Annotated in this window: 100 protein-coding genes, 1 tRNA gene and 1 pseudogene (2 of these 102 running past the window's edge); 48 read left to right on the top strand and 54 right to left on the bottom strand. The window is 62.5% G+C overall.

The genetic code is table 11. The annotated features are described in order from the left end of the window. Both gyrA and JG739_RS17270 read right to left on the bottom strand, forming a co-directional pair. Window positions 1–2,227, bottom strand: the 5' portion of a protein-coding gene (gyrA, locus tag JG739_RS17275; protein ID WP_202362649.1) for a DNA gyrase subunit A. The gene continues 584 nt to the left of window position 1, outside the view; the window shows 2,227 of its 2,811 coding nt (coding positions 1–2,227); it begins with the start codon at window positions 2,225–2,227; the stop codon falls past the left edge of the window. A 190-nt stretch (window positions 2,228–2,417) separates the two neighbouring features. Next, the gene (locus JG739_RS17270) at window positions 2,418–3,272 is read right to left on the bottom strand and encodes a helix-turn-helix transcriptional regulator (RefSeq protein WP_202367506.1); all 855 of its coding nucleotides are present in this window, start codon (window positions 3,270–3,272) and stop codon (window positions 2,418–2,420) included. A gap of 86 nt (window positions 3,273–3,358) precedes the next feature. On the opposite strand from JG739_RS17270, the gene JG739_RS17265 reads away from it, so the two are divergent. Next, window positions 3,359–3,895: a hypothetical protein gene (locus JG739_RS17265; RefSeq protein ID WP_202362648.1), complete on the top strand. Its 537-nt coding sequence runs from the start codon at window positions 3,359–3,361 to the stop codon at window positions 3,893–3,895. Between the two features lie 516 nt (window positions 3,896–4,411). Further along, complete coding sequence (locus JG739_RS17260) at window positions 4,412–5,041, top strand: MarC family protein (protein ID WP_202362647.1); 630 nt, start codon at window positions 4,412–4,414, stop codon at window positions 5,039–5,041. 85 nt (window positions 5,042–5,126) lie between these two features. On the opposite strand, the gene JG739_RS17255 is transcribed toward JG739_RS17260, so the two are convergent. Together JG739_RS17255 and JG739_RS17250 are read right to left on the bottom strand one after the other, a co-directional pair. Further along, complete coding sequence (locus JG739_RS17255) at window positions 5,127–5,552, bottom strand: OsmC family protein (protein WP_202362646.1); 426 nt, start codon at window positions 5,550–5,552, stop codon at window positions 5,127–5,129. Between the two features lie 135 nt (window positions 5,553–5,687). Further along, window positions 5,688–6,206, bottom strand: a complete 519-nt coding sequence (locus JG739_RS17250) for a single-stranded DNA-binding protein (RefSeq protein ID WP_202362645.1) — start codon at window positions 6,204–6,206, stop codon at window positions 5,688–5,690. A 236-nt stretch (window positions 6,207–6,442) separates the two neighbouring features. Here JG739_RS17250 and JG739_RS17245 point away from each other — a divergent pair, with 236 nt between their 5' ends. The 4 genes from JG739_RS17245 to JG739_RS17230 all read left to right on the top strand — a co-directional run bounded on the left by JG739_RS17245 (window position 6,443) and on the right by JG739_RS17230 (window position 8,245). After that, window positions 6,443–6,757: an ArsR/SmtB family transcription factor gene (locus JG739_RS17245; RefSeq protein ID WP_202362644.1), complete on the top strand. Its 315-nt coding sequence runs from the start codon at window positions 6,443–6,445 to the stop codon at window positions 6,755–6,757. Continuing rightward, a complete protein-coding gene (locus tag JG739_RS17240) occupies window positions 6,754–7,224 on the top strand; it encodes an SRPBCC family protein (protein ID WP_202362643.1) in 471 nt (156 codons plus the stop codon). Before JG739_RS17245 ends, JG739_RS17240 begins: the two co-directional genes overlap by 4 nt. A gap of 21 nt (window positions 7,225–7,245) precedes the next feature. After that, a complete protein-coding gene (locus JG739_RS17235; RefSeq protein ID WP_202362642.1) occupies window positions 7,246–7,851 on the top strand; it encodes an ATP-dependent Clp protease proteolytic subunit in 606 nt (201 codons plus the stop codon). Window positions 7,852–7,951: 100 nt separating this feature from the next. Beyond that, on the top strand, window positions 7,952–8,245 hold the full coding sequence (locus tag JG739_RS17230; RefSeq protein ID WP_370464224.1) for a hypothetical protein: 294 nt from the start codon (window positions 7,952–7,954) through the stop codon (window positions 8,243–8,245). A gap of 665 nt (window positions 8,246–8,910) precedes the next feature. Here the strand turns inward: JG739_RS17230 and JG739_RS17225 are convergent. Next, window positions 8,911–9,315 carry a hypothetical protein gene (locus JG739_RS17225; RefSeq protein WP_202362641.1) on the bottom strand — a complete coding sequence of 135 codons (405 nt, stop codon included), beginning with the start codon at window positions 9,313–9,315 and terminating at the stop codon, window positions 8,911–8,913. Between the two features lie 294 nt (window positions 9,316–9,609). On the opposite strand from JG739_RS17225, the gene uvrA reads away from it, so the two are divergent. Genes uvrA through JG739_RS17210 form a run of 3 tightly spaced genes read left to right on the top strand, consistent with a single transcriptional unit; the run spans window position 9,610 to window position 13,868 of the window. Next, entirely contained in the window at window positions 9,610–12,531 is a 2,922-nt protein-coding gene (gene uvrA / locus JG739_RS17220) for an excinuclease ABC subunit UvrA (protein WP_202362640.1), read from the top strand. A 34-nt stretch (window positions 12,532–12,565) separates the two neighbouring features. Next, on the top strand, window positions 12,566–13,036 hold the full coding sequence (locus tag JG739_RS17215; protein WP_202362639.1) for a GNAT family N-acetyltransferase: 471 nt from the start codon (window positions 12,566–12,568) through the stop codon (window positions 13,034–13,036). Window positions 13,037–13,061: 25 nt separating this feature from the next. Further along, entirely contained in the window at window positions 13,062–13,868 is an 807-nt protein-coding gene (locus JG739_RS17210) for a DUF72 domain-containing protein (RefSeq protein ID WP_202362638.1), read from the top strand. A 31-nt stretch (window positions 13,869–13,899) separates the two neighbouring features. Here the strand turns inward: JG739_RS17210 and JG739_RS17205 are convergent, their stop codons facing one another. From JG739_RS17205 to urtA, 6 genes are all read right to left on the bottom strand, one after another. Beyond that, complete coding sequence (locus JG739_RS17205) at window positions 13,900–14,076, bottom strand: hypothetical protein (protein WP_202362637.1); 177 nt, start codon at window positions 14,074–14,076, stop codon at window positions 13,900–13,902. 433 nt (window positions 14,077–14,509) lie between these two features. After that, on the bottom strand, window positions 14,510–15,205 hold the full coding sequence (urtE, locus tag JG739_RS17200) for an urea ABC transporter ATP-binding subunit UrtE (protein ID WP_202367505.1): 696 nt from the start codon (window positions 15,203–15,205) through the stop codon (window positions 14,510–14,512). Window positions 15,206–15,275: 70 nt separating this feature from the next. After that, on the bottom strand, window positions 15,276–16,022 hold the full coding sequence (gene urtD, locus JG739_RS17195) for an urea ABC transporter ATP-binding protein UrtD (protein WP_202362636.1): 747 nt from the start codon (window positions 16,020–16,022) through the stop codon (window positions 15,276–15,278). A 3-nt stretch (window positions 16,023–16,025) separates the two neighbouring features. Then, a complete protein-coding gene (gene urtC, locus JG739_RS17190; RefSeq protein ID WP_202362635.1) occupies window positions 16,026–17,258 on the bottom strand; it encodes an urea ABC transporter permease subunit UrtC in 1,233 nt (410 codons plus the stop codon). Continuing rightward, window positions 17,255–18,871, bottom strand: coding sequence for an urea ABC transporter permease subunit UrtB (gene urtB, locus JG739_RS17185; protein ID WP_202362634.1), 1,617 nt, complete (start codon window positions 18,869–18,871; stop codon window positions 17,255–17,257). The genes urtC and urtB overlap by 4 nt, the downstream gene beginning before the upstream one ends. Before the next feature lie 125 nt (window positions 18,872–18,996). After that, window positions 18,997–20,307 (bottom strand): urea ABC transporter substrate-binding protein, encoded by a 1,311-nt coding sequence (urtA, locus tag JG739_RS17180; RefSeq protein WP_202362633.1) that lies wholly within the window; start codon window positions 20,305–20,307, stop codon window positions 18,997–18,999. Window positions 20,308–20,609: 302 nt separating this feature from the next. Between urtA and JG739_RS17175 the strand changes: the two genes are divergently transcribed. After that, window positions 20,610–21,005: a hypothetical protein gene (locus JG739_RS17175; RefSeq protein WP_202362632.1), complete on the top strand. Its 396-nt coding sequence runs from the start codon at window positions 20,610–20,612 to the stop codon at window positions 21,003–21,005. Between the two features lie 66 nt (window positions 21,006–21,071). Here the strand turns inward: JG739_RS17175 and JG739_RS17170 are convergent, their stop codons facing one another. From JG739_RS17170 to JG739_RS17160, 3 genes are all read right to left on the bottom strand, one after another. Next, window positions 21,072–22,643, bottom strand: a complete 1,572-nt coding sequence (locus JG739_RS17170) for a GMC family oxidoreductase (protein ID WP_202362631.1) — start codon at window positions 22,641–22,643, stop codon at window positions 21,072–21,074. Between the two features lie 46 nt (window positions 22,644–22,689). Beyond that, the gene (locus tag JG739_RS17165) at window positions 22,690–23,238 is read right to left on the bottom strand and encodes a gluconate 2-dehydrogenase subunit 3 family protein (protein WP_202362630.1); all 549 of its coding nucleotides are present in this window, start codon (window positions 23,236–23,238) and stop codon (window positions 22,690–22,692) included. A 79-nt stretch (window positions 23,239–23,317) separates the two neighbouring features. Beyond that, on the bottom strand, window positions 23,318–23,713 hold the full coding sequence (locus JG739_RS17160; RefSeq protein WP_202362629.1) for a VOC family protein: 396 nt from the start codon (window positions 23,711–23,713) through the stop codon (window positions 23,318–23,320). Window positions 23,714–23,912: 199 nt separating this feature from the next. Between JG739_RS17160 and JG739_RS17155 the strand changes: the two genes are divergently transcribed. After that, a complete protein-coding gene (locus JG739_RS17155; RefSeq protein WP_077384009.1) occupies window positions 23,913–24,218 on the top strand; it encodes a ribbon-helix-helix domain-containing protein in 306 nt (101 codons plus the stop codon). Here the strand turns inward: JG739_RS17155 and JG739_RS17150 are convergent. Continuing rightward, a complete protein-coding gene (locus JG739_RS17150; protein ID WP_202362628.1) occupies window positions 24,215–24,925 on the bottom strand; it encodes a purine-nucleoside phosphorylase in 711 nt (236 codons plus the stop codon). The two genes, JG739_RS17155 and JG739_RS17150, sit on opposite strands and share 4 nt — an antisense overlap. A gap of 85 nt (window positions 24,926–25,010) precedes the next feature. After that, on the bottom strand, window positions 25,011–27,581 hold the full coding sequence (gene cckA, locus JG739_RS17145; RefSeq protein ID WP_202362627.1) for a cell cycle histidine kinase CckA: 2,571 nt from the start codon (window positions 27,579–27,581) through the stop codon (window positions 25,011–25,013). Between the two features lie 366 nt (window positions 27,582–27,947). On the opposite strand from cckA, the gene JG739_RS17140 reads away from it, so the two are divergent. Then, window positions 27,948–28,736, top strand: a complete 789-nt coding sequence (locus JG739_RS17140; RefSeq protein ID WP_202362626.1) for a flagellar biosynthetic protein FliO — start codon at window positions 27,948–27,950, stop codon at window positions 28,734–28,736. A 215-nt stretch (window positions 28,737–28,951) separates the two neighbouring features. Continuing rightward, window positions 28,952–30,307, top strand: coding sequence for an IS5 family transposase (locus JG739_RS17135; protein ID WP_199202942.1), 1,356 nt, complete (start codon window positions 28,952–28,954; stop codon window positions 30,305–30,307). 234 nt (window positions 30,308–30,541) lie between these two features. Here the strand turns inward: JG739_RS17135 and dksA are convergent, their stop codons facing one another. Further along, a complete protein-coding gene (gene dksA / locus JG739_RS17130) occupies window positions 30,542–30,958 on the bottom strand; it encodes an RNA polymerase-binding protein DksA (RefSeq protein ID WP_006202025.1) in 417 nt (138 codons plus the stop codon). A 51-nt stretch (window positions 30,959–31,009) separates the two neighbouring features. On the opposite strand from dksA, the gene JG739_RS17125 reads away from it, so the two are divergent. The 7 genes from JG739_RS17125 (at window position 31,010) to JG739_RS17095 (ending at window position 37,789) form a co-directional block, all read left to right on the top strand. Beyond that, entirely contained in the window at window positions 31,010–31,171 is a 162-nt protein-coding gene (locus tag JG739_RS17125; protein ID WP_202362625.1) for a hypothetical protein, read from the top strand. A 51-nt stretch (window positions 31,172–31,222) separates the two neighbouring features. After that, a complete protein-coding gene (locus tag JG739_RS17120; RefSeq protein WP_202362624.1) occupies window positions 31,223–31,726 on the top strand; it encodes a SixA phosphatase family protein in 504 nt (167 codons plus the stop codon). Between the two features lie 64 nt (window positions 31,727–31,790). Continuing rightward, window positions 31,791–33,287, top strand: coding sequence for a YcjX family protein (locus tag JG739_RS17115; protein ID WP_202362623.1), 1,497 nt, complete (start codon window positions 31,791–31,793; stop codon window positions 33,285–33,287). Then, a complete protein-coding gene (locus JG739_RS17110) occupies window positions 33,284–34,372 on the top strand; it encodes a YcjF family protein (protein WP_202362622.1) in 1,089 nt (362 codons plus the stop codon). Before JG739_RS17115 ends, JG739_RS17110 begins: the two co-directional genes overlap by 4 nt. 191 nt (window positions 34,373–34,563) lie before the next feature. Next, window positions 34,564–35,115, top strand: a complete 552-nt coding sequence (locus tag JG739_RS17105) for a hypothetical protein (RefSeq protein WP_202362621.1) — start codon at window positions 34,564–34,566, stop codon at window positions 35,113–35,115. A 269-nt stretch (window positions 35,116–35,384) separates the two neighbouring features. After that, entirely contained in the window at window positions 35,385–37,220 is a 1,836-nt protein-coding gene (locus tag JG739_RS17100) for a monovalent cation:proton antiporter-2 (CPA2) family protein (RefSeq protein ID WP_202362620.1), read from the top strand. A 20-nt stretch (window positions 37,221–37,240) separates the two neighbouring features. After that, a complete protein-coding gene (locus JG739_RS17095; RefSeq protein ID WP_202362619.1) occupies window positions 37,241–37,789 on the top strand; it encodes a DUF924 family protein in 549 nt (182 codons plus the stop codon). Between the two features lie 84 nt (window positions 37,790–37,873). Here JG739_RS17095 and folK read toward each other — a convergent pair whose 3' ends face one another. The 3 genes from folK to folP all read right to left on the bottom strand — a co-directional run bounded on the left by folK (window position 37,874) and on the right by folP (window position 39,666). Further along, entirely contained in the window at window positions 37,874–38,386 is a 513-nt protein-coding gene (folK, locus tag JG739_RS17090) for a 2-amino-4-hydroxy-6-hydroxymethyldihydropteridine diphosphokinase (RefSeq protein ID WP_202362618.1), read from the bottom strand. After that, window positions 38,370–38,729 (bottom strand): dihydroneopterin aldolase, encoded by a 360-nt coding sequence (gene folB, locus JG739_RS17085; protein WP_123145775.1) that lies wholly within the window; start codon window positions 38,727–38,729, stop codon window positions 38,370–38,372. The genes folK and folB overlap by 17 nt, the downstream gene beginning before the upstream one ends. 94 nt (window positions 38,730–38,823) lie before the next feature. Beyond that, window positions 38,824–39,666: a dihydropteroate synthase gene (folP, locus tag JG739_RS17080; protein WP_202367504.1), complete on the bottom strand. Its 843-nt coding sequence runs from the start codon at window positions 39,664–39,666 to the stop codon at window positions 38,824–38,826. A gap of 93 nt (window positions 39,667–39,759) precedes the next feature. On the opposite strand from folP, the gene JG739_RS17075 reads away from it, so the two are divergent. Then, window positions 39,760–40,377, top strand: a complete 618-nt coding sequence (locus JG739_RS17075) for a DUF922 domain-containing Zn-dependent protease (RefSeq protein ID WP_202362617.1) — start codon at window positions 39,760–39,762, stop codon at window positions 40,375–40,377. Between the two features lie 41 nt (window positions 40,378–40,418). On the opposite strand, the gene JG739_RS17070 is transcribed toward JG739_RS17075, so the two are convergent. The 4 genes from JG739_RS17070 to JG739_RS36385 form a co-directional block, all read right to left on the bottom strand. After that, window positions 40,419–41,447, bottom strand: a complete 1,029-nt coding sequence (locus JG739_RS17070; RefSeq protein ID WP_202362616.1) for an NAD(P)/FAD-dependent oxidoreductase — start codon at window positions 41,445–41,447, stop codon at window positions 40,419–40,421. Window positions 41,448–41,669: 222 nt separating this feature from the next. Next, window positions 41,670–41,990, bottom strand: coding sequence for a 2Fe-2S iron-sulfur cluster-binding protein (locus JG739_RS17065; protein ID WP_023762917.1), 321 nt, complete (start codon window positions 41,988–41,990; stop codon window positions 41,670–41,672). 100 nt (window positions 41,991–42,090) lie between these two features. Continuing rightward, a complete protein-coding gene (locus JG739_RS17060) occupies window positions 42,091–42,459 on the bottom strand; it encodes an Hpt domain-containing protein (protein WP_027151987.1) in 369 nt (122 codons plus the stop codon). 220 nt (window positions 42,460–42,679) lie between these two features. Beyond that, window positions 42,680–43,261 carry a pentapeptide repeat-containing protein gene (locus JG739_RS36385; protein ID WP_446720567.1) on the bottom strand — a complete coding sequence of 194 codons (582 nt, stop codon included), beginning with the start codon at window positions 43,259–43,261 and terminating at the stop codon, window positions 42,680–42,682. Between JG739_RS36385 and JG739_RS17055 the strand changes: the two genes are divergently transcribed. Beyond that, a complete protein-coding gene (locus JG739_RS17055) occupies window positions 43,148–49,885 on the top strand; it encodes a kinesin (protein ID WP_446720566.1) in 6,738 nt (2,245 codons plus the stop codon). The two genes, JG739_RS36385 and JG739_RS17055, sit on opposite strands and share 114 nt — an antisense overlap. Before the next feature lie 141 nt (window positions 49,886–50,026). Here JG739_RS17055 and JG739_RS17050 read toward each other — a convergent pair whose 3' ends face one another. The 4 genes from JG739_RS17050 to JG739_RS17035 all read right to left on the bottom strand — a co-directional run bounded on the left by JG739_RS17050 (window position 50,027) and on the right by JG739_RS17035 (window position 54,152). Next, a complete protein-coding gene (locus JG739_RS17050) occupies window positions 50,027–50,656 on the bottom strand; it encodes an ABC-type transport auxiliary lipoprotein family protein (RefSeq protein WP_244749466.1) in 630 nt (209 codons plus the stop codon). Between the two features lie 100 nt (window positions 50,657–50,756). Further along, window positions 50,757–52,130, bottom strand: a complete 1,374-nt coding sequence (locus JG739_RS17045; RefSeq protein WP_202362614.1) for an MlaD family protein — start codon at window positions 52,128–52,130, stop codon at window positions 50,757–50,759. A 14-nt stretch (window positions 52,131–52,144) separates the two neighbouring features. After that, the gene (locus tag JG739_RS17040; RefSeq protein ID WP_202362613.1) at window positions 52,145–52,963 is read right to left on the bottom strand and encodes an ABC transporter ATP-binding protein; all 819 of its coding nucleotides are present in this window, start codon (window positions 52,961–52,963) and stop codon (window positions 52,145–52,147) included. Between the two features lies 1 nt (window position 52,964). After that, window positions 52,965–54,152 (bottom strand): ABC transporter permease, encoded by a 1,188-nt coding sequence (locus tag JG739_RS17035; RefSeq protein WP_202362612.1) that lies wholly within the window; start codon window positions 54,150–54,152, stop codon window positions 52,965–52,967. Between the two features lie 100 nt (window positions 54,153–54,252). Here JG739_RS17035 and dgcA point away from each other — a divergent pair, with 100 nt between their 5' ends. Continuing rightward, a complete protein-coding gene (gene dgcA, locus JG739_RS17030; RefSeq protein ID WP_202362611.1) occupies window positions 54,253–55,236 on the top strand; it encodes an N-acetyl-D-Glu racemase DgcA in 984 nt (327 codons plus the stop codon). Here the strand turns inward: dgcA and JG739_RS17025 are convergent. Both JG739_RS17025 and JG739_RS17020 read right to left on the bottom strand, forming a co-directional pair. Further along, a complete protein-coding gene (locus JG739_RS17025; RefSeq protein ID WP_202362610.1) occupies window positions 55,207–56,424 on the bottom strand; it encodes an MFS transporter in 1,218 nt (405 codons plus the stop codon). The genes dgcA and JG739_RS17025 overlap by 30 nt on opposite strands. A gap of 112 nt (window positions 56,425–56,536) precedes the next feature. Next, a complete protein-coding gene (locus JG739_RS17020) occupies window positions 56,537–57,367 on the bottom strand; it encodes a UDP-2,3-diacylglucosamine diphosphatase (protein ID WP_244749465.1) in 831 nt (276 codons plus the stop codon). Window positions 57,368–57,486: 119 nt separating this feature from the next. On the opposite strand from JG739_RS17020, the gene JG739_RS17015 reads away from it, so the two are divergent. Then, window positions 57,487–58,266, top strand: a complete 780-nt coding sequence (locus tag JG739_RS17015) for an SDR family oxidoreductase (protein WP_202362609.1) — start codon at window positions 57,487–57,489, stop codon at window positions 58,264–58,266. A 118-nt stretch (window positions 58,267–58,384) separates the two neighbouring features. Here the strand turns inward: JG739_RS17015 and JG739_RS17010 are convergent, their stop codons facing one another. Then, complete coding sequence (locus JG739_RS17010; protein ID WP_202362608.1) at window positions 58,385–59,353, bottom strand: MBL fold metallo-hydrolase; 969 nt, start codon at window positions 59,351–59,353, stop codon at window positions 58,385–58,387. A 142-nt stretch (window positions 59,354–59,495) separates the two neighbouring features. Here JG739_RS17010 and JG739_RS17005 point away from each other — a divergent pair, with 142 nt between their 5' ends. Together JG739_RS17005 and JG739_RS17000 are read left to right on the top strand one after the other, a co-directional pair. After that, window positions 59,496–60,086, top strand: a complete 591-nt coding sequence (locus JG739_RS17005) for a substrate binding domain-containing protein (protein WP_244749464.1) — start codon at window positions 59,496–59,498, stop codon at window positions 60,084–60,086. Between the two features lie 180 nt (window positions 60,087–60,266). Beyond that, complete coding sequence (locus tag JG739_RS17000) at window positions 60,267–61,457, top strand: MFS transporter (RefSeq protein ID WP_202362607.1); 1,191 nt, start codon at window positions 60,267–60,269, stop codon at window positions 61,455–61,457. Window positions 61,458–61,614: 157 nt separating this feature from the next. On the opposite strand, the gene JG739_RS16995 is transcribed toward JG739_RS17000, so the two are convergent. Next, window positions 61,615–62,511, bottom strand: coding sequence for a LysR family transcriptional regulator (locus tag JG739_RS16995; protein WP_202362606.1), 897 nt, complete (start codon window positions 62,509–62,511; stop codon window positions 61,615–61,617). A 159-nt stretch (window positions 62,512–62,670) separates the two neighbouring features. On the opposite strand from JG739_RS16995, the gene JG739_RS16990 reads away from it, so the two are divergent. Together JG739_RS16990 and JG739_RS16985 are read left to right on the top strand one after the other, a co-directional pair. Beyond that, window positions 62,671–63,117, top strand: coding sequence for a (2Fe-2S)-binding protein (locus JG739_RS16990; RefSeq protein ID WP_202362605.1), 447 nt, complete (start codon window positions 62,671–62,673; stop codon window positions 63,115–63,117). 10 nt (window positions 63,118–63,127) lie between these two features. Continuing rightward, window positions 63,128–65,365, top strand: a complete 2,238-nt coding sequence (locus tag JG739_RS16985; protein WP_202362604.1) for a xanthine dehydrogenase family protein molybdopterin-binding subunit — start codon at window positions 63,128–63,130, stop codon at window positions 65,363–65,365. Between the two features lie 435 nt (window positions 65,366–65,800). Here JG739_RS16985 and JG739_RS16980 read toward each other — a convergent pair whose 3' ends face one another. Both JG739_RS16980 and JG739_RS16975 read right to left on the bottom strand, forming a co-directional pair. After that, window positions 65,801–67,648 (bottom strand): adenylate/guanylate cyclase domain-containing protein, encoded by a 1,848-nt coding sequence (locus tag JG739_RS16980; protein ID WP_202362603.1) that lies wholly within the window; start codon window positions 67,646–67,648, stop codon window positions 65,801–65,803. A 407-nt stretch (window positions 67,649–68,055) separates the two neighbouring features. Next, complete coding sequence (locus JG739_RS16975; RefSeq protein ID WP_202362602.1) at window positions 68,056–69,036, bottom strand: MBL fold metallo-hydrolase; 981 nt, start codon at window positions 69,034–69,036, stop codon at window positions 68,056–68,058. Between the two features lie 442 nt (window positions 69,037–69,478). Between JG739_RS16975 and JG739_RS16970 the strand changes: the two genes are divergently transcribed. Both JG739_RS16970 and JG739_RS16965 read left to right on the top strand, forming a co-directional pair. Next, on the top strand, window positions 69,479–71,821 hold the full coding sequence (locus tag JG739_RS16970; RefSeq protein WP_202362601.1) for an NADP-dependent malic enzyme: 2,343 nt from the start codon (window positions 69,479–69,481) through the stop codon (window positions 71,819–71,821). A gap of 65 nt (window positions 71,822–71,886) precedes the next feature. Next, complete coding sequence (locus JG739_RS16965; protein ID WP_202362600.1) at window positions 71,887–72,993, top strand: DUF2865 domain-containing protein; 1,107 nt, start codon at window positions 71,887–71,889, stop codon at window positions 72,991–72,993. Here JG739_RS16965 and gltX read toward each other — a convergent pair. The 4 genes from gltX to JG739_RS16945 all read right to left on the bottom strand — a co-directional run bounded on the left by gltX (window position 72,911) and on the right by JG739_RS16945 (window position 79,287). Next, a complete protein-coding gene (gltX, locus tag JG739_RS16960; protein ID WP_202362599.1) occupies window positions 72,911–74,284 on the bottom strand; it encodes a glutamate--tRNA ligase in 1,374 nt (457 codons plus the stop codon). The two genes, JG739_RS16965 and gltX, sit on opposite strands and share 83 nt — an antisense overlap. 135 nt (window positions 74,285–74,419) lie before the next feature. Beyond that, complete coding sequence (locus JG739_RS16955; protein WP_202362598.1) at window positions 74,420–76,225, bottom strand: ABC transporter ATP-binding protein; 1,806 nt, start codon at window positions 76,223–76,225, stop codon at window positions 74,420–74,422. A 513-nt stretch (window positions 76,226–76,738) separates the two neighbouring features. Beyond that, window positions 76,739–78,424: an NAD+ synthase gene (locus tag JG739_RS16950; protein WP_202362597.1), complete on the bottom strand. Its 1,686-nt coding sequence runs from the start codon at window positions 78,422–78,424 to the stop codon at window positions 76,739–76,741. A gap of 149 nt (window positions 78,425–78,573) precedes the next feature. Continuing rightward, window positions 78,574–79,287, bottom strand: a complete 714-nt coding sequence (locus tag JG739_RS16945; RefSeq protein ID WP_202362596.1) for a DNA-3-methyladenine glycosylase I — start codon at window positions 79,285–79,287, stop codon at window positions 78,574–78,576. A gap of 84 nt (window positions 79,288–79,371) precedes the next feature. Between JG739_RS16945 and JG739_RS16940 the strand changes: the two genes are divergently transcribed. The 4 genes from JG739_RS16940 to JG739_RS16925 all read left to right on the top strand — a co-directional run bounded on the left by JG739_RS16940 (window position 79,372) and on the right by JG739_RS16925 (window position 81,434). Beyond that, window positions 79,372–79,935 (top strand): DUF1003 domain-containing protein, encoded by a 564-nt coding sequence (locus JG739_RS16940; RefSeq protein ID WP_202362595.1) that lies wholly within the window; start codon window positions 79,372–79,374, stop codon window positions 79,933–79,935. Next, window positions 79,932–80,519: a DedA family protein gene (locus JG739_RS16935; protein WP_202362594.1), complete on the top strand. Its 588-nt coding sequence runs from the start codon at window positions 79,932–79,934 to the stop codon at window positions 80,517–80,519. The genes JG739_RS16940 and JG739_RS16935 overlap by 4 nt, the downstream gene beginning before the upstream one ends. Window positions 80,520–80,652: 133 nt before the next feature. Next, window positions 80,653–81,012 (top strand): type II toxin-antitoxin system Phd/YefM family antitoxin, encoded by a 360-nt coding sequence (locus JG739_RS16930; protein ID WP_244749463.1) that lies wholly within the window; start codon window positions 80,653–80,655, stop codon window positions 81,010–81,012. Continuing rightward, entirely contained in the window at window positions 81,009–81,434 is a 426-nt protein-coding gene (locus JG739_RS16925; protein WP_202362593.1) for a type II toxin-antitoxin system VapC family toxin, read from the top strand. Before JG739_RS16930 ends, JG739_RS16925 begins: the two co-directional genes overlap by 4 nt. A gap of 43 nt (window positions 81,435–81,477) precedes the next feature. Here JG739_RS16925 and JG739_RS16920 read toward each other — a convergent pair whose 3' ends face one another. Together JG739_RS16920 and JG739_RS16915 are read right to left on the bottom strand one after the other, a co-directional pair. Continuing rightward, window positions 81,478–81,837, bottom strand: coding sequence for a diacylglycerol kinase (locus JG739_RS16920; RefSeq protein ID WP_202362592.1), 360 nt, complete (start codon window positions 81,835–81,837; stop codon window positions 81,478–81,480). Window positions 81,838–81,931: 94 nt separating this feature from the next. Next, window positions 81,932–82,351 (bottom strand): GFA family protein, encoded by a 420-nt coding sequence (locus JG739_RS16915; RefSeq protein ID WP_202362591.1) that lies wholly within the window; start codon window positions 82,349–82,351, stop codon window positions 81,932–81,934. A gap of 235 nt (window positions 82,352–82,586) precedes the next feature. On the opposite strand from JG739_RS16915, the gene JG739_RS16910 reads away from it, so the two are divergent. The 7 genes from JG739_RS16910 (at window position 82,587) to rpiB (ending at window position 88,088) form a co-directional block, all read left to right on the top strand. Continuing rightward, entirely contained in the window at window positions 82,587–82,961 is a 375-nt protein-coding gene (locus JG739_RS16910) for an MbcA/ParS/Xre antitoxin family protein (protein ID WP_202362590.1), read from the top strand. Beyond that, entirely contained in the window at window positions 82,921–83,709 is a 789-nt protein-coding gene (locus JG739_RS16905) for an RES family NAD+ phosphorylase (RefSeq protein ID WP_202362589.1), read from the top strand. Before JG739_RS16910 ends, JG739_RS16905 begins: the two co-directional genes overlap by 41 nt. Before the next feature lie 312 nt (window positions 83,710–84,021). Further along, entirely contained in the window at window positions 84,022–84,762 is a 741-nt protein-coding gene (locus JG739_RS16900; RefSeq protein WP_202362588.1) for a FadR/GntR family transcriptional regulator, read from the top strand. A gap of 35 nt (window positions 84,763–84,797) precedes the next feature. After that, window positions 84,798–85,787, top strand: coding sequence for a TRAP transporter substrate-binding protein (locus JG739_RS16895; protein WP_202362587.1), 990 nt, complete (start codon window positions 84,798–84,800; stop codon window positions 85,785–85,787). Window positions 85,788–85,876: 89 nt separating this feature from the next. Further along, window positions 85,877–86,344 (top strand): TRAP transporter small permease, encoded by a 468-nt coding sequence (locus JG739_RS16890; protein WP_202362586.1) that lies wholly within the window; start codon window positions 85,877–85,879, stop codon window positions 86,342–86,344. A 1-nt stretch (window position 86,345) separates the two neighbouring features. Continuing rightward, the gene (locus JG739_RS16885; protein ID WP_202362585.1) at window positions 86,346–87,623 is read left to right on the top strand and encodes a TRAP transporter large permease; all 1,278 of its coding nucleotides are present in this window, start codon (window positions 86,346–86,348) and stop codon (window positions 87,621–87,623) included. Between the two features lie 18 nt (window positions 87,624–87,641). Further along, window positions 87,642–88,088 carry a ribose 5-phosphate isomerase B gene (gene rpiB, locus JG739_RS16880; protein ID WP_202362584.1) on the top strand — a complete coding sequence of 149 codons (447 nt, stop codon included), beginning with the start codon at window positions 87,642–87,644 and terminating at the stop codon, window positions 88,086–88,088. A 244-nt stretch (window positions 88,089–88,332) separates the two neighbouring features. Here the strand turns inward: rpiB and JG739_RS16875 are convergent, their stop codons facing one another. The 4 genes and pseudogenes from JG739_RS16875 to JG739_RS16860 all read right to left on the bottom strand — a co-directional run bounded on the left by JG739_RS16875 (window position 88,333) and on the right by JG739_RS16860 (window position 91,558). Beyond that, complete coding sequence (locus tag JG739_RS16875; RefSeq protein WP_202362583.1) at window positions 88,333–88,641, bottom strand: twin-arginine translocation signal domain-containing protein; 309 nt, start codon at window positions 88,639–88,641, stop codon at window positions 88,333–88,335. A 36-nt stretch (window positions 88,642–88,677) separates the two neighbouring features. Then, window positions 88,678–89,541 (bottom strand): ferritin-like domain-containing protein, encoded by an 864-nt coding sequence (locus JG739_RS16870; protein ID WP_370463410.1) that lies wholly within the window; start codon window positions 89,539–89,541, stop codon window positions 88,678–88,680. Between the two features lie 158 nt (window positions 89,542–89,699). Next, window positions 89,700–90,406: pseudogene (locus JG739_RS16865) on the bottom strand (RNA polymerase sigma factor). A 72-nt stretch (window positions 90,407–90,478) separates the two neighbouring features. After that, the gene (locus tag JG739_RS16860) at window positions 90,479–91,558 is read right to left on the bottom strand and encodes a mechanosensitive ion channel family protein (protein ID WP_202362582.1); all 1,080 of its coding nucleotides are present in this window, start codon (window positions 91,556–91,558) and stop codon (window positions 90,479–90,481) included. A gap of 238 nt (window positions 91,559–91,796) precedes the next feature. Here JG739_RS16860 and JG739_RS16855 point away from each other — a divergent pair. The 4 genes from JG739_RS16855 to JG739_RS16840 all read left to right on the top strand — a co-directional run bounded on the left by JG739_RS16855 (window position 91,797) and on the right by JG739_RS16840 (window position 96,451). After that, window positions 91,797–91,871, top strand: a tRNA-Asn gene (locus tag JG739_RS16855). A gap of 142 nt (window positions 91,872–92,013) precedes the next feature. Then, window positions 92,014–93,102, top strand: coding sequence for a hypothetical protein (locus tag JG739_RS16850; protein WP_202362581.1), 1,089 nt, complete (start codon window positions 92,014–92,016; stop codon window positions 93,100–93,102). A gap of 80 nt (window positions 93,103–93,182) precedes the next feature. Continuing rightward, the gene (locus JG739_RS16845; RefSeq protein ID WP_244749462.1) at window positions 93,183–93,998 is read left to right on the top strand and encodes a protein-L-isoaspartate(D-aspartate) O-methyltransferase; all 816 of its coding nucleotides are present in this window, start codon (window positions 93,183–93,185) and stop codon (window positions 93,996–93,998) included. 107 nt (window positions 93,999–94,105) lie between these two features. Then, entirely contained in the window at window positions 94,106–96,451 is a 2,346-nt protein-coding gene (locus tag JG739_RS16840; RefSeq protein WP_244749461.1) for an SAM-dependent methyltransferase, read from the top strand. 262 nt (window positions 96,452–96,713) lie between these two features. Here the strand turns inward: JG739_RS16840 and JG739_RS16835 are convergent, their stop codons facing one another. Further along, complete coding sequence (locus JG739_RS16835; protein ID WP_202362579.1) at window positions 96,714–96,971, bottom strand: dihydrofolate reductase family protein; 258 nt, start codon at window positions 96,969–96,971, stop codon at window positions 96,714–96,716. Between the two features lie 212 nt (window positions 96,972–97,183). Here JG739_RS16835 and JG739_RS16830 point away from each other — a divergent pair, with 212 nt between their 5' ends. Both JG739_RS16830 and JG739_RS16825 read left to right on the top strand, forming a co-directional pair. Next, on the top strand, window positions 97,184–98,311 hold the full coding sequence (locus JG739_RS16830; protein ID WP_202367498.1) for a TRAP transporter substrate-binding protein: 1,128 nt from the start codon (window positions 97,184–97,186) through the stop codon (window positions 98,309–98,311). A gap of 173 nt (window positions 98,312–98,484) precedes the next feature. Then, window positions 98,485–101,658 (top strand): alpha/beta fold hydrolase, encoded by a 3,174-nt coding sequence (locus JG739_RS16825; RefSeq protein ID WP_202362578.1) that lies wholly within the window; start codon window positions 98,485–98,487, stop codon window positions 101,656–101,658. 503 nt (window positions 101,659–102,161) lie between these two features. Here JG739_RS16825 and JG739_RS16820 read toward each other — a convergent pair. From JG739_RS16820 to JG739_RS16800, 6 genes are all read right to left on the bottom strand, one after another. Beyond that, window positions 102,162–103,361 (bottom strand): IS256 family transposase, encoded by a 1,200-nt coding sequence (locus JG739_RS16820; RefSeq protein ID WP_202362577.1) that lies wholly within the window; start codon window positions 103,359–103,361, stop codon window positions 102,162–102,164. Between the two features lie 153 nt (window positions 103,362–103,514). Continuing rightward, window positions 103,515–103,772: a dihydrofolate reductase family protein gene (locus JG739_RS36050; protein ID WP_342216461.1), complete on the bottom strand. Its 258-nt coding sequence runs from the start codon at window positions 103,770–103,772 to the stop codon at window positions 103,515–103,517. Further along, window positions 103,769–104,068 carry a dihydrofolate reductase family protein gene (locus JG739_RS36045; RefSeq protein WP_274609385.1) on the bottom strand — a complete coding sequence of 100 codons (300 nt, stop codon included), beginning with the start codon at window positions 104,066–104,068 and terminating at the stop codon, window positions 103,769–103,771. The genes JG739_RS36050 and JG739_RS36045 overlap by 4 nt, the downstream gene beginning before the upstream one ends. A 131-nt stretch (window positions 104,069–104,199) precedes the next feature. Continuing rightward, window positions 104,200–105,573: a class II 3-deoxy-7-phosphoheptulonate synthase gene (locus tag JG739_RS16810; RefSeq protein WP_202367497.1), complete on the bottom strand. Its 1,374-nt coding sequence runs from the start codon at window positions 105,571–105,573 to the stop codon at window positions 104,200–104,202. A 340-nt stretch (window positions 105,574–105,913) separates the two neighbouring features. After that, window positions 105,914–109,411, bottom strand: a complete 3,498-nt coding sequence (gene mfd, locus JG739_RS16805; RefSeq protein ID WP_202362576.1) for a transcription-repair coupling factor — start codon at window positions 109,409–109,411, stop codon at window positions 105,914–105,916. Window positions 109,412–109,425: 14 nt separating this feature from the next. Beyond that, complete coding sequence (locus JG739_RS16800; protein WP_202362575.1) at window positions 109,426–109,713, bottom strand: FAD assembly factor SdhE; 288 nt, start codon at window positions 109,711–109,713, stop codon at window positions 109,426–109,428. 310 nt (window positions 109,714–110,023) lie between these two features. Here JG739_RS16800 and recG point away from each other — a divergent pair, with 310 nt between their 5' ends. Beyond that, a complete protein-coding gene (recG, locus tag JG739_RS16795) occupies window positions 110,024–112,132 on the top strand; it encodes an ATP-dependent DNA helicase RecG (protein ID WP_202362574.1) in 2,109 nt (702 codons plus the stop codon). Here recG and JG739_RS16790 read toward each other — a convergent pair. From JG739_RS16790 to glmU, 3 genes are all read right to left on the bottom strand, one after another. Further along, window positions 112,084–112,842 carry a DUF502 domain-containing protein gene (locus tag JG739_RS16790; RefSeq protein WP_202362573.1) on the bottom strand — a complete coding sequence of 253 codons (759 nt, stop codon included), beginning with the start codon at window positions 112,840–112,842 and terminating at the stop codon, window positions 112,084–112,086. The genes recG and JG739_RS16790 overlap by 49 nt on opposite strands. A gap of 79 nt (window positions 112,843–112,921) precedes the next feature. Continuing rightward, on the bottom strand, window positions 112,922–114,745 hold the full coding sequence (gene glmS, locus JG739_RS16785; RefSeq protein ID WP_202362572.1) for a glutamine--fructose-6-phosphate transaminase (isomerizing): 1,824 nt from the start codon (window positions 114,743–114,745) through the stop codon (window positions 112,922–112,924). Between the two features lie 158 nt (window positions 114,746–114,903). Further along, window positions 114,904–115,343: the 3' portion of a bifunctional UDP-N-acetylglucosamine diphosphorylase/glucosamine-1-phosphate N-acetyltransferase GlmU gene (gene glmU / locus JG739_RS16780; RefSeq protein WP_202362571.1), read on the bottom strand. Its footprint extends 922 nt past the window's final position; only the last 440 of its 1,362 coding nucleotides appear in the window; the start codon falls outside the window, past its right edge; it ends in the stop codon at window positions 114,904–114,906.

Here is a 115,343-nt window from a genome sequence, read left to right as displayed (position 1 = left end):
TCACCGCCATCGAGATCACCCGGTCGCTGGCGGCCATGGCGATGCCGCGCACGCCGACCGAGTTGCGGCTCTGGAAAACGCGCACGTCGCTGACCGAAAAGCGTATGCACTGGCCGGAGCTTGCGGTCAGCAGCACGTCGTCATTGTCGGTGCAGGTCTCGACGCCGAGTATCTCGTCGCCTTCCTCTTCCAGCTTCATGGCGATCTTGCCGTTGCGGTTGACCTGGATGAAGTCCGACAGCTTGTTGCGGCGCACCGTGCCGCGCGTCGTGGCGAACATCACGTCGAGCTCGCCCCAGCTGGTCTCGTCCTCGGGCAGCGGCATGATGGTGGTTATGCGTTCGCCCTGCTCCAGCGGCAGCATGTTGATCAGCGCCTTGCCGCGTGACTGCGGGTTGCCGATCGGCAGGCGCCACACCTTTTCCTTGTAGACGATGCCGCGCGAGGAGAAGAACAGCACCGGCGTGTGCGTGTTGGCGACGAACAGCCGGGTGACGAAATCCTCCTCCTTGGTCGACATGCCGGAGCGGCCTTTGCCGCCGCGGCGCTGCGCCCGGTAGAGCGACAACGGCACACGCTTGATGTAGCCGGAATGGCTAACCGTCACGACCATGTCCTCGCGCTGGATCAGGTCCTCGTCTTCCATATCCGCCCCGCCCTCGGACAGCTCAGTGCGGCGCGGCGTGCCGAACTCGTCGCGCACGGCGGCAAGCTCGTCCTTGACGATCTGCTGGATGCGCGCGCGGGACGACAAAATGTCAAGATAATCAACAATTTCCGCGCCGATCGTGTTCAACTCGTCGGCGATCTCGTCGCGGCCGAGCGCTGTCAGCCGCTGCAGGCGCAGTTCGAGGATGGCGCGGGCCTGTTCCTCGGACAGATTGTAGGTGCCGTCCTCGTTGATGCGGTGGCGCGGATCGTCGATCAGCAGGATCAGCGATTCGACGTCGCCCGAGGGCCAGCGCCGCTCCATCAACTGCTCGCGCGCCGTCTGCGGATCCGGCGCGCTGCGGATCAGCTTTATCACCTCGTCGATGTTGGCGACGGCAATAGCAAGGCCGACCAGCACATGGGCACGGTCGCGTGCCTTGCGCAGCAGGAATTTCGTGCGCCGGCTGATCACGTCCTCGCGGAAGGCGACAAACGCCTTCAGCATGTCGGTCAGCGTCAGCAATTCCGGCTTGCCGCCGTTCAGCGCCACCATATTAGCGCCGAACGACGTCTGCAGCGGCGTGAAACGATAGAGCTGGTTGAGGATGACGTCGGCGACCGCGTCGCGCTTCAATTCGATGACGACGCGGTAGCCCTGGCGGTCGCTCTCGTCGCGGATGTCGGAAATGCCCTCGATGCGCTTATCGCGCACCAGTTCGGCCATCTTCTCGATCATCGACGACTTGTTCACCTGGTAGGGAACCTCGGTGATGACGATCGATTCACGGTCGTTGCCGCGCGCCTCGACGTTGACGCGGCCGCGCATGACGATGGAACCGCGGCCGGTCGAATAGGCGCTGTAGATGCCGGAACGGCCGAGCACGATGCCGCCGGTCGGGAAATCCGGCCCTGGAATGATCTCCATCAGCGCCGGCAGATCGATCGCCGGATTGTCGATGAGGGCGATGGCGCCGTTGCAGACCTCGCCCAGATTGTGCGGCGGGATGTTGGTGGCCATGCCGACGGCGATACCGCCGGAGCCGTTGACCAACAGGTTCGGGAAGCGCGCCGGCAGCACTTTCGGTTCACTGCCCGACGCATCATAAGTGTCCTGGAAATCGACGGTGTCCTTGTCGATGTCCTCCAGCAGCTCATGCGCGACCTTGGTCAGCCGCGATTCGGTGTAACGCATTGCCGCCGGCGGATCGCCGTCGATCGAGCCGAAATTGCCCTGCCCGTCGATCAGCGGCACGCGCAGCGACCAGTCCTGCGCCATCCGCACCAAGGCGTCGTAGATCGAGGCGTCGCCATGCGGATGGTATTTACCCATCACGTCGGCGACCGGGCGGGCCGACTTCACATACTTGCGGTTCCAGTGATAGCCGCTCTCGTGGGCGGCGTAGAGGATGCGGCGATGCACCGGCTTCAGCCCGTCGCGCACGTCGGGCAGCGCACGGCTGACGATCACGCTCATGGCGTAATCGAGATAGGAGCGCTGCATCTCCTCGATGATGGATATCGGCTCGATGCCGGTGGGCCCGCCGTCGGCGCCGCGCGGTGTCTTCTGGTCGGTCAAATCAGGTCACAATCTAATCGGGAATCACTCGGTGCTTATATAGGAAGCCGGGCCGAAACTCCAATGTCCGCGGCAGTTTTCCAATGTCGGTTTTTGTGGTGATTTCAAAAGGATATCACTGATTGCGACGATATGGCCGAGGCGCTTTCATGGCCGCCGGGGCAAAGCTCATTGTCAGGCCAATTTTGCTTCACAAAGCCGGAACGGCGGACGTGGTCGGCGCTTTATCGCCTCGCTGCCGGAGCCGGTAGGCGCCAGGCGCCTCCCCCATCACACGCCGGAAACGGCGGTTGAAGGTCGACAAATCGTTGAACCCGGCCTCGAAGGCGATCGTCGAGATCGCCTCGTCCGACATGCGCAGCCGCACCGCCGCCCTGTGCAGCCGGGTTTTCAGCACGAACTGGTAGGGCGTCATGCCCGCGACATGCCGGAAGCTGCGCAGGAAATGGTAAGGACTGGTCGCCGTTTCGCTTGCAAGCTCGGCGAGCGAGACCGGCCTTTCGGCATCCTTTTCGATGCGCCGCACCGCCTCCGCAACGCGTTTCTGGTCGCGGCGGCTCGGTGACCGGGCAGCGGGGGTGATACCGGAGGCGACGGCTGCGCCGGCAAGCCGCAGTCCGAGTTCCTCGAACGCCTCGATGTCGGCCATCTCGCGCGCGGCTTCCGCCTCGGCCAGCAGCCGTGCCAGCGCCGGCAAGGGCGGCAGAAGCGGCGTCTCGAAGGCCAGCTTCTTCGCGCGCGGTGTGTCGGCGGCGATCTGTTCCATATAGGTCGGGCTGAAATGATAGGAGATGCAGCGGTCGCCGGCGCCATGCTCGTGTCCACACTCGTAGCAAGTGTGGGGATTGCCGAGCAGAATTGCGCCCGGCATCAGCATCGCCGTGCCCTGGCGTGCGCGGTAGCGGAAGGTGCCGTTGGTCACCACTGCGACGCAGAAGTTGCGATGCTCTTCCTCGAACGGGCGATCAGCGACGCCAGCAGTGCAGATCACGTCCGACACCCGCCAGCCTTTTCCGGACGCCAGTGTATGCACGCTCGTCGTCATGGCCGAAAACATAGCAATTTTTCCCAAGCGCAAGAAGCCTGGCGCGGCGTACTCATCCCATTCTCCTGACAACGTGGGCAGAAACTATGTTCAATTCATCTTCCTTTGCCGAAGCCCTGCACAGTGACGGGCCAGCCGCAGACCTTGCCGAAAAACTGAACCTTTACGGCCGCTTCGTCGGCGCCTGGACGTTCGACGCCACGCGCCATCTCGAAGACGGCCAGGTGCTGACCGGACGCGGCGAGGTGCATTTCGGCTGGGTGCTCGAGGGCCGCGCGATCCAGGACGTATGGATCTTGCCCGCGCGGAACACTGGCGCACAGAGCTCGCTCGGCAAATGGACCTTCTATGGCACGACATTGCGCGTCTATGACCCCGGCGTCGACGCCTGGCATATCTTCTGGAGCGATCCGCGCACCCAATATTACAGCCGCCAGCTCGGCCGCGCCGAGGGCGACATCATCGTCCAGCAGGGCGCCGACGGCACCGGCGCCTCGGTGCGCTGGAGTTTTTCCCGGATCACCGAAGATTCGTTCCGCTGGCTGGGCGAACGCTCGCAGGACGACGGCGCGACGTGGCGGCTCGAAGTCGAGTTCCTGGCGCGGCGCGCGGGTGGAAATTAATCCCCCACAAGGGACCCGCAGGGGGACCCTTGTGGGGGAGATGCCCGGCAGGGCAGAGGGCCTAGGGGAGTTTGGATCGCGGCTTCATTTCAGCTTGGGTTCCTCGCCCCCACGAAGTGGGGGCGAGGTGGCTCGGCGAAGCCGAGACGGAGAGGGGGACTGCGCCCTACGAAAGCCCCCTCTCCGGCCGCTTCGCGGCCACCTCTCCCCCGCCTTTGGCGGCGGCGAGGAACCCAAGCCTTGAGAGGTCGAGCGACAGCGCCCCCCTCTCCTCAACCCCGCAAGGGGGGATCGGATCTCCAACATTGAACAGGATGGCGCGGCTAGCTGAGCTGCCCAATCTCCCTCCTTGTGGGGGAGATGTCCGGCAGGACAGAGGGGGGCGCTGTCCCTCCGGCATCAAAAGGTTGAATTTCCCGGCACGCGAACCCGCTTTTCCACCACCAGTTTTCACCGCCCCTGCTTTGCTCTACCAATACTGATGTCTCGGGCACGGCCCGGCGGGGAGGGTCAGAGATGCCGAGCTTCGACAGCCTGTTCAACGCGTTCGTCACCATTCTGGTGACCATCGACCCGCCTGGCCTGGCGCCGCTCTTCCTCGCCGTGACGCGCGGCATGAACCGCGAGGAGCGCAACCAGGTTTCCGTGCGCGCCTCGATCATTGGTTTCCTGGTGATGGCGCTGTTTGCAATCGCCGGCGCGTCGATCCTGTCGGTGTTCGGCATCACGCTGCCGGCGTTCCGCGTCGCCGGCGGGTTCCTGCTGTTCTTCATCGCCTTCGAAATGGTGTTCGAGCGCCGGCAGGACCGCAAGGAGAAGATCGGCGACGTCGCCATCACCAAGGACATGATCCACAACATCGCCGCCTTTCCGCTGGCGATCCCGCTGATCGCCGGTCCGGGCGCGATTTCAGCGACCGTCCTGCTGTCCGGCTCGTTTCCAGGTCTTGGCGCGCAGGCAGCCCTTGTCGGCATCATCGCGATCTGCCTTGTCATCACTTACCTGGTGTTCGTGCTGGCCGAGCGCATCGACCGGGTCCTCGGCCAGACCGGCCGCTCGATCCTGACCCGGCTGCTCGGTGTCATCCTGGCGGCGCTCGCCGTGCAGTTCGTCGCCGACGGCGTCAAGGCGTTGATGGCAGCATGAAAATGAAAGCGGCCTCGCGCTTTATTGCCGAGGCCGTCATTCGTCGTCCAGTTCGCGCGACGAACCGCCGCCACTGGGCGCCATCCTACTTCGCCGTCGTATCAATAACCTCGAAATCATGCGTGACGGTGGCGGTCTTGGCCATCATCGCCGTGGCCGAGCAGTATTTTTCGATCGACAGGTCGATCGCCCGTTTCACCTTGTCGCGCGAAAGGGCGCGGCCCTTGACGATGAAGCGCATATGGATGCGCGTGAACACCCGCGGCTCCTTCTCCGCCCGGTCGGCGTCGAGTTCGACCACGCAGTCTTCGACCGCCTCGCGGCCCTTTTCGAGGATGTGGACGACATCATAGGCCGAGCAGCCGCCAGTGCCGAGCAGCACCAGTTCCATCGGGCTCGGTCCCGGCGTCTTGCCATCCGGTCCGAACGCGGTCCCCAGAACCACCTTGTGGCCGCTGCCGGACTCGCCGACGAAAGTGCGCTCCTCGACCCATTTGACCCGTGCTTTCATCTGATACGTCCTTTCACTGCGCACTACTCAAACGCACAACGTCCCGAAAATCCAAGACAGATTTTCGGGACGCCAATGCGTGGCCTCAAGTAGCTGGCGTTGTCAGCTCGCGCAGAGCCGTTCGCTCCTCATCAATCAGAACGGAATTTCGTCGTCGAGTTCGCGCGACGAACCGCCGCCACCCTTGTTGCCGCCACCGCCGCCGCGATCGAAACTCTCGCCCGGGCCGGACTGGCCGAAATCGGAACCGCGGCTGCTGCCGCCACCGGCATAGCTGCCGACCTGACCGCCCTCGCCCTGCCCGCGTGAGTCGAGCATCTGGAGCTCGCCGCGGAATTTCTGCAGCACGATTTCGGTCGTGTAGCGGTCATTGCCGGTCTGGTCCTGCCACTTGCGCGTCTGCAGCTGGCCCTCGACATAAACTTTTGCACCCTTCTTCAAATACTGCTCGGCGACCTTGGCGAGCTGCTCGTTAAAGATCACGACATTGTGCCACTCGGTCTTTTCCTTGCGCTCGCCGGAAGTCTTGTCGCGCCAGCTTTCCGACGTGGCGACGCGGATGTTGACGACCGGCTCACCCGAATTCAAACGGCGGATTTCCGGGTCCGCCCCGAGATTGCCCACCAGAATGACCTTGTTGACGCTACCCGCCATGATACTTCTCCGCGCTCATACGAAACAAAATTTCTGTCGCTCACCTTATAGACTGCGGACAATCACCGCCTGCCGTGGCTGGCTTTTCCCACAAGGTTTTTGTTCTCTTTTCGTTCTAGGCTCATCAATCCGTATTGTCAAGGAATGTCAGCAATCGATGGGTTCCGCCGCACCGTTCCCTATGGGCGCGAAAAGACTGCTTGCTAAATCAATAAGTGTAGACTTATGCTTCTGCGATGATCGAAGCTGAGATTTTCCGAGCGCTTGCCGACCCGACGCGCCGCGCCGTCTACGAGCGGCTCACCGCCGGCGAGATGACGGTGTCGGAACTGCGCCGCGGCATGAGCGTGTCGCAACCGGCCGTCTCGCAGCATCTCGCGGTGCTGCGCGGCGCCGGCCTGGTGGCCGAGCGGCGAGCCGGCCGCAACGCCTATTATCGCGCCGATCCGCAAGGGCTTGATCCTCTGCTCGGCTGGATCGAGCGTTACCGTGCGTTCTGGCCCGAGCGTATCGAACGGCTCAAGGCGGTTTTGAAGGATATGGACCAATGACGGCAAAACAGCATTCAGACATGACGGCTGACTCGATCGAGTTCGAGTGCGAGCTTCCAGACCCGCCGGAAAAAGTGTGGCGGGCGCTGACGGTGCCGGACCTGCTCGCGGCCTGGATGATGCCGAACGACATCAAGCCGGAGGTCGGCAGCCGCTTTGCCTTTGCCAAGGCGGATGCACCGATCGAGTGCGAAATCCTCGACGCCGAGCCCGAACGCCTGCTGCGTTATTCCTGGCGGGAGCGGCCGGCGCCTGGCAATACAGCGAATCCGCTGGACAGTTTCGTCACCTTCACGCTCGACCGCACCATTTCAGGCGGCACGCATCTGCGCATCGTCCACGACGGATTTGCGCGGGTAGCTACGCCTGCGGTTGCCGGCGCCTGTTGCCGGCTTTCGCTCAACGCACACAACCCCAAACGGACCATAGCCGCAAACACGCCTCGCCTCTCCCTGCGCGCGGCCTGAGCGGCACAACGGAGAAGAGCGATGAGCGGTTTTGCCAACCTGGTGCCGATGGTGATCGAGCAGTCGAGCCGCGGCGAACGCGCCTTCGACATTTTTTCGCGGCTGCTGCGCGAGCGCATCGTCTTCATCAATGGCCCGATCGACGACAATGTGTCGGCGCTGGTCTGCGCCCAGCTTCTGTCGCTGGAATCCGACAATCCCGACAAGGAGGTTTCCCTCTACATCAACTCGCCGGGCGGTGTGGTGACCAGCGGTTTCGCCATCTACGACACGATGCAGTACATTTCTTGCCCCGTATCCACCGTCTGCATGGGCTTTGCCGCGTCGATGGCCTCGTTCCTGCTGATGGCGGGAACGCCGGGCCGGCGCATCGCACTGCCCAACACCAGCATCCTTCTGCACCAGCCGTCAGGCGGTTTCCAGGGCCAGGCCTCCGACGTCCAGCGCCACGCCGAAGGCATCCTGAAGACAAAGCGGCGGATGACCGAGCTTTACGCGCACCACTGTGGTCGCACGTTCGAAGAGGTCGAACGCACGCTCGACCGCGATCATTTCATGACCGCCGCGGAGGCAAAGACGTGGGGGCTTGTCGACCATGTTTTTGATACGCGCAAACAGGCGGCTTGAAAGGGATGCCGAACGCCATGAGCGATAACAGCCAAGTCGTTCGGCCAGGTTGATCGCCACCGGTCTGGCTTCGGCCAGAGTGCGGCGATACAGTCCGCCGATGTCCAGGATTTCACGCATTTGCTTGAACCGGCTGATTATCGGCATCGCCGTCGCGGCGATAACCTCCGGCACGGCGTTCGCCGAAGACAATTCAACGCCGCCGCACCAGGGCACGCTGCCCGGCGTGACCAGCGACTACCGCATCGCCAAACCGGCTCCCGAGCCCGACGATGCCGCGCCCAGCGGCAACGGCCAGTTCAAGATCGGCGATACCGACGTCAGGATTTCCGGCAGCGTAAACTTCGATGTCGGCGCCGGCGCGATCGAAGCCCCCCGGCGAAAGCGGCGATAGGGCCTTTATCGCTACCACAACTCGCTTGGGCCACTGAAAACGATAGCCCCGCCGCTGCTTCCGCAAACGGTCGGGGCTTTCCTGGATCTAAAATCCAATTGCCGGGAGCGCACTGCCGGCTCTTGATCTCGGATGCTTCGCGGCGTTCAGCCGACGATCCGACTAGTAGTCTCTGATTTTGGTGGGGATCGGCAGGTCACGGTTTGTCGGGCGGCGCAAACGCCTGGCCCTGGCACTTATGCCTGCCGCGGCTCCAACGACACGTGGAGCCTCAAGGGACTGTCCGGTGGAGTCATTCCTCTGCTCTCCTCTTCTGTCCATTGCGACTGGGTCGCCGAAGCGCATATCGCAAAAGCCTGCATATCGTGCAGGCACGCCTTAGGGCGGCGAGGCCATCGAAAGATAGTCGGCTTCGGTGACGTTTGGAGTCTGACTCCCCAAGGCTGAGACGTCAACAGCTGGATAGCCGATTTACCAAAAACGTGATCGCTTGTGTGGCGAATCCGAAATTTGCATCCGTTTTGAGCAGCGCGGCGTGGCACCGCTCCCCTTCTCCCCCTGCCTGTGGGAGAAGAGGGCCCTCGCGAAGCGAGGTCGGATGAGCACCACCGTCGCAAGCGGCCCGTGCTGGCGAAGCGCCGGACCGCGTTCGTGTTCGACACGCCCTATGGCCCGAAACGCCTCTCAATTTCGTCCAGGCGATCCCTGACGTCGTTGGCGTCGCTGACATTGCGTAGACCGGCCTGCAGTGCGTTCAGGATTTCGTTCTGCTGGGCAACGATCTCAGACCTGGCGCCCTTGATCTCGACCGCGTTCTGGTCGGCGAGATGCTCGAGTTCCCCGAGTCTGCTGCCGACGGCATCGAGCCGAACGGTGATGTCGGACCGAAGACCCGAAAGCTCCGACTGCAGCTTCAAGCCCTGCCGGGTGAGCTTCACCATCTCCGTGTCTATTCTATCGAACCTGTCTGTGACCGTGGCGAGCGATGCCAACATCCGCTTCTGCGAATCGATCAGGGCTTCGAGCGTCGGCAGCAGCCGCCCTTCCGTCCCGGTTCTCTCCTCGGCCATGTCGCCTGCCTCATTCGAGTTCGTTGTCAGGCGGAATATGGCTGCAGTGGCCGCATATGACAACTCTTAAGCCTTTCGCCATGCCGACGGGCCGCCCCGCGAAGCTTGTTTGATGAACGCTTTTGTCAGGAGCTTGTTCGACCTTTGTTCTTTCCGCTTGCTCGCCCGCGCGAAAGACGGTTAAAGGCTTTGGTCGAGAGTTCTCTCGAAACGGTGGCAAAATTACCTACATAGGGGATGGTCGGGACAACCCGCCATCCCAACGAGATTTCAGATCTGAGGCGGCGACCGGCGATGGCCGACCATAAATATCTTTCGATTCGCGGGGCGCGCGAACACAATCTGAAGAATGTCGATCTCGACCTGCCGCGTGACAGCCTGATCGTCATGACCGGCCTGTCGGGGTCCGGCAAGTCGTCGCTCGCCTTCGACACCATCTACGCCGAGGGCCAGCGCCGCTACGTCGAGAGTCTGTCGGCCTATGCGCGGCAGTTCCTCGAAATGATGCAAAAACCTGACGTCGACCAGATCGACGGCTTGTCGCCGGCCATCTCCATCGAGCAGAAGACCACGTCGAAGAACCCGCGCTCGACGGTCGGCACCGTCACCGAGATCTACGACTATATGCGGCTGCTGTTCGCGCGCGTCGGCATCCCCTATTCGCCGGCCACCGGCCTGCCGATCGAGAGCCAGACGGTATCGCAGATGGTCGACCGCGTGCTGGCGGTCGAGGAAGGCACGCGTCTGTTCATCCTGGCGCCGATGGTGCGCGGCCGCAAAGGCGAATACCGCAAGGAACTGCTAGAACTGCAGAAAAAGGGTTTTCAGCGCGTCAAGGTCGACGGCGTCTTTTACGAAATCGCCGACGTGCCGGCGCTGGACAAGAAGTACAAGCATGATCTCGACGTCGTCGTCGATCGCATCGTCGTGCGCGGCGATCTGGCGACGCGGCTTGCCGATTCCATCGAGACCGCGCTGAAGCTCGCCGACGGGCTGGCGGTGGCCGAATTCGCCGATCGGCCGCTCGACGCCAGCCAGACCGGCGAGGATTCGGTCAACAAGTCGAAGAACGAGACGCATGAGCGCATCCTGTTCTCGGAAAAGTTCGCTTGCCCGGTGTCCGGCTTCACCATTCCCGAGATCGAGCCGCGGCTATTCTCGTTCAACAACCCGTTCGGCGCCTGCCCGACCTGCGACGGCCTCGGCAGCCAGCGCGCCATCGACGCCAGCCTGATCGTGCCCGACGACAATCTGTCGCTGCGCGCCGGCGCCGTCAGCCCATGGGCGAAATCGACCTCACCCTATTACGTGCAGACGCTCGAGGCGCTGGGCAAGGCTTATGGCTTCAAGCTCGGCGACAAGTTCCGCGACCTGACCGCAGAGGCAAAGCAAGCCATCCTGCACGGCACCGGCGAGCGCGAGGTCACTTTCCAGTACGATGACGGGCTGCGCTCCTACAAGACGACAAAGACCTTCGAAGGCGTCATCCCCAATCTCGAGCGGCGCTGGAAGGAAACCGAATCCGCCTGGATGCGCGAGGAGATCGAGCGCTTCATGTCGGCCACGCCTTGCCCGGCATGCCGCGGCTACCGGCTGAAGCCGGAAGCGCTGGCGGTGAAAATCGCCGGCAAGCATATCGGCGAGGTCACCGAACTGTCGATCCGCAAGGCCGACCAATGGTTCACCGAGCTGCCCGCCACACTCAGCGACAAGCAGAACGAGATCGCCGTGCGCGTGCTCAAGGAAATCCGCGAGCGGCTGCGCTTCCTCAACGATGTCGGGCTCGACTATCTGACGCTGTCACGCAATTCCGGCACGTTGTCGGGCGGCGAGAGCCAGCGCATACGGCTGGCCTCGCAGATCGGATCCGGCCTCACCGGCGTGCTCTATGTGCTGGACGAGCCGTCGATCGGCCTGCACCAGCGCGACAATGCGCGCCTGCTCGACACGCTGAAGCATCTGCGCGACATCGGCAACACGGTGATCGTCGTCGAACATGACGAGGACGCCATCCTGCATGCCGATTATGTCGTCGATATCGGCCCTGCCGCCGGCATACACGGCGGCCACATCATCGCCCAGGGAACGCCGCAGCAGATCATGGCCAGCCCCGCCTCGATCACCGGCAAATATCTGTCCGGCGAGCTCGAAGTGGCGACGCCGGCGGTGCGGCGCGAGGCCAGGAAGAACCGGCGCCTGAAGATCGTCGGCGCGCGCGGCAACAATCTCAAGAACGTCACCGCCGAAATCCCGCTCGGCACCTTCACCGCCGTCACCGGCGTCTCCGGCGGTGGCAAGTCGACCTTCCTGATCGAAACCTTGTTCAAGGCGGCTTCGCGCCGCATCATGGGTTCGCGCGAGCACCCGGCCGATCACGACCGCATCGAGGGGCTCGAATTTCTCGACAAGGTCATCGATATCGACCAGTCGCCGATCGGACGGACGCCGCGTTCCAATCCCGCCACCTATACCGGCGCCTTCACGCCGATCCGCGACTGGTTCGCCGGCCTGCCGGAGTCCAAGGCGCGCGGCTATCAGCCGGGCCGCTTCTCATTCAACGTCAAGGGCGGTCGCTGCGAGGCCTGCCAGGGCGACGGCGTCATCAAGATCGAGATGCACTTTTTGCCCGACGTCTACGTCACCTGCGACGTCTGCCATGGCAAGCGCTATAACAGAGAGACGCTCGACGTCCTGTTCAAGGGCAAGTCGATTGCCGACGTGCTCGACATGACGGTCGAGGAAGGCGTCGATTTCTTCGCCGCGGTGCCGGGCGTGCGCGACAAGCTGGAGACACTGAAACAGGTCGGCCTCGGCTACATCCATGTCGGCCAGCAGGCGACGACTTTGTCGGGCGGCGAGGCGCAGCGCATCAAGCTCGCCAAGGAGCTGTCGCGCAAGGCAACCGGCAAGACGCTCTACATCCTCGACGAGCCGACCACCGGCCTGCATTTCCACGACGTCGCCAAGCTCTTGGAAGTGCTGCACGAGCTGGTCGACCAGGGCAACACGGTGGTCGTCATCGAGCACAATCTCGAGGTGATAAAAACCGCAGACTGGGTGCTCGACCTCGGCCCCGAGGGCGGCGACGGCGGCGGCGAGTTGGTGGCGTTAGGCACGCCGGAGGATATCGTCCGCGAAAAACGCAGCTACACCGGCCAGTTCCTCAGAGAACTTTTGGAGCGGCGGCCCGGAGGCAAGCGCGAAGCGGCGGAGTGAGTGAGGGCTGGCTGGCGTTTGAAAGAAACTTCAAATGAAGATCAGAAGAGCGCTTGCTGAGGATCTCGCCACAATCGTCCGGCTGACCGAGGCCGCCTATGCGCCCTACACCGCCTTGCTTGGCGCGCCGCCGATCCCGGTCACGGAGGACTATGCGCCGCGGATCGAACGCGGTGAGGTCTGGCTGCTGGAAAGCAGCGGCGAGCCGGCCGGGCTGATTGTCCTCGAGCGGCATCCAGACCACACGATGATCTTCTCCGTCGCCATCGGCCCTGCTTTCCAGGGCAACGGTTTCGGCATCGCACTGCTCAAATGGGCGGACGAACAGACACGCCTGTGGCATCTGCCCGAGGTGCGGCTTTACACCAACGCCAGGATGGAACGAAACATCGCGCTCTACAAAGCCTATGGCTTTCACGAAACGGGTCGTCGGCCCAATCCATACCGGCCAGGATGGACCATCGTCGACATGGCAAAGACGGTTGAGACGATAGCAATCGCCTGATTTTTTACAGACCGGGAGGACGACAGTGACGCAACCTGGAAAAATCCGCGCCGGCATGGGCGGCTGGACCTTCGAGCCATGGGACACGTCTTTCTACCCGGACAAATTGTCGAAGGCGAAGCAGCTGCACTACGCAACCCGGCAGGTGCCGAGCATCGAGGTCAACGGCACCTATTATTCGAGTTTTAAGGAGCCGACCTTCGTCAAATGGGCAAACGAGGCGCCGGACGGTTTTGTCTATTCGCTGAAAGGCAACCGCTTCGTCACCAACCGCCGCGTGCTCGGTGAGGCCGGCGAGTCGATGACGCGTTTCCTGGGATCGGGCGTCGCCGCGCTCGGCGACAAGCTCGGGCCGATCCTGTGGCAGTTCGCGCCAACCAAAAAATTCGACCCGGACGATTTCGAGGCTTTCCTCAAGCTGTTGCCTGAAAAGCAGGACGGCGTTGCGCTGCGCCATGCGGTCGAGGTGCGCAACGACAGCTTCGTCGTGCCGGAATTCGCCGCCCTGGCGCGCCAATACAAGGTGGCGATCGTCTATGCCGACCACGCCAAATATCCAGCAATAGCCGACGTCACCGGCGATTTCGTCTATGTTCGGTTGCAGACCGGCAGCGATGACAATCCCGACTGCTACACGCCAAAGGCGCTGGACGAATGGGCGGCGCGGGCAAAAACCTGGGCGCAGGGCAAGGCGCCGGCCGACCTGCCGCGCGCCGAACCCTCTACCGAAGCACCGGTCAAACCGCGTGATGTCTTCGTCTACTTCATCACCGAAGGCAAGGCCCGCGCGCCGTTCGGCGCCATGGCGCTGATGAAACGCGTGTCAGGCTGAATTTGGCAGCACAGCGCATCCACCCCTTCCGTCACGCCGCCACCACGACTTCGTTGAAGGCATCGAGATCGACGAAGAATACCTTGGTGAGTTCTGCGATCAGTTCGTCGTGGTCGTATCCTTGCGATTTCAGAATATCGATGGCGGTCATGATGTCGACGCGCTCGGTAAGCCGTCGTTTCTGGTGGTCCTCGAGGTAACGTTCCATCGGCTGCCCTGGCCCAAGTGCCCCAAAATGCGTTGAACAACGATCAGATCGCCGGACGGGCTGCTTGCACGAAACGTGCCGGCTGAGCCTGCGGCTGATCTGTCGACGAGACTGATACGGAAAGCGGCCGACTCAACAAGGCCAAGTAAAGCCTAGCACGCAATCTTCAGCGCGCCAGAGGCGTTCCGCGACTTCGTCATCCTTGGGCGCAGCGACGCGAAGCGGAGCGAAGACCCAAGGATCCATGCCGTAACCTCTGGGCGTCACCACGGTACAGAATCCAGGATAGTGTACGCTGGAAAACTGCTTCTGTTCTTTGACCCGCTGCAATCCTTTGACTGACGGCACGGCATGGGCGCCGCGTCGCTTTGCTCCTTGCTTCGCCCCAGGATGACGAAGGGAGGCAGCGAGGAGAACCGTCATTCTTCCCGCGCTAAACCGTCAGAAATTTCCGCACATCCGCCCGGTCGAGATCCTCGGCCGGGCCGGTGTGGACGATCAGGCCGCGGTCCATGATGTTGACCTCGTCGGCCAGTTCCCGGCAGAAATCAAGATACTGTTCTACCAGCAGCACGGCGATGCCTGCCTGGTCGCGCAGATAGCGGATGGCGCGGCCGATATCCTTGATGATCGACGGCTGGATGCCTTCGGTCGGCTCGTCGAGCACCAGCAGTTTCGGCCGCATCACCAGTGCCCTGCCAATGGCAAGCTGCTGCTGCTGGCCGCCGGAAAGGTCGCCGCCCCGGCGCGCGAGCATCTGCTTCAGCACCGGGAACAATTCGAAGACGTGGCCAGGAATGTTGCGGTCGGCGCGCTTCAATGGCGCAAAGCCCGATTCGAGGTTTTCCCGCACGGTGAGCAGCGGGAAGATCTCCCTGCCCTGCGGCACGAATGCGATGCCCGACCGGGCGCGATCATACGCCGCGCTCCGGTCGAGCGCCTTCCCCTCGAAGGCAACGCTTCCGCTCGTCAGCCGGTGGTGGCCGACGATCGATCTCATCAAACTGGTTTTGCCGACGCCGTTGCGGCCGAGCACGCAGGTGATCCTGCCGGCGCCGGCCTTCAGCGTGACGCCACGCAGCGCCTGGGCGGCGCCATAGTGCAGCGTGGCGTTGGAGACTTCGAGCATGGTCAGCGCCTTCTCCAGCGCCTGAAGAACGAAAGATCGAAATGATGGAACGGAACGCGCCACACCATGATCATCTCCCAAGATAGACTTCGACGACACGCTCGTCGGCCGAGACGAAATCGAGCGAGCCTTCGGACAGCACCGAGCCTTCGTGCAGGCAGGTGACCTTGACGCCGAGCTCGCGCACGAAATGCATGTCATGCTCGACGACGATGACCGAGTGGTCGCGCGCAATATCCCTAAGCAGCCGCGCGGTCTCCTCAGTCTCGGCGTCGGTCATGCCGGCGACCGGTTCGTCGACCAGAAGCAGCTTCGGATCCTGCGCCAAAAGCATGCCGATCTCGAGCCATTGCTTCTGGCCGTGGCTGAGATTGGCGGCGAGTTCGTCGCGCTTGTCACCGAGCCGGATGATGCCGAGGATGTCGTCGATCTGCCGCGCCTCCGCCGCCGATCGGCGATGGAACAGTGCCGGGAAGATCGAGCGTGGGCCGTTCAGCGCCAGCATCAGGTTGTCCTCGATCGTGTGGCTTTCGAAGACCGTCGGCTTCTGGAATTTCCTGCCGATGCCCATCATGGCGATCTCGGCCTCGTCATGTTTCGTCAGGTCGACCTGCCCGTCGAAGTAAACCTCGCCCGCGTCGGGACGGGTCTTGCCGGTGACGATGTCCATCATCGTGGTCTTGCCGGCGCCGTTCGGACCGATGATCGCCCGCATCTCGCCCTTGTCGAGCACCAGCGACAGATTGTTGATGGCGCGAAAGCCATCGAAGGAAACCGAGACCCCGTCGAGATAGAGGATGGTGTTGCTCTTCGACATCGCTCACTCCGCCGGCTGCGGTTCGGGGCCGGACGCGGACCAGTCGCCAGGCGTTCTCGCAGCCGAGCGAACGATCTTCGGCGGTGGCGGGACGTCGGGATCGGTGCCGGCTTCCTCGGCGATCGAGGCTGCACGGAGCGCCCTGGCGTTGCCGCGCCAGGAATCCCACATGCCGACAATGCCCTTGGGCAGGAACAGCGTGACGGCGACGAACAGCCCGCCCAGCGCAAACAGCCAGAACGCCGGCAGCACGCCGGTGAACCAGGATTTGCCGGCATTGACCACCAGCGCGCCGATGATCGGCCCGACGATGGTGCCGCGTCCGCCGACGGCCGCCCACACCACGACCTCGATCGAATTGGACGGCTCGAACTCGCCCGGATTGATGATGCCGACCTGCGGCACGTAGAGCGCGCCGGCAATGCCGGCCATGACAGCCGACACGGTGAAGGCGAACAGTTTGACGTTTTCGGCGCGCCAACCGAGAAAGCGCGTGCGGCTCTCGGCGTCGCGCACCGCCATCAGCAGCTTGCCGTATTTGGAACCGACGATCGCCCAGGTGACGAAGACGGCGAGCGCCAGCGTGACGGCGCTGGCCGCGAACAATGCCGAGCGTGTCGCATCGGCCTGCACGTTGTAGCCGAGAATATCCTTGAAGTCGGTCAGGCCGTTGTTGCCGCCGAAACCCATGTCGTTGCGGAAAAATGCAAGCAGCAGCGCGTAGGTCATCGCCTGGGTGATGATCGACAGGTAGACGCCGGTGACGCGGCTGCGGAAGGCGAACCAGCCGAAGACGAAGGCGAGCAGGCCGGGCACCGCAAGCACCATGATCGCGGCAAACCAGAACTGGTCGAAACCGTACCAGAACCATGGCAATTCCCCATAATTCAGGAACACCATAAAGTCCGGCAGCAGCGGATTGCCGTAGACGCCGCGCGAGCCGATCTGGCGCATCAGATACATGCCCATCGCATAGCCGCCGAGAGCGAAGAAGGCGCCGTGGCCGAGCGAAAGGATGCCGCAGTAGCCCCAGACGAGATCGAGCGCCAAGGCGAGCAGCGCATAGCAGAGGTATTTGCCGGTGAGCGCGACGACATAGGACGGCACGTAGAAGGAACTCGTCGGCGGGACCGCAAGATTGAGCAGCGGCACGATGATGGCGACCGCCAGAAGGATGAAGATCGTGATGGCGATGCGGCGGTCGGCGCCGGCGGCGAAGAAGCGTCCGGTGATCATGCTTCCACCGACCTGCCCTTCAGCGCGAACAGGCCGCGCGGGCGTTTCTGGATGAACAGGATGATGAGGACCAGCACGACGATCTTGCCGAGGACCGCCCCGGCATAGGGTTCGAGGAACTTGTTGACGATGCCGAGCGAGAAGGCGCCGACCAGCGTGCCCCAGAGATTGCCGACGCCGCCGAAGACGACGACCATGAAGCTGTCGATGATGTAGCCGCGGCCAAGATTGGGCGAGACATTGTCGATCTGGCTGAGCGCGACACCGGCGATGCCGGCAATGCCAGAACCCAAGGCAAAGGTCAGCGCGTCGACCCACGGCGTCCTGATGCCCATCGAAGCGGCCATGCGGCGATTGGCGGTGACGGCGCGCATCTGCAGACCCCAGGGGGTGCGCTTCATCACATAGAGCAGCACCGCGAACACGCCGAGCGCGAATACCAGTATCCAGAGCCGGTTCCAGGTCACCGCAAGTTGGCCGATATAGAACGAACCCGACATCCACGACGGATTGCCGACCTCCTGGTTGGTCGGCCCGAAGATGGTGCGCACGGCCTGCTGCAGGATCAGCGAGACGCCCCATGTCGCCAGCAGCGTCTCCAGCGGCCGGCCGTAGAGAAAGCGGATCACGCCCCGCTCGATGACCAGGCCGACGAGCGCCGCGACCGAGAAGGCGAGCGGCAGCGCGATAACCAGCGACCAGTCGAACAGACCGGGAAAGGAGGTTCGGATCACCTCCTGCACGACAAAGGTCGTGTAGGCGCCGAGCATCACCATTTCGCCATGCGCCATGTTGATGACGCCCATGACGCCAAAGGTGATGGCGAGGCCGATCGCCGCCAGCAGCAGCACCGATCCGAGCGAAATGCCGTACCAGATGTTCTGGCCGGCATCCCACAGCGCCAGCGTCGAATTGATGTTGGCGATCGCCGCCGTCGCCGCGTCCTTGACCGCGCCTTCGGAATTGGCCTCGATGGCGGTGAGCAGGGACAGAGCATTGCGATCGCCGCGCCCGCCGATCAGCGCGATGGCCGCCAGTTTGTCGGTCTCCGGCCTGTCCGACACCAGAACCGATGCTGCGCGGGCCTGTTCGAGCAGCGCTTTGACGCTTGCCACGGTCTCGCTGGCGATTGCGGCATCAAGCGGCTCGATGTTTGTCGCGTCTGGCGTTTTGAACATGGTGTCGGCGGCGGCAACGCGCGCGGCCGGATTTTTTGCGCCAAGCGTCAGCGTGCCCAGCGCATCGCGGATGGCGCGGCGCAGCGTGTTGTTGACCTTGATCTTGGTGATCTCGCTTTTGGCCGCGTCGCCGGATTTCTCACCGCTCAGCGGATCGAGCAGCTCAACGCTGCCGCCAGCTGCCTTGCCGATGAAAACCAGCGAATCGGCCTTGCGGACGTAAAGATCGCCCTCGGCAAGCGCGCCAAGCGGACGTTCGACGGCAGTATCACCGGTGGCGGCGAGTTCGCGCACGACAGCTTCGGTGGCCGAGAAATTCGCGGCAGTGGCAAATTTGGCGATGATGGCGCGCAGATCCGCTTCGGCAGCGTTCGACGGCGACAGCATCCCTAGGAGGAGCAGCAGCGTCAGGCCGATCGCGCGGGTGAGGATCATCGATTTCTGGCGACTCTTTAAAGGTTGAAACTTCGCGTCCGGGCGGACTGGAGGAGAGACGAGCTCGCCCGGACGCGTCGCGGTCCCGGTCGTGGAGAAATCCACGACCGTCAGGCCCGGGAGGATCAGTTGGTTCCCTTGCCGCCGCACTTGCCGGTTGCGACATTGAAGTTGCCGCAGGACAGAGGCGCGCGCCAGTCGGAGATCAGGTCCTTCGAATCGGCCAGATAGTCGGACCACTCGTCGCCCATCACTAGGCCAGGCGTCTGCGAGACGGCCTCGAACTGGCCGTCGGCCTGGATTTCGCCGATCAGCACCGGCTTGGTGATGTGATGGTTCGGCATCATGGTCGAATAGCCACCGGTCAGGTTCGGCACCGAGACGCCGATCACCGCGTCGATGACCTTGTCAGGATCGGTGGTGCCGGCCTTCTCGACCGCCTTCACCCACATGTTGAAGCCGACATAATGGGCTTCCATCGGGTCGTTGGTGGTGCGCTTGTCGCTCTTGATGAACTTGTGCCAGTCGGCGATGAACTTGGCGTTCTCGGGCGTATCGACGCTCTGGAAATAGTTCCAGGCGGCGAGATGGCCGACGAGCGGCGCGGTGTCGAGACCGGCAAGCTCTTCCTCGCCGACCGAGAAGGCCATGACCGGGATGTCCTCGGCCATGATGCCCTGGTTGCCAAGCTCCTTGTAGAACGGCACGTTGGCGTCGCCATTGACCGTCGAGACGACGGCGGTCTTCTTGCCGGCGGAGCCGAACTTCTTGATCGCCGCGACCTCGGTCTGCCAATCGGAGAAGCCGAACGGCGTGTAGTTGACCATGATGTCTTCGGCAGCGACGCCCTTGGCTTTCAGATAGGCTTCGAGGATCTTGTTGGTGGTGCGCGGATAGACGTAGTCGGTGCCTTCGAGCACCCAGCGCTTCACCGAACCGCCGTCCTCGCTCATCAGATAGTCGACGGCCGGAATAGCCTGCTGGTTCGGCGCCGCACCGGTGTAGAACACGTTGCGCTCGCTCTCCTCGCCCTCATACTGGACGGGATAGAACAGGATGCTGTCGAGCTCGCTGAACACCGGCAGCACCGATTTGCGCGACACCGAGGTCCAGCAACCGAACACCGCCGCGACCTTGTCCTTGGAGATCAGCTCGCGCGCCTTTTCGGCGAACAGCGGCCAGTTCGAAGCCGGATCGACGACGACCGCTTCGAGTTTCTTGCCGAGCAGGCCGCCCTTTGCATTCTGCTCGTCGATGAGCATCAGCATGGCGTCCTTCAGCGTCGTCTCCGAAATTGCCATCGTCCCGGACAGCGAGTGGAGAATACCCACCTTGATCGTGTCGTCAGCCGCCCTGGCCGGGACGCTCATCAGCAGGCCGGCCGTGACCGCGCCTGCCGAAAACATTTTTGTTATTGTCGAGAAACTGCCCCGCATATTTCAAAACTCCCTGACTGGTTGATCGCATCGCAAACAGACCATGCAACGGCTATGCCAACCGCAGGAGCAAAATTGAGTGGGCCTGGATTTCCTAGCCCTATCAGCCGGTTAATATATTAGCCGCCAAAGATAAGCGCCGCCGCCAGTGCTCTGCTTGAGAAAAAATTCTCCGCCCTCGCCTAATTTTTGGTCACTCGCGAATTAATGCATGAATTTTGAGCAAGGCCGCTTCAAAGGCGGCGAACCGTTGCAGCGCTGCAGGAAAATGGGGCAAGATCGAACTTCAAAAGAGCGACCGCATGACCTCCAGGATTTCTCGTATTTTCAGCACCATGCTTCTGGTTGCGGCAACCGGCAGCGCCCGCGCCGACTTCACCGACGGCAAATTGCCGGACGGCACCTATCACTGCGAAGTCTATCTGCTTGGCATGTTTCTCAGCCTTGGCGACATCACCATCAAGGGCAATGTCTATAGCGGCCCGGTGAGCTTCGGAACCGCTGGGCAGGGCTACAACTATCAGATGAATGCAAATGGCGAGATCACCTGGTTGGGCCCGCTGGGCGGCTACACGACCGGCGGCAACTCGATCTCGCTTACGCAAGCCACCCTGGATGGTCAAACGAGCCCGTCCTTCGACATCATCATGAAGCAGCCTGACGGCGCCTTCACCGCCTCGACCTGCACGAAGCGTTGAACAGCCGACAAGAAGAGGCGCGAAACCTTGTGAGGTTCCGCGCCAGCAGCGGTCGGGAGGGTATGGCTAAATGCTTTTGGCCGACATTTGTCCGGCAATGTACTCGGCCTGACGGACCGCCAGCGACACGATCGTCAATGTCGGATTTTCAGCGCCGCCGGTGGTGAACTGGCTGCCATCCGACACGAACAGGTTCTTGATGTCGTGCGCCTGGCCATGCTTGTTGACGACGCCGTCGGCCGCCTTCTCGCTCATCCGGTTGGTGCCGAGATTGTGGGTCGACGGATAGGGTGGCGTCGGCAAGGTCCGCGTCGCCCCGACCGCCTCGTAGAGCGCCGAGCCCTGTTTGTAGGCGTGGTTGCGCATCGCCGTGTCGTTGGCATGGTCGTCGAAATGGACGTTCGCCACCGGCATGCCGTGCTCGTCCTTGATATCGGCATGCAGCGTGATGCGGTTTTCCTCGCGCGGCATGTCCTCGCCGACGATCCACATGCCGGCCATGTGGTCGTAGTGGTCGAGCGCCGTGGTGAAGGAACGCCCCCAGCCGCCGGGATTGAGGAAGGCGGCCATGAACGGCAGGCCGATCGACAGCGTCTCGAGTTCGTAGCCGCCGACGAAGCCGCGCGAGGGATCGTTGCGGGCCTCATCGCGGATGATACCGGCCATGGTGGTGCCGCGATACATATGCACCGGCTTGTCAAAGATGGCGTAGACCGAGCCGGTGGTGTGGCGCATGTAGTTCTTGCCGACCTGCCCCGACGAATTGGCAAGGCCGTCGGGAAACTGGCTCGATGCCGAATTGAGCAGCAGCCGTGGGCTCTCGATCGAATTTCCGGCGAGGGCGACGATGCGGGCCTTCTGTTCTCTCAGTCTGCCGCCCTTGTCGGCATAGACGACGCCGGTTACCTTGCCTGACGCATCGTGGTTGATCTTGATGGCCATGGCATTCGGCCTGACCTCGAGATGGCCGGTCGCCTCGCCCTTGGGAATTTCGCTGTAGAGCGTCGACCATTTGGCGCCCCATTTGCAACCCTGGAAGCAGAAGCCGGTCTGCTGGCAGGCGTTGCGGTCGTCGCGCGGCTCGGAATTGATTGCCATCCGGCCGGTGTGGCACTCCTTGTATCCGAGCTTGTCGGCGCCGGCCTTCATCACCTTGAAGTTGTTGTTGCCGGGAAGGCCCGGGATGTTGTTGGTGAGCGTCACGCCCAGTTTGTCTTCGGCCTTTGCGTAGTAGGGCTCCAGCTCGGCAAGCGTGATCGGCCAGTCGAGCAGGTTCGCGCCTTCCTGTTTTCCGTAGGTCGAAAGCGTTTTGAATTCGTGCTCCTGGAAGCGCAGCGAGGCGCCGGCCCAGTGCGTGGTCGAGCCGCCGACCGCCTTGACGATCCATGCCGGCAGGTTGGGGAAATCCTTCGCCACCCGCCAGTCGCCCGAGGTCGTGCGCTTGTCCGTCCAGGCGAGTTGGGCGAATGAATCCCACTCGTCATTGATGAAATCCTCGTATTCGTGACGGGCGCCCGCCTCCAGGATGACGACATCGATGCCCTTCTGCGCAAGTTCATTGCCGAGCGTGCCGCCGCCGGCGCCCGAGCCGATGATGACGACCACGCCGTCGTTCTTGAGATCAAATGGTGCTGCCAAGGTTTCCTCCCATGATGTCTGTTGTGTGCGGTTGCGACGATGGGGCTCAGAGCCACTCGATGTCGTCGAATCCGCGCGCCATGTAGCCGCCCTTGGAGTAGGATTCGCCCTCGTAGCCGAAGATCGGCCAGACCTCCTTCTGGTTGTAGAGGCCGACGACAAGCCCGCCGCGGACGGCCTGGAAGAACGGCGTGTCCTCGATCTCTTTCAGCACCGCAACGCGCTGCTCCTCCCAGCCGAGACCGGTGTAGCCGTCCTTGCCCGATTTCAGGTCGAGATCGGCGATGCCCTTTTCGATAAGGTCCTTGTGGGCAGGGTCCTTGCCGGCCTGCTCATCGTGCGCCTTGACGGCGATTGCGTAATATTTGTCAGGCACTTGATCGTGCGGGTAGATGTCACGCGCCATCTGGATCAGGGTCGCCATGGTTTCGGGCTTGAGCGCGGATGTTTCGAGACCCCAGGCATGTTCCGGGCTGATGACGGCACTGCCTGAAATCACCAGCAACGCGCCGACACCGCCGCGCTTCAGAAGCTCGCGGCGCGATAGAACTGGCTTCGTTTCATGGACCGTCTTGCTCTCATAAATTGTGACCAACTGTTCCTCCCTTGCTTGCTATCTGCACCCGAAGGTGCCCTGGCTGGCGCCGCGCTGGCCGGCGCGGCCGTAGTATCTCCTATTGGAACCGGCCCTGACGCTGCAGAACCTCGACCTTGTAGCCATCGGGATCCTCGATGAAGAAGAAGCGTGCGAGCAGTGCTCCGTCGCGGTTGAGCTCGACGATCTTCTTGGGGTTCAGGCCAAGCGCGCCGAGCCGGTCATGTTCGCTGTCCAGATCGGCGACCGAAACCGCGAGGTGGCCGTAGCCGTCGCCAAGCGCATAAGGCTCCTGGCGACCCTTGTTGACGGTGAGCTCGACCTCGAGCTCCGCCTCGGCATTGCTCAGATAAACGAGCGTAAAGGTTTCGAAATCGAGCCGTTCGGCGACGTCCAGTCCAAACGCTTTCCGGTAGAAGTCGACGGACCGGGCCTCGTCGAGAACCCGGATCATGGTGTGGATCGGCTTCGCCAAATGACACTCCGTGCGGTAGGCGCGATGTGCGCGTCGGCGTATTATGCGCGGGTTGCGGCAAACGTGGTGGCAGCCGATTACCACGCGCTAATCTAACGACGGGTGCGAAACCGCTAAGGACGAAAGTCCGATTGCTGTTTTCCGCATTCCAGCTGAAGATCTTTGGCCAGCTGAAAACCGAAGGGAACGGGAGGTAACGATGTGCAGGGTTTTTGCCGGGCAGGACCCGGAGGGCTACCGGCAGATCAACCGGTCGATCCGTATCGACGGGCATTCGACCAGCATTCAGCTCGAGGCGACGTTCTGGGCATTGCTCGACGAGATCGCCGACAGCCAGGGCCTGACGACGCCGAAATTCATCTCGAAGCTTTATGACGAGGCCATCGAGATCAATGGCCAGATTCCGAACTTCGCCTCGATGCTGCGCACGACCTGTGCTCTCTATCTGCGTGGCCATCGGCCCGGCATCGAAGAACACACGGCGCCGAAGCGGCAAGCAGCTTAAGTTTCGATCGCGACATCGAGCGCCAGCCGGGTCATATCGGTGAAGAGCGCCTGGCGTTCGGAATAATCGGTCTGCTCGCCGGTCACCACATTGTCGACGACAGTCAGGACCGACAAGGCCCTGGCGCCGAAATGCGCGGCGATGCGATAGAGCGCGCTGGTTTCCATATCGACGGCCAGCGCGCCCTGTGCCTGCGCTTCGGCAAAGCGGTCGCGCCCCTTGGGATGATAGAATATGTCGCTGCAGATGGTCAGCCCGGCCTGATGTTCGATGCCGATTTCGGCAGCCCGGGCCAGGGCTTGGGAAACCAGCTGCGGATCGGGTCCGGCATCAGCACCATAGAGCCCAAAAACCTGGCCGCTCTCGGCACTTTCACCCCGCACCTCTTCCGAGATCACCAAACTGCGCAGTTTGACCGCGGCACTCAGGGCACCACAGGTCCCGGTGCGGATCAGTGTCCTCACGCCATGGAAGTCAAGCAATTCATGCGCGTAGATCAGGAATGACGAGACGCCGATGCCGGTGGACTGGATGCTGACGGGCTCGCCGCGAAACAGGCCGGTAAAACCGAGGGCCTGCCTTCGACGGTTGACGCAGCGTGGCGCCTCGAGAAAGGTTTCCGCCATCCATTCGGCACGCTGCGGATCGCCCGGCAACAGCACTGTTGCCGCATAATCACCCTTGCCTGCCTCGTTGTGCGGCGTCACGGCATGCTCCCCCAAAACCCGCCGTCTGTTTGGCCCCATAATCATGGCAGTCTCACGCCATTTCGCAAGTGCGAATTAGTGAGCCCTAAGATTCCAGCACGTCCTTGACGATTGTGGCCAGTTGCTTGAGCGAAAACGGCTTCGGCAGGAAGCCGAAATGCGCGTCTGCCGGCAGGTTCTTGGCGAACGCGTCCTCCGCGTAGCCGGAAACAAAGACGAATTTGATGTCCGGCTGCCGCTTGCGCAATTCGCCAAGCAGCGTCGGCCCATCCATTTCCGGCATCACCACATCGGAAACGACAATGTCGACCTTGCCGCCGAGCGCCTCGAATATTTCCAGCGCCTCGACGCCCGAGGACGCTTCGTGGACGGTGTAGCCGCGCGACGTCAGCGCCCGCATGCCGCCCATGCGCACGGCATCCTCGTCCTCGACGAGCAGCACCGTGGCCGAACCCGACAGGTCCTTGGCTGCGTCGACGATCTTTACCGGTGCAGCCGGCGCCTCGCCGGGCTCGCCTGCCGTTCTCGCCTCTGCAATGTAGCGCGGCAGGAAGATGCGGAACACCGATCCTTTGCCGACCTCGGAATCGCAGAAGATGAAGCCGCCTGTCTGCTTGATGATGCCATAGACCATCGACAGGCCGAGGCCGGTGCCCTTGCCGACTTCCTTGGTGGTGAAGAAGGGTTCGAAAATCTTCTTGAGCACTTCGGGGGCGATGCCGCTGCCGGTGTCTTCGACTTCGACCACCACATAATCGGCCGGCGCAAGTTCGCGGTAGGGAAGGCTCTTGCTCTCCTCAGTGGTGACGTTGCGGGTCCGCACGGTGAGTTCGCCGCCGTTCGGCATCGCATCGCGCGCATTGACCGCCAGATTGACCACCACCTGCTCGAACTGCCCGATGTCGACCTTCACCGGCCACAGATCGCGGCCATGATCGACCTTCAGCTTGATGTCGTTGCCGACCAGACGGGCCAGCAGCATCCGCAGATCGGCAAGCACGTCGGTCAGGTTGAGCACTTCCGGCCGCAGCGTCTGCTTGCGCGAGAAGGCGAGAAGCTGCCGCACCAGCGAGGCCGCCCGGTTGGCGTTCTGCTTGATGTTCATGATGTCGGGGAAGGACGGGTCCGACGGGCGGTGGTTGGTCAACAAGAGGTCCGAGGCCATGATGATGGCGGTCAGCACATTGTTGAAGTCGTGTGCGATGCCGCCGGCAAGCTGGCCGACCGCCTGCATCTTCTGGCTTTGCGCCATCTGGCCCTCGAGCGCCTTCTGCTCGGTGGTCTCGACGGCGTAGACGATGGCCGATTCTTCGGCGCCCTCGCCGGTGCCGTCGGCAACCGCGTTGACGTAGAAGCGCATGTGCCGTTCTTCATTGCCGGGCAGCAGCGTATCTATCGGTTCGATATCGGCCTGCCGTTGTCGCGCTTTTTCGAACGCCGCGGCAAAAGCGGGACGGTCGCGCTCATGGATCACCGTGTCCAGCCGCACGCGCCGATCGACCGCGTCCCCGTCGACGACGGAGGAAAACAGCGACAGGAAAGGCGCGTTGGTGCGCAGGATGCGCCCGCGGTTGTCGACAGCCGCTATTGCCATCGGCGTCGAATTGAAGAAACGAGTGAAGCGGATCTCGGAGGCGCGCAGATCGGCGGAAGCGTCCTCGCCTTGCGTCCGGTTGAGCACGATGGTGCGCGTCGGACCGTTGGCGCCCTCGCGGCTGGCCGAAACCCGATGCATGAAACGCACGGGCAGCGCCTCGCCCTTCACTGTCGTCAAATCGAGATCGATGACCGCATTGCGGGTGGTGCCGGGATCGGCCTTGACCGAGCGGACCAGCGCCATGCCGTCGCCGGCGACGATCTCCGAAAGCGTGACGGCACCAGGCGTGAAGCTCGTCAGGTCGATGCCCAGCCACTCCGCAAGCGTGGCGTTGATGTAGGTGACGCGGCCTTCCTGGTCGGCCGAGAAGAAGCCGGCAGGCGCATGGTCGAGATGGTCGATAGCCTCCTGCAGATCAAGGAAGAACCGCTCCTGCTCGGCCCGTTCCTTCGAGACGTCGGCGAGTTGCCAGGCGAGCAAGGGCAGCCGCTGGCCGGGAACGCTGAAGGCGCGGGCTCGGACACGGTACCAGCGCGCGCCCGGCTCAGCGCCGGGTCGAATGGATTGGGCAAGCCGAAACTCACCGTCGCCGGGCTGGCCGTCGCGCAGGCCGGAGGCGAGCCGGTATATGGTCACCGAGGCCTCGGGAACATCGGACAGCAACCCTTCGACCGTCTTTAGATCCGCCGCAGAAGCCGCGCCCGTCATCTCGGCATAAGCCCGATTGGCGTAGACGACACGACCCTTGGTGTCGGTGACCAGAAGGCCTTGCGACATTGAATCGACGAAGGCTTTCGACAGCTCGTCACTCGTCGATCGCGGTGTGATCTGCACGAAGCCGATGGCGGTGGCGAACAGGAAGCCGACACCAATCATTGCCAGCACGCCAAGCATGCCAAGCAGGAATGGATCGCCGAGACGTTCGCGGAAAAGGCCGAAAACGATCGCCGCTCCTGTCAGGACAACGATGAAGACGATGAGCCGGGTGACCGCGCCCGGTCGCGTATTCTGGTCGACGATCGGTACCGGATAGAAATCGCCGCGCGCTTCCTTGGCCATGTGCCCCCTGTTCGTGAATTCCGGTACTTGCCGTGCCCGGTTGAATCACATTCTCAGGGTCCGGAAAAGGCCTTGGCGGCAACTGTCCGCTAAAAATGACACCCGTTCGGCGCCGGGTGCGGTGAATCCGAAATTCGCATCATCCTGGTCCGACGCGGAGCGAATTTCGGATTCATTCACCAGCAGCTTGCTGAAAAATCCAGAGTTGTGGATTGAAGTGGGAGCGCTCACGCCCGCAATTCGCAGAAACCTGAAATCCACCACATGGGCGCTTCAAGCTGTTCACGAAGCGCGAAACGTAACTTGCAGTCGCGTGCCGCAACAGTCTAGTGTCGCGTCTTCTCGAAAGCTGATTTGGGTGCTCCAATGCTGCAGTGGCTGGATAGCGTGGCGGGTCCTGGTTATGCCGCGGCAATCCTGTGGACCTTTGTCGCACTCGTCCTTGTGGTCATCGTTCTCCTCATCATCAAGCTGGTCCGGAATCTCACCTTTGGAACATTCGTTGCCGGCGGCAGGAACCGCAAGACGCGGCTGGCGGTGATGGACGCCACCGCTGTCGACAGTCACCGCCGATTGGTGCTGGTGCGCCGCGACGATATCGAGCATCTGCTGCTGATCGGCGGCCCGACCGACGTCGTCGTCGAACGTGACATCAGGCTGTCGGCGCTGCGCCGCCCTGCACTGACCGGAGATGGCGGCGGCCATCAGCCGGCACCGCCGCCGCGCGCGCCGCAACCGGCTCCCGCGCCAGTGCGGCAAGCACCGTCTCCGCCGCCGGCAAGCACGGGCCCGACGCCTGTCCGGCCGCATCAGCCCGCACCGGCGCCGGCGCCGAGGCCAGCAGCGCAAAGCCCCCAATCGGCGACCATCACGCCGCTGCCCGCCTACACCAATGCCGTTCGGTACGCGCCATCGCCGGCCAGACAGGATTCCCCGGCAAGACAGGATTCCCCGGCAAAGCCGAATTCTCCGGTAAAGCAGGATTCCCCGGCAAAAGAGGATTCCATTGACGATACGCTGATGAGGGAGCTCGAGGTCTCGTTTGATGACCCGCACCCCGCCAAGCCGGAGAGCAAGCCGGCAGCGAAAGCGCCATCATCTCTCGATGACGAGATGACGAAGCTTCTCGGCGAGTTGTCCAGCCAGAAAAGATAACCGGCCAACAGCTAAAGCGCGTCGTGCGACGCGCTTTAAGTTCTTGTTTGTCGTCCGTGAAAAACTCGGAATGCTTTGATTCCGTTTAACAATTTCCCCTGATTTCGGTTTTCAGATTGCCGAATTTCGTGGCTTTGGGCTGCGGTTTCCGGCAAATTGGATGCGCTTGTTCTGCGTGATTCGAGACGATGACGAAGCAGCGAGGGAAGCGAGCGATGCGACCGAAGGAACGGCGCGAGAGCGGCCAGACGGACCTGTTGCGATCCCGGCTCGACCACATTCTCAATATGGATCATGCGCTGGTGAAGCTGGCCAAGACGATCGACTGGCGTTTCCTCGAAGAACGGCTGGGCGAGGTCTATGACGACGATCCTGGCCGGCCGCCTTTGCCGACCCGGCTGATGGCGGGATTGGCCATCCTCAAGTCGATGCACAACCTGTCCGACGAAAGCCTGTGCGAACGCTGGCTGGAGAACCCCTACTACCAGCTGTTCTGCGGCGAGGAGTTCTTCCAGCACCGCTTGCCCTTCGACCGCACGTCATTGACGCGCTGGCGCCTGCGCATGGGCGAAGAACGGCTCACGGCTCTGCTCCAGGAGAGCCTTGCGGCGGCGACCAGGTTGGGGGCGGCCAAGCCGTCGGACTTCCGCGCGGTAATCGTCGACACTACCGTGCAGGAAAAGGCCATCACCTTCCCGACCGACGCCAAGCTGATGCATCGCGCCCGCGAGCGGCTGGTCAAGCTGGCCAGGAAGCATGGCATTGCCCTGCGCCAGTCCTATGCGCGGGTCGGCAAGATCGCGCTGATCAAGCATCAGCGCTATGCCCATGCCAAGCAATTCAAGCGGGCCAACCGGCAACTCAAGCGCCTGCGCACCATGCTGGGAGCGGTGATCCGCGACATCGTCCGCAAGCTCGCCATGCGGCCAGAGCTGATGCAGGTCTTTGCCCTGCCGCTGTCGCTGGCCCGGCGCGTCAGGGACCAGCGCCAGCGCGAGCGGGGCAAGAAGGTGTATTCCCTGCACGCTCCGGAGATCGAGTGCATTGGCAAGGGCAAGGCCCACAAGCCCTACGAGTTCGGCGTCAAGGTCTCCGTCGCCACCCCGCTGCAGCGCAGCCGCGGCGGCCAGTTCGTCGCCCATGTCAAGGCGCTGCCCGGCAATCCGTATGACGGCCACACGCTGGCGACCATCATCCCGGCGATCGAGGACACCATCGGCGTCAGCCTCGGCAAGATCGTCACCGATGCCGGCTACCGCGGCCACAACGCGCCGAAGGACAAGATGTTCAAGGTCCATGTCGCCGGCTACAAGCGCGGCCTCACCCAGGCCGTCAAACGGGCGCTGCGACGCCGGGCCGCCGTAGAACCCGTCATCGGCCATCTCAAGAACGACCACCGCATGGGCCGCAACTTCCTGGCCTTCTCCGAGGGCGATGCCAACAACGCTGTCCTTGCAGCCGTCGGCTATAACTTCAGCCTCCTGCTCAACTGGCTGAGGCTTTTGTGTGCCTTCTTCCTGGTACTGCTCACGTCCGCTGCAGTGCCACCAATCCGGCCGCGATCAGCCTGACGCCATATCAGCTCTGATATGGCGGGTGGGAATGCTCCCGCTTCGCCTCCGATCCCGAAATCAACCTTCTTCACAGACGACTTGTTTTATGCATGTCGTTATCGCAAAACCGCTGCGCGCCCTCGGGTCAGGCCCGAGGGCATGCTTTTTGCGCGACATGCATTAGCCAAAAATGGCCGGAGACCGGCCATGACAAATTCGCTAATGGCTGCTTTTAGACGCTTCGCGGGTGCTTCAGTCGTCGCGGTAGACCTTCTCGCGGCGTTCGTGGCGCTCCTGCGCCTCGATCGACAGGGTCGCGATCGGACGCGCATCGAGCCGCTTCAGCGCGATCGGCTCGCCGGTTTCCTCGCAATAGCCGTAGGTGCCTTCATCGATGCGCTGAAGCGCGGAATCGATCTTTGAAATGAGTTTCCGCTGGCGATCGCGGGCGCGAAGTTCGATGGCGCGGTCGGTTTCCGAAGAGGCGCGATCGGCGAGATCGGGGTGGTTGGCGTTTTCCTGCTGCAGGATTTCGAGAGTTTCGCGCGCTTCGCGCAGTATGTCGTTCTTCCAGGTGACGAGCTTCAGGCGAAAGTAGGATTTCTGCCGCTCGTTCATGAACGGCTCGTCTTCGGAGGGTACGTAATCGGCGGTAACGATGTCGTTCATTCGACTCACCCAGACAGCCCCAAATTTGGCGCCTATATATTCACGGACCGAATGCTGCACAAGCGCAATCGACAACAGATTCACGCAATTGTTAATCTCGGCCAAAATGCCATGGGCCGCATCATTCGCATGAAGGGCGCGACCGAATTCGCGTATGATTTGTTGGGTTTGAAGGCTGCCGGCCATTGTGCGCAAGGCATTTCTCATGACTAATCCCGCAGCGCCTTTTGACGAGTTTCGGTGGTTGGCACAAGCGAGGGACCGGTGAGCAAGCTTTATCTGCTGAGGCATGCGAAGGCCGGGTGGGCCCTGCCGGGGATGCGCGATTTCGATCGTCCACTCGACGCATCCGGCATCGCCGACGCCGAAACGATGGGTGCAGTCATGCGGGCCTGCAACTACATTCCGGACCTGACCCTTTGCTCGAATGCAAAGCGAGCGCGCCAAACGCTTGAAGGCCTGGCCGGTCACACCGATACGGGCCGGGTTCTGTTCCTGGAGACGCTCTACAGCGAGGATGCCGCCGGCTATCTCAACCTCATCCGCGGCAATGGCGGGCCCGGCTCGCTGCTCGTCGTCGGCCACAATCCGATGACGGAAGATCTCGCCATCGCGCTTTCGGGCGACGGCGAGGAGGCTGCCAGGGGAATGCTGAACTACGGCTTCCCGACCTCCGGCCTCGCGGTCGTCCGCTTTCCAGGCGGTCTTGCCTACGCCGCGCAAGGCACCGGCTATCTCGAAGCCTTCCTGTCGCCGGCCGATATCTGACGCCATTTCAAACGTAGGTGGCAGCGCCTATATCGGGCGTTCCGAAGCCCCGAGAGACCGCATTTTGGCATCATCGCTGACCACTTTCACCGACGAGGCGAAGATTGCCCTGGATACGCTGTCGGGGCGCGCCACCGGGCTTTTTTCGCCATCGCTGCGGCTGGGTGTTACCGGCCTCTCCCGCGCCGGCAAGACGGTGTTCATCTCAGCCTTTGTCCACAATCTGATCCATGGCGGGCGGTTGCCGCTGTTCGAGGCGCAGAAGTCGGGACGTATCGCCCGTGCCTTCCTCGAAGAGCAACCCGATGACGCCGTGCCGCGATTCCAGTACGAGGACCACATCGCGGCCCTGGTCAACGACCGCCTGTGGCCGGATTCGACACGTGCCATTTCCGAACTGAGGCTTACCATCGAATATGAATCGGCCTCCGGCTGGAGCCGCATGTTCTCGTCAGGCAGATTGTCGGTCGATATCGTCGACTATCCTGGGGAATGGCTGCTTGACCTGCCGCTGCTCGGCAAATCCTACGCCGATTTCTCACGCGAAGCCTTTGACTTGGCCGTGCTGCCGGCGCGCGCCGACCTTTCGCAGGAATGGCGCGCGCTCTCCGCCGCAACTGACGCGAATGCCGACGCCGACGAGATGACGGCGCGAAGCCTCGCCGAGAGCTTCGCCGCATATCTCAAGGCATGCAAGCTCGACGAGCGGGCACTTTCGACCCTGCCACCCGGCCGTTTCCTGATGCCCGGCGACCTTGAGGGCTCACCGGCGCTGACCTTCGCGCCGTTGCCGGGCCTGAGCGAGCGGCGGGCGCGGTCCGGGTCGCTTCAGGCGATGATGGAGCGGCGCTACGAGGCCTACAGGACGCATGTCGTAAAGCCGTTCTTCCGCGAGCACATCACGCGCCTCGACCGTCAGATCGTTGTGATAGATGCCTTGCAGGCCCTGAATGCGGGGCCCGGCGCGATGGCCGACCTCGAACGTGCGGTGACCGAAATCCTCGCCTGCTTCCGCCCCGGCCGCGGCAACTTCCTGACCGACTTCTTTTCAAGGCGCATCGACCGCATATTGGTGGCGGCGACAAAGGCGGACCATCTGCATCACGAAAGCCATGACCGGCTGCAGGCGATCGTGCGGCGGCTCGCCGACCGCGCCGTGGCGCGGGCGAATTTCACCGGCGCCGATGTCGATGTGGTCGCCCTGGCGGCGGTGCGAGCAACCCGGGAAGGCACGGTCAGCCGAGGCCGTGAAACGCTGCCGGTCATCATCGGCACACCGCTGAAAGGTGAAAAGATCAACGGCGAAACATTTGATGGTAGAACAGAAACAGCCATATTTCCCGGTGACTTACCGGAGAAAATTGATGCAGTGTTCGATGTCTCTGGACCAGACCGTCGGCAGAACCCAAGCCATCGGCAAAGTAATGATGACCCGGCGATCCGCTTCGTGCGCTTTCGCCCGCCAAAACTCGAACGCACTGCCGAAGGCGTCACGCTGTCGCTGCCGCATATCAGGCTCGACCGCGCCCTGCAGTTCCTGATCGGAGATCGTCTGGCATGACCCCGCCCCGCAAGCCGGCGGCATTTCGCATTGAGCCGGAAGCCCCGCCAAAGCAACAGGCGGCCCCGCGCCAGCCCGACGCTCCATCGGCCAGAAAGCCGCGCGCCGCGAAGGCTGATCTTGCCGTGGTCACGCCGGCGGAAATCGACGTTTTCGACGAGCCGGACATCATCGCCGCCGAACCGCCGCCGGCGACCGCGCCGCGTAAGCGCTCGATATCAGGTGGCTTGTTGTTCGGCGCATTGGGCGTTCTGGTTTCGCTGGCCCTCGGCCTTTGGACCGACCAGCTGATTCGCGATCTGTTCGCCCGTGCCGAATGGCTGGGCTGGCTGGCCGCCGGCATGGCGGTGCTCGCGTTGCTCGCGCTTCTGGTCATCCTTTTCCGCGAGTTCCTGGCGATCGCCCGCCTCGCCGAGGTCGAAAAGCTGCAGAAGCGGGCGCTCGACGCCATCGCCCGCGACGATCCGAAAGCCGCTCGCGCCGTGGTCGACGAACTGTCGGCCTTCGTCGCGGCCAAGCCCGAAACCGCGGCCGGCAGACGCACCCTGGCAGACTTGCGCGACGAGATCATCGACGGTGGCAATCTGGTGCGCCTGGCCGAGACTGAAATCCTCGGCCCCCTCGATGCGCGCGCCAAGGTGATGATCCTCGAAGCGGCAAAGCGTGTGTCGCTGGTGACGGCGGTCAGCCCTCGCGCTCTGGTCGACGTCGCCTATGTCGTGTTCGAAGCCGGCCGGCTGATTCGCCGGCTGTCGGAGCTTTATGGTGGCCGTCCGGGCACGCTGGGGTTCTTCCGCCTGGCACGCAGCGTTCTCGCCCATCTGGCGGTGACCGGCTCGATTGCCGTCGGCGACAGTTTCGTGCAGCAGATCGTCGGCCATGGCCTTGCCGCCCGGCTCTCGGCAAAACTTGGCGAAGGCGTCGTCAACGGCATGATGACGGCGCGCATCGGCATTGCTGCGATGGAGACCGCAAGGCCCCTGCCCTTCAGCGCCGCGAGGCGGCCCGGCATGGGCGATTTCCTGTCCGCGCTGACATCATTTGCAACCAAAAAACAGAAGGAAACATCCGCTTCCGACAGCTGACAACCGTCTCTCCGACGCCGCACGGCCTGGTGGGCGCAAAGGGACGCTGCAGCACTTTGATTTGCCCCTGATCCCCAGCGCAAACCGCGTCCGATTTTCAGGGCCATGCGCATGCGGTGACGAAGCATTAACCAATCTTGTTCATGGTCGGACGGGTTCCAAACCAGTCTCTTTGTTGCCGGGTGTCGTCGATGAAAAGCGTGATCTTGTCTAGCGTCCTGCCCATGGCAGTCGTGGTTTCAACAACTGCCGGCATGACCGAAAAGACCTTTGCGGCAGAACGTGACAAGAAGTTCTTTCAATCGGTGGAAGGCGAATGGGTCGGCCCGGGGGAAATTGTCGCCGGCAAATACAAGGGCACGAAATTTACCTGCAATTTCACCGGTTCGACGCCGGACGGCAAGATCGGCATGTCGCTCGACGGTGGTTGCCGGGTCGGCATGTTCACCCAGCAGATGTCGGCGACGATCCAGCACAAGGGCCGCGAGGGCTACAAGGGCAGCTTCATGGGCGGTGCCGCCGGTTCCGGTCTCGACATCATCGGCGGCAACGTGGTCAGCGCCAACAAGGTCGTCTTCACCATCAACCGTAACCAGCTGCGCGGCGTCATGCAGGCTCTTGTCCCCAACGACAATTCGATGACAGTGACGGTTGCGGTGCGCGTCGACCAGCAATTGGTGCCGGTCATCGGCATGAAGCTAAAGCGCGTCGATACGCTCGAAGTCGGCGCCATCGCGCAGTGAGTGGTGAGTGGTGAATGGTGAGTGGTGAATGGTGAATGGTGAATAGTGATATCACTTCAGACTACTACTGACTACTGACTACTGAATATTCACTAATTCACCATTCACTATTCACAAAAAAGCGACCAGCCACGACCACCGGAGCGCGGCTGCAACACTGCTGCACCAGTTTCCGGATTCGGACTGTTCGATCTCTGCCGAAGCCCCTATCTTGGCCGCTTGATGCCGCAGCACGTGCAGCGGTCCTTAGAGAGAACGGAACGGCAGGCATGGCGGCAGAAGCAGCGGGCAGCGATCTGATCCACGTCGTGGCACTGCTCGCCGCCGGTGTTGTCGCCGTGCCGATCTTCAAGCGCATCGGGCTTGGCTCCATCCTCGGCTACCTGGCGGCCGGCGTGGTCATCGGCCCGTTCGGCATCGGCATCTTTTCCGAATCGGAAGCCATTCTTCACGTCGCCGAGCTCGGCGTCGTCATGTTCCTGTTCATCATCGGGTTGGAGATGCAGCCGTCACGGCTGTGGGGCTTGCGCCGGGAGATCTTTGGCCTTGGGGCATTGCAGGTCGGCGTGTGTGCGCTGCTGCTGACCGGTGTAGGACTGGCGGGAGGTTTTCCGGTCTCGCAATCCTTCGTCGCCGGCGCCGGTTTCGTGCTGACCTCGACGGCGATCGTCATGCAGCTTCTGGAGGAACGCGGTGAGATGGCCGCGCCCAAAGGCCAGCGCATCGTTTCCATCCTGCTGCTCGAAGACCTGGCGATCGTGCCGCTGCTGGCGCTGATCGCTTTCCTGGCGCCGGGCGGCGCCGATATGAGCCTGACGCAGCGGCTGACGGAGGTGGGCATCGGTCTTGCCGCCATCGTCGGGCTGGTGCTGGCCGGGCGTTACCTGCTCAATCCGTTCTTCCGCATCCTGGCCGATGCCCGCGCCCGCGAAGTGATGACCGCCGCCGCCCTTCTCGTCGTTCTGGGATCGGCGCTTGCCATGCAGCTCAGCGGCCTGTCGATGGCGATGGGCGCTTTCCTGGCCGGCGTGCTGTTGTCGGAATCCACCTTCCGCCATCAGCTCGAGGCCGACATCGAACCATTCCGCGGTGTGCTGCTCGGGCTGTTCTTCCTCGCTGTCGGCATGTCGCTCGACCTGCACGTGGTGGCCCAGAACTGGCGGCTTGTCGCCATCTACGTCGTCGCCTACATGGTGATAAAGGCGATCGGCATCTACCTCGTCGCCCGCATCCTCAAGACCGGCCACCGGGAGGCGCTCGAGCGCGCCGTCTTCATGGCGCAAGGCGGCGAATTCGCCTTCGTTCTCTATTCCGCCGCCGCGGCGGTCGGCATCATCGACAGCCAGGCTAACGCGACGCTGACGGCGATCGTCATCATCTCCATGGTGCTGACGCCGCTGGCCATCCTGGCGTTGCGGCATCTGACGCCGCGCGACGAGCAGTCGCTCGAAGGCGTCGACATCGCCGATGGCCTGACCGGCAGCGTACTGATCATCGGCTTCGGCCGCTTCGGCCAGATCGCCAGCCAGCCGCTGCTGTTGCGCGGGATCGACGTCTCGATCATCGACAATGAGGTCGAGATGATCCAGGCGGCGGCCGATTTCGGCTTCAAGGTCTATTATGGCGACGGCACGCGGCTGGACATTCTGCGTGCCGCAGGCGCCGGCCGCGCGCGCGCCGTGTTGATCTGCGTCGACAAGCCCGATGTCGCCGTCCGCATCGCAAAGCTGATCAAGGCGGAGTTTCCCCTGCTCACCTTGCTGGCACGCGCTTTCGACCGCGGCACCGCACTGCAGTTGATTCGTGCCGACGTCGATTTCCAGATTCGCGAAACTTTCGAGTCTGCGCTTGTCTTCGGCGGCTCCACGCTGGAAGCGCTGGGCGTCGACCCGGAGGAAGTCGCCGAGGTGATCGAGGACGTCCGCCATCGCGATGCCGCCCGTTTCGAGTTGCAGCTCGCAGAAGGCGTTCGCGCCGGAGCGCGCTTCCTCAAGGGCAATATCGGCACCCCCATTCCGACGCCGCTCAGCCAGCCGCGCCGCACCGGTCAGGCGCTCAATGAAGAGACCGCCGGCGTTCTGCATAAATCCGAGCCAGCCGACTAAAACATGTGGAGACCAAACAGATGACCGTACTGGACGAGCGCGCGCTCTCCGTCACCAAATTCTGGCGTGACGCCGGGAAAGATGCATGGTTCGAGAAGAACGACGCCTTCGATACGGAGTTCCGCAGCCGGCTTCTCGACCTGCATTACGCTGCGGCGCGACGTGAATGCGACGACTGGTCGGAGCATGCCGAAGGCTCACTGGCGCTGATGATCCTGCTCGACCAATTCCCGCGAAATTGTTTTCGCGGCACCGGCCATATGTATGCCACCGACCCGCTGGCAAGGTATTTTGCCGAAAAGGCGATCGCCGCCGGCCAGGATCTGGCGCTCGACGAAGAGCTTCGCGTCTTCCTCTATTTGCCTTATGAGCATTCGGAAGATCTCGCCGACCAGCTCAAATCGGTGGACCTCACCACCGCCAAAGCCCAATCCTACCTGAAATATGCCGTCGAGCACCTGGAGATCATTCAGCGCTTCGGCCGCTTTCCACATCGAAACAGGATGCTTGGCCGCGAGACGACGCCGGAGGAACAGCTGTTCCTCGATGGCGGCGGGTTTTCCGGCTGACTTCGCGCGGGGCAATTGCCTCAGGCAATGCAACTGCCGTTGATGATTGCGGCCCGCATTTAGCCCGGATTTCTCACTAAGACGTCAAGTCAGCCACCAGTCCCGGCCAGACGGCAGTCGCTCGATGCCGGCGCTGTCGAGAGCGGCAAGCCGCTCCGCCACGCTTTTGCCGTCGACGGTCAGGTCAGGCGCGATCTCGGCCAGCGGCGCCAGAACGAAGGCGCGCTCCAGCATGCGCGGATGCGGCACCTCCAGCCCGGTTTCGTGGATGATCCGATCGCCGAACACCAGAATGTCGATGTCGATCAGCCGTGGACCCCAGCGCTCCTCGCGCACCCGCTTCAGCCTGCGCTCGACGTCGAGACAGAGATCGAGCAATGCGTGTGGTGCGAGCACGGTCGAAATTTCGGCGGCCGCATTGAGAAAATCCGGCTGGTCGAGCTTGCCCCAGGGCGGCGTGCGGTAAAGCGAGGAGACCACAACGACGCGCGTGTTCTCGTTGGCGTCCAGCAGGCGCAGCGCCGCGCCCATCGACCTTGCCGGGTCGCCGAGATTGCCGCCAAGGCTGAGATAGACCGTGTTATTCAGGCCAGACAACTGTCACCTCGACATGATCGAGCACGCCGGGCACCGGCGCGTTCGGCTTGCGCACAGTGATCTCGGCCTTTTTTATCTGGGGAAAGCGGGCCGTCAGCGCCCGGGCCACCTCCAGCGCCAGCGCTTCAATCAGAAAACGCCTCTCCCCGGTGATGATCTTTTCGATCACCCCGAAGGCAACGCCATAGTGGACGGTATCCTCGATGGAATCATCGACCAGCGCGCGGCCGGGTTCGACGGTGAGCGCAGCGTCGACATAGAAACGCTGGCCGAGCGTCTCCTCCTCATCCAGCACGCCGTGCCGGGCGAAGAAGGCGCAATTTTTCATGCGGATGACATACATCGCTCAGCGTCCTGCTCGGTTAAAGCGATGCGCGTCCGCTTGGGCGCACAGACTACGCTCTAAGGCTTTTGATCTACGCATTTCGGTTTGCGAGCTATGCGGCGGTTTCACGCGCCAGCATAGCATCCGCAACCGCCAGCGCATCCACATTGATTGCGACATCGTGGACGCGAAAAAGCTGCGCGCCCTTGAGCCTCAGTATGACGCTCGTCGCCGCTGTTCCGGCCCCCCTGGCCGAAGCGTCGCGGCCGGTGACGGCGCCGATGAAGCGCTTTCGCGATGTACCGGCCATCAGCGGAAATCCCAAAGTACCGAGCTCGGAAAACCGTGCCATCAGGTCGAGATTTTCCTCCGCGGTTTCCTTGGCGAAGCCAAAGCCCGGATCGAGCACGATCTGATCGTCGGCAACGCCGCTTCGCCGGGCGATTTCCAGCGACTTCCCGAGGAAGAAAAACTGATCTTCGATCACGTCGGGCAGTGTTTGCCTGTCACGCCCGGTGTGCATGATGACAAGCCCGGCGCCGGTCTCGGCCGCGACCCGCGCGATGCCCGGTTCGCGTTGCAGGCCCCAGACGTCGTTGAGGATATGCGCGCCGGCGGCGACGGCGAGCCGGGCGGTGTCCTCCCGATAGGTGTCGACTGAAATCAGCGCCTCGCCGAGCCCGGCGAGCGCCTCGATGACAGGCAGCACGCGGGCCTGCTCTTCCTCGAGGCCTACCGGAGATGCGCCGGGGCGTGTCGATTCCCCACCGACGTCAATGACGGAGGCCCCCTCTTCCACCATCCGGCGCGCCTGAGCGATCGCCTGTTCGGGCGCGACGAACAGCCCGCCGTCGGAAAAACTGTCCGGCGTGACATTGAGGATCCCGACGATCACCGCCTTGCCGGCAAGGTCGAAATGGCGCCCATGCGCCAGCTGCCATCGCCCTGTTGTCATTGTCGTCATTGTCGATCAACCATGTGTGATCCGCCAAAGATCAATTCCGTTGCGCCGGCAGCGGCCGTAGCGCATGGTAGGCAAAGAGGCAACATGATGAAACGATCACTGCTTTGCGCCCTGATGCTCGCTTGTTCTGCCTTGCCGGCGGGCACGGCGAGTTTGGTTAAGACATATAGCTATTTCAGCATCGGCGGCAGAACGCTCGATGATATCGGATCCCAGCTTACGAAACTTGGGCCCCAGGTGAAAAGCACCGGGATGCGGCATCCAGGCGCCACGCAGATGGCGTTCACCACCCGCGTCAGCTATGCGCAAAAATCGAACTCCTGCGCGATTGCTGACGCCGACGTCACGCTCAAGGTCAAGGTGATCCTTCCCGAGTGGCGCCGCCCGCGCAAGGCTGATGCCGGCGTAAGGCTGTTTTGGGATACATTGTCGGCCGACATCAAGCGCCATGAGGACCGCCATGTCGAGATCGCCAAGAACCATGCCAGCGAACTCGAGGCTGCGCTGAAGGCGACCCACCCGCGCAAGACTTGCCAGCAGGCCAAGGCCAAGGCAGCGGAGATCTCGGCCGCTATTCTTGCCAAGCACGACCGTGCCCAGATGCAATTCGATCGCGTCGAAACCATCAATTTCGAAAGCCGCATCCTGCGGCTGCTGCGCTATCGCATGCAGCGCATCGAGAACGGCCGGCTGCCGGGGTAGCTTCGGCCAGACGGTAAGGTCGAGTCTCGTGGAATAAGAGCTCAGCCGGCGACGCCGAGCTTCTTCTGCAGGCTGGTGGACGACGTCGTATACTGGAATACGATGCGTTCGCCGGGGCTGACGATGCGCTTGGCCGCCTGCGCCATCAGGGCGACCTCATGGAAGCCCGACAGGATCAGCTTCAGCTTGCCGGGATACCAGTTGATGTCGCCGACGGCGAAGATGCCCGGTACCGACGTCTGGAATTTCTCGGTGTCGACCGGGATCAGGTTCTCATGAAGATTGAGCCCCCACTCGGCGATTGGTCCGAGCTTCATGGTCAGGCCGAAGAACGGCAGCAACCGAGTGCACGGCACCTCGGTGTCACCGTCGGGTCCCTTGATGGTCGCCGCCGAGAGATGGCCGTCCGTGCCGGTGAGCCCGGTCACCTGCCCGACCTGGAAATCCAGTTCGTTCATCTCCTGCATGGCGTACATCTTGTTGACGCTGTCGGGCGCTGCGCGGAACTCCGGCCGCCGGTGGACCAGTGTCACGCTCTTGGCCACCGGCTGCAGGTTCAGCGTCCAGTCGAGCGCCGAGTCGCCGCCGCCGACGATGACGAGGTCGTGGCCGCGGAATTCCTCCATCCGCCGAACCGAGTAGAAGACGCTCTTGCCCTCATAAAGCTCGATGCCCGGAATTGGCGGCCGCTTCGGCTGGAAAGACCCGCCGCCGGCGGCGATAACCACAATTTTGGCTTCAAACACCTCGTTCTCGTCGGTGATGACGCGAAAGCTGCCGTCCTCGAGCTTTTCGAGGCTCGAGACCATGCGGTTGAAGGTGAAGTCGGGCTTGAACGGCGCGATCTGCTCAATCAGTCTGTCGACCAGGCCCTGGGCCGAGATCGATGGCAGGCCTGGAATGTCGTAGATCGGCTTTTCCGGATAGAGTTCGGCGCATTGCCCGCCGGGCCGATCGAGTATGTCGATCAGATGGCATTTCATGTCGAAGAGGCCGAGTTCGAACACGGCGAACAGGCCGACAGGCCCTGCCCCGACAATCAATACGTCCGTCCTGATGATATCGGTCATTGATGCGCCTTCGATGCGCATGACCCCGAAAATTGGAATCGATTCTCGTCGGGGATCACGCGCCAAATTACGGTGCTACAGCATGCTCTGCGTGTTCTGGGGACCCGCGCCGCGCTGTAGAGAACGGCGCGACACTGCATGACCATTGGCCCGCTGCCAAGCGGGGGCCGAAAGAATCGGCTATATCCAGCGCTTAAGCCTCCACGCTTCAGCCTTCACGCTTCAGCCCTGGCGGGCGGGCACGCGCACAACCAGGCCGTCGAGAGCGTCGCGCACCTTGATCTGACAGGAGAGCCGTGAGTTCGGCTGGACGTCGTAGGCGAAGTCCAGCATGTCCTCTTCCATCGCTTCCGGCTCGCCGACCTCCGCCGTCCACGCCTCATCGACATAGACATGACAGGTCGCGCAGGCGCAGGCGCCGCCGCATTCGGCCTCGATCCCCGGCACGGCGTTGCGGATCGCGTTCTCCATGACGGTCGAGCCGTTTTCGGCATCCACGTCAAATTGTGTGCCGTCATGGGCGATGAAGGTCAGCTTGGTCATTTGTCACCTGAAGGGAGTCCCAGCCGAGATAATCACTCCCGCTGACAAGTCAACTGCGGCACGAAAGCGGCGCTCTATGCCGTTTTTTTCGGAAATGGGTTTAACGGCTGATGGCGGCGACGAAATCGCGGACTTCTTCGATCAGCGAGCCAAGCCGCTTGAGGGTATTGGTATCTTCAGGTTGAAGTTCGATCGCGCCGGCGCAATCGGCAACAGCAAAGGCGCCGACGCCACGCGCCGAGCCTTTCAGCCCATGCGCCAGGAGCAGTCTTTGCTTCACATCGGCGTCGACGATCCTGTCGCGAACCGACAATGCCTGCTGCACGAATAGCGCCAGCACCTCCTGTTCGAGGCTACGGTCGCCCATCGTCTGGCGCGCCAGATGCGCCAGGTCCACGGGCCGTGACCCGGCCGTTCCCGACACATCGCCGCCGGGCATCGAGAAGGCAATGCCGTTTTCGCCACGCATGACTCTGCAACTCCGTTCTTCCAGCGGCCAAAAAACCAGGCAGCCGCCAAAAAAATAGGCCCATCCCGTGGACGACGGGTTAATGATTGGCCCGGAAAAATGTTGCGATAGCGGCGCCGGAATCACAGTTCTGTTAACCTTATATTTAAAGTTTTACGTATCGCGCCGAAAGCATGTTTTCTTTACCCCGGTGTGTCATTACGATACGAAAGGTCCATTTTCAGCCTCTTGCGTGGGACACGAAAAGCAAAACCAACAAGTCCCGCGGCAGCTTGTACAGGGTAGCGAAGGCATGGCGAAGAAAACAACGACGACAAGAACGCTCGACAACGACGTAGCCAGGGAACTCGAAAAAGCACTTGAAATCGATCTGAGCGGCGATACCGGCGGCGACCTCGACATCGCAGCGTCGATGGAGGATCTGGAAGCGCAGATATCGCAGGCCGCCGATGAGTTGGCACGCGAGGGCCGTGACCAGGATGCCGAGCCTGTCGCCAACCAGAACCAGAATGCCGCGCCTGTCGTCAACCAGAGCCAGAATGACGAGCCTGTCGCCAATCTGAGCCAGAATGACGAGCCTGTCGCCAATCTGAGCCAGAATGCCGAGCCTGCCGCCAATCAGGACCATAGAGCCCAGGACCAGAGAGAAGCGGCAACCGCCAAGCCGGCTGAACCGCGCCCTGCTGAACTGCGCCCTGTTGAAACGCGCCGTGATGAAACGCGCCCCATTGAAACGCGCCCCATTGAAACGCGCAACGGCACGCAGCCGGCCGGCTTCACGCCGGCCAACGATCCTCGTCAAAAAGATTACAAGACGCTGCTGCACACCCTCAATCGGCGTGCCTCGAACACGATCTATTGGGTCGTGGCGCTCGTTTCGCTCGCCTGGATTGCCGGCGCCGGTGCATTGGCCAATCTGCTGTTTGGCCCAGGCATTTGGCAAATCCGCACCCCCGGCCAGTTTCTCGCCCGTCCCGAACTGATTGGCCTGGCGATCGCTGCGATCCTGCCGATCCTCCTGTTCTGGGCGTTTGCAGCCATGATTCGCCGCGCCCAGGAGATGCGCATCGCCGCTCAGTCGATGACGGAAGTGGCTTTCCGCCTGACCGAGCCGGAGCAAATCGCCCAGGATCGCGTCATGATGATCGGGCAAGCCGTCCGCCGCGAGGTTGCGGCCATGGGTGAAGGCATCGAGCGCACGCTTGCACGTGCCGTCGAACTCGAAACCCTGGTCCACAGCGAGGTCAACCAGATCGAGCGCTCCTATTCGGAGAATGAATCCCGCATTCGCTCGCTTGTCGACGGGCTGGGCAGCGAGCGCGAAGCGGTGGTCAGCCACGCCGAACGCGTGCGCGCCACGATCACCGGCGCGCATGAGACGCTGAAGGACGAAATCGGGGCTGCCAGCGACGTCATTCGCGACAGCATCCTCAACGCCTCGACCAACCTGTCGATGACCATCACCAATTCCGGCGACACGCTGATCGACAGGATCAACCAAAGCTCGCTGTCGATCTTCGATTCGGTGGAAGGCCGGCTCGAATCCATCACCGACCGGCTGTCGACCTCCGGCGAAGCCTTCGCCAGCCTTCTCGACACACGCATTGCCAAGCTGACGGAGACGACCGACGGCCTCACCCGGTCGCTGACCGATCTGCTCGACGATCGGACCTCCGGCATGGTGTCGCTGCTCGGCGGCGCCGCACGCACGCTCAACTCCGAATTTGAAGCCAGCCTTGACGGCATCGAGCGGACGCTGGCCGAACGCGGCCAGGTGCTGATCAGTGAGTTCCAGACCCGCGCCGAAGCGCTGGACACCGGCACCCAAAAGCTCAACGCCGCGCTCGAGGCCCGCGCACGCCAGATCAACGAGACCCTGGTCGAGCGCGCGCGCGAAATCGCCCACACCTTCCAGGAGAGCAAGGAGACGCTTTCGGCGATGATCGATCAGGGCAAGACCCAGATCGGTGCCGACATGGCCGACATCGTTTCGTCGACCTCGTCCATGCTCGAAGCACGCGCCGGCGATTTCGCCGGCCGCATGGAAGCGGCCCGTCATGTGGTGTCGCGCGCCTTCGACGCCGACATCCAGCGGCTTGCCGATGCCCGCGTCGGCATCGAAGAGGCTGTCGAGAATCACAGCCGCAAGCTTTCCGAAAGCCGCGAACAGATGACGGCGGCCATGCAGGCCGATCTGGAGAAATTCGCCGAAAGCCGCGCCGGCATCGACGCGGCTGTCACCGACCAGGTGCAAAGGCTTGCAGAAGGCCGCAACCTGATCTCGCGCGCCCTCGAAGAGGATCTGCGCAAGGTCAACGAGTCGCGCGCCGCCATCGATGCGTCGCTCGGCAGCCATCTCGAACGGCTCGAAGAAGGCCGCAACAGGCTTTCGCAGGCCTTGAACGAAGACTCCGGAAAACTTGTACAAGCCCGCACGATCATTGACGAAATGGTTGCCGGTCATGTTGGCAAGCTCGCCGAGGGTCGCAGCATTCTTTCACGCGCTCTCGATGCCGATCTCGGCAAGCTGGCCGACAGTCGCGCCAGCATCGATGGCCTGGTTGCTGGCCAGGTCGAGAAGATCGCCGAAGGTCGCGCCCTACTCGCCAAGGCGTTGGAAACCGACATTGTCGGCATCAAGGGTCTCATGGAGACCCATTCCGCCAAACTGGCGGAGGACCGCAGCGAGCTTTCGCGCTCGCTCCAGGACGACCTTTCCGGCATCCGAGGCCTGATCGAGGACCATTCGGCCAGGCTCGCCGACGATCGCAGCCTGCTTTCGCAAACGCTCGAGGCAGACCTTGCCAAATTGGCGGAGAGCCGGTCGAGCATCGACGGGCTGGTCGCCGGTCAGGTCGAGAAGCTGGCCGAAGGCCGCAACATCCTCAAGCGCGCGCTCGAATCCGATCTCAACACGATCAAGGAGGTCATATCTGGCCAGTCCGAAAAGCTGGCGGAAGACCGTGACCAGCTCTCGAAGGTGTTGGAAACCGACCTGCAGAGCGTCAATGGCCTTATCTCCGATCACATGAACAGGCTCGCCGAGGACCGTTCAGTCCTGTCGAAGGCGCTCGAAGACGATCTCGCCAAGCTGGCCGAAAGCCGGTCGAGCATCGATGGGCTGGTTACCGGGCAAGTCGAGAAACTGGCCGAGGGTCGCGACATTCTCAAGCGCGCGCTCGAATCCGATCTCAACACGATCAAAAGCGTTATATCAGACCAGTCCGAAAAGCTTGTAGAAGACCGCTCCATCCTGTCGAAGGCGCTCGAAGACGATCTCGCCAAGCTGGCCGAAAGCCGGTCGAGCATCGACGGGCTGGTTGCCGGCCAGGTCGAGAAGCTGGCCGAGGGCCGCGACATCCTCAAGCGCGCGCTCGAATCCGATCTCAACACGATCAAAGAGGTCCTATCAGGCCAGTCGGAAAAGCTGGCGGAAGACCGTGGTCAGCTCTCGAAGGCGTTGGAGACCGACCTGCAGAGCGTCAATGGCCTTATCTCCGATCACATGAACAGGCTGGCCGAGGACCGCTCAATCCTGTCGAAGGCGCTCGAAGACGATCTCGCCAAGCTGGCCGAAAGCCGGTCGAGTATCGATGGGCTGGTTACCGGGCAGGTCGAGAAACTGGCCGAGGGTCGCGACATTCTCAAGCGCGCGCTCGAATCCGATCTTAACACGATCAAAAGCGTTATATCAGACCAGTCCGAAAAGCTTGTCGAAGACCGCTCGATCCTGTCGAAGGCGCTCGAAGACGATCTCGCCAAGCTGGTCGAAAGCCGGTCGAGCATCGACGGGCTTGTTGCCGGCCAGGTCGAGAAGCTGGCCGAGGGCCGCGACATTCTCAAGCGCGCGCTCGAATCTGATCTCAACACGATCAAGGACGTCATTTCAGGCCAGTCCGAAAAGCTGGCGGAAGACCGTGGTCAACTGTCGCAAGCGTTGGAGACCGACCTGCAGAATGTGAACGGCCTGATCTCCGATCACATGAACAGGCTCGCCGCAGACCGCTCGACCCTGTCCCAGGCGCTCGAAGACGATCTCGCCAAGCTGGCGGAAAGCCGGTCGAGCATCGACGGGCTGGTTTCCGGCCAGGTCGAGAAGCTGGCCGAAGGCCGCGACCTGCTCAGGCGCGCATTGGAAGCAGACCTCGATACTATCAAGGGTGTCGTCGCCGACCAGTCTCAGCAGCTGGCCGACAATCGCGCAGAGTTTGCGCGGGCGCTGGAGGCCGATCTCGGCAGTGTCAATGGTCTTGTAAACAGCCACGCCGAGAAGCTCATCCAGGACCGCTCGATCCTGTCCAAGGCGCTTGAAGACGATCTCGCCAAGCTGGCGGAAAGCCGGTCGAGCATCGACGGGCTGGTTGCCGGCCAGGTCGAGAAACTGGCCGAGGGCCGCGACATTCTCAGGCGCGCGCTGGAAGCAGACCTGCAGAAAATTGCGGCAAGCCGCAGCGACATAGACGACATCATCGCCGGGCACGTCGGCAAGCTGGCCGAAGGCCGCGACGCGCTGACCCGTGCGCTGGAGGACGATCTCGCCAGGCTGGCCGACACGCGCAAGGACGTCGACCGTTCCCTGTCCGGCCATATCGACCAGATCGCCGCCAGAAGCACCGACATCTCGGACGCCATTGCCGCCGACGTCGAAAAGATCGAGCAGGCGTTCAGCCGCCAGACCGGCATCATCGAGGAGCGCGCCGGGACCATGGAGCGCGCGCTGTCGACCGGCGTCGACAACGTCCGCAACGTGCTCGAAAAGAGCGCTGTCTTCGTTGCCGGAGCGCTGCGCGAAAAGGTCATGGAAGTCACCAGCGCACTGCATGAGCAGGCGGGTGCTGCTTTCAGTGACGCCGATCGCAAGATCGCCGAACGGGCGGAGCAGACCTCTGCTGCCCTGCTCGCCAGGGCGGAGGATATCGCACGCACCTTCGAGGAAGCGGATCGCCGCCTCGCCGCACGTGCCGAAAACACGTCGAGCGCGCTCGTTGCCCGGGCCGAGGATACATCGAGCGCAATCATGGCCCGCCTCGACGACACCTCGAACTCGTTGCTGGCGCGCGCCCAGGAAACGGCCGACCAGCTGGCTGCCCGTGCCAGCGAGATCGCCGGTACATTCGATGCGGCGGACCAGAAGCTGGTTGCCCGCGCGGTCGAAACGGCGCAGTCGCTGGCGGCCCGCGCCGGCGACATCCTGCGCAATTTCGAAGGCGCCGACGAACGGCTCAGCGTGCGCATCGGCGAATCGGCCGAAGCGCTCGCAGCGCGTGCATCGGACCTTGGCCGCATTTTCGATGCTGCCGACCAGCAGCTGATTTCGCGCATCGCCGAAGGTTCGGAAGCGCTGTCGGCCCGCGCGTCCGAGATCGGCCGTATCTTCGATGAGGCGGATCACCGCCTGGTGTCGCGTATCGCCGACAGCACGTCGACGATCGGAGAACATGCCGACAACATCGTCGGGGCGTTCGCCAGCACCGAGCAGCGGGTTGCCGAGCGTGCAAGGCAGACCGGGCAGGACCTGGCCGTCCACGCCCGTGAGATCGAGCAGGCGCTCGCCGGCGCCGACGAGCGCCTGGCTTCCAGCGCGGCAGCTGCGGCGGCTCGCGTCGAGGAACAGGTTGCCGGCGTCGAAAACCGTCTGGTCCACACCACCGAAACGATAGGCCAGAAGCTCAACGAGCAGGTTTCGACCGCTGAGGCGCAGCTCATTTCGCGCGCCAACTCGATCGCCGAAACCTTCACGGCCGTCGGCCAGCATATCGGCCAGAGCACCAACGACGCCGCAAAGACCATCGGCACCAACACCCGCGAGCTCAACACCATGCTTGCGGCACGTTCGGCCGAGATCTCGAAAATCCTCGACGAAACGGCTCGACCCCTGGTCGAGCGCTTCGCCCACGGCGGCTCGGAACTGCAAAAGAGCATGCAAGAGGTGACCGAACGCGCCACCGAGAAGCTGCGCAGCGAAAACGCCGCCTTGGTCGACGCGCTCGCCAGCCGCACGGCCGAAACATTGTCGGCCGTCGAAGGCGCGCGCTCGACGCTTGCCGACAGCGTCGCCGACCTCATCGGCCGCATGAGCACCTCGAGCGCAGAGCTCGGCCAGCTGATCGAACAGGCGGTGGCCAATCTCGGCCAGGTAGACGAACGCCTGACCGGCAGCACAAAAAGCTTTGCGGCGACAACGGAAAAAGCCGCGCAGACTTTCGCCAGCTCGGCGCGTCTGGTCGACTCGAACACGACACGGCTTACCGAGCTGTCGTCCTCGACCTTGCGCGAGGTCGCCTCGATCGCCACCAAGTTCGACGAGCACAGCCGACTGCTGTCGAGTGCTTCGGACCTGTTGAGCTCAGCCCAGAGCAACCTCGAACACACGCTGGAAAGGCAGTCGTCGCTGGAGGACCTCGCCGTCGGCCTGGTCAAGAAGTCGGAGGATCTCGAAAAAGTCATACGCTCGTTCGAGGATCTGGTCGGCCAGACGTTGCAGAACGCCGAAGGCAAGACGCTGGAGTCGGCGGACAAAATCCGTACCTCCATTGCCGACGTCGTCGATTCGGCAACCAAGCGTTTTGCCGAAGCGACCGAGGAGATGCGACACACCGCCAGCTCGATCAAGAGCGAGCTCGACCTTACCCGCGCCGAGCTCAAGAAGGGTGTCATCGAGATGCCGGAGGAGGCAAAGGAGTCGACCACGGCCATCCGCCGTGCGGTTTCCGAGCAGATCAACGCGCTGAAGGAACTCTCGGAAATCGTTGCGAAATCTGGCCGCAGCACCGACTCCTCCGAGCCGCGCAACCTGCGTCCGACACAGCAGACGCCTGCCCCGCGCGCCACAGAGCCGCTGCGCCGTCCTCCGGCCCCGGAACCCCTCTCCCCGCAGGCGCCGTCGGGTGACACCGCGCTGCGCGGCGACCTGGAACGCCCGGCGGAGACGGCGCCGCGCCAGCGCGACCCTAATGGCCGCACGCCGCAGGGCGGCTGGGTGCGCGATCTCCTGACCGGGGCATCGCGCGAAGACGCCGCCAAGCCCGCAGCACCTTCGGAAGCGCCACGCTCGGCTGCCCCTGCCCAGCGCTCACCACTTCATGTCGTGGAGTCGCTCAACTCGCTTTCCGTCGACATCGCCCGCGCCATCGATCACGACGCCTCGATCGAGCTGTGGAACCGCTACCGCAGCGGCGAGCGTGACGTGTTCACCCGGCGTCTCTACACGCTGAAGGGCCAGCAGACGTTCGACGAGATTCGCCGCAAATATCAGATGGAGGCAGAATTCCGCGCCGCCGTCGACCGTTACTGCGACGACTTCGAAAAGCTGCTCAAGGACGTGTCGCGCAACGACCGCGACAACATGATGGCGCAGACCTACCTGACGTCGGACACCGGCAAGGTCTATACGATGCTTGCCCACGCCAGTGGCCGCCTGCATTGATCAGGCGACAAGCGAACGGGAAAAGGCGGGAAATTCCCGCCTTTTAGGGCAATCGCTTCGGGTTTGAATTTCACACCGTTACCGGCGTTGGCGCCGCCGGGTTCGACAATTGAGTGCCGTGCCGGGCAATTCCGGCCGCGGTCAGATCACCGAATCGGTCCAGCGGACGATGTCCTTGGCGGCAACGCCGAACGCCCTGTCGAGTGCGTCGACATAGGCCTGGTTGCCGCCGCCCGAGACGGGCGCGGTCGCGTTGAAGCTCTTGGAGGCGCGCACCTCGCCATTGCGGTCGTTCAATATCCGCACGAACAGCTCGACCTCGGCATGTTGGCCGCCGTCGACACGCACTTCGAAGGAACGGACCTCGACGATCACCTGATAGTCGATCGCCAGGCCCTCGCCTGGCTTGCCGACGCCGGCGAAACTGCCCGAGCGCTGGAATGTCTCGGCCAACCGCGCCTGCACGATCAGCGGCAGCCGGTCGGCCCATTGCGCTCCCTTGAGGTACTGGATCGAGCGCACCGACGGCTTGATGACGATGTTCTGGCTGTCCAGCGCCTTGAGCGCGGAGGGCTGGGCGATGAGGATTTGTTGGCGGCCGCGGCCGCGCGCATCGAGCGACGGCGCCGACAGTTCGAATGTGTCCAGGGGCGCCGGCCCGCCGCCCGGCAAAAACGCGCAACCGGTCAGCGAAAGCGCTATCAATGCCACACCCGCTGCGAGCCCGCCCGATTTGACCCCGCCCAATTTAAGCACGCCCAATTTAAGCATGACCGACTTCACACGCGATCCCCGTTGTCCCCGAATCGAATGAGCAAATCGCATCCGCAGCGTACTTGCCTGCCGTTCTTGGGGCCGGCGAAAGCCGAAGTCAACGCCGCACCCTGCCGTCGAATTGCCGAACTTCGCCTTCACCGCCTGATAGGATTCGCTGCGGATTGCGGCTGAGATCCGTCACCGCCTCTTCGATGCGGTTGATCGAACGACGGCTGTCCTGGACCAGCGCCTCGACGTCCTGCAGGCCCTGGCCGGAGAATCGCGCCAGATTGTCGGTGATGGTGCCGAGGCGGGCGTTCAGCGTGTCGGCGACCTGCTTGAATGATTTCAGCGTATTCCTGGCATCGGCTATCATGCCGTCGGCCTGGCCTGAGCCGAGCAACGTATCGACCCTGGCGAGGATGCCGTCGACACGCACCGAAGCGTCGTTGAGGCGCTCGGCGAGTTGCTGGGCGTCCTTGATCGTCTGGTCGATATCGTCGGCCCGGTTGGCGAATTTGCCGGTCACCTTGGCGATGTCGGCGGCAGCCTCGTTGGCGTTTTCGCTGGCCTTCTGGATGTTGGCCAGCGCGGTGCGGACCTGTGCCGGGTCGATGCCGTCGAGAACGCCGTCGACCTTGGCCAGCGTGCCTTGCGTCCTTTGGGCGAAATCGTTGATCGACCCCACTGCAGTGTCGACATTCCTGACGACCCTGTCGAACTGCTTGCTGGTTTCCTTCAGGTTAGAGGTCACGGTATCGACATTGGCGACGATGCTCTTGATCTGATCCTTGTCGACGGCGTTGAGAAGCCCTTCCGCCGCCTTCAGCGTGCCGTCAAGCTTGCCCGAGACGCCCCTCAGTTCCTCCGACAGCGAACTGACGCTGGCGAGGAATTTGTCGATACCGTCGGAGTTCTTGGCCAGCGCGTCGGAGAAGGTCTGCACATTGTTGACGGTCTGCGTCAGCGGCCCGCGAACGTCCCTGGTGAAGCCTTCGAGCTGGGTAAGAACCGAATCGGCGCGGGTGAAGATGTTCTGCGCCGTCTGCAACAGGTTGGTGACCGCCGACGGGTTGGCGACGATCTCGGCGACGCGGCCCTCCGCCTCAGCCTGGTCGAGAAGATTGACCTCCTTGGGGTCGGCGCCCCTGAGTTCGATATTGGCCTGACCGGTGAGGGTAGCAAGGCCGATATCGGCCCGCGTCGATTTGGTGATCGGCGTCGTGCGGCCTATTTCGGCTTCGGCTATGGCGGCGTTCGGATTGGCGAGGTCGATATAGACGCGCCTGACATCCCCGACCCTGACGCCGTTGAACAGCACGAAACTGCCGCGCCCGAGGCCGGAAGCCGATCCCGGAATGCGCACCTTCAGCATCGCCGTCTCACCCCTGTCGCCGATCGCGGCCGTCCAATAGACGAATGCGAATGCTGCCAGGATCGCGGCTAGCGTGAAAATGCCGACAATAACGTAGTTGGCTCTGGTTTCCATTTATCCACTTATGGCTACGCGCGGGCGGCAAGATCAAGTTGCCGCGCACGTTTTCCGCGAAAATAGGATTTCACCCAGGGTTCCTCGCTCTTGAGCATGTCGTCGATCGTGCCTTCGACCAGCACTTTCTTGTTGCCGAGCACGGCCACCCGGTCACAAGCAGTGAACAGCGTGTCGAGATCGTGCGTGACCATGTACACCGTCAGATCCATCGTATCGCGCAGCTTGACGACCAGTTCGTCGAACTCAGCCGCGCTGATCGGATCGAGGCCGGATGTCGGCTCATCGAGGAACACGATGTCGGGGTCGAGCGCCAGGGCGCGCGCCAGCGCCGCACGCTTGATCATGCCGCCGGAAAGCTCGGACGGGAATTTCTGCGCCGCATCCGGCGGCAACCCGACCAGTTCGACCTTGAGCATCGCCAGCTCGTCCATCAGCTTTTTCGGCAGATCGAGATATTCGCGCATCGGCACCTGCACGTTTTCGAGTACCGTGAGCGCCGAAAACAGCGCGCCATGCTGAAACAGGACGCCAAGGCGCATGTCGATGCGAAGACGCTCCCTCTCGCTCGCCTTTTCGACATCGACGCCGAACAGCTTGATCGTTCCCGACTGCTTGTGCACCAGGCCGAGGATGGTGCGCAGGAGAACCGACTTGCCGGCACCCGAGGCGCCGACGAAGCCGAGAATTTCGCCACGCCGGATATGGAGCGACAATTTGTCGAGAATGACCTTGTCGGCGAAGGAGACGGTGATGTCGTGAGCGGAAAGCACGATCTCGTCCTCGTCGGCTTTTTGCGTAGTCGTGGTCGGCTTCGTGCCAAGCAGCGCCATGTCAGAACTCGATCGCTGCGTAAAAAATGGCGAAAAGCCCGTCGAGGATGATCACCACGAAGATCGACTTCACCACCGAAGCCGTCACGTGCTGGCCGAGCGATTCGGCGCTGCCGCCGACCTTCATGCCTTCGACGGAGGCGATCGTGCCGATGATCATGGCCATGAACGGCGCCTTGATCAGGCCGGCAAAGATGGTGCTGAGATCGATGGCAACGCGCAGCCGGTCGATGAAGGCGGCCGGTGCGATGTCGGAATAGAGCCATGCCGCCGCGATGCCGCCGCCAAGTGCGGCGAAATTGGCGATGATCGTCAGGCAAGGCAGTGCGATCACCAGCGCGACCAGCCGCGGAAACACCAGAACGCCGATCGGATTAAGCCCGATGACCTTCAACGCGTCGACCTCCTCGCGCATCTTCATCGAGCCGATTTCAGCCGTGATGGCGCTGCCCGAACGGCCGGCGATCATGATCGCCGTCATCAGCACGCCGAGCTCGCGCAGGATCAGCACGCCGACAAGGTCGACGACGAAGATATCGGCGCCGAAATAGCTGAGCTGATAAGCGCCTTGCTGGGCGACGATCGCCCCGACGATGGCCGACATCAGCACGACCACCGGGATGGCGCCGACGCCCATCCGGTCCATCTGGTTGAAGATCGCCGCCGGATTGACCGCATGGCCGCGGCCGAGCTTCATCTGCGCGCCGCGTATCGTTGCGCCCAGTATGTTCATCGCGGCCAGGAAATCGTCGCGCATCTCATAGACGCGCCGGCCAACCGCCTCGAGCCCGCGAATGATGATGTTCGGCGGCCCAACGGTGCCGGAATCAGCTTCGCGTCGAACCGCGTCACCGACGGCGCCGAGCAGGATCGAGGCAACCTCGCTTTGCCCCTGCATCGTGATTTTCACACCCTGCTTTTCGAAGGCGCTGACCAGGCGGTCGATCACCCAGGCCCCGGCGGTGTCCATCTTCTCGATATGCGAGAGGTCGAGCGCCAGCGTCTGGAAGCCGCTGCGTTGCTCGATCTTGCGCATCTCGGCATCGACGAGCGCCACGGTACGTGTCGTCCAGGTCCCGGAGAAAGCGCAGCCGAGGACGCCGCCGTCCTCGCCGACCACAACGCGCGGCTGGTGGTCGGCCTCCTTGGCGGTCGTGCCGCTTGCGTCGCGTTTGCGGATCGTCAACATGGCGTCCTGTTAAGCCTGACGGGCCGATCTGTTTAACCTGACAGAACCCACCTGTCGATTTGCCGACAAGCTTGTTGTCGCACACCCGGAGCAGAAAAATATGGCGCGTGTCATTTCGGTCGAGTCCGAGCGCTTTCCCATCGCCGGGACCTTCACCATCTCGCGCGGATCGAAAACCGAAGCCGAGGTCGTCACAGTGACGATTCGCGAGCACGGCCGGAGCGGGCGCGGCGAATGCGTCCCCTACAAACGCTATGGCGAAACCATCGAGGGTGTGCGCGATGCGATCGAGGCGATGCGGGAGCGGATTGCGGGCGGGATCAGCCGGGCCGCGCTGCTCGACGCCATGCCGGCGGGCGCGGCGCGCAACGCCGTCGACTGCGCGCTATGGGACCTCGAGGCGAAGATCACAGGCAAGCCGGTGGCTTCCAGCATCTGCACGGCACCGCCGAGGGCGCTCGAAACGGCTTACACGCTGTCGCTCGGCGAGCCCGAAGCAATGGCAGCCCAGGCCCGCGCCAATGCCCTGCGCCCGCTGCTCAAGGTCAAGATCGGCGGCGACAACGACATGGCCCGCATCCGCGCGGTCAGGGAGGCGGCACCGGCGAGCCGCATCATCCTGGACGCCAATGAGGGCTGGAGCGACGACAACATCGTTGCAAACCTGGCCTTTGCCGCCGAGCACGGCATTGCGCTGATCGAACAGCCGCTGCCGGCGGGCCGTGACGGCATCCTTCGCAACATCGCCCATCCGGTGCCGATCTGCGCCGATGAAAGCGTGCATGAGGCTAAAGACCTTGCCTCGCTGGTCGGCCTTTACGATGCGGTCAACATCAAGCTCGACAAATCGGGCGGCTTGACCGCTGCCCTCGTCCTTCGCGATCGCGCCCGCGAACTGGGTTTTGGCGTCATGGTCGGCTGCATGGTCGGCACGTCATTGGCCATGGCGCCGGCGGTGCTGTTGGCCCAGGACGGCGATTTTGTCGATCTCGACGGTCCGCTGCTGCTGGCCCGCGACCGTGCGCCTGGCCTTGCCTACCAAGGTTCGCTGGTGTCACCGCCCGATACGGCGCTGTGGGGCTGAACGCGCCGCAAGCCCGATCAGCACAAGGCCGACCAGGGCGATCGGGATCATGGCAAAAAAGCCGTCGACGCCGAAGCGGTCGTAAAGCGGGCCGCACAGGAGCGTCACCACGGCGGTGAAAAAGCCGTTGGAGAAATAGGCGATGCCTTGCGCGGCCCCGGTGCGTTCCTCCGCGACCGTCTCACCGATCATTTTCTGCAGGCCGATCAGCACCAGCGCCACCGAAACCGCGTGCAGCGTCTGGACTGCGAAAAATCCGCCTACGCCAAGGCCAAGCGGCCAGATCAAGGGAAAGGCAATCCAGCGCACGATCGCGCCTATTCCCGCCATCACCATGATGGACACGACCGAGAAGGAACCGAAAACCCGGGTAAAGATCATGAACATGGCGATCTCGGCCAGGACACCCCAACCCCAAAGCAGCCCGACCACAGAATCGCCGATGCCGATCGATTTCCAGTAGATCGAGACGAAGCCGTAGAAAAATGCGTGGCTGGCGGTGATGACGCCGACGCCGACGGAAAAATACAGGAAATAGCCGTTGAGGAGTTTTGGCGCCGATTGCTGGATGTCGGCAGCCGAAAGCGGCGAGGCACGGCGGGGACGGCCGAGCCGCGGCGCGGTCAGCGCGACGACAAGTGCGGCGCCAAACGCCACGAAGATGATCACCGGAACAGCCTGGGCGCCGGTCGCTGACAGGATGAAACCGCCGGCAAGATTTGCGCACAGATAGGAGATCGATCCCCATTTGCGCATGTTTGCATAATTCGAGCCGAAGCGACGCACCCCCGACAGCGCCAGCGAATCGGCGATCGGCGAATGCGGCGTCCATGCGACGGTGAGCGCCAGCGAAACGGCCAGCACCATGGCATAGGTCGGCGTCAGGAAATAACCGGCGGACAGCGCCAGCGATGCGGCCGTCAGCACGACATAGACATGGGCGCGATCGCTCGCCCTGTCGGCCAGTGCCGTAAGCAATGGCGTCGTCACCACGCGCAGGAACATCGGTGCCGCGAGAATGATCGCTATCTGCTCGGCGTCAAAACCGTTTGCCTGCAGCCACAGCGGAAAGTATGGCAAATGTATCCCGAGCGGCACGAAAAGCGTGAAGAAGATCAGGCCCATGCGCAGTTCGAAATGACGCGGCTTGACGAGCTGTTCGGGTGAAAGCGGCGGCAGGGAGGACATCAGCAGGCAATCCGTCGGCGCGGCATTCGACCGGCCGGCCAGCCCAACGCACGCCGATCCAATAACATGGCGAAAAAAGCGATGAAACCGCCTGGGCTAACGCATCGTCGCGTCAGGCAGCCTGGACTGCCCTGCCCTTGATGGCGACGATGTCGATCGGCACCAGCACTTCGCCGCCGACCGGAGCCTCCGGCAGGACATGCGCCCAGTGCAGGATCTCCATCTGGCCGTCGAAATGCTCGACCACTGCGGTGCAGCTCTCCACCCAGTCGCCGGTGTTGATGTACTGCACGTCCTCGTAGTTTTCGATCGCGGCATGGTGGATGTGACCGCAGATCACGCCGTCGACATGCGAACGGCGCGCTTCCTCGGTCAGCATGGTCTGAAAAGAGCCGATGAAATTCACCGCCTTCTTGACGTTGACCTTGGCCCAGGACGAAAACGACCAGTATGGCAGGCCAAGCAGTTGGCGAAGCCGCGTCACCACGCGGTTGACCAGCATCGCCGCGTCATAGGCGTAGTCGCCGAGATAGGCCAGCCAGCGCGCATTGTGGACGACGGTGTCGAACTGGTCGCCATGGATGACAAGAAAGCGTTTGCCGTCGGCGGTCTCGTGGATGACGCGGTCGGCGACGACGATGCCGCCGAAATGCACGCCCTGGAACTGGCGCGCGAACTCGTCGTGATTGCCGGCGATGTAGGTGATGCTGGCGCCCTTGCGCGCCTTGCGCAGCAATTTCTGGACGACGTCATTGTGGCTTTGCGGCCAGTGCCAGTTCCGCCTCAGCCGCCAGCCGTCGACGATGTCGCCGACGAGATAGATGATATCGGCGTCGTGATGGCGCAGAAAATCGATCAGGAACTCGGCCTTCGCCGCCTTCGATCCGAGATGGACGTCGGAGATGAACATGCTGCGGAATGTGCGGGGCTCTGCGCCAGGCATTGGATTCTCACCGTTGCTCTCGTGCAGCCTATGCCCCGATTCATGCAACAACCGTATGACGGTTGCGATTGGTCCAGCCCCAAGAGTAGGTTGCGACCCCAATCAGAGGAGAAATCGCCATGGATCTCGGTATTCGCGGAAAAAAGGCCATCGTCTGTGCTTCGAGCAAGGGCCTTGGGCGCGGTTGCGCCATAGCGCTGGCCGAAGCCGGCTGTGATCTGGTCGTCAACGGGCGCAACGCCGACCAGCTGGCCAAGACCGCCGCCGAACTGCGCGAAAGATTCGGCGTTGAGGTGACCGAGATTGTCGGCGACGTGTCGAAGCCCGAGCTACAGAAGGCGCTACTTGCCGCCTGTCCCGATCCCGATATCCTCGTCAACAACAATGGCGGACCGCCGTTTCGCGATTTCCGCGAGCTCGACCGCGAAAAGATCCTCGAAGGCGTCACCCAGAACATGGTGACCCCGGTCGAGCTGGTTCAGGCTGTGATCGACGGCATGGCCGAGCGCGGCTTTGGCCGCATCGTCAACATCACCTCGCTGTCGGTCTATGTTCCCATTCCCGGCCTCGATCTGTCGTCCGGCGCGCGCGCCGGCCTGACCTCGTTCCTTGCCGGCGTCGCGCGGACGGTGATCGACCGCAATGTGACGATCAACAACATGCTGCCGGGCAAGCTCGACACCGACCGGCTGCGCCCTCCGCACGAAGCCGGCACCCCTGAAGATCCGGCTGCCGCCGCCGCACGCAAGGCCCAGGCAGCAGCCAACGTTCCGGCCAAGCGGCTCGGCACGCCGGAGGAATTCGGCCAGATCTGCGCCTTCCTGTGCTCGGTTCACGCCGGCTACCTGACCGGGCAGAACATACCGGTCGACGGCGGCCTCTACGTCAGCGCGTTCTAGCGTCTGGCGCATGGCACCCGCTGTGAGCGACGGGAGATGATCCATCTCGGCCGTTCTTGTCAGGAAGTGACAGCTCTGAAAGCGGGGCTATGATCGCCCCTTCCCGCGCTGGCCGCCGCTACAGTGCATAGGACCATTCGTCCGGCACGAAGCGATATGCGTCGCCATCGCGCGCCACATGGCCGATGCCGGGGAACGGCAAATGCATGCCGGCGATCAGCATCCGGTCAGCGGCGACCCGGTCGAGGGTCCGCTTGCGCGTTTCGGCAGCCAGTTTGGAATCGACATCGAAGGCGATGCTCCAGTCCGGGCGCGCGAACTGGTAGGTCGCCATGTGCACGACATCACCCCAGATGAACAGCGCCTCGCCGTCCGATTCGACGATGAAGCCGGCATGGCCCGGAGTGTGGCCGGGCAGCGGCACGGTGCGGATCGAGCCGAGCGCCTCGCGCTCGCCGTCCACTTGTCGCAGGCGGTCCGCATAAGCGGCGACAGCCTTGCGTGCGCCGATGAAGAACGGCTTCGCCTCGTCCGGCGCCTGGTTCATGTTCGTGTCGTCGTGCCAGAACGCGTAGTCGGTGGCGGTGACGACGAGCTCGGCATTGGCAAACAGCGCCTGGCCGGCGGGAGTCAGCACGCCGTTGATATGGTCGGGGTGCATGTGGGTAATCAGCAATGTGTCGATCTGGTCCGGAGAGACGCCGGCCGCCTCGATAGCGGCCGGAAGTCGGCCGAGTGACGGGCCCATGCTGTCCGACGTACCGGCGTCGACGAGCACCAGACGGTCGCCCAGGTTGATGAGATAGGCATTGACCGGTGCCCGGCGCGGTCCGGGCTTCTGGAAACTGGCCTCAGCCAGCCGCTCCGCATCGGCCTCAGCGAGCCCGATGACCAACTCGGAACCAATGTCGATATAGCCGTCCAGCAGCGCCGTGACCTCGATCGAACCCACTTTGCGGCGCAGCGCGCCAAGGGTAGGAGCGTGAGCCAGCGGCGCGCGGGCCAGTGCCGGAGCGGAGGCGTCGGCTAGAAGCGCGCCGCCGGCTAGGCCGGCACTGGCGAGAAAATGACGGCGGGAAAGCGTCATGGCATCAACTCCGGTTGGGGGATCGTAGAGGCTCCGGGTCAGAGCAAGACGGATCTACTTCACAGGTTCAGCTTTTTGAACTTGCCACTATTTTATATCAGCTATTACCCTTGCTTATTAATTACAACGGAGAGTTGCTATCATGGACCGCCTTGACGTGGCGCTGACCGACAGCTTCGTCGACGTGATCGCAGAAAGGCTCGACGTCGTGATCCGCATGGGGACCATCAACGACGATCGGCTGATCGTGCGCAAGCTCGGGATGATGGAGCGACGCCTTGCGGCAACGCCGGACTATCTCGACCGGATGGGACGGCCGCGGCGGCCTGAGGATCTTGCCGAGCATGACTACCTGCTTTATGCCCATGTCACGACGCGCGATATCGTTCCGCTTACCGGCCCAGGCGGCGAAAAGGCCGAGGTGCGAATCCGGCCGACGATGTGCTCCAACAATTCGCTCCTTAACCAGCAGGCACTGCTGTCTGGCATCGGCATCGGTCTCGGGCACAAGGTGATACTCGACCCGCTCGTTGCGCAAGAGCGGCTCGAATATGTGCTGCCGGACTGGCACTACGCACCGCACCACGTGCATGCGGTGTATCCATCGAACCGCTTCATTCCGTTGAAGGTCAGGCGGTTCGTTGCCGGCTTCGCCGAGCACCTCGCCGCGATGGGTGCGTTCATCGATGACAAAAAAGCATGTACATCCAAGGAAACGGCGCCGGCCTGGTGAAGTCTGACGTTTGTACGCGCACCTTCGTCAGCAGCCCCAGAGTCGCCATTCATGAACCTGACCGATAAGTCCAAGTGGATTGATCGATCTAATGCGATCGACATTGGGGCGCTATTTTCCTGAGCGAGCGGTGAACTGGCGGCGTGAACGCGCCGCCTGCCGCTTGTCAGGACGCCCGTCATGGAAACCACCTACGACACCCGGATTTTAGATGACCGCACGGCGTGGGGCGCGGTGCTGTCGATGGCGCTGTGCGTCGCCGTGCTGATTGCGTCGGAGTTCATGCCGGTCAGCCTGCTCTCTCCGATCGCGGTGGATCTCGGCATCTCAGAGGGCCGGACTGGCCAGGCCATCTCGATCTCTGGCGCCTTTGCCGTGGTTACCAGCCTGCTGGTCGCCGACCTTACGCGCCGGATCGACCGAAAGCTTGTCGTGACCGGCTTCACGGTGCTCCTGATCGTTTCCGGTCTGGCGACGACCTTCGCGCCGAATTTCGCGTTGCTGATGGTCGGTCGTGCGCTCCTCGGTGTGGCGATCGGTGGCTTTTGGTCGATGTCGACTTCGATCGTCATGCGCCTCGTATCGGAAGACCGTGTCCCGAAGGGCCTCGCCATGCTGAATGCAGGGAACGCGATCGCGGCCACGATCGCCGCCCCGCTAGGCAGCTTTCTCGGGGCCTATGTCGGCTGGCGCGGCGCCTTCTTCCTTGTCGTCCCGCTCGGTCTTCTGGCGCTGGTCTGGCAATGGATCAGCCTGCCGCCGCTGCCGCCGCGCGGCAGAACGGTATCCGGCAATGTGCTGGCGCTGCTTGGCCGCCGCCCAGTCGCGCTCGGCATGGCTTCGATCCTGTTTCTCTTCATGGGCCAGTTCGCGCTCTTCACTTACCTTCGCCCCTTCCTCGAGAGCGTCACTGGGGTCGGCATTTCGGCGCTCTCGGCTATGCTCCTCGTCATCGGACTGGCGGGTGTCGCGGGCACCTGGTGCATCGGGCGGCTGCTGCACACGCGCCTGTTCAGCATCCTGATCGTGATCCCGCTCGTCATGTCGATCCTTGCCGTCGCGCTGATCGCCCTCGGATCAACGCCCGTCCCCGTCGCGCTGCTTCTTCTCGCCTGGGGGTTCTTCGGCACAGCCGCCCCCGTGGCATGGGGGACATGGCTGAGCCGCACGCTGCCGGATGATGCGGAGGCCGGAGGCGGTCTCCAGGTCGCGACCATCCAACTCGCCATCACCGGTGGTGCGGCGATCGGAGGAACGCTGTTCGACGCGATCGGGTGGTGGGGCGCATTCGCGTTTGGTGCGGCGCTGCTCTACGGGTCATCACTGCTTGCACTCGTCGCATGGCGCACAACCCGGAGGGCTTTGCCCTGACCATCAAGCAGGTTGCGCATGCCTGCAGCGCCATGGCCAGGCGGCGGGCCGTCAAAATGCCGCTTCGGGTCTGACTAGCGGCCGACGGGCGATAGTGAACGCGCCTGAATGACGCTTCCGCCATGTTGAGCGACCGCTGGAGGAAGCCGCAGCGCTTTCAAGCCCCGCCATAGCGCAGGGCATCGATGATAACCTTGAACGCTGGCAGGTTCTGCCGTCGGCTCGGATAATAGACGTAGTAACCCGGGAATTTCGGGCACCAGTCATCGAGCACCTGCACGAGCTTGCCGGATGCGATGTGACGCTCGACGAGGTCCTCCGGCACGAAGGCGATGCCGTACCCCTTCAAAGCCGCATCGACCATGGCGTAGGAGGCGTTGAAGGTGAGTTGCCCATCGACCCGGACGCGCAGCTCATGACCGTCCTTCTCGAACTCCCAGGCATAGAGCCCGCCGCCACGTGTCTGGCGCATGTTCATGCAGTTGTGCTGGATCAACTCCTGAGGATGCCGGGGCGTGGGATGCGCGTCGAAATAGTCGGGCGAAGCCGCAGCGACCATGCGCCAGTCCGGGCCAATACGGACGGCAATCATGTCCTTCTCGACGCTTTCACCCAATCGAACGCCGGCGTCGAAGCCATCCTCGACGATGTTGCGCAGTCCGTTGTCGATGCTGAGTTCCAGCTTGATGTCGGGATAGGTTGCGAGCGCCGGCCTGAGCTTCGGCCAGACGAGGCTGTCGAACGCGTGATCCGAAAGGGTCAGCCGGATGGTTCCGGCGGGCTTGTCGCGAAACTCCATCAGCGCGGCGATCTCCGCTTCGATTTCGGCAACACGCGGTGCAAGCGACTGCCGCAGGCGCTCGCCGGCCTCGGTCGTCGCCACGCTGCGGGTCGTGCGCGTGAGCAGCCTGATGCCCATACGCGTTTCCAACCGCTTGATCGTGTGGCTGAGGGTCGACTGCGTGACGCCGAGCTTTGCCGCGGCGCGCGTGAAGCTCTTTTCCTCGGCAACGGCGAGGAACCACAAGAGGTCGTTGAAGTCTTGCCTAGCCATGCCGTTTCCCAAACCGATCGCTGAAGATTTATGTCTCCCATCGATCAATGCAAGCGAATTAACGTCCTAGTGCTGTTGATCGGGAGCGGCTAGCCTGCAGGTCCGACAAGCCGGCAGCCAGTCGTGTTGGCTTTCCCGCGAACCAAAAAGGTGAAGGCCATGGAACTGACCATCAACGGCTCGACATTTCAGGTCGACGTCGAACCGGATACGCCGCTGCTCTGGGTGCTACGTGACACGCTGGGCATGACCGGAACGAAGTATGGCTGCGGCGTCGCCCAGTGCGGCGCATGCACGGTGCTGATCGACGGACAGGCCACGCGATCCTGCGTGACGACGGTCGACGGCGTCGTCGGAACGGCGGTCACGACGATCGAGGCGATCGAACAGGATACCGAGGGCCGGAAGGTGGTCGAGGCGTGGGTCGCCAATCAGGTGCCGCAATGCGGCTACTGCCAGTCCGGCCAGGTGATGGCTGCGACGGCGCTGCTCAAGCAGACCCCGCAGCCGACCGAGGAGGATATCGCCGGCGCAATGGTGAACCTCTGCCGCTGCGGCACCTACAACGCGATCTCGGCTGCCGTCCGGCAGGCCGCGCAGGCGTGAGGAGGAAACCATGAACGACATGACTCCTCTTCGCAACCACCGGTCCACGGGCAGCGAGGACGGTCCGCTCAACGTCTCGCGCCGCGGCTTTCTCGGTGGCGCCGCAGCGCTCGTCCTATCCGTCACGGTGCCGGTCGGACGCGCCCGGGCGCAGGCCGCCGAATCGATCACGCCCGGAAGTCGGGTCAGTGCGTTTCTGGAAATCCGCCCCGACAGCACCGTGCTGTTCCGCAGTGCCTTCATCGAAGGCGGGCAAGGCATCTTCACCGCCATGGCGCAGATCGTCGGCGAGGAACTGGACGTCGATCCCGTCAACTTTACTGTCGAGGGAGCGCCTCCCGGCCCCGATTATCTCCTGATCGGCGGCGGCCGCTTTACCGGCGGCAGCATGTCGGTGCGCACGAGCTACGAGACCATGCGCAAGCTTGGCGCCTCGGCACGCCAGATGCTGCTGCAGGCAGCGGCCGCGCGGCTCGGGCTGTCGATCTCGGAGCTGTCCACCGAACCGGGCCGCGTGATCCATGCAGCGTCCGGGCGGGCGATCCCTTACGGCGAGCTCGCCGATGCGGCCGCGGCTCTGTCGGTGCCGACAGATGTCGTACTGCGCGACCGTGCCGACTTCCGCTGGATCGGCAAGCCGGTCGCAAGGCTCGACGCGCGTGACAAGTCCACGGGACGCGCGCAGTATGCAATCGACCTCAAGGTCGACGGCATGCTTCACGCCGCCGTCCAGCACACCCCGCGCCTCGGCGGGGAGCCGGGCGTCTTGACGAACGAGGCCGAGGTTAAGGCCATGCCCGGCGTGCACTCGATTCACCGCTTGGCCGGCGCCGTGGCGGTCGTCGCTGACAGCTGGTGGCGGGCGCGCCGCGCGGTGGAAGCCCTGCAGGTGACCTGGACGGAGCCTGCGGCTGCAACGCCTCGCGTCATGCCGGCTGATTTCTCCTCCGAGACCCACAAGGCAATGTTGAAGTCGACACCCGGAGACGGCGTCGCTTTCGAGCAGGAAGGCGATGCCGCAGGCAGCCTTGCCGGCGCAGCGCGGATCGTGGAGGCGACCTATGACGCTCCCTACCTCGTGCACGGGCAGCTCGAGCCGCCCTCGGCGATCGCGCGTTGGAATGCCGACGGGACTCTCGAGCTTTGGATCCCAAACCAGGCGCCCGAGATGTTCCAGGCCGAGGCTGCAAAGGTCGCAGGCATAGAGCCGGGCAAGGTGATCATCCACTCACCTATGCTCGGCGGCTTCTTCGGGCGGCATTTCCTTTATCAGACGGCCAATCCGTTCCCGCAGGCGATCCTGCTGGCGAAGGCGGCAGGTCGTCCCGTCAAGCTGATCTGGAGCCGCGAGGAGGAATTCCTGCGCGACACGATGAGACCAATGGGGGTAGCCCGTTTCCGCGCCGGTCTCGACGGCGACGGTTTGCCGGTCGCTCTGGATGCCGTTGCGGTGGGTGAAGGTCCGACAGGACGTTGGTTCGGTCGCCAGCCGGACAAGGTGGACAGCTCCGCCGTCGAAGGCATCGCGGGTAAGGTCTATGCGATTGCGAACCGGCGCGTCGGCCAGGTTCACGTCGATGATCCGGCGATCATCGGCTTCTGGCGGTCGGTTGGTCATTCGATGAACGACTTCTTCTACGAGACGTTCTTCGATGAAATGGCCGACGCAGGTCAGCAGGACCCCTACGAACTGCGGCTGCGGCTTCTCGCGGACAGCCCGCGCCACAGCAAGCTTCTGCAGGCAGTCGCCGATCTGGCCGGGGGGTGGAAGCGCGGTCCCTTCGCGGCGGAGGACGGCAGCCGCCGCGCGCGCGGCGTCGCGATGGCCTCGCCCTTCGGCAGCGAGGTGGCGACGATCGCCGAAGTCTCGCTGCGCGACGGCGAGGTCGTCGTGCACCAGATATGGGTGGCCATCGATCCCGGAAGCATCGTCAATCCGGCCATCATCGAGGCGCAGGTGAACTCGGCAGTCGCACTTGGCCTGTCCTCGGCATTGCTGGAGGAAGTCGTCTATGTCGACGGCATGCCGCAGGCGCGCAATTTCGACGGCTATCCGATCCTGCCTCCAGACCGCATGCCGCGCGTGCATGTTCGCATCGTCGAAAGCGGTGCGCCGATGGGCGGCGTCGGCGAGCCTGGCCTGCCCGGCGTGCCGCCGGCGGTGGTCAATGCCGCCTCGGTGCTCACGGGCCAGCGTATCCGCAGCCTGCCCCTCTCGAAGCTCGACCTGAAAGGCATGGAAGGATAAGGCATCTCATACTTCCTGCCTTGACGATGATCGCAGCAGCCTGGGCAACGGGTATGTCCGTTGCCCAGGAGGCGGGCCCCGGTTCAGGAGAGCGCCTGTTCCGGCAGCGCTGCGGGCCTGCCACCAGATCGCGACCACCCGGAACGGTGCCGGACCTCACCTGCAGGGCGTGGTCGGCCGCGCCGCCACGCGGCAGTATTTTGGCAAGCCTCTGAGCCAAGCTGCGATATTCATTGGGCTCCCTCCGCAGCCATTTGGCCTCGCTTCGGTGGGGCAGGAAACATATCACAAAGGCTTCGCGATAACACGCGGGTCAGACGCAAAACAGTCGCTTTAATCCGGGACTTTGCGAAAACCAGGCCGCCGGAATCGACCCATGCAGACCTTGAGCTGTTGTGCCGCGGCACCCTACTCGGATAGCCAGTCTACCCTGAGCTACCTCTCGGGCAACCCGGCCTTGATCAAGTCACTCACCTGTCGGTCAAGAACCTCGTCGTCGACGAAAGTGATTTCCCGCCATTTCGCTGCCGACCAACTCGGGTCGAACTCGAGTGCCTTCTTTATGTTCGCTTTGGCTTCCTCCAGCATCCCCATGTTGACGAAGTTGATGGCCTTGATCACCGGAATGTGCACGACCCAGTCGTCCTGTTCCTCCATAACTGCGGCCGAATCCTGATATTTGCCGCCTGCAGTCAATGCCCAGCCCTTGAACCACAAATACAAGTAGGACAAAGCCGGATCATTCCGGATGCCGAAGTCTGACCATGATACCGCCTTTTGGGTATCTCCAGCCCCGGTGGCCACATCAGCCAAGACAGCAGCCATGTATGCATCGCCGGGCGCCATGGCGATTGCCGCTTCAGCTTGGGCCAGGGCCTTCTTGAAGTCGCGTTCGACGTGACTTGCATAGGCGAGAAGCCAATTCCCCAATTTCTTTTCCAATGGCGACAAATTCGGTTTGGACATGCCCTCCCTTGCCATCTCACCCACAAGGCGCAGGTCTTCCTCTGGATCTTTTGACCATCCATTGCTGGCACGGATGTAGTAGAGGAACCCCATCTTGAACTTCAGGAGTGAGGACTCAGGGTATTTTGAAATCGCCTCCGTCCATATTTGGTAAGCTTCCTCGACGGCCTCCGGCGTGTTTTGAAGAAGTTTGTCATGCCCTCGAAGGTAGTAATCATATTCCTCGAGACTTGCGGCGTCCTTGCCCCAAGCCTCGCGATAACTTGACCGCTTTATCTGCCCGGTCTCGCTTGCGAGGGCTCCGACAATTCTCTCCGTCACTGCATCCTGAAGTGCCATCGGGTTGCTGCCTGACTGATCAAACCGCTCTGCCCAGACGTGAGCGCCCGTCTTTGCGTTGATCAGCTGCGCCACAATCCGAACCTGGTCCGCATCCTTCCTGACGCTCCCCTCCAGGACATAGTTGACGTTGAGGTCAGTGCCGATCTGCCGGACGTCGGTGGGCTTGCCCTTGTATGTGAACGACGAGTTCCGGGCTATGACCGACAGATCGGTCGATCTTGCCAGGCCAGCGATAATGTCCTCGCTCACGCCATCGCTGAAATAGCCAAGGCTTGGGTCCCCGCTCATGTTGTCGAAAGCGAGAACGGCGATGGAGGGAGCACTGCCGGAAGCCGGAGTCCCGAGACGATCGAAATAGAGCCACGCCCCTCCGGTGGCCGCAAGCACTGCTACCGATGCCGCAACTGCCCACGGCACAAATGAACTCCGACGTCTGGAACGGGACCTGATTTTTGGAGTGCCTTGGACCTTGACACGGAAGACGGAGACGGGTTCGTCAATGTTTTTCATCCGGTGCTTGCCCAAGGGCTCGAAGCCAAAGGAAAGTTTCTTTTCGACTTCGTGAGCGACTTTGCCCGATACATAAACGCTGCCAGGCTCAGCCATATGCTCAAGGCGAGCAGCTATGTTGACGCCTTCACCGTAAAAGTCCTCGCCTTCGATGATCAGCTCGCCCAAATTGACGCCGATACGCACGTTGATGCGGTCGTCCTCCGCAACAGATGAGTTCCGTTCAGCAAGTCCGCACTGAAGAGCAACGGCGCATTCGACGGCGTCAACAACGCTCGCGAACTCGGCCAGCAGCCCATCGCCCATGAGTTTGAAAATACGGCCGTGATGACGGGCTATTTCGGGCTCGAACAGCTCCTTGCGGCCGGATCGCAGGCGTTCAAAGGTTCCCTGCTCGTCGGACTCCATCATTTTGGAGTAGCCAACGACATCGGCCGCAAGAATAGCTGCAAGCTTCCGGTCCATAATCGGACCCTCAGCACCTACTAGCCAAAATTACCACAAATCTGGAGGAGAAGCAGCGGCAATTTTCTGTGGGTTCCCAGGTTCGTCGTCACCGGCACTCGGAGAATACCGCAAGGAACGAAAAACGCTTTTGCAGCTAAAGCGTTTGCCGATGGTCCTGCAGAATCCAACGGTCGGAACGGCGGGAACGACACCGTAAGTGGGAGCTCATTTGCCCTCAGTCGAAGTCACGCCCATGACCCTAGTCGGACATTCCAGGCTCAAATTTTCTCCCGGAAAGCGGACTCTTGCGCGGAACACCGCTTTGACACCTAACGGAGATAAGCTTCCGGCTAGATGTGGTGTCGCAGAGCCACCTACCGAGACTGCCCGATTTGCCGATTACGGAAGACTGAGGCGAAGGCGCGCTACAAATCCCACATCCAATCGGCTTGGATCCAGCGGTAGGCCGTCCCTTGTCGGGCGACGTGGCCCAAGCCCGGGAAGGGGAGATGATAGCTTGCGACAAGAACCTTTTTCGAAGCGGCACTATCGAGAAACGACCGGCGAGTCTTAACGCCCTGATCGAGGTCGAGATCGAAGCCACCGCGCCAGTCAGGATGCTGAAATCCGACAGCGCGATTTCCGACCACGTCGCCGGTGCAGACGAGTTCTTCCCCTTCCGAGGCTATGTGAACGGAAACGTGGCCTGGAGTATGGCCCGGCGTGCTCATTGTCACGATACCAGGGGTGACCTCGCCGCCGGCCTTTATAGTGCGGATGCGATCATCGATTGCTTCGAAGTTGTACGTGTTGCGTCGCCAAATGAAGCTCCAGTTGGCGTCCGTTTCGAATGGATGGTTTGGCATGCGCCAGAAATTCAGTTCGTCCTCGCAAAACACGTATTCGGCGTTCACGAACGTCCGCTCTTTATCCACGGCATCGGTCACACCCCAGAGGTGGTCCGGGTGAGCATGCGTGACGACGACAATATCGACCTGCTCCGGCTTAACTCCCGCGACTGCAAGATTTGCAAGGAATTTGCCCGCCGTAGGCATCAACTTCCCGCGCGACCCTGCATCGATGAGAACGAGATGATCCCCCGTGTTGACGACAAGCACGTTGGTTTGAAGGACAACCGTCTCGGTTGAGGTGAAATCACTGCCCAACACAGTATCCCGCTCGTCCTTACTCACCTCTGGCCAAAGAACTTCGGGCGGAAAACTGATGGTGCCGTCGCTAATGACAGTGATCTCAAATGAACCAATTTTGAAGCGGTATACTCCAGGAACCTGAACGCCGCTGAGGGGTGCTTCTGCTATAGCCTCGCGTGCAGTCGGCAAAGCTAGCAACATGCCGACCGCTCCCACGGAAGAATAGGTCAGCAAATCACGTCGGGAAATGGTCATAGCATCCTCCCTTCTGCCCTGGCGGCCGCTAGACAAGCCGATCCTGCCAAATCACAACCCGAAGGGCCGCAATCGGACACTCTCGACAGCATGATAGCACAGCTGCCCGGTTGGCCTCTCGAAATCCCGTCGGGCTTTCGGCACGGCTTTGCCACCTTATGGACCTTCCGTGCCGGTGGTTCTATGTCGGCATCGGGTCGACTCCAGCCGCATCGCAAATGTCGGCTTCGGAGAATCATCATGAGTGTCAAGAAATGGCGCCGGCGGCGTGGCTCGCCGCAGCACCCCGCCTGTCGTCCCAACATTCAATGGCAGACCGCACTAGGCAGCGCTGCGCTCCAAAGCCATAAGGGTCGCGCTTGCGACATATCACCTCTCGAAAAGCCTCGGCTGCATGCTAAGAGACTCAAAACAGCAACGGACTGAACTGAGGAGCGGCCGCATGCAAGGCGAAAACAAGAAAGCAGCCCGGTCGGACCTCGACGAAGCCGCCCTCTATTTCCATAAGCACCCACGCCCTGGAAAGCTTGAAATCCAGGCGACAAAGCCGCTCGGCAACCAGCGCGATCTGGCGCTTGCCTATTCGCCGGGCGTCGCGGCGCCTTGTCTCGAAATCCGCGACAATCCGGCGGCCGCCGCCGACTACACGGCACGCGCCAATCTGGTTGGCGTCGTCTCCAATGGTACGGCGGTGCTCGGCCTCGGCAATATCGGCCCGCTGGCTTCGAAGCCGGTGATGGAAGGCAAGGCGGTGCTGTTCAAGAAATTCGCCGGCATCGACGTCTTCGACATCGAGATCGACGCGCCTGACATCGAGCGTATGGTCGAGACGATCTCGGCGCTGGAGCCGACTTTCGGCGGCATCAACCTCGAGGACATCAAGGCGCCCGAATGTTTTGAGGTCGAGGAACGGCTGAAGGCGCGCATGGCCATACCGGTCTTCCACGACGACCAGCACGGCACTGCGATCATCGTCGCCGCCGCGGTGCTCAACGGGCTGGAATTTGCCGGCAAGACGATCTCCGACATAAAAATCGTCACCTCCGGCGCCGGGGCAGCCGCCCTCGCCTGCCTCAACTTGCTGGTTTTGCTCGGCGCACGCATTGAAAACATTTGGGTCACCGACCGTTTCGGCGTCGCCTACAAGGGCCGCGTCGACGAGATGGACCGCTGGAAGGACCCTTATGTGAAGGACACCGAGGCGCGCACGCTGGCCGATGTGCTGCCGGGCGCCGACGTGTTCCTGGGGCTTTCGGCCGCCGGCGTGCTGAAACCGGAATTGCTCCAGCTCATGGCGCCGAAACCGCTGATCCTGGCCTTGGCCAACCCCAATCCCGAGATCATGCCGGAAGCGGCACGGGCGGCGCGACCCGACGCGATGATCTGCACCGGCCGTTCCGATTTCCCCAATCAGGTCAACAACGTACTTTGTTTTCCTTACATTTTCCGTGGCGCGCTGGACTGCGGCGCCAGCGCCATCAACGAAGAGATGAAAATGGCTGCGGTGCGGGCGATCGCCGCCCTTGCCCGCGAAGAGCCGTCAGATGTCGCCGCCCGCGCCTATTCCGGCGAAACGCCGATCTTCGGGCCTGATTTCCTGATCCCCTCGCCCTTCGATCCCAGGCTGATCCTGCGCATCGCGCCGGCGGTGGCCAAGGCCGCCTGCGACACCGGCGTCGCGACACGGCCGATCACCGACTTTGCCGCTTATATCGATACGCTCAACCGCTTCGTCTTCCGCTCCGGCCTGGTCATGAAGCCGGTGTTCACGATGGCCAAGACGTCGAGCGCCAAGCGCGTCATCTATGCCGACGGCGAGGACGAGCGCGTGCTGCGCGCCGCCCAGGTGGTGCTGGAAGAAGGCATCGCCGAGCCGATCCTGATCGGCCGCCCGCATGTCATCGAAGTCAGGCTGAGACGCTACGGACTGCGCATCAAGCCGGGTGTCGATTTCGGCCTGATCAATCCCGAGGACGATCCGCGTTATCGGCACTATGTCGACCTTTTGATCGAACATGCCGGCCGGCGTGGCGTGACGACGGAAGCCGCCCGCACCATGGTGCGCACCGACAACACGGTGATCGCCGCACTTGCCCTCAAGCGTGGCGACGCCGACGCCATGGTCTGCGGCCTGGAAGGACGTTTCGAGCGGCATTTGCGCAATGTCACCCTGATCATCGGCCCGCGCCCCGGCATCAAGGATAACGACCTGTCGACGCTTTCCATGCTGATCTCGCAGCGCGGCATCATTTTCCTGACCGACACCCATGTCACCGTCGATCCGACCGCCGAGGAGATCGCCGAGATGACGGTGCTGGCGGCCGAGGAAATCCAGCGCTTCGGCATCGAGCCCAAGGCCGCCCTGCTGTCGCATTCGGATTTCGGCTCGCGCGATTCGCCAAGCGCGCTCAAGATGCGCCAGGCAGCGGCGATCCTGGCGCGCATCGCGCCGGACCTGCAATGCGACGGCGAGATGCATGCCGACTCGGCTCTGTCGGAGCCGCTGCGCCAGCGGGTCTATCCGCATTCGCGGTTGAAGGGCGAAGCCAATCTGCTGGTCTTCCCCAATCTCGATTCGGCGAACATCACGCTCACCGCGCTGCGCGCGATGATGGACGCGCTGCATGTCGGCCCGATCCTGCTCGGCACCGACAGGCCGGCGCATATCTTGACGCCGTCGGTGACATCGCGCGGCGTCGTCAACATGACGGCGCTCGCCGTGGTCGAAGCGGCCCATAAGGCGCAGGCGGTCGTAAGTTTGGGCGAAACCGGCCTTTCGCGGTAAGCTCAATGAACAGTTAACCGCAGACGCGGTACCTTTCGCAACGGACGAGGCAATCGGAGTTCCGGATGGGCCGACGGTGGAAGCTGACGCGTGCCGCATCGCTGCTCGGTGCCCTGGCGCTGTCAGGCTTTGCCGCCACCGAACTGCAGGCCGCCTCCGGTGTTTGCCGGCAGCTGGAAGCCGATCTCGCGGCCGCTTCGCGCGGTGGCGGCAGCAAGCCGGCCCTGCTCAGCAAATATGATGATGCAATCGTGCGGCAGCGCCAGCAGATTTCAAAGGCGGTCAGCCAATCCAGCCGCGCCGGCTGCGGCTTTTCGCTGTCGCGCCGCAACGCCAACGCATGCGCCACACTCGACGCCACCATCGATCGCATGGCAGCCAATCTCGACGGCTTGCAAGCCAAGCGCGCTGAACTCGCCGGCGGCGGCTCGGGCCGCGATCGCGCACGTATATTGGATTCGCTCGACGCCAATGGCTGCCGCGATGATGCGGCGCCGCCAAAGCCGGTACCGGGCCGCGACGCCAGCCGTGGAACCGGAAACTTGCTCGACCAGCTTTTGGGCAGCGACGCAATTGAACCCGGCGCGCGCGACCGGCCTGAAGCGCCCGACCAAGCTGTAGGCCCGCGCGACATCCGCACCATGCTCGCCGACGACATGGGCCAGCCGCTCGGCGAATTCCGCACCATGTGCGTGCGCGCCTGCGACGGCTATTTCTTCCCGATGTCGAACGCCGCCTCGCTGGGCGATTTCGAGCGCGACCAGAAGAACTGCGATTCGAGTTGCCCCGGCACCGAGATGCAGGTGTTTTATACGCGCGGCTTTGGCGACGACTCGGGCGGCATGACGTCTTCGGTCACCGGCAGGCCCTACAGCGAACTGCCGACCGCCTATCTCTACAAGCAGCCCGCGCGCCCGCCGGCCTGCGGCTGCAACGCTGCACAGAATTTCGAGATCATTGCCGGCAACCCGCCAGGCCCGGAACCCCCCGCCGACCCCGAGAGTTTGGCCAATGTCGAAGGCGAAGCCATCGAGCGCCTCGCCGTAAAACCCTCGCCGACGACCTTGCCGCCGCCGGAACAGCGCAAGGTCAGGGTCGTCGGGCCAGCGTTCCTTCCCGACCCAGCAGCGGCAACAGATCTGCAAGCTCCGGCCCCGAGGGCTGGCCGGTAAGCGCCAGCCTGAGCGGAGTGAACAGCGCCTTGCCCTTGCGGCCGGTCGCTTCCCTGATCCTGCCGGTCCACTCCTTCCAGACCGACCCGTTCCAGGGGTCTTCCGGCAAAAGGTCGAACGCCTGGCGAAGGTACTCGCGGTCGGCGTCGGAAAAGTCCGGCTGCTCCTGCGGGCCGTCGCGAAGCGTGCGCCACCAGATTGCTGCATCGGCCAGCCTGTCGAGATTGCCGCGCACCGCCAGCCAGAAGGGCTCAGCCTGTTCGCCGGAAATGCCGAGCACGATCAGCCGGTCGCGCGCCTCGGAAAACGGCATATGGTGCAGCAGCGCGCGGTTGAGCACGAAGAGCTCGTCCGGATCGAATTTGGCGGCGGATTTCGATGTCGCCGCCGGATCGAAGCGCTCGGCAAGCTCAGCCATCGTCTGCACGGCAACGACGTTTTCCGAGGTGCCGACGAGCACCGCCAGCGAGGCGACGGCCATCGGCTCGATGCCGGTCTCGCGCAGGCTTTCGATGGACAGCGCACCGCTCCGCTTCGACAGGCCCTCGCCCGATGCGGTGGTCAACAGATTGTGGTGGCCGAACACCGGTGGCTCGGCACCCAGCGCCTGGAACAAGGCTAACTGGACGCCGGTATTGGTGACGTGGTCGTCGCCGCGGATGACATGGCTGACGCCCATATCGATGTCGTCGACCACCGAAGGCAGAGTATAGAGGTAGGTGCCGTCCTCGCGCATGAGAACCGGGTCGGAAAGCGAGGCAAGGTCGACGGTTTCCTCGCCGCGCACCAGATCGTCCCAGTGGATTTCGGTGCGCTCCGGCTGCAACGGGTCGCTGGTGAAATTGGGCAGGAGAAAGCGCCAGTGCGGCCGGCGGCCATCGGCCTGGTATTCGGCGATCTGCTCAGCCGTCAGCGTCAGTGCCTCGCGGCCGTAGACCGGCGGCAGGCCGCGGGTGCGGCGCACCTTGCGCCTGAGATCGAGCTCTTCCGGTGTTTCGTAGCAGGCATAGAGAAGGCGCGCCGCCTTCAATTTCTCCACCGCCGCATCGTAGATCTCGAAGCGCCGCGACTGGTATTCCGTGGCGTCGGGAAAAATGCCCAGCCAATGCAGGTCATAGAGGATGGCGTCGGAGAATTCCTGCGTCGAGCGGGCAACGTCGGTGTCGTCGAAGCGCTGGATGAAGCGGCCCTTGTTGTTCATGGCGAATAGCCAGTTGAACAGCGCAGTGCGGGCATTGCCGATATGAATGCGGCCGGTGGGTGATGGGGCGAAACGGACGGTTACTGTCATGAACGGGGCGTACCGGATGGTTTTGCTGTTGACAAGACGCCCCCGCGCTCGGCCGCAGACATAGGACATGACGAAGGCGATGAAAAGGCGGCAGCGCCGCGCGGCGCTCTGACAGACGCGCGCGGCGCTAAGTCGTCAGATCGCCAACCCCTTGGTCAATTCGAGCGCCTGGCGCTCGAACAGCCGGCGGTAGATGCCGCCTTGCAGCCGGATCAGTTGATCGTGCGAGCCCTCCTCGACGATGCGGCCGCGATCGAACACCAGAAGCCTGTCCAGCGCCCGCACCGTCGAAAGCCGGTGCGCGATGACCAGCGTCGTGCGGCCGACCATCAACCGTTCCATCGCCTGCTGGATCAGCACCTCCGATTCTGAATCGAGGCTGGAAGTCGCTTCGTCCAGAATGAGGATCCGCGCATCGGCGAGGAAAGCCCGCGCGATCGCCACCCGCTGGCGCTCGCCGCCCGATAGTTTCACGCCGCGCTCGCCGACCAGCGTGCCATAGCCTTTCGGCAGGTCGACGATGAAATCGTGCGCGCTTGCCAGCCGTGCGGCGTGCTCGATCTCGGCCTGCGTGGCGCTCGGCCGGGCATAGGCGATGTTTTCGGCCAGCGACCGGTGGAACAGGATCGGCTCCTGCTGGACGATGGCGATCTGCCCGCGCAGCGATGCCTGCGCCACCACGGAGATATCCTGGCCGTCGATCAGGATGGTCCCCGCGTTCACGTCGTAAAGCCGCTGGATCAGCTTGACGAAGGTCGTCTTGCCCGAACCTGAATGGCCGACCAGCCCGACGCGCTCGCCCGGCGCGATGTCCACCGAAAAGTCGCGATACAGCGGCAGTCGGTGGCTGCCGTAATGGAAGGTGACGTTGTCGAAGCTGATGCGGCCATCGGTGATGCGGATCGGTTTGGCGCCGGGCACATCCTCGATGCCGAGCGGCTCGGACTGGAAGTCGACCAGTTCCTCCATGTCGTTGATCGAGCGCTGCAGATTGCGGATGTGCGTGCCGATATCGCGCAGATAGCCTTGCAGCACGAAGAACGAGGTCAGCACGAAGGTGACATCGCCGGCGCTCGCCCGCCCCCACGACCACAAAAGCAGGGAGAATCCGATCACCGCTGTTCGCAGAAGCAGCAGCATCGAGCCTTGCGTGGTGCCGTTGATGGTGCCGCGCACCCAGGTGCGGCGCGTGCGGGCGCGCCATCTGGCGACGACTTTGGCGAGGCGCGTTTCCTCGCGTTCCTCGGCGCCAAAACCCTTGACCACGGCGTTGCAGCTCACCGCATCGGCCAGCGAGCCGCCCAGGCGCGTGTCCCATGCATTGGCAAGCCTTGCCGCGGGCGCGACATAGCCAAGCGACAGCAGCGCCGTCACCGCGATGAACAGCACCGAGCCTGCGGCGACGACAGCACCCATCAGCGGCCAGAACCAGCCGAGCAGCAGCGTCGAGCCGACGAGCATGACCACCGACGGCAGCAGTGCGATCAGGATCGTGTCGTTGAGCAGGTCGAGCGCCCACATGCCACGGGTTATCTTGCGCACGGTCGATCCGGCGAAGCTGTTGGCGTGCCAGTCGGTGGAGAAGCGCTGGACGCGGTGGAAGGCGTCGGCGGCGATATCCGCCATCATCTTCAGGGTCAGTTCGACGATGGCCATGAAGGCGAGGTTGCGCAGCACGACGCCAGTGAGCGCCAGCGCCACCAGCATCGAAAAGGCCGCCATCGCCGCATTCCAGGCGACGTCGTCGGCCGCAGCACTGCTGGCGACGGCGTCGACCAGCCGTCCGGAATAGAGCGGCGTCAGCACGTCGGCCAAGGTCGACAGCAGGAACGTGCCCATGATGAGCGAAAGCCGCCACGGCTGGCGCCGCCAATGGCTGAGCGTGAAGCCAAGGACGCTGCGAAAGGCGCCGGCGCGCAAATCGATCTGAAAACGAGCCATGATGTCATTCGGGCGCAAGAGAGCCCGGTCCCGGTAAGGTCGAAAATTGAAAACCCGCGAGGGGCGCGTTGGCGCCCAGGAATGCGGAGGTTTGGCAAATTGGCGGCTCGCCCGAATATGGGCGGCGACCGGCATCGACGAACGCCTGTTGTCAGATGGGCTTGGCCATGAAGGTGAGAACCTTCCGGCGCGCCGTCTGCGACCTAGGCTTCGCGGCCTCGCATAACGATGTCAAATCCTGGCATTCGGTCCTCCCGAAAAGGGGAATCGCGGAGACAGCCTTTATAGAGACGCCTCGACGCCGCGCCAAGCCAGAGAGCGGCCAAAAGCCCATCTGGTCCAACCAGTGAGGCAACTTTGCCACAACGGAGGGTTGTGCGCCACAGTCGGTGAAGCTGCCAATCTCCCCCCAAGTGGGGGAGATGCCCGGCAGGGCAGAGGGGGGCGCGGTCCCGCCGATGTGTCAAAAGGCTCCGCACCGCCACGCCGCTCAAAAGGAACGGCATGCACAGCCTAGCCGCCGTCCCTGAACCGGTTGGTGATGGGATAACGGCGGTCGCGGCCGAAATTCTTTTTGGTGATCTTGACGCCCGGCGCTGCCTGCCGGCGCTTGTATTCGGCGATGTAGAGCAGGTGCTCGATGCGCGTCACCGTTGCCCGGTCGTGGCCGCGGGCAACAATCTCGTCGACACCCATCTCGTTCTCGACCAGACACTCCAATATGTCGTCCAGCACCGGATAGGGCGGCAGCGAATCCTGATCCGTCTGGTTCTCGCGCAGTTCCGCCGACGGCGCCTTGTCGATGATGTTGTTCGGGATCACCTCGCCGGAAGGGCCCAGCGCACCCGGCGGCACATGCGTATTGCGCCAGCGCGCCAGCGCATAGACCTGCATCTTGTAGAGGTCTTTTATCGGGTTGAAGCCGCCATTCATGTCGCCGTAGAGCGTGGCGTAGCCGACCGACATCTCGCTCTTGTTGCCGGTGGTCACCACCATCGAGCCGAACTTGTTGGAGATCGCCATCAAAATGGTGCCGCGCGCGCGGCTCTGCAGGTTCTCCTCGGTGATGCCTTGCTTGGTGCCCTCGAAAAGCTGCGTCAGCGTATGCAGGAATCCCTCGACCGGCTCAAAGATCGGCACGATGTCGTAACGGCAGCCGAGCGCGCGGGCGCAATCCTCGGCGTCTTTGAGCGAATCCTTCGAGGTGTAGCGGTAGGGCATCATCACGGCGCGCAGTCGCTCCTCGCCGAGCGCATCGACGGCAAGTGCTGCGCAGATCGCCGAATCGATGCCGCCGGAAAGACCGAGCACAACGTTCCTGAAGCCGTTCTTGTTGACGTAGTCGCGCAGGCCCAGCATGCAGGCGCGGTAGTCGGCCTCCTCCTTTTCCGGGATCTTCGACATCGGCCCTTCCGAGCAGACCCAGCCCTCGGCGCGGTTGCGCTTCCAGGTGGTGACGTTGACCGTTTCCTCGAACTGGCTCATCTGGAAGGCCAGCGTCTTGTCGGAACCTATGGCAAACGACGCGCCGTCGAAGATCAGCTCGTCCTGACCGCCAAGCTGGTTGGCATAGATGATCGGCAGTCCGCATTCGATGACCTGGCGAATGACAATTTGGTGGCGAACATCGACCTTGCCGCGATAATAGGGCGAGCCGTTCGGCACCAGCAGGATTTCCGCGCCGCTTTCGGCCAGCGTCTCGCAGACGCCGACATCGCCCCAGATGTCTTCGCAGATCGGAATTCCCAGGCGCACGCCGCGAAAATTGACCGGCCCCTGGATTTCAGGGCCGGCCTGGAAGACGCGCTTCTCGTCGAATTCGCCGTAGTTCGGCAGATCGAGCTTGTAGCGCTCGGCAAGGATCTTGCCGCCATCGGCAAAGATGATCGAATTGTGCGTGCCGCTCTTGCGCTTCAGCGGCGTGCCGATGACGACGCCGGGCCCGCCATCGGCAGTGTCGCCAGCGAAATCCTGCGCCGCCCGCTCGCAGGCGTTCAGGAACGCCGGCTTCAGCACCAGGTCTTCGGGCGGATAACCGGCGAGGAAAAGCTCGGTGAACAGCACGAGGTCGGCGCCCTGTCGGGCGGCATCCGCCCTCGCCTCGCGCGCCTTGGCGAGATTGCCGGCGACATCGCCGACCGTTGGATTGAGCTGGGCGACGGCGATGCGCAATATGTCGGAAGTGGTGTTGTCGGTCATGCCTGCTGACTTAGCGCGACAGAATTGGGCGGGCAATGGCGTTTGCTTGGACCACCCCGGACCGAATGACCTATGTCATTCGTGTCCCGGACCGAATGACACTGTCATTCGTGTCCGGACCGATCGGACCGCCGGATACCGATCGCGTCCTATTCGCCCATATATTCGCGCAGAGCCTGCGGCGAGTGGTTCTCGCCGATCGACATCGCCAGGATGCGCGAAATATGCCGGCGCGGCAGCCCGGTCTGCGCCGCCCAGGCATTGATCTGGTTCTGGATCTTGTCGAGATCCCGCTTCGATGTCGGGTGTTCGGCGATGTCGAGGCCGGCGTCGCGCAGCGCGGCCGCCATGTCGCCTGAGATGATGAAGGCGTCCCACTCCAGCCACCTCAGAAAATACTGGCCGGTATTGCCGCCGAGCCGGCTGCCATGCTTGCCGAGATAGGCCATCAGTCCAACCTGGTCGTCTTCTGGCCAGTCCGCGAGGAACCTGCCAAAGCCGCCATGCTCCTTCGACACCCGCTCGACGAAGGCCGCGTTTTCGCGAACCGACTTGATCTTCTGCGGATTGCGCACGATGCGCTCGTCGGCTGTCAGTTCGTGCCAGAAATCGTCGGGCTGGAACAGCAGCCGCTTCGGCTCGAAGCCAAGGAACGCTTGTTCGAAACCCGGCCATTTCTGCTCGATGACCCGCCAGACGAAGCCGGCGGCGAAAACACGCTCGGCCATCGTCGACAGGATGCGGTCGTCCCTAATGTCAGCCACCGCGGCATTGTCGGGCATCGGCCCCAGCAGCGACGCCAGCACCGCTTCCCCGCCCTTGCGTTTGGCCGCGCGGGCGCGGATTTTCTGAAAATCCATCATTGCTTCCTCACCCTGTCGCGTCAATCTACCACTTCCCGTGCGAACCGGCAGCCTCTACCTCTATCGCTGACGACGGAGCCGACAATGAACAAGACGATCGAAGATCTGGCAAACCGCTGGCTGAGGCGAAGGCCGGATGGCCTGAGCCAGGTCGAGAGCCAGGTGCTGCAAAGCACGCTCGAACGCACCACGATCTCGAAGGACACCAACAAGGCCGTCGCATTTCACCAGACGTTTGGCGACCGCCTCGCCGATACCATCGCCCGGATCGGCGGTTCGTGGTCCTTCATTCTTGGCTTCATCGCCTTCCTGATCCTGTGGACGTCAGGCAATGTCTGGCTTCTGTCGCGCGATGCCTTTGATCCCTATCCCTTCATCTTCCTCAACCTTGTCCTGTCGATGGTCGCTGCGCTGCAGGCGCCGGTGATCATGATGGCGCAGAACCGCCAGGCCGAGCGCGACCGCATCGACGCCGCCCACGACTACGAGGTCAATCTTAAGGCCGAGATCGAGATCATGGCGCTGCATGAGAAGCTGGACGAACTGCGCCACAGCCAGATCGTTGGCATGCGCGACGAGATCGCGCAGCTGGCCGAACAGGTGAAGCGCATCGACGAAATCCTGTCGAAGCAGCGGACGCGCTCATGACCGATGCCATCCATAACCTTGTCGAGCAATATGGGCTGATTGCCGTCTTTCTGGGCTGCGTCGCCGAGGGCGAAAGTGCCGCCCTCCTCGGCGGGTTCTTCGCCCATCAGCATGTTTTCGTGCTGTGGCAGGCGTTTCTGGCGGCCGCCGTCGGCGCTTTTGCCGGCGACAGCTTTTTCTTTATCCTCGGACGAAGCTTCGCCGACCATCCGTTCGTGGTCAAACTGAAGGGCCGGCCGGGTTTCAGCCACGCCTATCGTCTTGTCTCCACCCATCCCGACATTTTCGTGCTGTCGAACCGTTTCATCTACGGCCTGCGCCTTGTCGGCGGCATCGCGTCCGGATTGTCCGGCATTGCCGTGACACGCTTTGTCATTCTCAACGCCATTTCATCGATTGTCTGGGCCGGATTGTTCACCACCATCGGCTATGTGTTCGGGCTGGGCGCGGAGCGCATCGTCGGCCAGGCGTTGGTCCGTCACGAGCGATTGCTGATCGCCCTGGCGATTGGGCTGGGCGTGGCCGTCCTTGCCTGGTTCATCGCTCACCATGTCGCCAGGAAGGAACGTGCCAAGGGAACGTGAGGGCCGACCGAACCTGACCTCGTTGTGCTTAAGGGTGAGCCGCTCGCAAAAAAAGAAAAGTCCTGCTGGATCACTTTGCGGCAGAACGATCCGATGTGAATACTCCATCGTTCGGTGGATCAAATCATCTTGAATGCAGATCTCGATTTGTGATATTCTAGTCAGTATGACTAGAAAAAATAAAACATTGGCCTCGGCCCATTCCCAGTCGTCCAAACGACTCTCGCACGAGCCGCGCGCAGGCCGATGGGCGCTGCAAGACGCCAAGGCGCATTTCAGTGAGTTGGTGCGCCGGGTTCGCATCGACGGTCCTCAACATGTCACGGTGCATGGCCGCCAGGAGGTCGTTGTCATTTCGGTTGAGGAATTCCGGCGCCTCAAAGGCGACCAGACCGGGGAGGCCTTGATCGCCGCCATGCAGGCCTCGCCGTATCGTGACATTGACATCGCCCCGCGCCGCAACGTGCTGCCCGTGCGCGAAGTGTTTTTGTGACCGGTTGGCTTCTCGACACCAACATCCTATCCGAGCTTCGTCGCCCCAGGCCGGAGCCAAAGGTTGTCGCTTTCGTTGCCGCGCAGCCGCTTGACTCGCTCTTCGTCAGTTCCGTGACGCTCGCAGAAATCCGCTTCGGGATCGAGATGGTGGATGATCCGGGCCGGCGCGCGGAACTGACCGATTGGTTATCGCACAAAGTTCGACCGATGTTCGAACAACGCACGTTACCTGTGACGGAAGACGTCATGCTGAAATGGCGACTGCTGGTCGAGGGGGGTCGTAAAATTGGCCACACGTTTTCGCAGCCAGATCTTATCATAGCCGCAACTGCGCTGTTGCATGGCCTGACAGTCGTCACCCGCGATGCGGCGGACTACGAACGCGCGCATGTGGATATCAAGAATCCCTGGTTGGACTGAGAACTCGTCATGCCGACCATCAATCGGGGACCGCTTAGCGCTGTCAGATCGGTAGTCCCATGATTCGCTCGACGATGGCGATGCCCCAGACGCCGGCAACGATCACCACCGAAATCAGCACCGCCAGCGAACCGCAATCCTTGGCGAGCTGGATATCGACGTTGAACTCCCGGCTGAACGCATCGCATGCCGCCTCGATGCCGGTGTTCAGCACTTCGACCATGATCAGCAGCAGCACCGCGCCGATCAGCAGCGCATAGCCGCGCCACGACACCGAAACAAACCAGCCGAGCGGCAGCGCCAGCACGAGCAGCATCAGCTCCTGCTGGAAGGCTTTTTCGCTGGAAGCCAATTTGCGAAATGCCCGCACTGAATTGTAGAAAGCATCGATCAGCCGCTGCATGCCAAACCTTTCCGAACCACTGGCAGGGGATAGCGCAATGGCCGGATCAAGGGAATAAGGCGATCGCGGCAAAAATCATTTGCCGGCGAGCTTGTCACTCATCGGCGACCTTGATCGACGGCGTCGACTTTTCGAACTGCGGCAGCCCATCGTCGATCGTGTAGTAATCGCCTTTGTCGCCAACGAAGATGTGGCATTGGCCCTGAAGTCCGGTGGGCTTGTCGAACAGTCCTGCCAGAACCGAGACATATTCATCATCCTGCGGCTTCCAGAACAGCAACGAGCCGCATGTCTTGCAGAAACCGCGCCTGGCAAACGAAGATGCTTCGTACCAGGTGATGCTTTCCACGCCCATAATCGTGATGTCTGCATCGGCAACATTGGTTGCAGCGTAGAAATGCCCGCTCTGCTTCCGGCACTGCGAGCAGTGGCAGTAGATGACGCCGCGCAACGGCCCGCGCGTCTTGAACCGCACAGCCCCGCACAGGCAAGAGCCGCTTTGTGTGTCGTCCATCTCGGACCTCCCGACGCAGTCGCCATTCTTGGCGTCCCTTGCCAGATTCCAGTTTTGCAGCGGCTGCGCCCAAGCAAATGCGACATTTGATGGGTGGGTTCCGCACAGCACAGTTTGTACAAAGTTGCAGGCCGCGCCAACAGCCTCCAGACGGCCCACCAATTGTTAAGGCTAGCATCTTTCCATATGAATTATTGTGGGTTATATTTTCATTAGAAAGGAGAAGCTGCCGACAATGCGACCCGATCTCGCCGGCAACACGGCCGAAAATGCAGTCCTGACCAAGGCGACGCTGCGCGCCGCAGACCTGCTGGACATTACCGCCAGGATGCTGGCCTCGATCATCGGGGTTTCGGAAGCCACGGTTTCGCGCATGCGCAGGCAGGAGTTCCTGCTGGAGCGTGGAACCAAGCCGTTCGAGCTTGCCGTGCTGTTCGTCCGTCTGTTCCGCTCGCTCGACGCCATTGTCGGCGGCGACGAGACCGTTGCCCGGGCATGGCTGAAGAACGCCAACACGGCCTTCGATGGCACCCCGCTCGAAAAAATCGTGACGATATCAGGGCTTGTCGATGTCATCGCCTATCTGGACTCCCGACGCGCTCTCGTCTGAAGCCGCGAAGCGATTTGGCAAGTATGGGCTCGATGGCAAGTATTGGCGCATGGTCGAGGCGCAGCATCGCGTCTCGACGTTGAAAGTCGTTGATACGCTCGACGAACAGGCCGTCCTCGAAGACCTGATCGAGGAAACCAAGCCGCAAATCCCCTTGGAATGCCGGCATCTGCATTATCTCCTGGCAACGCCCTTCCGCTACGGATCGATCTACCCGCACGGTTCGCGCTTCCGCCGCGCCGGCAGGACCAAAGGCGTCTACTACGCGGCGGAAACCATGATGACCGCAGTTTCCGAAATGGCCTTCTACCGCTTGCTGTTCTTCGCGGAATCGCCGGCTACGCCATGGCCGCGCGACGCCGCCGAATACACCGCTTTCGCCGCCGCGATACGCAGCACAAAGGTGATCGACCTGACGCGGCCGCCGCTCGACCGCGACGCGGCGGCGTGGACGCACCCGACCGACTACGCAGCCTGCCAAAATATTGCCGATGTCGCGCGCGAAGCCGGGCTGGAGGCGATCCGCTATCGCTCCGTGCGCGATCCGAAAGGCGCCAATGTGGCGCTGCTGTCATGCAGCGGCTTTGCCAGGCCGAAACCGCTGGAACCCCATACCTGGCGCATCCGGCTGGGCGCCTTCGGCGTGCAGGCGATCTGTGAGTTCCCGCAAAAGCGGATCGAGTTTTCCAGGACGGCGTTTGCCGCCGATCCCCGGCTCAATGGACTGCGCTGGGAGCGCGGGCGCTGAGCAGATCCTGGCGAAAATCCGACGCTAAACTACCGCTTGGGCTGGGATGCGCCTTGGTCAAATGGAAAGTGCCAGGAGCGGACGCTTAGCGCCCATATACCAAACGTCTTGACGGGTGCCGGTAGCAGACTGGCAGCTCCTGGCACCAGGGAGCGATAGCAGACATCCACCCTGGTTGGATTGAAGTCTCAAACTGACCATCGCGCGAGCTTGGCCGCTCCCGCCTGACGGCTGATACTGCTTGACATCGACTCTCCGTTCAGGAAACACTGGTCAGACCACTGTAAGGCCAGTGGGAAGGAGGGGCGGCCGATGTTAACGATGCTTGCCGAGGGCGACGACCTATCGGGCGCAGAGAAGGTGTTCACCTTCTTCCGCGACGCGTTGCTGAACGGCACCCTGAAGCCGGGCGAGCGCCTGCTGGGCGAGCGTGAACTGTCGCTGAGCCTCAGCGTGTCTCGGCCGCTGCTGCGCGAGGCATTGCGTTCGCTCGCCATGCTCGGCTTCCTCGATATCCGCCATGGCAAGGGCGCCTACGTCCGCCAGGCCGATATCAACGTCCTCTCGGATTTCTTCACCTTCAGCCTCGCTCAGCAGCCCGACATCCTCGACGACGTGATGCAGGCACGCATTGCGATCGAGTGCCAGGCGATCCGGCTTGCCTGCGAGCGCGCGACGGAAAGCGATCTGAAGCGCATCGGCTCGAAGCTCACCCAGCTGATGGACACGCTGCACGATCCGGTCGAGGGCGGCGCAGCCGACTTCGCTTTCCACCAGGCGATCGTCGAGGCCGGGCACAGCGAGGCACTGACAACACTCTACGGCGCGATCGGCGAATTGCTGCGCCGCAGCCATGTCCAGCGGCGCGAAGTGACTGTCTCAGAGCCCGGCATCGTGGACTATCTCGTGGAAGCGCACCGCGAAGTGTTTCTATCGATTGTCGATCGCGATGCGGACGCGGCCGACCGCAAGCTCCGCGACCATTTCGCCATCGGCGACGAATTCCGTCGCCGCAGCCTCATCTCGGCCTTCGTTCGTAGGCCGCAGACCTAAGCAACAGGGATGAAAATCAAGGGAGGATTTCCGACATGCTGCACAGGACCATCATCAACGCACTGACAGGCGCGGCCGTCGCGCTCGTCATGACGGGCGCAGCGCTCTCCGCCGAGCTGCGCTACGCGCATGTGGGTGCCGAGGGCGACATCCAGACGATCTACGCCGCCGAGGCCGCGAAAGGCATCGCCGCAGCCACGAACAACGAAGTGACCGTGACGGTTTATCCGGCGAGCCAGCTCGGCGGCGTCGCCGAGATGGTTGACGGCGTCAAGATTGGCTCGATTTCGATGGGCCACCATGACTTCGCCTCGCTCGCACGCCTTGTGCCTGAGGTCGCGGTGTTCAACGCTCCCTTCATCTACCGCGACGGCGCGCATGCGCTTGCCGCAACCGACCCGGCGACGTCGCCCGCGCTGCAGGCGCTCAACGAGAAGCTCGTCGCACAGGGTGTGCGCATCATCGGCCGCATCTACCGCGGCGACCGCCAGATCTCGTCCAATTTCCCGGTCAAGACGCCGGCCGATCTCGCCGGCAAGCCGTTCCGCGCCGTCCCGCTCGAGCTGTGGGTCTCGATGGTCAAAGGGTTCGGCGCTATCCCGACGCCGGTCGAGGTCGCGGAATTGCCGACAGCCCTGATGACGGGCGTGGTGGTCGGGCAAGAGAACCCGCTGACCATGATCGCCTCGAACAACCTCAACGAAGTGCAGTCACATATCTCGATGACCGGCCACATGCGTGCCGTCCTCGCCGTGTTCGTCAATGAGGAGGTCTGGCAGGGCCTGACTGAGGCGCAGCGCGCCTCGATCACCAAAGTGCTCGACGACGAGGCAAAGAAGTCGCTGCAAATGGCCCAGGATGGCGAGGCCAAGCTCGTCGAAGAGCTGAAGGGACGCGGCATGACCATCATCACCGAGGCCGACGGGCTGGACATCGCCGCATTCCGCGACGGCGTCAACATGCAGATCGCGCAGGACTTCCCGAACTTCACTCCGCTAATCGAGCAGATCCAGGCGGTCAAGTGATCGACGACGGCCGGGGCTCGCGCCCCGGCCAACCCCTTTGGTAAATTGTCGCCGCCAGCGCCGGTTCGCCGGCCGGAAGGGAGGACGCGATGCGCATCGCCGAACGCATTCTTACAGCTTTCGTCGTCATCATCATGACCGGCCTCGTGCTCGTGCCGACCGCGCAGGTGATCATGCGTGGCGTCTTCGTGCTGCCTTTCATCGGGGCCGAGGAGTTCACGCGCTTCCTGCTCATCTGCCTGGTCTTCTGCGCCTATCCACTGGTGGTGCAGAACGGCGAGAACATCGTCATGGGCGAATTCAAAGCCGCGATGCCGGCGCGCCTGCGCGGGATCGTCAACTGGTCGATCTCGATCGGCGCCATCGCCGCGACCGGCTTCCTCGCCTATGTCACGGCAACCAACATTTCGAGGAACCTGGCCAACGCGACGCCGACGCTCGGCATCCCGTTCTGGATCTTCCTGGGCGCGACCTTGTTCGGCTTCGCCGGCGCGGCTCTTGTCCACCTCCTCCACCTGCGCAAGCCGCCGCAGGCCGACACCAATATCGCGGTCTAACATGGGTTTCGCGGTCGTCATCGCCTTCCTGGCGCTCTTCATGCTCGGCTTTCCGGTGGTCTATGCCATCCTCCTGCCGTCCATTGCCTACGTAGTCATCGAAGGCCTTCCGCTCGGCCTCCTTGCACAGCGCGTCACTTATGCGCTCGATTCCTTCCCGCTGGTTGCGGTTCCGCTGTTCATCTTCGTCGGCAATCTGATGAACCTGTCGGGGATCACCGACCGCATCTTCCGATTTGCCTACACTCTGGTCGGCCGCGTGCCGGGCGGTCTGGCGCAGGTGAATGTATTCGGCAGCTTGGTCTTCTCCGGTATGTCGGGGGCCGCGCTCGCCGATATCGGAGGACTCGGACGCATCGAGATCGATGCGATGAAGAAGCGCGGATTCGACGCCTCCTTCGCAGGCGCCGTCACCGGCGCCTCGGCGACACTGGGGCCGATCTTCCCGCCGTCCATTCCCCTGATCGTCTACGGCTCGGTGACGAGTGTCTCGATCGTGCAGCTCCTGGTCGCGGGTATCGTGCCCGCCATACTGTGCACTGCGCTCCTGATGCTGACGGTGCTCGTGGTGGCGACAATCCACAAGCATCCGCGGGCCGACCGCTGGCCGACGCTGTGGGAAGTAGGACGCGACTTCCTGCCGGCGCTCCCTGCGATCGTCGCGCCCGCCCTGATGATTGCCGGCATGACAGCCGGCGCCTTCACGCCGACCGAGGCGGCGGCCATCACCACCGTCTACGTCATCCTCATCAGCGCCTTGCTCTACCGCGAGTTGACCCTCGATCATCTGTGGAACTCGGCCGTGCTCACCGCGCGCAGTTCCTCGGCGATCCTGATCATCGTGGCGGCAGCGGCCCTCTTTGGCTGGATCCTCGCGGTCGAGCAAGTGCCGCAAAGCTTCGCGGCCGCACTGCTTGGCCTCTCACGCGATCCGGTAATGCTACTCGTCATCGCGAATCTCATCTTCTTTGTGGCGGGCATGTTCCTGGATTCCACGACGGCTACACTGCTGCTGGTGCCGATCATCGCGCCGCCGCTGGTGCTGGCAGGCGTCGACCCGGTTCAGCTCGGCATCGTCACGATCTTCAATCTGATGCTCGGCCTGCTTACACCGCCGATGGGCCTGTCGCTTTTTCTGGTGGCCGACATCGCCAAGGTCTCGATCCGGCAACTGCTCAAGGCGCTGCTGCCGTTCTACATCCCGCTGCTGACCACGCTTGCGATCCTGACCTTCGCGAAGGATCTCACCTTGTGGCTGCCCCGCATGATCGCTCAGTAACCCTGGAGAATTCTGAAGATGCGCATAGTCATCGGTTCCGACCACGCCGGCTTCCCGCTCAAGGCGACAATCATTGATCATATAAAGTCGCTGGGACACGAAGTGCACGACGCCGGATCCTACGATCCCAATCCGGTGGATTTTCCGGACATCGCGAAGACGGTGACGTCATCGATTATCGAGGGCAAGGCCGAGCGCGGCCTGATGGTGTGCGGCACGGGAGTCGGCGCTTCAATCGCGGCTAATAAGGTGAAGGGCATCCGTGCGGCGGTCTGCCACGACGTGCATTCGGCCCACCAATCGGTCGAGCACGACGACGTCAACGTCATGTGCATCGGCGCACAGATCGTCGGTGCCTGGCTCGCCAAGGACCTTGTAACGGCCTATCTCGCGGCCGAGTTCTCGACCGACGAGGATTTCCGCCGCCGTGTACGCAAGCTCGCCGAGATGGATGGCGAGCGGTAGTTTCAAGAGAAGAAGGCACTATCCGGGCCGAAAACTGCCCTTCCGCTTTCGGGACGAAGTTACAGACAAGCAGCCATTCCGCTGATCGACCCAATGCGGACGTTCGCTCTCCGAGAACGAATTCACGCCCATGACCCTGGGCAGACGCCTTACCGCCGGCCGGCCAACGTCTGCTCTGGACGTGGAAGCTGACGTCGCGTTGCTCCCGCCCGAGACATAAGGCGGGAGACCGCAATTTGTTGCATCAAGCCGGCAGCGGCTTGTGGAAACGGCACCAGCCATTTGGGCTGATTGCACCGGCAACGATCTCGCACCCGTTTGGCTCTCGGAAGTGAGTACACCCACCGCAGCGTCGGCCACGATTTGGGGTGTCCTGGTACAGCGCCAGCGCCTTGGTTTTCTTTCCGGCTGCCATCGGTACAGTCATACAGGCTGAAAGGCCGCCGGCGCTGGCGATCGCCGCACCAGTCACAGAGACTTTCAGGAAATTGCGGCGAGACAGCGCTCGGCTTAAAGCTGCCGATCCGTGGTTCACATCATCATCTTTACTCATGGTCTTTCTCCAGGAGCAGCCCTCGTCAAAATGGGCTCAGGTGCTCTTGAGCGTGCCGTTCATCCCTTCCGGATAGAAGCCGCCCTTGTTCACTCCGTCCTTGTCGCTGAGATAGACGATCCGGAGCACCTCCTGTGGCGTTCTGGTGAAGGCGATCGCATCGGGCGTCGAGGGAACGATGTTGGCTTTTCCGTCCACCTGGATCCCTTGGTCCTTATCGTCAGATCCGTCGATTTTGTCTCGGGCATCGGAGACGGCGTTGGCGGCCTTCCAGGCTTCCTCTCCCTTCCGATATAGCGTAGATCGCGCCATGCCCATGTGGTAGGCCTCGACCGCCAGGATGCCCGCGGCGGCGGCGAGGAAGTCTTTGTTTTTCAGAACCGTCGCCGCACCGGCATAGGCGGTGACGCCGACATCCTCGAACAACATCCCGCCGAGAACGAAGTTCGTTTCGTTGCCGAAGGGGTCGAACTCCGGCCCGAGGCCAGCTGCCTCCGCAACCGCCTTGAACCCCGCGTCGAAATCGATGGCCGGCCGGTCAACAGCGTCCGTTCCAAGCGTCTTGCGGTAGAAGCGGACGTGCGCGAGTTCGTTTTCGGCGACTTCCTGCATGAATTCGCCGATGGCCGGCGTCTCGAACGAGACCTGCTTTCCACCAACGACGTCGCCGGGTTTCGAACCGGCATCGGCTGCGTCGATGCCTTTTCCGGTGGTGCCGCGGAGGTAGTATTCAGCCTCCATATATTCGAGGTTGAGCGCAAAGCGGAAAATGTCCTCGTCCGATATGTCCTGTGCCAATACCGGAGAAGGCCGTGCGATTCCGCCGAGTGCCGCTCCGGCACCGAGTACGACAAGTCCCTGAAGCGACTGACGCCGGGATAGGTGAAGTGCGCCCTGCATGGCAGTCTCCTATGTTTGTTGATTCAACGCCGCTGTCAGAACCGCGGCGCCGAGTGCATTTGCCTGATGATTAGATGGTCCGGGCCGCCAAAATATTCCCGCGTCCCGCTACAACATCCCCGCGAAAGGAGCCGGCGTAATCTCGACATGGACGGCGTCTACGTGCGCTCAGTCGCCGTGTTCAACGGATGAACATCCTTTCGAACCAGGCGGATTGCGAGCCGGTCCAGGACTGATTGCGCGAGGCGGTCACAACGGGCGCCAGCGAAGAGAAACGTATCCGTGAACACGGTGGCGAGCTTGTCCCGCAGCGCCTCGCGGAGCAGCCGGCGTGCGCGATAAAGACGGGTGCTCACCGTCTGCGGTCGCAATGCCAAGAGAAAAGCCGTTTCCTCAATGCTCATTTCCTCGAGACGATGCGAAAGGGCTCTGGCAAGCCACCGACGGCTCGCTCCAGGAGGTTGCGGATTTCAGCGAGAGCGGCCGCCTCTTCGGGATCAGGCTTGTGGGCGCTGAACGGAGCGACCATGCCTTCGATGGCTTTCACGTCGACGGTGGGCCGCTTTTTCCGGCGGCGTCCCAGCGCCTCGTTCAGCGCGATCCGGGTGAGCCAGGTCGACAGCTGCGCCTCCGCGCGGAATTCGGCCAGATGGGTGAAGGCGTGGATATAGGTCTCCTGAAGTACGTCCTCGGCCTCGGTGTCGTCATTCAGGACGGCGCGGGCGACCCGGTGAAGCCGCTGATTGTGACGCTTGATGATTAACCAGAATGCGGCGGGGTCACACTGTCGCGCGTGTTCAACCAGCCCCGCGTCGTCAAGGTCCTCGATCCTCAGTGCCTCGGTGGATCCGGTCGGCTTCATCATAGGCGCTCCAGATGCATCAGCTGCCGCGACGCAGGCGGGGGATGGCTCCGCCCGGGCGTGGCCTGAGGAAGTTCACCGCAAATTGCTCTTCGGAAACAGCACGCGATCGGGTTTTGCATTCATTCGCGCCAGCATTTCCTTGATCAAGCGTGTTTTGGTGCGCCCCGCTTCCTTCGGCGGCACGAGGTAACGCACGATGGCCTCGAGCCAGGTGTTTTCACTGACGCGAAAATGAACCACGGGATGCTCCTTCACTTCGAGTTCGTCCACCGGCGTTTGCGACAGGATGTGCTTATAGACCTTCACCTTCTGGCTCATGATGTCGCCGATCTGCTCGTCGACGACCTCTTTCATGGTTTTCGCTACGAATTCCAGATCGCTTTCATACGCGAGCTGGAACTTGATTTCGTTCCAGACATAGGGAAACAGCGGCCAGGAATAGTTGAATACCGGCATGTCAAACACGGTGGAATTCGGAAACTTGATGACGCGTCCGCTCGGATGATCGGTCCAAAGATGTTCGCCGCCGAATTCCCATAACGTCGTGTCGAGATAGCTGACATCAATGACATCGCCATGGGCATCGCCGATGCGAATGCGGTCGCCAACGCGATAAGGCGCCCTGGCCAGAATATAAATCCACGCGATGAAACTGGAGATCGGCATTTGCAGTGCAAAGCCGAGAATCAGTGAAATCAGGCCGAGTGAGACAACCGCGGCGTACCAGTTCACAAATAAGACTGAAATGGCCACGAAGACGATGGCGACGACGACGACCAATCGAAAAATACGTTGCAAGTTGAAGCGCGAAACACGATTGGGAATTCGGCCAATGACAAAGACTTCAATAACATTCGCAACGGTCAGCATAATGAAAATGAGAAGGCCGCCCCTGACGTAGTTCAGCACGCGAACGCGCAAAGGCGCGTCAAGCCATTCTAAGCGCCAATTGATCAGGAGTTGGATGCCAAAAAGCAGCAAGGCAGCGGCAGCGAAACCAAGCGTCCACCAGACGTCTTCCTTGCGAAGGCTGAAGCGGAATTTTTCCTCGGGCTTTTTCGCCTTCTGTTCCATAGTTTTTGGATCAGCAGTCTGTTGCGCGGCCCGTTCGAGTCGGGAAAGGTTCTCCTGTTCCTTGGCGCGCGGTTCCATGGGTTCACCTCCCGATGTGGCCATCAACACCCCGCCAGTGCCTTCTCGTTCCTCGACGGCGGCATTCCGGAAAACGAGCCGAAGTCAGTCGCTGACTGGCTCCCTGCCGGTTCCCGACAGCTGGTCTTCTTTCCGGCGGGCCCGTCTTTGGTGAAATAGGGCGGCAAGCACATCGCCACCATATTCGGCAAGTGCCTTATAGCCCGATCCGAAATTAGTTGAGTTTGGTATCAGCAGCTCCCCGAGAGCTCACCGGTAGAGATCTCGACTGTTCATCGAGCGGCCGTTGGTTCGAATCCAACTCGGGGAGCCAGCCTTCATCGGCCGGCGCGTTTCTTGCGTACCTTCCAGCAAATTTCCACCACATCCCAGAACTAACGATCGCTTCATCGGGATTGGCTGATAGCTTCGGCACGTCTTGGCATGACATGACTGCGGGAGGATGCCCCTTGAGAATGAGATATCTGCTAGCAGCCTCACTCGTTGTGGCGATCGTCCTGACGCTCAAATGGGAATGGCGGGAGCCCCATCACTTCGAGGATGAGGTCATGCGAGCCGCGCTGGCGGAGGAAGTTCGCCGGGACGACACCCGTTGCCCGCTCAGCAGCAAAGCTGTGGAGCAGGCTCGGCCATGGGTTCTTGCAGCCTGCGCGGCAGGCGGGCTCGGCTGGCATGAGGCAGCGGCGAAATATGGCGACGATGCAGCCAGAGTGTTCCTCGTCTATGGCGAGGATCCGGGTTTCGTGGAGGTTTTCGACCGTCTCGGCCATCCGGTCGTGCCGGTGATTGCTTACTTCGTGAAGAATGGATCGTCGCAGTACTTGTTGCAGGAAACCGTCGGTCAGGGCCTCTCGAGCCTGTGGGACGACCGGCAGGTGGGATTCGGCCTCGCCGAGATTTCGCCGGAGCAATATGGGCTTATTGCCATTCACGAACTCAAGGATCGCGGGCACGAAATGCTGTCGGAGTTCGAGATCGTTGACGGAACAGCAGTCCGCAGACAGTTCACCCGCACGCTGCTCGGTGCGAAGAACATAGTCCTGGGCGGCGTTTCCGATCTGGAAGGGGTGATCACCCGCGGCGAGCGGCTTCCAACCTGGGGTGAGATGGGTTGGGCGGCGTTCGATGCGGCAATCGTCGTCGGGGGCATGGGCGCCGCAGCCAAGGCATTGCGCGTTGCGAGGGCACCGGTGGCCGCAGCTGGTCGCGGAACTGTGCGGATGGCACATTTGAGGGCTGCGGGCAAAGGTGCGTTCCAATCGCTTTCCGCCGTCGGCACCGCAGCCGGTGTCGCCGCCGTCGTCGCACTTCCCTATGTGGCGATCACGCGACCTCACCTTCTGACAAACGCGGCCGGATGGATAGCCGAACAAGCAGGTCTCCCGGCCTGGCTCGGCGCCTTTGCGGCCTACCTCATACTCTGTCTTGTCCTGGCTTCTCTGCTGAGGATGGTTCTGACGCCGCTGGCCTGGACGCTGCGAACGCTGAGCAAGATCGTTGGACGACTCGCCGGTGCCGGCGGTGTCCGGCCCGCGGCAGCCTAACTCCCGCGCACCTGAGGCGGAAGACGCCTTCTGACGCACCACCACCTCCGACGGGGTTGATCCGGACCTGGTGCCGCGACATGTTTGGTGAGATCGGAGCGGCGTTTGCTTCAAATGGCCGCCGCTTTGTTCTCGACGTCGTGGGCCAGGAGAGGTTCATGAGTGCTCTAGCCCAGTGCCGAGCGTTGCTGGCCGCGTTTCTCGCGAGTGTCGCCGCCTTCGTTTCGACATCGGCGCCCGCTCAGGACCGCGTAGCCGAGCGTGCGGCCATGATCGAGACGATAAAGGGACATGCCCGTTCCGCGGCACACGATATCGATCCGGCGGTGCTCAAGACGATGGGCACCGTGCCGCGCGACCATTTCGTACCCGAGGCACAGCGCGGCGCGGCCTATCAGGACCGGCCCCTGCCGATCGGGCACGGTCAGACGATCTCGCAGCCCTTTATCGTCGCGCTCATGACCGACCTGATCAATGTCCGGCCTGGCGACACCGTCCTCGAGATCGGCACCGGCTCGGGCTATCAGGCAGCCATCCTGTCGCCCCTCGCCGCCAAGGTTTACTCGATCGAAATTGTCCCGGAACTTGGCAAGAGGGCAGCGACACGGCTTGCGGTGCCCCGCTTCGACAATGTCGAGGTGAAGGTGGACGACGGCTACTACGGCTGGCCTGAGCGCGCGCCCTTCGACGGCATCGTAGTGACCGCGGCTGCCAGCCATATCCCGCCGCCGCTTGTCGAGCAGCTCGCTGAAGGAGGTCGGATGGTCATCCCCGTGGGAGGCCCCTTTGCAACCCAGTTTCTCATGCTCGTCGAGAAGCGACGAGGCGGCGGCATCATGACCCGGCAGCTGCTGCCGGTGAGCTTCGTTCCGCTGCGGGGTGGTCCCTCCCGGTGAGAGCGGGCCGCATGCTACCAGTCGGTCTCATTTCGGCAGCGGTTCTCGGCTACGAATTGCTGCTGATGCGATTGTTTTCGATCGTTCAATGGCACCATTTTGCCTACATGATCATCAGCATCGCGCTCTTGGGCTTCGGCGCGAGCGGTACGTTCATTGCGCTTGCCCAGCGCTGGCTAGTGGAGCGCTACCCGGCCGCTTTCGCGGCGTCGGCAGCGTTGTTCGGCATGACCGCGATCGCCAGCTTCGCCATCGCCGAACGTCTGCCGTTCAACGCGCTCGAGATCATCTGGGCTCCGCGACAGCTCGCTTGGCTCGCGGCCAACTATGCGCTTTTGATCCTGCCGTTCTTCTTTGGCGCGACCTGCGTCGGCCTTGCTTTCTGCCGCCATCCCGGACAGATCGGACGCGTCTACGCCTTCGACTTGGCCGGCGCAGGGATCGGTGCGCTGGGTATCGTCGGGCTCCTGTTCCTGGTCTTTCCATCTACGGCGCTGCGTTTCGTTGCAGCACTGGCCTTCGCGGCGGCTGCCTTTGCCGCCTTCGGCATGGTCCGCCATCGGTGGCTCGCAGCCGGCGGCCTTGGGTTGGCAGCGGCGTTCGTTGCAGTATCGCTACCGCCGTCCTGGGTGGCCCCCGAGCCGCATATGTCGCAGTACAAGGGCCTCCGCATAGCCCTGGAGGTTCCGAACGCGCGGGTGATCGAGGAGCGGTCGAGCCCGCTCGGGTTGCTGACGGTTGTCGAGAGTCCGACCGTCCCCTTCCGTTACGCGCCTGGCCTAAGCCTTGCCAATACCCAAGAGCCGCCTGCGCAACTCGCCGTCTTCACTGATGGCGACAGTATTTCGGCAATCACTGCCTATGGAGGCGATCCGGCGAAGCTCGCCTATCTCGACCGGACAACGGCGGCGCTGCCGTACCGCATCCTCAAGCGGCCGCGTGTACTAATCCTCGGCGCCGGGGGCGGCGAGCAGGTGCTGCTGGCGCTGCGCGCCGGGGCCGATACCGTGGATGCGGTAGAAGTCAACCCGCAAATGATCGACTTGGCTCGGAATCGCTTCGCCGACTTCGCTGGCGGTATCTTCAGCCGACCGAACCTGCGCTTGCATTTGGCCGAGGCGCGCGCCTTCGCTGCGACTGCTGGCGAGCGCTACGACCTGATCCAGATGCCGCTCCTCGATTCCTTCAGCGCGGCCGCGGCCGGCGTGCAGAGCTTGCATGAAAACTACACCTATACCGTTGAGGCAATGCGAGATTACCTCGCGATTCTCGGACCAGATGGTATCGTCGCTATCACACGATGGCTGCGAGTGCCGCCGCGTGACAGCCTTAAGCTGTTCGCCACCGCCATAGCAGCGCTCGAGGCGGAAGGCGTGGCCGAGCCGGGCCGGCACCTGGCGCTGATCCGGAGCTGGAATACCGCAAGTTTGCTCGCCGCCAGGTCGCCGTTCAAAGGCGAAGACATTGCGGCCATTCGCAGCTTCGCGGCCGAGAACTTCTTCGACATCTCTTGGGTGCCAGGCATCTCCGCGAGCGACGTGAACCACTTCAACCAGCTCGATCAGGAATATCTCTACGAGGGAGCCCTCGCGCTCCTCGGCCCTGAGCGCGCCGACTTCATCGAGCGCTACAAGTTCGCCATCGCACCGGCCACCGACAATCGGCCCTATTTCTTCGACTTCTTCCGCTGGCGCGCCCTGCCCGAACTCCTGGCCCTGCGCAGCCAGGGCGGGGCAGCGATGCTCGACTGGAGCTACCTGATCCTCGTGACGACTCTGGTCCAGGCTGCCATCCTCAGCGCCGTCCTGATCCTCCTGCCGCTATGGATTCGCAGACACGCGCTCGGGAAAGCTTTGCACCGGCTGCGCTTCGGGCTCTACTTCCTTGCCTTGGGGCTAGCCTTTCTCTTCATCGAAATAGCCTTCATCCAGCGCTTTGTGCTGTTCCTCGGTCACCCGTTCTACGCTGTCGCTGTCGTGCTTGCGGGCTTCCTCGCCTTCGCCGGTCTCGGTAGCGCCGTTGCCGCACGCTGGGCCGCGACGGTCGGGCGCGGGTCGGCGGTGCGCGGCATCGCTCTCGCTGTCGGGGTTATCGCGATCCTGGCTGCCACCTACCTTCTCGCGCTGCCCTCAGTATTCGAAAGGCTACTGGCATTCCCGGACGCCGCGAAGATCGCGATCGCGCTCCTTCTCATAGCGCCGCTCGCACTTTTTATGGGCATGCCGTTTCCCCTCGGCCTCGGGCATGTCGGCGCGCGTTCGGAGACATTCATTCCCTGGGCGTGGGGCATCAACGGCTGTTCGTCCGTGCTGAGCGCGATTCTCGCCACGCTGCTTGCCATGCATATCGGGTTCTCTGGCGTCGTGATGATCGCCGTGGTCCTTTATCTTGTCGCCCCAGCCTTGCTTGCAAACAGGCTCGCGATTCGAACCATGATCCCTTTCCGGTCGTGAAGTTCTTCACGCTTAACCGTGGCGCCATCGAGAGACCGACAGGGTCGCCTCGATGTTGGTCCGGAAATGGCGCAACCGTGACCTCCGGTGCCGTCGCCGGCGATGTCTGCTTCCAGTCAGAGACAAAGTTCATCTCTACGGCTGACATCGGCGCAGAGCTGCCATTCAGAATCTGACGTGTGGGCGTCGCCTTCGGGTCATCTGTGCGATTCGTCCTGGCTGACGAACTTCCGCTCTCCTCAAAACAACGTTGAGCCACGCTTCAACCGGCGGGTGCGTAGCGCAGCAGCGTCACGCCTTGGGTAAGGCTTTCCTTACCGAGCGGCTTCAAGGTCAGCGACAGGCCGGACTGGAAGTACGGCTTGCCGCCGCCAAGCACGACCTGGTGCATGTAGAGCCTGTACTCGTCGATCAGACCGGTGCGTGCAAGTTGCGCGGCAAGATTGGCGCCGGCAACGGTGATATGGCCATCCGCTTCCGACTTGAGGGATCTCACCACGTTCTCGACATCGCCGTTCATCAGCCGGGCATTAGGGCCGACTTCCCGGCGACTGATCTCCGGTTTCCGGAAAGATGCTGCCGATCACTAATTCTTTCTGCTATCATGGCAGCACCGGACAGTCTTCCGGAAAAGCGACCACATGGGCTAGGTGTCGGTAGAGCCGAAATGCAGGTCGCCGCAAGGGCCCATCCGTTCCTTCAAATTGCAAGGGAGAGCGAAGCTTGGGAGAAATTTCGGAGCAAGGCGTATCCCGCCGAGGATTCTTAAAGGCTGGCGCTGTTGGCCCGGCATCCGCGGCCGCCGTGCTCGCCACGCCCTCGGTGCTCAGGGCGCAAAGCCCGATCGTTGTGAAGATGCAAACGTCTTGGCCATCGACTGATTTTGGGATGGATGCCGCGAAGGCATACGCCGACTGCATCCGAGCTATGTCTGGCGGACGACTTGCGATCGAACTAACCCCGGCAGGTGCGATTGTCGGGGCTTTCCAAGTGCTCGACGCTGTCCATGATGGAGTGCTCGACGCCGCGCATACCGTGCCGGCCTACTGGTACGGCAAGCACAAGGGCGCATCGCTATTTGGCACCGGGCCGGTGTTCGGTGGTAGCGCAACCGTCATGCTGGCCTGGATTCACCAGGGCGGCGGGATGGAGCTTTACCGGGAGTTGACTCAAGACATACTTGGCCTCAACACCTACGGCTTCTTTGCTTTTCCAATGCCCGCGCAACCCCTCGGCTGGTTCAAGGAACCAGTCACCACAGTCGCCGACATCAAGGGTCTGAAGTACCGAACCGTCGGTCTAGCAGCCGACCTGATGCAGAAAATGGGGATGAATGTTGTCCAGCTTCCGGGTGGCGAGATCGCTTCAGCCATGGAGCGGGGCGTGATCGATGCCTTCGAGTTCAACAATCCTTCGTCCGACATGAGCTTCGGCGCGCAAGACACAGCCAAAAACTACTTCCTCTCGTCCTATCATCAAGCCAGCGAGTTGTACGAGATCGTATTCAATAAAGACTTCTTTGATGGACTCGAAGAGGACCTTCAGGCGATCTTGCGGTATGGTGTCGACGCGGTCAGCACAATCAATACTGCTATGGCGCTCAACACCTACTCGACGAGCCTGCAGAAGCTTAAAGATGAGCACGGCGTCAGGCTGCATCGCACGTCGAAGGAGCTACTCGATGCACAGCTCCGAGCCTGGGACGCGCTCATTCCAGAGCTGGAGCGGGACGATTTCATACAGAGGTGCATGGACAGCCAACGCGCATGGGTCGAGCGGGTGGTATTCTACGAGCTGATGAACGCGCCCGACTATGCATTTGCCTACGACCACTATTTCCCTGGCAAGCTGAAGCTTTGAACGGCGCGGCAGGGTTTGTGCCAGGGCGTACGACATGCGTTATTGGTCGGGCACCCAGAAGATGAACCGCTACGGGCTCGGAGTTGAGGCCGCTCTGCATACGGTTTCACGCGACAGCAACTCGACCCGCTCGGTATAGCTTTTCTTGTTTCTAGCTTGGAGCAGAGGCAGCCGTGGATATCGCGGATTGGCTGCGAGCATTGGGAATGCAGCACCTTGAGGGCGCATTCGTTGCGAACGACGTCGATCTTGAACTACTGCCCAAGCTGACCGCTGCTGACCTTGAGGCGCTCGGCATCAGCTCGGTCGGCCACAGGCGAAGGCTACTTGATGCCATTGGTAAGCTTGTTGCGGAAACAGAGCCTTCTGCGCAGGGATCCGGGATCGTCAAGTTAGCAGGAGCCTTTCAGTCCCAAGCTTCAGCTGAACGCCGCCATCTCACCGTCATGTTTGTAGATCTGGTGGGTTCGACCGAATTAGCCGAACGGCTTGACCCGGAGGACTTGCGAACCACGATCCGCTTGTATCAGGACGCCTGCTCCGCCCTGATCGTGACGTTCGGTGGGTTTGTCGCCAAGTATCTCGGCGACGGCATACTGGCGTATTTCGGATGGCCACGCGCGCATGAGGACGACGCCGAGAGGTCGGTCCGAGCGGGGCTAGCAATTGCCGAGGCGACGTCACGACTGACCGTCCCTGGTGGACCACTTTCAGTTCGGATCGGTATCGCTACCGGCTTGGTGGTAGTAGGCGATCTGATCGGCGAAGGCGCGGCGCGAGAAGAGGCGGTTGTGGGCGAGACGCCGAACCTTGCCGCGCGTTTGCAGCAAACTGCAGAGCCTGGGACTATCGTCGTCGCCGACGCTACGCGCCGCCTGCTCGGCGCGTCTTTCGAGATGGAGGAGCTTCCCGCAGCTAGACTGCGAGGCTTTGCGGAGCCGATTCGGGTCTGGAAAGCGATGAACGAACGTCCCATCGCAGAACGGTTCGAGCGGCGCCGAGCGCTAGGATTGACCAAACTCGTCGGGCGCCGTCGCGAAACAGCAGTTCTGTTAGATCGCTGGAAGCTGGCCAAAGGTGGCAAGGGGCAGGTCGTACTATTGTCCGGTGAACCCGGCATCGGGAAATCGCGTATCATAGACGAGCTGAGGCAACGGCTCAGCGATCATGCATTTACATCTTTGCGCTTCCAGTGCTCGGCCCAAAATATCGGCAGCGCCCTGCATCCGATCATTTCTAGAGTCGAGTCAGACTGCGGAATAAACCGGAACGATACACCGACTGCCAAGCTGGCAAAGCTCGAGATTCTTCTTGAGGAGGAGTTTGGCGACGCGACAAGCGTAACCCCCCTGGTTGCGGCGCTCCTCGGCATTCCCTTCAATGAAAACTATCCGCCGCTCGGACTTACGCCGCGGCAGCAGAAGGCAAAGACACTGGAGACTTTGGCCATTGAGATTCAGTGCTTGGCCGCCCGGCAGCCCGTACTGTTTTCTTTCGAAGATATACATTGGGCCGACCCGACTTCGCTTGAGTTCCTCGACATCGTCGTCAATCGGATCGAACGCTTGCCCGTTATGGCGATCTTGACATTCCGATCTGAGTTCGAGGCGGCGTGGCCGTCGATTGCACATGTCACTCAGCTCAGTCTCAAGAGGCTTGGGCGTCGATACGCCACTGCCCTAGCCAAACAGGTGGCCGCAGGGGTGGAACTGCCTGCCCGAACTCTCGAGCAGATCCTTGCCAGAACAGACGGTGTTCCACTGTTCGTGGAGGAGCTGACAAAGGCTGAGATCGAAGCAATTTCCGCAACGCCGCGACAAAAACAATACCTTGACCGGGCGACATCACGGGACGTTCCGTCAATACTGCACGACTTCCTGATGGCTCGCCTTGATCGCCTCGGCGGGGCGAAAGACGTTGCTCAACTGGCTTCATGCTTGGGCCGGGAGTTCTCACATGAGATGCTCGCTGCAGTTTCGGGGCTGCAGGGAGGCGAACTCGAAGCCGCGATCAATCGGCTTATCGCTAGCGAACTGATAGAGCGTGCCGGATCACCTTCAACCCGGTCTTATATGTTTCGTCACGCGCTGATCCAGGAGGCCGCCTACATTTCTTTGCTGAAAAGCCGCCGCCAGCGCTTACACGCACATATTGCCGAGACCGTCGAGGCGCAGTTTCCGGAAATTGCCACGCAACGCCCCGAGTGGCTCGCATACCACTTCGCGGAAGGCAGCACGGTTACGCGAGCGGCGACGTACTGGCTGAGAGCAGCGCAGCTCGCGAAGAACGCGTACGCGCTTCGTGAAGCCGCCGCCCACCTCCAGAAGTGCCTCGAGCAAATCGCCAAGCTCCGTTCGATAGCGCCAACGGCGCATTTCTCCGAAGGCCGCGTGCAGGAAAACGATGCACTCGTGCTGCTGGGAGACGTTACAAGCCTTATGGGACAGTTGGAGTCCGCCAATCGGTATTACCAGCGGGCTATAGATCTTATCGATGATGATGATGGGGATTCGAACGCAATTAGTCGCAAGCAGCATCTACAGCGTGTCGCCGTTCGGGGCGGAGCCAAGATTGCTTATTACGAGCACGGCGGTGGCTCCGACACTCTCGTTATTGTCAGCCCCCTCGCCTATGGACTCGCTACGATCCAGCCGGTGCTCGAGCGCCTATGCCAAGATTTCCGGATCGTGACGATCGATGCACGAGGTTCGGGCGCATCGGATTTGCTGACGCGTCCATACCCGATCGATGAGCATGTAAAAGACTTGAGAGCGGTGCTTGGCGCTTTGGGCGATAAGCCCGTAGTGGGAGTCGGGATTTCCGCGGGCGGGAACACTCTATTGAAACTCGCCTATCAAGAACCACGGCTGTTCAGCAAGTTAGTTACGCTCGGCACGCCACCCAACAATGAGGCTTTCAACGCAGCGTATATGCGCATTCGTGAGGAGGACCTCCGCAGAGAAGATCTCGAGGGCCTGATCCGCTCCCACACCGACCTCATCTATCACGAGCCTGAGATGCTTGAACTCAAAGAGCAGGTCATCCGAGACCGGATGCTTCTACCTAGGGAGACCATTCTCAGCTTCTTCGAGTTCGACCCGACCAAGGATGTTACGGGGCTTTTGAACGGAATTCGCCTGTCGACGCTCGTAATCCATGGGCGTGACGATCGTCTCGTTCCGTTCTCTGCGGCCGAGCAGATCGCGACCGCACTTCCCAATGCGCAGCTCTATGCCTTCGAAGGCAAGGGGCATCTCCCCATCTTCACCGCAACAGACGAGTTCTGCCGGGTGCTGCAGACATTCGCACACACGGGAGCCGCCGTGCGCGAGGATTTGAGCCTTTGAAGCTCACGGACGGCTGCCCTGCCTTAATTCGAGAAAACTTCGTTCAATGTTCCGCCGCCACAAAGAGGCAACAGCCCAAGCGACCCTCGGCCCCAAGAGGCAAACAGGCAAACAGTGAAGCTGCTCATGATCCAACATGGGCATTGGCATGAAGGATTGGGGGAGGCCGCAACGGGTCCGCAACACGACCTTTTCGACTGCGCGTCCGAACGTCTGGATATGGCGCAACAACGATGTCCAGGGTGGTCGCCGGCAACGTCTGCTATCGGGCAACAGCAAAGATCACCTCAACGGCCGACATCAGGCGCAGAGCTGCCATTCAGAATCTGACGCGTGGGCGTCGCCTTCGAGTCATCTGTGCGATTCGCCCTTGGCTGACGAACTTCCGCTCTCGTAGTTGTGTGCGTCAAGTTCTGCAAAAATGGCGTGGCATTCAGCGGTGACGTTGGCGTGTCCGCCGCGCAGCCCCCGTGTTTAGCGGAGCGGCGGACATGGCGGCCGCGTCAGGCGGCCAGTGCCCTCAGGTTCTCCTTCTTGTGCTCGCGCAGATGATCCATGTTGAGGTAGCGGGTCGCCTCGAGCCAGTTCTCGTGGATCTCCACCGCCAATGCCCGAACCAGCCGCAAACAGCTCTGCGGGTTGGGGAAGATGCGAACGACCAGGGTGCGCCGCTTGATCTCCTGGTTCAGCCGCTCCAGCATGTTCGTCGACTTCATGTGCTTGTGATGCGGCAGCGGCAGCCGATAGAAGCTCAGCGTCTCCTCGATGTTGTTCTCCACCCAATCCACCAGCTTCGGGTATTTGGCCTGCCATTTGGCGATCCACTGCGCCAGGTCGCGCTTGACCTCGGCGAGGTCGCGCCGGTCATAGAACCATCTGAGCTCCATCAGGCAGTCGTCATCGACCTTGCGCGGCACATAATCGAGCGCGTTTCTGAGGAAGTGCACGTAACAGCGCTGCCAGACTGCCTCGGGCAGGACTTCGCGGATCGCTGCCCTGAGCCCCGGATGGTCGTCGGAGACGACAAACTCGACGCCGGCGAGCCCGCGCTGCTTGAGCCCTGCCACGAACGCGCGCCAGCTCGAATGGCTTTCACGGTTGGCCAGCTCGACACCGAGCACCTGGCGCCGGCCTTCCCAGTCGACGCCGATCGCCACCAAGACGGCCTGGCTGGCGATCACGCCGGCCTCGCGCGCCCGCTCGTAGCGCGCGTCCAGAATGAGGTACGGGTAAGGTTCGGCAAGCCGCTGCTCAAAGAACGCCTTCAGCGCCTCATCCAGCCGCGCCGTCGCCTGGCTTACCGTCGAGGCCGAGAAGGAATGGCCGCACAGATCCTCGGTGATCGCCTTCACCTTGCGCGTCGACACGCCTTGCACGTACATCTCGACCAGCGCCGATACCAGTGCCTTCTCCGAGCGCTGGTAACGCTCAAACAACTCCGTCGAGAACCGGCCGGCCCGATCTTGCGGAACCCGAAGTTCCAGCACGCCAACCCGCGTCACAAGCTTGCGTTCGTAATAGCCGGACCGGTAACCAACCCGCTCCGTCGTCCGCTCGCCTTTCTCGGCCCCGATCGCCTCCGTCATCTCGGCTTCCAAAGCCTCCTGCACCACAGTCTGCAAAACTCTGCGGAAGCCGTCCTCATCCGACAACAGCAACGCTTTCAACTCGCCTCTGCTCAGTCTAACCTCTCGCTTGGTCATGGCACTTACCCTTCCACGGGAATCGGTGATCGCAACGTCACCAGCGTGCCATGGCCGCCCCTCGCCTCAGAGTAAGGGCTGTTCTCTCTCCAGAGCTTTTTGCAGAACCTTCAGAACACTATCGCTCTCGTCAAAACAACGTTGAGCTACGCCTCAACCGGCGGGTGCGTAGCGCAGCAGCGTTACGCCTTGGGTAAGGCTTTCCTTACCAAGCGCCTTTAACGCCAGCGACAGGCCGGTCTGGAAGTACGGCTTGCCGCCGCCAAGCACAACCGGGTGGATGTAGAGCCTGTACTCGTCGATCAGACCGGAGCGTGCGAGATGCGCGGCAAGATCGGCGCCGGCAACGGTGATCTGGCCATCCGCTTCCGACTTGAGGGATCTCACAACGTTCTCGACATCGCCGTTCACCAGCCGGGCATTAGGGCCGACTTCCCGAAGCGTCGTCGAAAACACGGTCTTTGGGTCTCGCGCCAGGCGCGGGCAAAATCCAGCTCGATCTCGGCGCCGGTCTCTCGGTCCGGACTGTCCCAGAAGCGCATCGCTTCGTACATCCGGCGTCCACAGAGCGCGATCGAGGTCTGCCTCATCATGTCGTTGAAATGCCGGTGCAGTTCCCCTTCGGGTACCGGCAGGGCAATGTCTCCGTCTGGCCCGGCGATATAGCCGTCCAGGGACATCAGCATGGCATAGATGATCCTGGCCATCGGCGCCTCCGTTCATGTCCTGGACGACTGATTGCATTTAGCAATCAGTCTATCGCAAGATGCGTGGAATGCAATGCACGATAAAGAAGCACCGGTGCTTCTTTATCGTGAAATTCCGATGACGGCTGAAATCAGCCGTTGACGGCCTGCTTGTGCTGGACCGGGTGGCTTTTCTTGAGCAGGTCCGACACCAGGAACGCCAGTTCGATCGCCTGGTCGGCGTTGAGGCGCGGGTCGCAATGGGTGTGATAGCGATCCTGCAATTCCTCGGCGGTGATGGCGCGGGCGCCACCGGTGCATTCGGTGACGTTCTTGCCGGTCATCTCGATATGGATGCCGCCCGGATGCGTGCCTTCGGCGCGATGCACCTCGAAGAAGCTCTGCACTTCCTTCAGGATGCGGTCGAACGGCCGTGTCTTGTAGCCGGCGGCCTCGATGGTATTGCCATGCATCGGATCCGACGACCACACCACGCTGCGGCCTTCCTTCTGCACCGCGCGCACCAGCTTCGGCAGATGCTCGGCGACCTTGTCGGAGCCGAAGCGCGCGATCAGCGTCAGCCGGCCGGGCTCGTTTTCCGGATTGAGCAGGTCGATGAGCTGCAGCAAGTCGTCCGGCGTCAGCGACGGGCCGCATTTCAGGCCCAGCGGGTTCTTGATGCCACGGCAGTATTCGACATGGGCATGGTCGGGCTGGCGGGTGCGATCGCCGATCCAGATCATATGGCCTGATGTGGCGTACCAATCGCCTGACATCGAATCGATGCGGGTCAGCGCCTCCTCGTAGCCGAGCAGCAGCGCCTCGTGGCTGGTGTAAAAATCGGTCTCGCGCAGCGCGTAATTGGTCTCCGAGGTGATGCCGACAGCCTTCATGAAGTCCATCGTCTCGGTGATGCGGTTGGCGAGCGACTCGTATTTCTCGCCCTGCGGACTGTCCGAAACGAAACCCAGCATCCATTGATGCACGTTCTCCAGGCTGGCGTAGCCGCCCTGCGCGAAAGCGCGCAACAGGTTGAGCGTCGCCGCCGACTGGCGGTAGGCCATCTCCTGGCGTGCGGGATCGGGAATGCGCGACTTGGCGTCAAACTCGATGCCGTTGATGATGTCGCCGCGATAGCTGGGCAAGGTCACGCCGCCCTTGGTCTCGGCGTCGGACGAGCGCGGCTTGGCGAACTGGCCGGCAACACGGCCGACCTTCACCACCGGCTGCGCGCCGGCGAAGGTCAGCACCACGGACATCTGCAGGAAGACGCGGAAGAAGTCGCGGATGTTGTCGGCGCCATGCTCGGCGAAGCTCTCGGCGCAATCGCCGCCCTGCAGAAGGAATGCGTCACCGGCAGCGACGGTCGCAAGCTGCTTCTTCAGCTTGCGTGCCTCACCTGCAAAAACCAGCGGTGGAAAAGTGGCGAGCTGGGCTTCCGTGTTCTTCAGCGCGGCAAGATCCGGATAGGCAGGAACCTGCTGGATCGGCTTTGCTCTCCACGAATTCGGCGACCATTTCGTCATCGTTGCACCCAAAATTCTTTCCAGCGGGTGCTATCGCCCGCCATTTCGCCCCAATACGGGGATCGCGGCTCCATACACGAAGCCGATTTCCTATTCTAGACCGGAATTTCGGTGGTGGCGAATGGCGCAAGCTCGCCGCCTGTCTTCCCTTCTCCCCTTGTGGGAGAAGGTGGATTGGCGCGCAGCGCCAAGACGGTTGAGGGGTGCTGGACGGAGCGCGGCGATGCCAAGCTGGAGCACCCCTCATCCGACCGAGCTTCGCTCGGCCACCTTCTCCCACAAGGGGAGAAGGGGGAGCGGCTGCGACGCTGGACGATAGTTACCCATCTCATCCACCGCGCTAAGCCGCCTTCTCCGCCAGCCGAGCCAATTGCGTCATGACGACCGCTGAACCCGCCAGCCGCTTTTCAGGTGTCGGCCAGTCGCGGACGAAGACGACGCTGTGGTCCGGCCGGATCTTGGCCAGCGAACCCTGCTCGCCGATCAACGTGACCAGCCCGACGGGGTTGGAGAACTCGCGCTTGCGGAAGTGGATGACGACGCCCTTTGGCCCGGCATCGAGCTTTTCGACATTGGCCTTGCGGCACAGCGCCTTGATGAAGACGATCTTCAAGAGGTGTTTCACTTCCTCCGGCAAAGGTCCGAAGCGGTCGATCAGCTCGGCGCCGAAAGCGTCGATCTCCTCGGTGTTTTCGAGATCGCCGAGGCGGCGGTAGAGCGCCAGGCGCAGCTGCAGGTCCGGAACATAGCTTTCGGGGATCATCACCGCGGTGCCGACGGCGATCTGCGGCGACCAGCCGCCATCCTGCACCTCGCCGGAATCCTTCACCTCGGCGACGGCCTCCTCCAGCATCTGCTGGTAGAGCTCGAAGCCGACCTCCTTGATGTGGCCGGACTGCTCCTCGCCGAGAAGATTGCCAGCGCCGCGGATATCGAGATCGTGGCTGGCGAGCTGGAAACCGGCGCCCAGCGTGTCGAGCGACTGCAGCACCTTCAGCCGGCGCTCGGCGGTGTCGGTCAGCTTGCGGTTGGCCGGCAGCGTGAACAGCGCATAGGCGCGCACCTTCGAGCGGCCGACGCGGCCGCGCAGCTGGTAAAGCTGCGACAGGCCGAACATGTCGGCGCGATGCACGATCAGCGTGTTGGCGGTCGGGATATCGAGGCCGGATTCGACGATGGTGGTCGACAACAGCACGTCGTACTGGCCGTCGTAGAAGGCGTTCATGATGTCGTCGAGCTCGCCGGGCGGCATCTGGCCGTGAGCGACAGCCACCTTTAGCTCGGACACGGATTCACGAAGGAAATCATGGATTTCCGAGAGGTCGCTGATGCGCGGCACGACATAGAAGGAATGACCGCCGCGGTAGCGCTCCCGGAGCAGGGTCTCGCGGATGACCAGCGGGTCGAAGGGCGAGATGAAGGTGCGCACCGCCAGGCGGTCGACAGGCGGCGTGGCGATCAGCGACAGTTCGCGCACCCCGGTCAGCGCCAGTTGCAGCGTGCGCGGGATCGGCGTCGCCGACAGCGTCAGCACATGCACGTCGCTCTTCAGGTCCTTCAGCCGTTCCTTGTGCTTGACGCCAAAATGCTGTTCCTCGTCGATGATCAACAGGCCGAGATTCTTGAACGAGATCGATGAGCCGAGCAGCGCGTGAGTGCCGATGACGATATCGACGGTGCCGGCGGCGATGCCTTTCTTGGCCTCTGCCAGTTCCTTGGCGCCGACCAGCCGCGAGGCCTGGGCGACGCGGATCGGCAGGCCGGAGAAGCGCTGCGAAAAAGTCTTGAAATGCTGGCGCGACAGCAGCGTCGTCGGCACCACCACCGCGACCTGAAAGCCTTCCATCGCTGCGACGAAAGCGGCGCGAAGCGCAACTTCCGTCTTGCCGAAGCCGACATCGCCGCAGATCAGCCGGTCCATAGGCTTGCCGGCGCCCAAATCGCCCATGACCGAATCGATCGCCGTCTGCTGGTCGTCGGTTTCCTCATAGGGAAACCGCGCGGCGAATTCGTCGTAGAGACCGTCGGCAGGGACCAGCGAAGGGGCAGCGCGCATCTGCCGCTCGGCGGCAATGCGGATCAACTGTCCGGCCATGTCGAGCAGGCGTTTCTTCAGCCGCGCCTTGCGCGATTGCCAGGCGCCGCCGCCAAGCTTGTCCAATGTCGCCTCAGTCGAATCCGAGCCATAGCGCGACAAAAGCTCGATGTTCTCCACCGGCAGGAACAGCCGGTCGTCGCCGGCATAATGGATTTCGAGGCAATCATGCGGCGCGCCGACCGCCTCGATGGTGCGCAGCCCGATGAAGCGGCCAATACCGTGGTCGCTATGGACGACGATGTCGCCGGCGGACAACGCCGAGGCCTCGGCGATGAAGTCCGAGCCGCGCTTCTTGCGCTTCGAGCGACGGATGAGCCGGTCGCCCAGAATGTCCTGCTCGGCGACGACGACCAATTTCTCGGTCTCGAAGCCGGATTCGAGCGGCAGCACGGCAAGTCCCGCCTGCCCCGGTTCGAGCTTTTCCGCCTCGGCCAGCGTGGCGACTGGCTTGAGATTGCCGAGATGATGCTCGGCCAGGATCTGGCACAGCCGGTCGAGCGAACCTTCGGTCCAGCCGGCGACGACGACGCGGCGGCGGGCGGTGCGCTCGTCGGCAATGTGTTTTACGACGACGTCAAAGACGTTGACGTTGGGGTCGGCGCGTTCTTCGACGAAGCTGCGGCCATGCCGTGAGCCGGCATGGAAGATTTTCCTGGCGCCGGCATCGGGCGCGTCGAACGGCGTGAAGTCGATCGCTTCGCGCGGCCCAAGCGCGGCGATGAGGTTTTCCGGCGACAGGTAAAGCAGGTCGGGCGGCACCGGTTTGTACGGAACGGCGTCCTTCAGTGCGCCGTCGGCCTGCTTCCTGCGTGCCTCGTAGTGGTCGAGGATCAGCGCATGGCGCTCAGCCAGCGCCTCATGCGCCAGATGGTCGAACACGACAGGCGTGTCCGGCAGATAGTCGAACACCGTCTCCAGCCGTTCGTAGAAGAACGGCAGCCAGTGCTCCATGCCGGCGAAACGCCTTCCCTCGCTGACCGCCGCATACAGCCCATCGTCACGCGACGGCGCGCCAAAGGCATCGATGTAGCTGCGGCGGAAGCGGCTGATGGTCTCCGGCGTCAGCGCCACTTCGCTCATCGCCTGCAGCGCCATCGACTTGCGCTGGCCGGTGGTGCACTGCGTGGCGGCGTCGAAGACGCGGATCGATTCCAGCGTGTCGCCGAAGAAATCGAGCCGCAGCGCTTCCGTCCAGCCCGGCGCGAACAGGTCCAAAATGCCGCCGCGCACGGCGAACTCGCCGACGCCGCGCACGGTTGGCACCCGTTCGAAGCCTGATATCTCCAGCCGCGACGCCAGTGCGTTCATGTCGATCTGGTTGCCGGGTTTGGCGTGAAATGTCTGCGCCTCGACAAGGCTTGCCGGCGGAATGCGCTGCAGCAGCGCGTTGGCGGTGGTCAGGATGACGGCGCGGTGTGGGTTTTTTGCCAACGCGATCATCGCGGTGAGCGCGTCCAGCCGCCGCGCGGCTGCATCCGAGCCGGGCGAAACGCGGTCATAGGGCAGACAATCCCAGGCCGGCAGTTCGAGCACCGGCAGGCCAGGCGCGGCGAATGAAAGCGCCTCGACGATCGAAGGCAGGCGCTGGCCGTCGCGTGCCACGAACAGCACTGGCTTGTCGGGCGCGATCTCGTGCGCCGCCTGCACCAGCGCGAAGGCTTCGTAACCGTCGGCGACGCCGTCGACGATGAACTGGCCGGCGCGGCCTTTCGGCAGGCCGATCGAGGGAATGAGGCTCATGGATTACACGTCGTTCAGAATGTCATCGTTTGGCGTGACGCCAGGATTTTTTGCAGGACGGCACAGTCGATGTGAGCCGGAATCGGCCGCTCGCCGGTGATCACGGGCAGGAATTCGGTGTCGGCAATGTCGAGGAGCCTCTCATATTGGTCGAGTTCGTCGCCGGTCAAGCCGCCGATCTCGGCGTCTGCGAAACTGCCGAGGATAAGGTCCATTTCGCGCATGCCGCGATGCCAGGATCGAAACAGAAGCTTGCGGCGGCGGGCGTCGAGCCCCTCGCTTGATCGTCTCGTTCCGGTCATTGTCGAGCATCCTAGCCTGAAGCGGCGCATATAGCGTGGATAGAGCGCGGTGTCAGCCTTGCAACGGTCCGGTGGGTGTCTAACATCCCGGTGTGAGATACACTCCTGACAACATCGGCGCAGGCACCCCCCTCTGGCCTGCCGGCCATCTCCCCCTCAAGGGGGGAGATCGGATGTTGTTTCTGCTTTCGCAAATCTCCAAGGCTGTAGAAGGAACGCTGTCGGTAAAGCTGCCGATCTCCCCCCTTGAGGGGGAGATGGCCGGCAGACCAGAGGGGGGTGAGCGCCGACATCGCGTGGTCTCTCACCCATGAGACCTTCCCTCCTCGATCCGCTGTTTGTCCCGATCACCTCGCTTGCCGGCGTCGGGCCGAAGGTTGGCGCACTGATCGAGAAAATCGTGCCGGCCGATCTCGGTGATCGCGCGGCGCGCGCCGGCGACCTTCTGTTCGTGCTGCCGCATTCGGTAATCGACCGCCGCAACCGGCCGGGCATCGCCGGTTCGGCCGAAGGCGCGATCGTCACGCTCGAAGTGCGCATCGATCGCCACCAGCCGCCGCCGCGCGGCAACAGATCAGTGCCGTATCGGGTTTACGCCCATGACGACACCGGCGAGATCGCGCTGACCTTCTTCCATGCGCACGCTGCCTATCTCGAAAAGGCGATGCCCGAGGGCGAGCATGTCGTGGTCTCCGGCCGCATGGAATGGTTCAACGGCCGCCCGACCATGGTTCATCCCGACCACATCGCGTTGGCCAGTGAAGCGGAAAACCTGCCGCTGGTCGAGCCGGTCTATCCGCTCACCGCCGGGCTCTCGGGAAAAGTGCTGCGCCGGGCAATCGGCCAGGCACTCGCTCGCTTGCCGGTGCTGCCGGAATGGCAGGAGGGTGAGTTTCTGCGCCGCCTCAGCTTTCCCGCCTTCGGCGATGCGCTCGTCCGCATCCACAACCCAGCCGACCCGATCGACGTGTCCGTCGATGGCGCGGCCTGGCGGCGTCTCGCCTATGACGAGTTTCTGGCAGGCCAGGTGTCGCTGGCGCTGGTGCGGGCAAAAGTCCGCCGCCTGTCCGGCCGGCCGCTGGTCGGTGACGGCCGCTTCGTCGAAAAGCTGCGCGCCGCCCTTCCCTATTCGCTGACCAATTCGCAGGAAATGGCGCTTGCCGAAATCAATGCTGATCTCGGTGACCCCGAACGCATGCTGCGCCTGCTGCAGGGGGATGTCGGCTCCGGCAAGACGGTTGTCGCGCTGCTCGCCATGGCGCGCGCTGTCGAGGCCGGCGGCCAGGCGGCATTGATGGCGCCAACCGAAATCCTGGCGCGCCAGCACCTTGCGACGATTGCACCGTTGGCGGAACAAGCCGGGCTGCGCATCGCCATCCTCACCGGCCGCGAAAAGGGCCGCGAGCGCATTGACACGCTGGCCGGTCTGGCCAGCGGCGAGATCGACATCGTCGTCGGCACCCACGCGCTGTTCCAGCAAACGGTGACGTTCCACGACCTGGTCCTCGCCGTCATCGACGAGCAGCACCGCTTTGGCGTCCACCAGCGGCTCGCCATCACCGCCAAGGGCGACGCGCCCGACATGCTGGTGATGACGGCGACGCCGATCCCGCGCACACTGGTGCTGACCGCTTTCGGCGACATGGATGTATCGAAGCTGACCGAAAAACCGGCCGGTCGCCAGCCGATCCGCACCGTCACCCTGCCGCTCGAGCGGCTCGACGAACTGGTCGGCCGCATGCGCGACGCCGTCGCCGACGGCCAAAAGATCTACTGGATCTGTCCGCTGGTCGAGGAGTCCGAAGAGATCAAGCTGATGTCGGCGGAGGACCGGTTTGCCTCCTTGAAGCCGCTGTTCGGCGACCGGGTCGGCCTGGTGCACGGGCGCATGAAGGGCGCCGAAAAAGACGAGGCGATGCGCGCCTTCAAGGCCGGCGAGACACGCATCCTGATCGCCACCACGGTCATCGAGGTCGGCGTCGATGTGCCGGATGCGACGATCATGGTCATCGAGCATGCCGAGCGCTTCGGCCTCGCTCAGTTGCACCAGTTGCGCGGCCGGGTCGGGCGCGGCGAAAAACCGTCGTCCTGCGTGCTGCTCTATAAAAATCCGCTCGGCGAGACGGCATCGCGCCGGCTCTCGGTAATGCGCGAGACCGAGGACGGCTTTCGCATCGCCGAGGAGGATCTGAATCTGCGTGGCGAGGGCGAGTTGCTTGGCACCCGCCAGTCCGGCACACCTGGCTTCCAGGTGGCGCGCATCGAGGCGCATGCCGACCTGCTCGAAGCCGCTCGCGACGACGCACGGCTGATCCTGTCGCGCGATCCGGAATTGCAATCCGAACGCGGCGAGGCCCTTCGCATGCTGCTTTATTTGTTCGGACGCGACGAGGCGGTGCGGCTCTTGCGCGCCGGCTGAGACTCGGCATCCACCGGCGGATTGCCGACCTGGCCGCCGATCGGCTTGCCGTTCAACGTCACCATTTTCGTCTTGACCGCCGGCGCCACCAGCCCGGCCGAAACGATCAGCTTGGCGCCTTCCTCGATAGTCATGTCGAGCAGCACGATGTCGGATTTCGGCACATACATCAGAAAGCCCGTGGTCGGGTTTGGCGTGCACGGCATGAACACCGCGATCAGCGGATCGCCTTCCGGATCGAGCTTCTGGTTGATCTCTGTCTCCTTCTCGCTGGCGACAAAGACCAGCGACCAGACGCCCTTGCGCGGGTATTCGACCAGCCCGACCTGGCGGAACATGTCGCCCTTGTTCGACAGAACGGTCTCAAAAATCTGCTTCAGCGACCCATAGATGCCGCGCACCAGCGGCATGCGGCCGAGCAGCCGCTCACCGAACAAGACGATGGCCCGACCGACGATATTGGCGGTCAGGAAACCGATCAGGGTGATCAGGATCAAGGCGACGATCAGGCCAAATCCCGGAACCGGCGCCGGCAGATAGCTATCGGGGTTGTAGCGCGCCGGGATATAGGGTTTCACCCAGGAATCGACCCAGCCGATGAACGACCAGGCGATGTAGGCGGTGATCGCCAGCGGCGCGCAGACGACAAAGCCTGTCAGGAAGTAATTCCGCAGCCGGGTCATGCCTGAGGTCTTGGAAGCATCGGACATGGTTCACCGCAGCGCTGATTGCGGCGCGACATTAATGAACCGCATTCGGCTTTGGAACTGCGAATTTTTTAAACCACGCCTATTCCACAGTCACTGATTTCGCCAGGTTGCGCGGCTGGTCGACGTCGGTGCCCATGAACACCGCGGTGAAATAGGCCAGCATCTGGATCGGCAGCGCGTAGATGATCGGCGAGATGATTTCCGGCACGTCCGGCAGCACGATCGTCTCCATCGTCTTCACCGTAGCGTGGGCGGCACCCTTGCTGTCGGTGATCAGGATGATCTTGCCGCCGCGCGCCGCCACTTCCTGCATGTTCGACACGGTTTTTTCAAAAATGCGGTCATGCGGGGCAATGACGATCACGGGCATGTTCTCGTCGATCAGCGCGATCGGCCCGTGCTTCAGCTCCCCGGCAGCATAGCCCTCGGCATGGATATAGGAGATTTCCTTGAGCTTCAGCGCACCTTCCATGGCCAGCGGGAAATTGGTGTCGCGGCCAAGATAAAGCACGTTCTTGTAGTGCGAGAGGTCGCGCGCGACCTTTTCGATCTGGCCGTCGAGTTTCAGGACCTGGTTGGCATAGCGCGGCGCTTCCGACAGTTGGCGGACCAGCGTCGTTTCCTGTTCCGGCGAAATGGTTCCGCGCGCCACGCCGGCCCGCACGGCAAGCGAGGCCAGCACCGACAATTGACAGGTGAAGGCCTTGGTCGAGGCAACGCCGATCTCCGGCCCGGCCAGCGTCGGCAGGATGACATCGGATTCGCGTGCCATCGTCGATTCGCGGACATTGACGACCGCGCCGATCTTCATGCCCGCCTTGCGGCAATAGCGCAGCGAGGCCAGCGTGTCGGCGGTCTCGCCCGATTGCGAGATGAAGAAGGCGGCGTCTGTCTTCGACAGCGGCATTTCACGGTAGCGGAATTCCGAGGCGACATCGATGTCGACCGGCAGCCGCGCATAGCGCTCGAACCAGTATTTGCTGATCAGGCCGGCCAGATAGGCAGTGCCGCAGGCCGAAATCGCCAGCCGGTCGATTTTGGCGAAATCGAACGGCAGGTCGAGCGGCTTCGAGACGCCGCCAACGAAATCCACATAATGCGCCAGCGTGTGCGAGATCACCTCGGGCTGTTCATGGATTTCCTTCTCCATGAAATGGCGCCGGTTGCCCTTGTCGACCATGAAGCTGGTGCTGAGCGACTGCTGGCGCTTGCGCTCGACCTTGTTGCCGTCCATGTCGAAGATGGCGACGTCGTTGCGGCGCACCACCGCCCAGTCGCCGTCCTCCAGATAGGTGATCGAATTGGTGAAGGGGGCAAGCGCGATGGCGTCGGAGCCCAAAAACATCTCGCCGTCGCCATGGCCGACGGCCAGCGGCGGGCCGTTGCGCGCGCCGACGATGAGATCCTCGTCCCCCCTGAACATGATGGCCAGCGCAAAGGCGCCTTCCAGCCGCTTCAGCGCCTGGTGCGCGGCCTCGACCGGCTGCAGACCCCTGGCCAGTTCGCGCCCGACCAGGTGTGCGACGACCTCGGTGTCGGTCTGCGATGAAAATGTGTAGCCGTCGCGCATTAGTTCGTCGCGCAATTCGGCGAAATTCTCGATGATGCCGTTATGGACGATGGCGACGCCGTCGGAAAAATGCGGATGCGCATTGGTTTCGTTGGGCACGCCGTGCGTCGCCCAGCGCGTGTGGCCGATGCCGATCATTCCGTCGAGCGGTTCGTCCTTCAGCCGGCGTTCGAGATTGATCAGCTTGCCCTCGGCGCGGCGACGCGCCAGCTGGCCGTGCTCGACGGTGGCGACGCCAGCCGAATCATAGCCGCGATATTCGAGCCTTTTCAGCGCATCGACGATCAGTGGCGCGACCGGCGAGTGACTGACAATTCCGACGATACCGCACATAGACGTTGCCCCCGATTCCGGCATGAAAACCCGGCGCCATTTAGGGTTGGCCGGGCTGCCGCGAAAATCACATTGCGTTTCGTTCCGTATCAGCCGGAACGGTTCTGCACAGATGCACCATGACCGAGCGCGCTTGCAATCCGGTTACCGCAACCCGGCTAGGCTTTTTTCCGGGCCACTGCCGCCGACGCAAAACGCTCGCGCAATTCCTTGCCCTTCCCAGGCAGCGTCCTCTGGCGGGCACGGCCGAAGGCCAGCGCGTCGTCGGGCACGTTTTCGGTGATCACACTGCCCGAAGCGACGTAGCCGCCCCTGCCGATTGTGACAGGCGCCACCAGAGACGAATTCGAGCCGACGAAGGCGCCCTCGCCGATGTCGGTGAAGAACTTCGAATAGCCATCATAGTTGCAGGTGATGGTTCCAGCGCCGATATTGGCGCCGGCGCCGACGCGGGCATCGCCGATATAGGTCAGGTGATTGACCTTGGCCCCCTCCTCGATAACAGCCTGCTTGACCTCGCAGAAATTGCCGACCTTGGCTTTTTGCTTGAGATCGGCGCCCGGCCGCAGCCGCGCAAATGGACCAACATCGCAATTCG

Origin of the sequence: Mesorhizobium sp. L-2-11 (assembly GCF_016756595.1) — a bacterium.
In the GTDB taxonomy this organism is placed as follows: domain Bacteria; phylum Pseudomonadota; class Alphaproteobacteria; order Rhizobiales; family Rhizobiaceae; genus Mesorhizobium.
This window is presented reverse-complemented; position numbering and strand designations above follow the sequence as displayed.

Excerpts from the sequence above, each read along its gene's own strand:
- JG739_RS17270 (WP_202367506.1), bottom strand. The coding sequence starts at position 3,272 with ATGACGACGAGCGTGCATACACTGGCGTCCGGAAAAGGCTGGCGGGTG.
- JG739_RS17265 (WP_202362648.1), top strand. The coding sequence starts at position 3,359 with ATGTTCAATTCATCTTCCTTTGCCGAAGCCCTGCACAGTGACGGGCCA.
- JG739_RS17260 (WP_202362647.1), top strand. The coding sequence starts at position 4,412 with ATGCCGAGCTTCGACAGCCTGTTCAACGCGTTCGTCACCATTCTGGTG.
- JG739_RS17255 (WP_202362646.1), bottom strand. The coding sequence starts at position 5,552 with ATGAAAGCACGGGTCAAATGGGTCGAGGAGCGCACTTTCGTCGGCGAG.
- JG739_RS17250 (WP_202362645.1), bottom strand. The coding sequence starts at position 6,206 with ATGGCGGGTAGCGTCAACAAGGTCATTCTGGTGGGCAATCTCGGGGCG.
- JG739_RS17245 (WP_202362644.1), top strand. The coding sequence starts at position 6,443 with ATGATCGAAGCTGAGATTTTCCGAGCGCTTGCCGACCCGACGCGCCGC.
- JG739_RS17240 (WP_202362643.1), top strand. The coding sequence starts at position 6,754 with ATGACGGCAAAACAGCATTCAGACATGACGGCTGACTCGATCGAGTTC.
- JG739_RS17235 (WP_202362642.1), top strand. The coding sequence starts at position 7,246 with ATGAGCGGTTTTGCCAACCTGGTGCCGATGGTGATCGAGCAGTCGAGC.
- JG739_RS17230 (WP_370464224.1), top strand. The coding sequence starts at position 7,952 with ATGTCCAGGATTTCACGCATTTGCTTGAACCGGCTGATTATCGGCATC.
- JG739_RS17225 (WP_202362641.1), bottom strand. The coding sequence starts at position 9,315 with ATGGCCGAGGAGAGAACCGGGACGGAAGGGCGGCTGCTGCCGACGCTC.
- uvrA (WP_202362640.1), top strand. The coding sequence starts at position 9,610 with ATGGCCGACCATAAATATCTTTCGATTCGCGGGGCGCGCGAACACAAT.
- JG739_RS17215 (WP_202362639.1), top strand. The coding sequence starts at position 12,566 with ATGAAGATCAGAAGAGCGCTTGCTGAGGATCTCGCCACAATCGTCCGG.
- JG739_RS17205 (WP_202362637.1), bottom strand. The coding sequence starts at position 14,076 with ATGGAACGTTACCTCGAGGACCACCAGAAACGACGGCTTACCGAGCGC.
- urtE (WP_202367505.1), bottom strand. The coding sequence starts at position 15,205 with ATGCTCGAAGTCTCCAACGCCACGCTGCACTATGGCGCCGCCCAGGCG.
- urtD (WP_202362636.1), bottom strand. The coding sequence starts at position 16,022 with ATGTCGAAGAGCAACACCATCCTCTATCTCGACGGGGTCTCGGTTTCC.
- urtC (WP_202362635.1), bottom strand. The coding sequence starts at position 17,258 with ATGATCACCGGACGCTTCTTCGCCGCCGGCGCCGACCGCCGCATCGCC.
- urtB (WP_202362634.1), bottom strand. The coding sequence starts at position 18,871 with ATGATCCTCACCCGCGCGATCGGCCTGACGCTGCTGCTCCTCCTAGGG.
- urtA (WP_202362633.1), bottom strand. The coding sequence starts at position 20,307 with ATGCGGGGCAGTTTCTCGACAATAACAAAAATGTTTTCGGCAGGCGCG.
- JG739_RS17175 (WP_202362632.1), top strand. The coding sequence starts at position 20,610 with ATGACCTCCAGGATTTCTCGTATTTTCAGCACCATGCTTCTGGTTGCG.
- JG739_RS17155 (WP_077384009.1), top strand. The coding sequence starts at position 23,913 with ATGTGCAGGGTTTTTGCCGGGCAGGACCCGGAGGGCTACCGGCAGATC.
- cckA (WP_202362627.1), bottom strand. The coding sequence starts at position 27,581 with ATGGCCAAGGAAGCGCGCGGCGATTTCTATCCGGTACCGATCGTCGAC.
- JG739_RS17140 (WP_202362626.1), top strand. The coding sequence starts at position 27,948 with ATGCTGCAGTGGCTGGATAGCGTGGCGGGTCCTGGTTATGCCGCGGCA.
- JG739_RS17135 (WP_199202942.1), top strand. The coding sequence starts at position 28,952 with ATGCGACCGAAGGAACGGCGCGAGAGCGGCCAGACGGACCTGTTGCGA.
- dksA (WP_006202025.1), bottom strand. The coding sequence starts at position 30,958 with ATGAACGACATCGTTACCGCCGATTACGTACCCTCCGAAGACGAGCCG.
- JG739_RS17125 (WP_202362625.1), top strand. The coding sequence starts at position 31,010 with ATGCTGCACAAGCGCAATCGACAACAGATTCACGCAATTGTTAATCTC.
- JG739_RS17110 (WP_202362622.1), top strand. The coding sequence starts at position 33,284 with ATGACCCCGCCCCGCAAGCCGGCGGCATTTCGCATTGAGCCGGAAGCC.
- JG739_RS17105 (WP_202362621.1), top strand. The coding sequence starts at position 34,564 with ATGAAAAGCGTGATCTTGTCTAGCGTCCTGCCCATGGCAGTCGTGGTT.
- JG739_RS17100 (WP_202362620.1), top strand. The coding sequence starts at position 35,385 with ATGGCGGCAGAAGCAGCGGGCAGCGATCTGATCCACGTCGTGGCACTG.
- JG739_RS17095 (WP_202362619.1), top strand. The coding sequence starts at position 37,241 with ATGACCGTACTGGACGAGCGCGCGCTCTCCGTCACCAAATTCTGGCGT.
- folB (WP_123145775.1), bottom strand. The coding sequence starts at position 38,729 with ATGTATGTCATCCGCATGAAAAATTGCGCCTTCTTCGCCCGGCACGGC.
- folP (WP_202367504.1), bottom strand. The coding sequence starts at position 39,666 with ATGACAACAGGGCGATGGCAGCTGGCGCATGGGCGCCATTTCGACCTT.
- JG739_RS17075 (WP_202362617.1), top strand. The coding sequence starts at position 39,760 with ATGATGAAACGATCACTGCTTTGCGCCCTGATGCTCGCTTGTTCTGCC.
- JG739_RS17070 (WP_202362616.1), bottom strand. The coding sequence starts at position 41,447 with ATGACCGATATCATCAGGACGGACGTATTGATTGTCGGGGCAGGGCCT.
- JG739_RS17065 (WP_023762917.1), bottom strand. The coding sequence starts at position 41,990 with ATGACCAAGCTGACCTTCATCGCCCATGACGGCACACAATTTGACGTG.
- JG739_RS17060 (WP_027151987.1), bottom strand. The coding sequence starts at position 42,459 with ATGCGTGGCGAAAACGGCATTGCCTTCTCGATGCCCGGCGGCGATGTG.
- JG739_RS17050 (WP_244749466.1), bottom strand. The coding sequence starts at position 50,656 with ATGCTTAAATTGGGCGTGCTTAAATTGGGCGGGGTCAAATCGGGCGGG.
- JG739_RS17045 (WP_202362614.1), bottom strand. The coding sequence starts at position 52,130 with ATGGAAACCAGAGCCAACTACGTTATTGTCGGCATTTTCACGCTAGCC.
- JG739_RS17040 (WP_202362613.1), bottom strand. The coding sequence starts at position 52,963 with ATGGCGCTGCTTGGCACGAAGCCGACCACGACTACGCAAAAAGCCGAC.
- JG739_RS17035 (WP_202362612.1), bottom strand. The coding sequence starts at position 54,152 with ATGTTGACGATCCGCAAACGCGACGCAAGCGGCACGACCGCCAAGGAG.
- dgcA (WP_202362611.1), top strand. The coding sequence starts at position 54,253 with ATGGCGCGTGTCATTTCGGTCGAGTCCGAGCGCTTTCCCATCGCCGGG.
- JG739_RS17025 (WP_202362610.1), bottom strand. The coding sequence starts at position 56,424 with ATGTCCTCCCTGCCGCCGCTTTCACCCGAACAGCTCGTCAAGCCGCGT.
- JG739_RS17020 (WP_244749465.1), bottom strand. The coding sequence starts at position 57,367 with ATGCCTGGCGCAGAGCCCCGCACATTCCGCAGCATGTTCATCTCCGAC.
- JG739_RS17015 (WP_202362609.1), top strand. The coding sequence starts at position 57,487 with ATGGATCTCGGTATTCGCGGAAAAAAGGCCATCGTCTGTGCTTCGAGC.
- JG739_RS17010 (WP_202362608.1), bottom strand. The coding sequence starts at position 59,353 with ATGACGCTTTCCCGCCGTCATTTTCTCGCCAGTGCCGGCCTAGCCGGC.
- JG739_RS17005 (WP_244749464.1), top strand. The coding sequence starts at position 59,496 with ATGGACCGCCTTGACGTGGCGCTGACCGACAGCTTCGTCGACGTGATC.
- JG739_RS17000 (WP_202362607.1), top strand. The coding sequence starts at position 60,267 with ATGGAAACCACCTACGACACCCGGATTTTAGATGACCGCACGGCGTGG.
- JG739_RS16995 (WP_202362606.1), bottom strand. The coding sequence starts at position 62,511 with ATGGCTAGGCAAGACTTCAACGACCTCTTGTGGTTCCTCGCCGTTGCC.
- JG739_RS16990 (WP_202362605.1), top strand. The coding sequence starts at position 62,671 with ATGGAACTGACCATCAACGGCTCGACATTTCAGGTCGACGTCGAACCG.
- JG739_RS16985 (WP_202362604.1), top strand. The coding sequence starts at position 63,128 with ATGAACGACATGACTCCTCTTCGCAACCACCGGTCCACGGGCAGCGAG.
- JG739_RS16980 (WP_202362603.1), bottom strand. The coding sequence starts at position 67,648 with ATGGACCGGAAGCTTGCAGCTATTCTTGCGGCCGATGTCGTTGGCTAC.
- JG739_RS16975 (WP_202362602.1), bottom strand. The coding sequence starts at position 69,036 with ATGACCATTTCCCGACGTGATTTGCTGACCTATTCTTCCGTGGGAGCG.
- JG739_RS16970 (WP_202362601.1), top strand. The coding sequence starts at position 69,479 with ATGCAAGGCGAAAACAAGAAAGCAGCCCGGTCGGACCTCGACGAAGCC.
- JG739_RS16965 (WP_202362600.1), top strand. The coding sequence starts at position 71,887 with ATGGGCCGACGGTGGAAGCTGACGCGTGCCGCATCGCTGCTCGGTGCC.
- gltX (WP_202362599.1), bottom strand. The coding sequence starts at position 74,284 with ATGACAGTAACCGTCCGTTTCGCCCCATCACCCACCGGCCGCATTCAT.
- JG739_RS16955 (WP_202362598.1), bottom strand. The coding sequence starts at position 76,225 with ATGGCTCGTTTTCAGATCGATTTGCGCGCCGGCGCCTTTCGCAGCGTC.
- JG739_RS16950 (WP_202362597.1), bottom strand. The coding sequence starts at position 78,424 with ATGACCGACAACACCACTTCCGACATATTGCGCATCGCCGTCGCCCAG.
- JG739_RS16945 (WP_202362596.1), bottom strand. The coding sequence starts at position 79,287 with ATGATGGATTTTCAGAAAATCCGCGCCCGCGCGGCCAAACGCAAGGGC.
- JG739_RS16940 (WP_202362595.1), top strand. The coding sequence starts at position 79,372 with ATGAACAAGACGATCGAAGATCTGGCAAACCGCTGGCTGAGGCGAAGG.
- JG739_RS16935 (WP_202362594.1), top strand. The coding sequence starts at position 79,932 with ATGACCGATGCCATCCATAACCTTGTCGAGCAATATGGGCTGATTGCC.
- JG739_RS16930 (WP_244749463.1), top strand. The coding sequence starts at position 80,653 with ATGCAGATCTCGATTTGTGATATTCTAGTCAGTATGACTAGAAAAAAT.
- JG739_RS16920 (WP_202362592.1), bottom strand. The coding sequence starts at position 81,837 with ATGCAGCGGCTGATCGATGCTTTCTACAATTCAGTGCGGGCATTTCGC.
- JG739_RS16915 (WP_202362591.1), bottom strand. The coding sequence starts at position 82,351 with ATGGACGACACACAAAGCGGCTCTTGCCTGTGCGGGGCTGTGCGGTTC.
- JG739_RS16910 (WP_202362590.1), top strand. The coding sequence starts at position 82,587 with ATGCGACCCGATCTCGCCGGCAACACGGCCGAAAATGCAGTCCTGACC.
- JG739_RS16905 (WP_202362589.1), top strand. The coding sequence starts at position 82,921 with ATGTCATCGCCTATCTGGACTCCCGACGCGCTCTCGTCTGAAGCCGCG.
- JG739_RS16900 (WP_202362588.1), top strand. The coding sequence starts at position 84,022 with ATGTTAACGATGCTTGCCGAGGGCGACGACCTATCGGGCGCAGAGAAG.
- JG739_RS16895 (WP_202362587.1), top strand. The coding sequence starts at position 84,798 with ATGCTGCACAGGACCATCATCAACGCACTGACAGGCGCGGCCGTCGCG.
- JG739_RS16890 (WP_202362586.1), top strand. The coding sequence starts at position 85,877 with ATGCGCATCGCCGAACGCATTCTTACAGCTTTCGTCGTCATCATCATG.
- JG739_RS16885 (WP_202362585.1), top strand. The coding sequence starts at position 86,346 with ATGGGTTTCGCGGTCGTCATCGCCTTCCTGGCGCTCTTCATGCTCGGC.
- rpiB (WP_202362584.1), top strand. The coding sequence starts at position 87,642 with ATGCGCATAGTCATCGGTTCCGACCACGCCGGCTTCCCGCTCAAGGCG.
- JG739_RS16875 (WP_202362583.1), bottom strand. The coding sequence starts at position 88,641 with ATGAGTAAAGATGATGATGTGAACCACGGATCGGCAGCTTTAAGCCGA.
- JG739_RS16870 (WP_370463410.1), bottom strand. The coding sequence starts at position 89,541 with ATGCAGGGCGCACTTCACCTATCCCGGCGTCAGTCGCTTCAGGGACTT.
- JG739_RS16860 (WP_202362582.1), bottom strand. The coding sequence starts at position 91,558 with ATGGAACCGCGCGCCAAGGAACAGGAGAACCTTTCCCGACTCGAACGG.
- JG739_RS16850 (WP_202362581.1), top strand. The coding sequence starts at position 92,014 with ATGAGATATCTGCTAGCAGCCTCACTCGTTGTGGCGATCGTCCTGACG.
- JG739_RS16845 (WP_244749462.1), top strand. The coding sequence starts at position 93,183 with ATGTTTGGTGAGATCGGAGCGGCGTTTGCTTCAAATGGCCGCCGCTTT.
- JG739_RS16840 (WP_244749461.1), top strand. The coding sequence starts at position 94,106 with ATGATCATCAGCATCGCGCTCTTGGGCTTCGGCGCGAGCGGTACGTTC.
- JG739_RS16835 (WP_202362579.1), bottom strand. The coding sequence starts at position 96,971 with ATGAACGGCGATGTCGAGAACGTGGTGAGATCCCTCAAGTCGGAAGCG.
- JG739_RS16820 (WP_202362577.1), bottom strand. The coding sequence starts at position 103,361 with ATGACCAAGCGAGAGGTTAGACTGAGCAGAGGCGAGTTGAAAGCGTTG.
- JG739_RS36045 (WP_274609385.1), bottom strand. The coding sequence starts at position 104,068 with ATGGCCAGGATCATCTATGCCATGCTGATGTCCCTGGACGGCTATATC.
- JG739_RS16810 (WP_202367497.1), bottom strand. The coding sequence starts at position 105,573 with ATGACGAAATGGTCGCCGAATTCGTGGAGAGCAAAGCCGATCCAGCAG.
- mfd (WP_202362576.1), bottom strand. The coding sequence starts at position 109,411 with ATGAGCCTCATTCCCTCGATCGGCCTGCCGAAAGGCCGCGCCGGCCAG.
- JG739_RS16800 (WP_202362575.1), bottom strand. The coding sequence starts at position 109,713 with ATGACCGGAACGAGACGATCAAGCGAGGGGCTCGACGCCCGCCGCCGC.
- recG (WP_202362574.1), top strand. The coding sequence starts at position 110,024 with ATGAGACCTTCCCTCCTCGATCCGCTGTTTGTCCCGATCACCTCGCTT.
- JG739_RS16790 (WP_202362573.1), bottom strand. The coding sequence starts at position 112,842 with ATGTCCGATGCTTCCAAGACCTCAGGCATGACCCGGCTGCGGAATTAC.
- glmS (WP_202362572.1), bottom strand. The coding sequence starts at position 114,745 with ATGTGCGGTATCGTCGGAATTGTCAGTCACTCGCCGGTCGCGCCACTG.